The organism is Frankia sp. EI5c (genome assembly GCF_001636565.1).
Classification (GTDB): domain Bacteria; phylum Actinomycetota; class Actinomycetes; order Frankiales; family Frankiaceae; genus Parafrankia.
In genome coordinates, this window is the sequence record NZ_LRTK01000022.1 from 1 (window position 1) to 113,911 (window position 113,911).

Below are 113,911 nucleotides of genomic sequence, written 5' to 3' on the forward strand. Positions count from 1 at the left end.
TTCGCGGGGGATTACGTCGAGGCGATGTGGCGGATGCTGCAGCAGGACTCGCCGGATGACTTCGTGGTGGCCACGGGTGAGACGCACAGCATCCGCGAGTTCCTGGATGTGGCGTTCGCCCGGGTTGGGATCGAGGACTGGTCGGGGTATGTGCGGGTTGACCCGCGGTTCTTCCGGCCGGCCGAGGTGGATGTGCTGGTCGGGGACGCGTCGAAGGCGCGTGAGGTGCTGGGCTGGCAGCCCCNGGTCGGCTTCCGCGAGCTCGCGGAGATGATGGTCGACGCCGATCTGGCGGCTGAGCTGGCCGAGCTGTCGCGGGCCGGGCAGGGGAGCGCGGGTCCCGGGGGAGCACCGGGCATGCCAGGGCCCACGGTGCCGGCGGTGCGCAGGGCCTCCGAGGGTGCCGGGCACCTCGAGCGTGCCGGGCACCTCGAGCGGGCCGAACGTGACGGGACGGCCGCACCGTGACCGCGGCCGGGCCGCATGTGGTCGTGATCGCCGGTGCGCGACCGAACTTCATCAAGGTCAAGCCGGTACTCGACGCGCTGGCGGCCGACGGCGCACGCACCACCCTCGTGCACACCGGCCAGCACTACGACGACGCGATGAGCGGGGTCTTCTTCGCCGACCTCGGCCTGAGCCCGCCGGATCACCACCTGGACGCGGGTTCCGGTTCGCACGCCGTGCAGACCGCCGCCGTGATGACCGCCTTCGAGCCGCTGCTGGTGCGGCTGGCTCCGGATGCCGTCGTGGTGGTCGGCGATGTGAACTCGACCCTGGCCTGCGCGCTGGTCGCGGCGAAGGCGAACGTCCCGGTCGCTCATGTGGAGGCCGGCCTGCGCAGCGGTGACCGCGCGATGCCCGAGGAGATAAACCGGATCGTCACCGACCGGCTCTCGGACCTGCTGTTCGCACCCAGCCCCGAGGGCGTGCGGCACCTGCTCGCCGAGGGCGCGCCGCCGGCGTCGGTGCATCTGGTCGGCAACGTCATGGTCGACACGCTGCTGGCCTGCCGGGAGCGGGCCCGCGCGCGGCCCACGCTGGCCGAACTCGGCCTGCGTGCCGGCGGGTACGGCCTGGTCACCCTGCACCGGCCGGCCAATGTCGACGATCCCGCGGTGCTCGACGGGCTGATCCGGGCTCTGGGCGAGATCGCCGTGCGTTGCCCGCTGGTGTTCCCCGTCCACCCGCGGACCGCCGGGCGCCTCGCCGGCAGACTCCCGGACGGTGTGCGTCCGCTCGGGCCGGTCGGCTATCTGGACTGCCTCGCGCTGCAGATGGGCGCGCGGCTGGTGCTCACCGACTCGGGCGGGGTGCAGGAGGAGTCGACGGTCCTCGGGATTCCGTGCCTGACGCTGCGGGAGAGCACCGAGCGGCCGATCACGGTGACCGAGGGCACCAACCGCGTGGTCGGCCGCGCGCCCGAGGCGGTCGTCGCGGGGGCGATCGAGTGGCTGGAGCGACCGCCCCCGCCGCGGCGTCCCGCGCTGTGGGACGGCCATGCCGGTGAGCGGATCTCCGCGGTGCTGACCCGTAGCCTCGCCAGCCGAGCCCGCGGCCTCCCGACGCAGCGGGCGATCACTGAGCGTGACACGGAGCGGGCCAATGCGTAGCTCAGAGTAGTTAGAGCGCCACACTGGGCCCATGACTTCTTCGGGAAAACTGGCGGTGGTCGGTCAGGGCTACGTCGGTCTTCCGCTCGCCATGCGCGCGGTGGACTCCGGCTGGCAGGTCGTGGGGGTCGACGTCGACGCCAGACGGGTCGGGCGGCTGGCAGCCGGNGAGTCCTACGTCGAGGACATCTCCGACGACCAGCTGACCGCCGCGCTCGCCGGCGGCCGATACGAGGTCACGGCCGACTACGCCGCGGCCCGCGGGTTCGACGTCGCGGTGGTCACCGTACCGACCCCGCTGCGGGAATGCGCGCCCGACCTGAGTTTCGTGGTCGACGCGGCCCGCAGTCTCGCCCCCTTTCTCCGGCGCGGCGTGACGGTCGTGCTGGAGTCGACCACCTATCCCGGAACCACCGAGGAACTGTTCGGCCCGCTGCTGGAGGAGGGCTCGGGCCTGCGGGCCGGCGCCGACTTCCGGCTCGGCTACTCACCGGAACGCATCGACCCGGGTAACCGGACCTGGCGGCTGGACAACACCCCGAAGGTCGTCTCCGGTGTGGACGCGGACTCGCTGGCGGCGGTGACGGCCTTCTACGACTCGTTGGTGGACCGGACCGTCCCGGTCGCCTCGACCCGGACCGCCGAGCTCACCAAGCTGCTGGAGAACACGTTCCGGCACGTGAACATCGCACTGGTGAACGAGCTGGCGATGTTCGCCCATGAGCTGGGCGCGGACGTCTGGGAGGCGATCGACGCCGCCTCCACCAAGCCGTTCGGCTTCATGCCGTTCCGGCCGGGGCCCGGCGTCGGCGGTCACTGCCTGCCCATCGACCCGTCCTATCTGTCGTGGCGGGTTCGCTCCCGGCTCGGCCGTAGCTTCCGGTTCGTCGAACTGGCCAACGACATCAATGACCACATGCCGGACCATGTGGTGAACCGGGTCACCGAGATCCTCAACCGGCAGGGCCGCCCGGTGCGCGGCAGCCGCGTTCTCCTGCTCGGCCTGGCCTACAAGCGCAACACCGGGGACTCCCGGGAGTCGCCGGCGGCCCGGGTGGCCGCGCTGCTGGCCGATCTCGGCGCCGAGGTCCTCGCCGCCGACCCGCACGTCGACCCCGCGCAGGTGCCCGCCCAGGTCACGCTGGTGGACGCGGACGCGGAGCAGACGGCGGCCGCTGACCTGGTAGTTGTTCTGGTCGACCACGACGTCTTCCGCCGCGACATCGTGGCCCGGCATGCGCGCGCGGTTCTGGACACCCGCCGCTGGCTGTCCCCGGTCAGTGAAGGGGCCCCGCGGGCGGCGTCGGCGGCGGTTCCGGCGGCGGTTCCGGCGGTCGTTCCCCGGCAGCGCCCCGCGCCGGCGCCGAACATGGTCGAGTCCCTGTGACCTGCCTGGGAATTAATCGATAGCGAATTTAGCGAGTTCTATCTTTTGGTGAGTAGGCGCGACGCGCCGAAAAAGCGCTATCGGTAATGGGTATTGGCGCGAAGCCGGCCGCTCGTCTTCAGTCTGTTTTAAGGTGCTCACGTTCTGTAGTTGATCCACCTTGAGAGAGGCAGAGATGGGAGCTATCTTCCGCGCGGGAGTTCCCCGTGCGGGCAGCCGCCGGCTCTTCGCCAGTGCCGTGACGGTCGGTATGGTCGCCGCGGCGGTGGGCGGGGCCATGGCGTCCCCGGCCGCCGCCGTGCCGAACCCCCTCGCGTACCAGGTCTACGCCTTCGGCAGCTATTCCACCCTGGGAGGTGTTCTCCAGTCGGGCCCGACCTTCGGTGCGGGCGTCGACTGCACCTCCGCGGCGGGGGTGACCCGGGTAGCCAGTGGCGCCGTCAACATCCCCAACGTTCTGAGCATCGCCGCGATCCAGCAGACCGCGTCGAGCTCGGAGCGCGAGCCGGGCGCACAGCAGGTCGGCCTGAGCACCAGCACCGCGGCCACTGTCAGCCTGCTGGGCGGCCTGGTGGGGATCACCAACCTCAGCGTCGCCAGCGGGGCGGTCAACACCGGTTCGGGCATCACCACGAACGGGGTCGTCACCCTGGGTGCGCTGACCCTCGCCGGGATCCCCGTCCCACTGGGCAACATCGCGCCGAACACCGTCGTCGGCATCCCCGGGGTCATCACCCTCACGCTGAACCAGCAGACGCCGGTGGCCAACGGCATCCAGACCATCGGAGTGCGCGCCCAGATCCTGTCGGGCCCGAACGCGGGTCTCGACGTCGTGATCGGCTTCACCCAGGCGGGCTTTGCGATCAAGCCGCCGGTGTTCGTCACCGGAGGCGCCTACTCCAATGTGATCATCGCGGGGCCGCTGTCGGTCAGCCCGCTGATCTCGCAGGGCATCCCCTGCCGGGGCGGAGTGTCGAGCAGCAGCCTGGTCGGTATCAACCTGCCGGGGATCCTGGTCACCGGGGGGGGTCACCGCGACCGGGGGCTCGATTCCGGGTGATCCGACCAGGGGCTCGGCGGTGCTGGACATCGGCGGGCTGAACATCCTCGGTGGCCTGATCACCGCGGACGCGGTCCGATCGCAGGCGAACGTGACCAAGTCCCCCGGGGTGGCACCCGTCCTGAGCAGTGCCGGGACGACGTTCACGAACCTGGTCGTCGCGGGGATCCCGATCGCGGCCAACGTTCCCCCGAACACGGGGATCGCGCTGCCCGGGGTGGGCTACGTGGTCCTCAACCGGCAGTTCCAGACGTCCAACTCGATTGAGGTCCGGGCGCTGGATGTCGTGATCACCGTCGCCGGCGTGCTGCCGGTCAACGCGGTGATCCGGGTGGGTGTGGCCGGGGCGCAGGCCACGGACGACGGGATCACCTTCGACTCGCCGCCGCAGGCCCTGCTCAACGCACCGGCTGACGACAAGCCGCTGGAGGAGTACCTGTACGACACCTGCGCGAAGGCCGAGAACTCCGCCGAGTGCCTGGGAGCCGATCTCGAGCTGCTGTAACGGACCCGTTCGGCAACGGGAACCCGGGTCAGGGCGGGGCATCGCGTCACGATGCCCCGCCCTTTCCGTCGTCCGACCCGAGTGTCATGACTATGGGTAGTGGAACTCTCTCTGTAGGTTGACAAAGGTTGTTAGATGTCCTGCACGGTGGGTCAACTGTGTCATCGGAAGTTGCGGAGGGTGGTCACCTTGACGGCGAGGCACTCGGTGGACGACGAGCGGCTCGCCGCACCGGACGTGGCTGCCGGAACCGTGCGTGAGGACGCCGGAACCGTGCGCGAGGACGCCGCCGGACCCCGCCCGGCCGACGACGAGCCCGGATCCGGGCGCGGCTCGGCCACCCCGCAGCCGTCCCCCGCCCCCGCTCCCGCCGCGCCCCGCCGGGGCAGCCCGGTGACCGTGCTTGAGGTCCTCCCGCGGATGGAGCTGGCCGGGGAGACGATCCGGGCCGTCAACCTGCTGCGCCGGCTGGACCCGACCGAGTTCCGCCTGCTGTTCTGCGTCACCTCGGGGGCGAGCGGCTCGCTGGACGAGGAGATCCGCTCGCTCGGCGGCGAGGTCTACTACTGCCGGGCGGGCCTGAGGTTCCCCTTCGCCTTCCGCCGCCTGCTGCGCACGGTGCGACCCGACATCGTCCACTCGGGTGTGGCGGGCTTCTCGGGCGTGGTCCTGGCCATTGCCCGGGTGGCCGGGGTGCGGCGCCGGGTCGCGCACTTCTTCAACTGCCGGGACCTGCGCGGCGACAGCCTGCCCGGCCGGCTGCGCAGCACAGCGGAGCNGGTGCTGCTGGATGTCTTCGCCACCGACCTGCTGGCGGTCAGCGAGGCCGCCATGCGCGGGCTGTGGCGGGAGACGTGGCGCCTGGACCCCCGCTGCCGGGTCGTCTACAACGGCGTCGAGCTGGAGCCCTTCGGTGTCGCGATCGCGGGCCAGCGCCCGATGCCACCGATGGCCGAACTCGACGAGTTCGGCGAGGCCGTGGCACAGCCGCTGACCGTGCTGCACATCGCCCGCCCGGACCCGGTCAAGAACCGGTCCCGCGCCATCGAGATCTTCGCGGCGATGTGCGCCCGTGGTCTCGACGTCCGGTTGCGGCTGGTCGGGCGGCAGACCCCGGAGGAGACCGAGCGACTGACGGCGCTCGCCGACAGCCTGGGCGTCGCCGACCGGGTCGAGTTCCTCGGCGAGCGGGGAGACGTTCCCAAGCTGCTGGTGAACTCGTCGCTGGTGCTGGTGACCTCGCTGAGTGAGGGGCTGCCCAGCGCGGTGCTCGAGGCCTGCGCGGTCGGCACCCCGGTGCTGTCGTCCGATCTGCCGGGGGTGGCGGAGATCGCCCGGGTGCTCCCGGGGATCACGATGCTCCCGCTCAGCACGCCGAACGAGATCTGGGCCAGCACCGCGGCTGATCTGGCGGTCGTGCCACCGACCATGGACGAGCGCCGGGAGGCGATGCGGCGGCTGCGGCGGTCCCCGTTCACGATGGAGAACTGGCAGCGCGACATCACGGCGGTCTGGTCCTAGGCGATCTCGTCGTGGCCGACTCGCCGCCGCGGGGGCAGGGGCTGATGCCGCGGTGGCAGCGGCGACTCGAGACCGGGGTGACATGCTTGTCTGATCGGACGTGGCGACCCGGGCATCGAGCCGGGTCGCGATGCCCGGCGAGCGGCGGCTCCTGGGCCGCCATCAGGACACCGCCGCCCACCCACTGCGACATCGAGTACCTCCCCTGCGGGCACGTCGGCCCGCGGCGACGCGGTCGAGGCGCGGCCAGCGGGTCGCCGCAGCCGGCGGAACCCGCCGTGACGCCCGCTGCCAAGGCTTTCAGGGTGCGTACCGGCCCCGCCGCAGCCCGCACCCACCCCCGGGCCGCGCCTCCGCGGGTGTGCGCCGACGGCGACTGAAGGGCTCGTGGTGTCTCCGCTTCCGGAGGGGTTGCGCCCCCTTCGCCGTCGGGGTTGTCAATACCTCTCCCGAGGAGACACGGCGAGCTCTTCAGTCGCCGCGTCGCCACACCCGCACCGGCACCNGAAACGCTGACCGTCGCTGTCAGATCGCCGAACGCTCGCACCCGGCCCTGGCCCCGGCCCTGGCCCCGGCCCCGCGCCGCCGACGCGACAGCAGCCCCTCGCGGCCCGGTGCACCAGGCGTGCGCACTTCCGCGCCCGATCCGTCCAAGGTGGGCCCTGGACGGGTGGGACATCCCACCTTTCCGGGGTCGGGGTCCGAACGTCCTGTCGCATCCAGTCCGGTGGGAACGGGGCACACGTCCGGTCGGACCACCTGATATCTTTAGCCTTGCTAAGTAAACTTGGCGTGCTTTCCCGGGGACCTTTTTCGGCCCCCGGGAGGTGATGGTCACACCGCCCGCGCGGCCCTGTCGGGGCGTGGGTGACGGCGCTGGCCGTCGCCGTCACCCCGGTCAGTGCCAGGATGGAGCGAGAGGTGGCCGACCGCGGTGAACTCGTCGGCCGGCCGCCTGTGATCGCTGCTGGTGTCGAACCTCTCCGCCGACGAGGAGCGGATGAGGTGACGAGGAGGAGACGAAGGCCATGGACAGCTTCGGCAGCACCGGCAGACTCGCGGTAGGTGATCGTACCTACACGATCAGGCGGTTGGATGCGGTGCCCGGGGCCGACCGCCTGCCGTACAGCCTCCGTGTTCTGCTTGAGAACCTGCTGCGTACCGAGGACGGCGCCAACATCACGGCGGACCACGTACGCGCGCTCGCCAACTGGGATCCGGCGGCCGAGCCGAGCCAGGAGANCCAGTTCACCCCGGCCCGGGTGATCATGCAGGACTTCACCGGCGTGCCCTGTGTCGTCGACCTCGCCGCCATGCGCGAAGCGGTCGTCGCCNTCGGCGGTGACTCGTCCAAGATCAACCCGTTGGCGCCGGCCGAGATGGTCATCGACCACTCGATCATCGCCGACCACTTCGGTCGGACGGACGCGTTCGAGCTGAACGCGACCCTGGAGTTCCAGCGCAACCGGGAGCGCTACCAGTTCCTGCGCTGGGGCCAGGCGGCGTTCGACAACTTCACCGTGGTGCCGCCGAACACCGGCATCGTGCACCAGGTCAACGTCGAGTACCTCGCCCGGGTCGTCTTCACGAAGGAGACCGCCGAGGGCACGCTGGCCTACCCCGACACCCTCGTCGGCACCGACAGCCACACCACGATGGTCAACGGCCTCGGCGTGCTCGGCTGGGGCGTCGGCGGCATCGAGGCCGAAGCCGCGATGCTCGGCCAGCCGGTCAGCATGCTGATCCCGACCGTCGTCGGGTTCAAGCTCACCGGTGAGCTTCCCCACGGCACCACCGCGACCGACATGGTGCTCACCATCACCGAGCAGCTGCGCCGGCACGGGGTCGTCGGGCGGTTCGTCGAGTTCTACGGCGAGGGCGTCGCGAACGTCCCGCTGGCGAACCGGACCACCATCGGCAACATGAGCCCCGAGTACGGCTCCACCTGCGCGATCTTCCCGATCGACGAGGAGACGCTCTCCTACCTGCGGCTCACCGGCCGGCCGGACGAGCTCGTCGCGCTGGTCGAGGCCTACGCCAAGGAGCAGGGGCTCTGGCACGACCCGAGCCACGAGGCGAAGNACACCACGACCCTCGAGCTCGACCTGTCGACGGTCGTCCCCTCGCTCGCCGGGCCGAAGCGGCCGCAGGACAGGGTGCCGCTGTCCACGGCGAAGCCGGCCTTCCGCAAGGCGCTGGCCGACTACGCCCGTCCGACGGAGCTGGTGAACGGGGGTGCCGACGAGGCTGACGCCGAGTCGTTCCCGGCCTCCGACTCGGCCGCCGCGTTCAGCGACAAGCCGTCGGACGCGCCGGTCTCGGTCAACGCGGTCGCCGGTGACGTCCGCAGCCGCCCGTCCAACCCGACGCGGGTGACCCTGGCCGACGGCACCACCTTCGAGCTCGACCACGGCGCGGTCGCGATCGCCGCGATCACCTCCTGCACCAACACCTCGAACCCGCAGGTCATGCTGGGTGCCGCGCTGCTCGCCCGGAACGCCGTGGAGAAGGGCCTGACCCGCAAGCCATGGGTGAAGACCACCTTGGCTCCCGGTTCCAAGGTGGTCATGGATTACTACGAGCGCGCGGGCCTCGTCCCCTACCTGGACAAGGTCGGGTTCAACCTGGTGGGCTACGGCTGCACCACCTGCATCGGCAACTCGGGCCCCCTCGCCGAGGAGATCTCCGCCGGGATCAACAGCGCGGACCTGGCTGTGGTCAGCGTCCTGTCGGGCAACCGGAACTTCGAGGGCCGCATCAACCCGGACATCAAGATGAACTACCTGGCGTCCCCGCCGCTGGTGGTCGCGTACGCGCTGGCCGGCACGATGGACATCAACCTCGACACCGACCCGCTGGGCACCGACACCGCCGGCGAGCCGGTCTACCTGCGTGACATCTGGCCGAGCGAGGCCGAGGTCGCCGAGGTCATGAACAGCGCGATCGCGTCCGACATGTTCTCCGGCGGCTACGCCGACCTCTCCGGCGACGAGCGCTGGCAGGCGCTGCCCATCGGCGACGGCGGCGAGGTCTCCCAGACCTTCGACTGGGTGGAGGACTCCACCTACGTGCGCCACCCTCCGTACTTCGAGGGGATGACCGCCAAGCCCGAGCCGCGCACCGACATCGTCGGCGCCCGGGTGCTGGCCTACCTGGGCGACTCGGTCACCACCGACCACATCTCCCCGGCCAGCTCCATCCGGAAGGACTCCCCGGCCGGGCGGTACCTCACCGAGCACGGGGTGGCCCCGGCCGACTTCAACTCCTACGGGTCGCGCCGCGGAAACCACGAGGTGATGATCCGCGGGACGTTCGCCAACATCCGGCTGCGCAACAAGCTGGTGCCCGGCGTCGAGGGGGGCGTCACCCGCCACCTGCCGGACGGCGAGCAGCTGGCGATCTACGACGCCGCGCAGAAGTACGCGGCCGAGAACGTGCCGCTGGTGGTGCTGGCGGGCAAGGAGTACGGCTCCGGCTCCTCCCGCGACTGGGCGGCGAAAGGCACCGCGCTGCTCGGTGTGCGGGCCGTGATCGCCGAGTCCTACGAGCGGATCCACCGGTCGAACCTGATCGGCATNGGCGTCCTGCCGCTGCAGTTCCCCGTCGGGGAGTCGGCGGAGTCGCTCGGGCTCACCGGTGAGGAGACCTTCACCATCACCGGGCTGGCCGACATCGACGAGAAGACCCCCACCATCACCGTGCGGGCGGGGGACATCTCGTTCGAGGCCGTGGTGCGCATCGACACCCCCGGTGAGGCGGAGTACTACCGCCACGGCGGGATCCTGCTCTACGTCCTGCGCTCGCTGATCTGAGTGGGCCGGGTCCGTCCGGGGCCGCCCAGCCGGGCACCCGGACGGACCCGACCGTTCGTCAGCGGCTGTTCCTGGCCCGGCGGGGGCGGGCCGCCGGGACGGCCGGGGACTCCCGGCGGGCCTCGACGAGCCTGCGCAGGTACAGCACCGCGCCGAGGATCACCGCGAGGTCGTCGACCAGCCCGACCGGGCCGAGCGGGACCTCCGGCACGGCATCCACCGGTGAGACCACATAGAGCAGACTGGCGATGGCGGCGGCCATGCCGTGCAACGGCAGCCGGTACCGGCGCAGCAGGTAGACGGTGCCGATGACCAGCACCACGCCCACCACCGCGAGCACGCCGAGTATCACCACCAGCGCCGTGCCCAGGTCGTCGCTCATCGTCGCGCCTCCGGGTGCCCGCCGCGGAGCCGGCGGTGCTCGCCGCGGACCCGGCGGCGCCCGCCGGGCGCGAACAGGCCCCGCCGCTCGTGTGTCTGCGCGTGGTAGGCCATCGTGATGCTCACCGTTCCTTCGGCGGGTCGGGATGATCTGCAGGAAATGCCCGCCGCCACGCCTGTCCGAACATTATCGGCGAGGACCGCGTTGCAGACGGCACTCTTCTCCGGTCCTCTCCGGGTCGCTCTGCCGCCGGCGGGGACGTGACCGCGGGCGGCTGGTGGCCCGGGCGACCCGGTTTCGCATCTCCGGGGAAGGGACGGCAGACTTCCACCATGACCTCCGCCGGCGACGAGAAAATCACCTGCGAGCTGCCCGAGGACGACGCGGAGATCATCCGGTCCGCCGCGGAGGCAGAGGGCCTCAGCCTGGGCGTGTTCGCGGTCGAGAGCATGCGGCGGCATGCCCGGGATGTGCTGGCCGACCGCCGGCTGTTCCGGGTGTCCGAGTCCGCCTGGGCCGAGCTGGAGGCGATGCTGCAGGCACCGCCCGCTGACAACCCACGGCTGCGCGGCCTGCTCGACGAGGAGCCCGGCAAGGAACAGCCGGGCCAGGCCGACGCCTGAACCATTGCGACGTCATCCGTCACAAGATCGGCCTTGGCTGGAAGGGAACCGCCCCGTGCCGCTCACGAAGCCGTCGGCCCTGCTGGAGGAGCACGACACGGTCGCCTTCGGCTGTGGCGACCCCGTTCTCGACGGCTGGCTGCGCCACCATGCCAAGGAGCACCAGCGGGAGCGGATCACCAACACGTTCGTGGTGCTCGACGGAACCACCATCGCGGGCTTCTACTGCCTGGCGACGGGCGCCGTCGAACGCGTCGCGACCCACTCCCGCTGGCGTTCGCGCCGGCCCGCCGACCCGGTGGCGCTGATGCTCATCGGCCGGCTCGCGGTGGACAGCCGCTACCAGGGCCGGGGCGTCGGTGCCCGGCTGCTGCGCGACGCGACGATGCGGGCGCTGACGGTGCGCCGCATGGTCGGGACCCCGGTGCTCGGGGCGCATGCCGCCGCCCCGGCCGGTCGGGCCTTCTACCGGCACTTCGGCTTCGCCGCCAGTTCGGTCGACCCCTATCTCGTCCTGCTGCCCCTGCAACACGCCGCCGGCTCCGCGGGCTGAGCCTCGCTCTCCGGGGACCGCTCCGGGCGGTGCGCGCGGGCGCCGAGCGGCTGTATTCGGTGATCTGACGATGGTGGTCGGTGTTTCGGGTGTGTCCGAGGGAGTGGCGATCCGGCACCTGAAGGGCTGTTCGTGTCTCCTGCCGAGACGTCTTGACGACCACGGTGACGCAGGGGCCGCAACCCCTGCGAGCGAAGGACACACAAAGCCCTTCAGCCGCTGTCGGTGAATCCTCGCCCACGCATGGCGCGGGGGTGTCTGAGGGGTGTTGCTGGGCCTGTGGGCGCTCTGAAAGCCCTGGTAGACCCGTTGCGGCGGCGTCCCGTGGGGCCTGCGGGGTGCCGCCGGCCCGACGGGCGGGATGCGCCGTCTGATCAGACAGATGTGTCACNCGAACGGCTCGGCGTCAGCCGCGGCCCGGCCATGGATGCGACGGCGCAGCCCCACCCGGAGCCGCACGAGTGGGTCGATGAGCCCGACCCGGGCACGAAGCGGGCGCTCGACGAGGCTCGCGAGGAGGTCGAGGCGGGCCGCACCGTCATCTGCCAGGGGAAAGGCGGACTTCCTAGCCCCTGAGCAGCGCGCGGGCCATCACGACACGCTGGATCTGATTGGTGCCCTCGTAGATCTGGGTGATCTTCGCGTCGCGCATCATCCGCTCGACCGGGAAGTCGCGGGTGTAGCCGGCGCCGCCGAACAGCTGCACGGCGTCGGTGGTGACCTCCATCGCGACGTCCGAGGCGAAGCACTTGGCGGCGGCGGTGATGAAGCTGAGGTTCTTCTCGCCGCGCTCGGCGCGGGCGGCGGCGACGTACACTATGTGCCGGGCCGCCTCGATCTTCATCGCCATGTCCGCGAGCATGAACTGGACGGCCTGGTTGTCGGCGATCGCGCGGCCGAACTGGCGGCGCTCGCGGACGTAGCCGACCGCCGCGTCCAGCGCGCCCTGTGCGATGCCGACCGCCTGCGCGCCGATCGTCGGGCGGGTGTGGTCGAGAGTCGCCAGGGCCGTGCGCAGGCCGGTGCCGGGCTCGCCGATGATCCGGTCGGCCGGGATCGTGCAGTTGACGAAGTGGATCTCCCGGGTGGGCGAGCCCTTGATGCCGAGCTTGCGCTCCTTGGAACCGATCTCGAAACCCGGGTCGTCGGCGCGGACGACGAACGCCGAGATGCCGTCCGCCGGCCTGGCGGCATCCGGGTCGGTGACGGCCATGACCGTGTACCAGGTGGACTCGCCGGCGTTGGTGATCCAGGTCTTGGTGCCGTTGAGGACCCAGTGGTCCCCGTCGAGCCGGGCCCGGGTGCGCATCGAGGCGGTGTCGGATCCGGCCTCCCGTTCCGACAGCGCGTAGGAGGCGCTGGCCTCGCCGCTGGCGACCGAGGGCAGGACGAGCTTCTTCAGGTCCTCCGACCCGGACAGCAGGATCGGCGTCGTCCCCAGCTTGTTGACCGCCGGGATGAGGGACGAGGAGGCACACGCCCGGGCTACCTCCTCGATGACGATGCAGGTCGTCACCGAGTCGGCGCCCTGGCCGCCGTAGCTCTCCGGCACGTGGACCGCGCTGAAGCCGGAGCGGACCAGCGCGTCCCGGGCCTCGGTGGGGTATCGCTCGTGTTCGTCGACGTCGGCCGCGAACGGCGCGATCTGCTTCTCCGCGAGATCGCGGACAGCCTCGCGGACAGCCACGTGGGTGTCGTCGAGCCGGTAGGTGTCGAAGTTCGGATCCACGGTGGTTGTCGTCCCTGTTCTGGCTCGAAGTGGTGGGTCAGGCGTAGCGGTGGAAGCCGCGGCCGCTCTTCTTCCCGAGCAGACCGGCGTCGACCATGCGCAGCAGCAGCGGGGGCGGCGAGTAAAGCGGCTCCTTGAACTCGTCGTACAGCGACTCCGCGACCGCCTTGACCGTGTCGAGCCCGATGAGATCGATCAGCCGCAACGGGCCCATCGGATGGGCGCAGCCGAGCACCATGCCGAGGTCGATGTCCTCGGCCGAGGCGAAACCGGACTCCTGCATCCGGATCGCGGACAACAGGTAGGGCACGAGCAGCGCGTTCACCACGAAGCCGGCGCGGTCCTGGGAGCGGATCACCTCCTTGTGCAGGGTGGAGGTGACGAACGACTGGGTGCGGGTGAGGGTCTCGTCCGAGGTGAGCAGCGACGGGACGAGCTCCACCAGCTTCATCACCGGCACCGGGTTGAAGAAGTGCACACCCAGGACCTGGTCCGGGCGGCCTGTCGCCATCCCCAGCTTCATGATCGGGATGGAGGAGGTGTTCGAGCTGAAGATGGCCGCGGGGTCGGCCACCACCTTGTCCAGCGCGGCGAAGATCTCGGTCTTGGCCTGCTCGTTCTCCGCAATGGCCTCGACGGTGAACTGGCGGTCGGTGAAGTCGCCGAGGTCGGTGGTGAAACTGAGGCGGGCCAGCGCGGCGTCGCGGTCAACCTCGCTGAGCTTGCCGCTGCGGGCGCCGCGGTCGAGCGACGCCGTGATCCGCCGCCGACCGGCCTCGACCGCACCGGCGTCAACCTCCCGAACCAGCACGTCGAGCCCGGCCCGCGCACAGGTCTCGGCGATGCCGGAGCCCATCAGCCCGCATCCGACCACCCCGACCCGCTGGATCCCGGCCGTTGCCGGGGCCGTGGTCTCCGGCGAAGCCTGTCCCTGCAGTGTCTCGGCCACCTGGCCGCCTCCGTTCTCGTGCCGCGCGCCCGCCGCGCCCGATGTCAGCCGCATCCGAATGTCCGCCGCATCCGAGTGTCCACGGCCGGCCGGGCGTTTGCGACCCAGCGATCGTCTCTCGTCCAACTGTAGGACGCCCTTGTAGTTCCTCGCTGAACTACCAGGTCACAGTTCTTCAGGGATGCAGCGGTATCGACCAGAACGCGAGCGTGGCGATGGACAGCGGCACGCCGAGGCCGACCAGCAGGCTTGCCAGCGGGCGGGCGAGGCCGTAACGGTCGGCGAGGATCGCGCCGGCGACCATCGGCGGCATCGCCGTCTCGAACAGGGCCACCTTCACATCGGGCTTGTGGTGCATGCCCGCGGCCGCATAGATCGCGAGGACCACCGCGGGCGCCACCGCCAGCTTCACCGTCAGCCCCAGGGCGAGCTCACGCCACCACCGGCGCACCGCGGTGAGCCGTAGCTGCAGGCCGACGGAGAACAGCGCCAGCGGTGTCAACGTCGCGCCGATCGAGGTGAGGGCCTCGTCCAGCCAGCCCGGGTAGTCCACCGGCCGCAGCGCCAGCGCGAGGACCAGCGCGATCAGCGAGGGCCGGGTGAGCGNCCGGCGGGCCACGGCGAGCGGCGTCGAGGCGGCCCCGGCCATGGTGGTGATCACTACCAGCACCACGGTGTTCAGCAGCAGGTAGGAGCCCAGCTGGTCGGTCAACAGCGCGACGGGCACCCAGGACTCGCCGAAGAAGGCGGTGACCATGGGGATGCCCACGAACGAGGTGTTCGCCACCGCGGTGGCGGCGAACAGGGCGGCCACCACCTCGCGGCTCAGCCGCAGCACCCGGGCCGCCGCCAGATAGATCAACACGGTCACGGCGCACAGGAGATAAGGGGCCGCGACGACCAGCGCGATGTTCGCCGGGATCTCGACGTCGTGCAGGACGTGCAGGGTCAGCGCGGGCAGGGCGATGTCGAGCAGCCAGACGCTGAGGACCCGCGGCGCGTCGTCCGGGAGGTGGTGCAGGCGCTGCGCGGCGACGCCGGCGACAAGGCCGACAAGTACCACGACCAGTGCGGACACCGGCGAATCGTTTCAGCCCGGAGAGTCCGGGGGCCGTGCCGATCAGGTCGTCTTCATCACTCGGCCAGGGCGTCGGGGCGATCCGGTCCGCTTGGCTGGACGTCATGCGCCGGGGCGTGGCCGCGCTGTCCGCCCGGGTGAGGTGGCGGCCCTGCCGTGGCCCGCATCGTGGCCCTTCGCGCCAGCCTGGTGCGCAGCAGGCGGGAGATGACGATGTGGCCGAAGAAGAGCAGCCCGGCGGCGAGGTAGTTCAGGTCGCCGACGGACCGTTGGCCCGGCAGGGGAAGGAGCGTGTAGGTGATGACGACGGCCATGGAGAGAAAGAGCGCGCCGATGGTCATCCCACCGATCCAGGGCGGCGCGTTCGTCATGGACGCGTGCGGTCGCCCCGCGGGGGCGGGAGTCGGCGGGCCCGACGGCGGCTCGGTCTGCGCGGTCACGGAATGAAGTGTGCCTCGGGGCGGCGGCCGGGTGCGGGGAACGGCGAGCTGCGGGGAACGGCCGGGTGCGGGGAACGGAGCGGCGCGAGGCCGCGCGTCGATCGCCCGGCGCGGCCACCGGCGCGGAATGTGCCCCATCGCGGCCGATTGTTCCTGTCGGTGGTGGATGTGACACTGCGGTGACGAGCGAGTCGGGTTCCGGGCGAAGGTTCCGCGAGTGGCCCCAGGGCGCGGGGGCGGGGGCGGCGGGCTCGCATCGCGTGGGCGTAACTCGGGTCGTGGGCACAGCTCGCGGCGCGTGGGCGGAAGGGTGGGCAGTCATGGCGGCGCCGGTACTGGTGAGTCCGGAAGGTGTGCGGTGGCGCGACGGCAAGCGCTACATGTGGCTGACCGCACTGGTTCCTCCGCTGCTGCCGGTCGTCAGCTTCGGGCTCTGGCACCGCACCGGCTCCGGCCTGCCGTGGTGGCTCACGCCGCTCTTCGTCTTCGGGCTGCTTCCACTGCTCGACGCGACCAGCCCGAAGGATCCCGTCAGCGCGCCGGAGTGGACCCACCCGGCACTGGACGCCGACCGCTACTACCGCTGGTGCACCTACCTCTACCTGCCGATCACCGGGGTCTCGCTGGCGCTCGGGTGCTGGGCGTGGACGCGTGGCGGCCTGTCGGTCGTCGAGCACGTCGCCGTGGTCGTCGCCCTGGGCACCGTCACCGGGATCGGGATCAACACCGCCCACGAGCTGGGTCACAAGCGTGGCCGGCTGGAGCGGAGCCTGTCCAAGGCGATGCTGGCGGCGACGGCCTACGGGCATTTCCACGTCGAGCACAACCGCGGCCACCACGTCCGGGTCGCGACTCCGGCGGACCCGGCGAGCGCCCGGCTCGGGGAGAGCTTCTGGCGGTTCTGGCCGCGGACGGTACTCGGCAGCCTGCGCTCGGCCTGGGAGCTGGAGACGCGCCGGCTCCGGCTGCGGGGGCGGTCGCCGTGGTCCCGGCACAACGAGGTGCTGACCTCCTGGGCCTACACGGTCGTCCTGTTCGGAGCGCTCGCGGGGGCGTTCGGGCCGTCGGCGCTGCTCTTCCTCGCCCTGCAGGCCGTGGTGGGGTTCTCCCTGCTGGAGGCGGTCAACTACATCGAGCACTACGGGCTGGCCCGGGAGCGCACCAGCACCGGCAGGTACGAGAAGGTGGACCCGCGGCACAGCTGGAACAGTGACGACGTCATCAGCAATCTCGCGCTCTACCACCTGCCGCGGCACAGCGATCATCATGCTTTCCCGACCGTGCGGTACCAGGCGCTCAGGTCCTTCGAGACGGCTCCGCAGCTTCCCTCGGGCTACGGAACGATGATCCTGGTCGCGCTGGTTCCGCGGTTCTGGTTCAGCGTCATGGATCCCCGGGTCGTCGCGCACTACGACGGTGACGTCACGCGGGCCAACCTCGACGAACGGCGTCGGGCGGAGCTGGTGGCCCGCTACGGCCGGGTGCCGGCCGAAGGAACGTAGGCGGGCGCTCCGCTGCCGGGGCGCCGCGGCGCCGGCCACCGCCCGTGACCGTTCCGCCCATCTGAGATATCAGATCTTCTCTTGCGTCGTACCGGTTCATCGGTTCGGAACATCGCTGTGACCTGGTCTTTATCGAAACGGTCCGGTCGGCTCTACTAATTCGAAGTCTGTACGTCAGGCCGCCATGCCGGCTGGTCGGCAACGTAGGATCTGATATCTGATGGATAAGATCCTGCCGCTTTGTCGCCGGATTCGGATCGAGGAGGTCTCATGACCNTGCCGCGGGCAGTCCCCAAAGTGATCATCGTCGGAGCCGGCACGGCCGGGCTGATGCTCGCCGACGGCATCGCGGAACGCGCGGACGTCACGCTGGTGGAGGGCGGGATCGACCCCGGCAGCCCCGCGCCGCCGGAGTTGCTCTACGACTACATCTTCCCGGCGTCCCTTGACTGGGGGTACCGGTCGACGGCGGGTGTGCCGCTGCCGCGCGGCAAGGTGATCGGCGGATGCTCCACCGTCAACTCCAGTGCCGGCGTCCGCGGCCAGCAGTGGGACTTCGACCCCTGGGGCGAGGGCTGGACGTGGGCGGACTGCCTGCCCGCGTTCAAGGCGAACGAGACCGACGAGCAGTTCGGCGACGCGGACTACCACGGTGACTCCGGCCCGATCGTCATGACCAGGCTCTCCCAGGGTGCGATCGACGACGCGTTCACCGCCGCCTGCCTGGCCGCCGGCCACCCGAGCGCGCCGGACCACAACGCCCCGGGCGCGCTCGGCATCGGCCCGTGGCCGACGAACCGGGTCGACGAGGGTCGCTGGGGCACCCTCGCCGGTGTGATGCCGGGGCTGCGCGGCCGGGTGACCCTGCTCGCCGAGACAACCGCCCGCCGCGTCGTGATCACCGACGGGCGGGCCCGCGGCGTCGAGGTCACCGGTCCGGACGGCGCCAACCGCGTCCTCGACGCCGACGTCGTCGTGCTCGCGGCCGGCGCGTTCGGCACCCCCGAGCTGCTCGTCGCCTCCGGTGTCGACCTGCCCGGCGTCGGCGAGCACCTGCAGGACCACCCGTGGGTGATGCTGAACGTGACGGCCGACCCGGAGGTGATCGCGGCCCGGCCNGTCAGCGGCTCGCTGCTGCGCTTCGGTCTCGGCGGCGACCCGCTGGAGGAGATCCAGATCTTCCCGTTCTCCGCGCACCTCTACGACACCTCCCGGCCGGCCGGCGAGGTCTCGTTCGCGGTCGGGCTGATGGCGCCGCGCAGCCGCGGCTACGTGCGGGTCACCCCGGAGGGCACCGCGATCGACCTGGCGCACCTCGCCGACGACGTCGACCGCAAGAACCTCGCCGAGGGGGTGCGGGTCGCCGCCGGGCTGATCGAGCAGGTCGCGGCGACCGGCATCGTCACGCTCCCCGAGAAGCCGTGGTGGCGCGACGCCGAGGACCTGGAGGCGGCGGTCGTCGCCCGGGTGGGGACGTACAACCATCCGGTCGGCACGGCCCGGCTCGGGGATGACGACGACCCGACGGCCGTGGTGGACCGCCGCCTGCGGGTGCGCGGTGTCGACGGGCTGATGGTCGCCGACGCCTCGGTGATGCCGACGATCACCCGGGCGAACACCAACCTCGCCACCATGATGATCGGCCGCCGGGCCGCCGACCTCATCGAGCTCTGACGCGCACGGTGCCGGGCGGGGCGCGATGCCCGCCCGGCACCGCGGCGGAGCTGAGCCGCGCCGGAAGGCCCGCGAGAAGGCCGGGGTCAGGCTTCGACGAGGCCGAGCAGGCGGGCGGCGTTGTCGCCCATGATGCCGGCCAGCTTCTCCGGCGGAATCCTCGGCAGCCCGAGCCGGTCGGCCTGCTCGTTCACGCCCAGGACCTTGTCCTTCAGCTTGACCGGGTCGTAGAGAAAACCNGGGTAGTCACTGCCGAACAGCAGCTTTTCCAGCGGCACGAAGAACTGCTCGCAGTGGATGAGGAAGCGGTAGAACTCCTCGTCCGTCACGGTGGCGATGTGGTACGAGATGTCGGTGTAGAAGTTCGGGTGCTTGGTGAGCATGAACAGCGCCTCGTCGATCCACGGGATCCCGCAGTGGGCGATGATCACCCGCAGGTCGCGGAACTCCCGGCCGACGTCGTCGAGCATCGCCGGGCGCGCATAGTCCATCCGCGCGTCGATGCGGGTGGAGCCGGCCTGGTGGACCATCACCGGAATGCCGAGGTCGGCGGCGGCGGCGAAGACCGGGAAGGCGATCTCCCGGTCCTGCGGCGACCAGTGCTGGTACATCGGGTAGAGCTTCACCCCGGACAGCCCGAGTTCCTCGACCGACCGGCGCAGCTCGGCGACCGCCGCCCGCGGGCCGCGGTAGGCCGGGTTCACCGACCCGAAGCCGATGAAGCGCTCCGGGTCGGAGCGGACCACGGCCGCGATGTAGTCGTTGCACTTCTCCGGGGTCGGCGGGCCGGGCACGTCGGTGATCCCGTAGGTGTCGACCGTCCCGATCAGCTCGCCGTCGAGGAACTGCGGCGAGACGCCGAGGACGATCATCTTGTCGAAGCCGGGATGGTCGCGCAGGCTCTCCGCCGGCCCGATCACCGGCCAGCCGGCCCGGGAGAACCCGCTGTCCTCCCACTCGTCCTCGGTCGGCATCCGGTGGGAGGGCACCTTGCCGAGGCTGCGGTAGATGCACAGCGAGCCCTCACGGCCGTAGTCCGTGTTGAACTCGTGGTCCTCGGCCAGGCTCAGGATGTGCGTGTGCGCGTCGATAATCATGACGTTCGCTGTCCGTTCTGGGTGCTCGGCACCCGGTCCTGGGGTGGTCCGGCGGCTGGGAGCCGCCTAGAGGCGGCGGGCGTTGTAGACCGACGCGGGCTCGGGCCGCGTCTCGTACCAGGGCCGGTAGAAGTCCAGGACGTACGGCTCAACCTCGGCGCCCAGGGCGGCCCAGTCCCGCTCGTCCGCGGTCGGCCGGTACAGGCGCCGCTCGCCGACCTCAGCCAGCTTCGCCGCGAGGGCGTCCTCGTCGACGACGGTGACCCGGCCGCCCGCCATGACGACCTTGCCGTGGATGAGCACGGTGTCGATGTCCGCGGCGCTCGCCCGGTCGAGGAGGACGTCCAGCACCGGGGTGGAGTCGTACCGGCCGGGTGGGAACAGGATGCGCCGGGTGTCGACCACCAGCAGGTCCGCGAACGTGCCGGGGGCGAGCCGGCCGACCCGGCCCTCCATCCGCAGCGCCCGCGAACCGTTCTCGCCGGCGGCGCGCAGAACGCTCGCCGAGTCCAGCCGGATCTCGTCGAACACCCGCGGGTCGCGCTGCAGCATGGTGGCCAGCCGCAGCTCGGCGAAGAAGTCCTCGCGGTCGCTGAAGGAGATCCCGTCGGTGCCGAACGCCAGCCGCCCGCCGGTGGCGAGGATGTCGCGGGCCCGGCAGATCCCGGCCGACAGCCGCAGGTTCGACCCGGCGTTGTTCGAGGCGACCGCCCCGGAGTCGGCGAAGATCCGCAGCTCGTCGTCGGTCACCCAGACGAAGTGCGCGCAGACCAGGTCCGGGCCCAGGACCCCGAGGTCGGCGAGCCGCTCCAGCGCGGAGCGGCCGTGCGCGCGGACGTTCCACATCGCCTCGGCCCGGGTCTCCAGCACGTGCGAGGTGATCCCGGTGCCGTAGTGGTCGGCGGCGGCGCGGCAGCGGCGGTAGAGCTCGTCCGAGCAGGCGGGAGTCCAGTCCGGCGCGAGCAGCACCCGGATCCGGTCGCCGTGGCCGTCCCAGCGGCGGACCAGCCGGTCGTAGGCGGCCATGACGTCGTCGACCGGCCAGGCGTAGCCCATGGGGGAGCGGCGCACCCGGGCGGCGAGATCGGCCGGCAGCCGGGCCAGGAACTGCTCGTCCGGCTCGTGCACGTAGGTGTTCTGGTCCCGGCTGACCAGGCCGAACGCGACCCGGAAGCCGATCTCGTCGTACACCGAGAGGGCGACCTCGGCGCCGAAGTCGGGCAGCGCCGGGCGGCCGTAGTACATGTCGACGGCGCCGGTCTGCCCGCCCCTGATCGCCTGGACGAGCCCCCAGCGCAGGACGGTCGCCAGGTCCTCCTCGTCCATCGGGCCGTACCCGGAGTGCACGTGCACGTTCGCCCGCTCGAAGATCAGCTGGTACAGGCCGGGGCCGGCGGCGAGCTCCGAGTGGTAGTGGCAGTTGATGAAGCCGGGCATGACCAGGTGGTCCCGGGAGCCGATCACCCGGTCGAACGGGCCGCGGGCCTCCATCAGCTCCCGCGGGCCCACCGCGGCGATGGTGGAGCCCTCGACGATGACGGCCCCGTCCGGGATCAGGGTCCGCTCGTCGAGCGCGACCACCGGGTCGCCGACGACCAGGATGCGTTCAGCCGACTGTGAGGTCATCCGCGAGCACCCCTTCCACCAGCACGGGACGTCCGTCGAGGTGGAGCGTCGCGGCGCGCAGCACGCAGTCCAGGTGCGCCGCGGCGGCGACCGTCCCGCCGTACGCGATCGAGTTCCCGAGCGCTATATGTGCCGTACCCAGCGTCGACTCGGTCTCCATCGCGACCCCGCACACCCGGCCGTTCGGGTTCAGCCCGACCGACACCTCCGCGAGGTTCGACATCCGCGGGTCGGCGACCCGGGCGATCATGTCGGTGAGCCGGTCGGCCTCCCGGCCGGACACGTCGACCAGCTCGCCCGCGCGGAAGGTGAGCGCGACCGGGGACGGCAGCGGCCCGACGCCCATGAACAGCAGGTCGGCGTCGATGACGACGACGCCGTCGGTGCTGCCCTCGACCGGGGCGGTGCCGGCTTCGACATCGGGCGGCGCCATGTAGGCGCCCGGCTCACGGGCGATGCCGTGCAGCGCCCGGCCGCCGCGGCCGCGCACCGAGCCGGCGACGTCCGTCCCGGCCGGGCTGGTGATGCGGTAGGTGTCGGCGCCCGCCCAGGAGGCGGCGAGAACCTCGACCGTGCGGCGCAGCTCGTCGAAGTCGACGTCCAGCGGCCCCCCGGCGCGGAATGTGCTGGCCCGTACGGCCGGCATCGCCAGGTACCGGGTGCCGGCGTGGGACGCCTGCTGGCGGGCCGCCGACGATCCGATGAACGTCGACGTCAGCTCGATCGCCGCCGCGGCCTCGGCGAGCAGCGCCGCGACCGAGCCCGGCGGCTCGCTGCCCGGCACCTGGTAGCGCGGCACCCGCGCGACCACGCACACGGCGTCGCGCTCCTCGACGCCGGCGGCGAGCGCCGCGACGACCGCCGGGTCGGTCTCGGCGTCGGTGAGGAGCACGACCTCCTCGCCCTTGCCGACGGCCAGGCAGCGGTCCAGGACGTTGGCGACGGTGGCCGCGGGGATCTCGGCCCGTACCGGATGCTCAGGGGAGGTCATGCCACGGCCGACGGGGTGGGCGGGATCGGGACGTCCGTGCCGGCGTTCTCCACCCGGGCCAGCACCCGGGCGAACGCCTTGTCCGCCTCGCGCAGGATCAGATCCTCGTCGACCAGCGTCAGTTCGCGCCCGGCCATCACCACCCGGCCGTCGATGATCGTCGNGTCGACGCACGAGCCGTTCGCCGAGTACACGAGGTGGGAGTACAGGTGGGCGACGTCATTCGCCTTGCGAGGCGTGAACATCGTGCTGTTGAGGTCCACCAGGNTGATGTCGGCCTTGTGCCCGGCGACCAGCTGCCCGGTCTGGTGCCCCAGCGCGGCCGACCCGTTGCGGGTCGCCATCCGGACGACGTCCGGTGCCTGGCCGAGGCTGGAGTCGACGCGGTTCGCCCGGTGCATCAGCGAGGCGAACTTCATCACCTGGAACATGTCCCGGCTGTTGTTGCACTCGGCAGCGTCGTGGCCGAGGCCGACGTTCAGCCCGGCGGCGAGCATCTCCGGCAGCCGCGCGATGCCGTTGCCGAGCTTCGCGTTCGAGCTCGGGTTGTGCGAGATCTGCGTGTTCGTCTCCCGCATCAGGGCGATCTCGGTGTCCGACAGCCAGACGCAGTGCGCGGCGACGGTGTTCCGGCCGAGGATGCCCGTCTCGTAGGCGACCTCGGTCGGCCGCAGCCCGAAGCGGGCCTTCGAGTTCTCCACCTCGGACAGCGACTCGTTGAGGTGGATGTGGATCCCGGTGCCCAGCTGGTCGGCGAGCGCCCGGGTGTCGCGCAGCAGCTCCCGGGAGGCGATCGGCAGCCACTCGATGCCGATGTAGACCTCGACCCGGCCGTCGGCGGCGCCGTGGCAGGCGGTGTACGCGCGGTGGTTGTCCTCGAGGGTGTCGAGGTTGTGCTCGGCGTCGGCCACGTCGTTCGACAGCACCGCCCGGATGCCGATCTCGGACGCGGCCTTCGACAGTGCCTCCAGCTGGCGGTACATGTCGTTGACGGTGGTCACGCCACCCTTGATCGACTCCGCGTAGCTGGCGAGCGCCGCCCAGTACGCCGCCTCCGGGTCGAGCGCGCGGATGATCGGGTACCAGCAGGTGTCCAGGTACTCCCACAGCGGGAGGTGATCGCTGTAACCCTTCGCGATCGCCGTGTGGTAGTGAAGGTCGACCAGCCCNGGCAGCACGAGTTTGTCGGTGCCGTCGAGGACGGTGGCCGGCGCCTCCCCGGCGGTCCCGGCGGCGGCCCCGTCCAGGGTGCCGGTCGGGCCGACGGCGGCGATCCGGTCGCCCTCGATCAGGACGTCGCCACCGAAGTACACGGTGTCGGCGTCGTCCAGGGTGAGCACCGTCCCGTTACGGATCAGCGTGCGCTCGGACATGGGTGGACCTCCTCATCGCGACGGTCAGTCGTTCTCGCTCTTGCGTGCCCGGGCGCCGCGGCCGACCCACGCGCTGGTGTCATCCGGGTCGAACGCGGCCAGCTGGTCGGCCATCACGCTGCTGACGTGCTCGCGCATCAGCCGCTCGGCCGCGGCCGGGTCCCGGCGGGTGATCGCGTCGTGGATGGCGCTGTGCTGCCGGACGGAGCCCTCCAGGCGCCCCGGGATGGCGACCGTCAGGTTGCCGATCCGAATCAGGTGGTCGCTGAGGTTCTCGATCATTTCCCGGATCCGGCGGTTGCGGGTCTGCCGGTAGACGATCCGGTCGAACGCCTCCAGCAGCTCCGGCAGACTGTCCACGTCCCCGTCGGCCCAGGCCCGCTCGCTGTCCCGGACCATCCGGGTCAGCTCCGCCAGGTCCGCGGCGCTGATGTGCTCGGCCGCCTCCCGCGCGCACGCGCCCTCCAGCAGCTCGCGCAGCTCGTAGATCTCCTTCAGGTCCTCGCGGTCGTAGCCGGAGACGACCGCGCCCTTGTAGGGGACGAGCTCGACCAGGCGTTCCCGCTGAAGCCGGACGAGCGCCTCGCGCAGCGGCGTCTTGCTCACCCCGAGCCGGCCGGCGAGCTCGACCTCCCGCATCGGATACCCGGGCAGCAGCTCCAGGTCGACGATCTCCTGCTTCAGCCGCAGGTAAACGACGTCCTTGAGCTGGCGGTGCGGGGTTTCCTGGGCGGGCTGCGCCGACCGGTCAGCCACGGCCGGACCCCGACCGCGAGCGTCCCGCCGCCGGAAATCCCGAAATGGGGGACCGGGCCTGGCCCCACCGCTGTGACCTCGACATTGCCGGTTTCCTCTCAAAAGACGGACAGTCCGCTTATGGCGGACATCGGCCATAATGATGCCGCCGCCGGGCCGGTCTGCCGGCGCACCGCACCCCTGGGCCGTCGTCGTCGTCGCGGCCGCCGGGAGTGGCTCCCGGTCAGCTACCGGGCGAATACCTCCGTCCCGTCAGCTACCTCCGTCACCTCAGCTACCTCAGCGCGGGCGCCGAACGCGGCGTCGAACGCGTCGCGGAACCGGGCGACCGTGCTCATCCGGTCGTCGCCGAGCGGGAACACGTTCACCGAGTCGACACCGGCCTCGGCCAGCCCACGCAGCTGCGCGACGGTGCGTTCCCGATTACCCGACAGCGCCATCCGCCGGACGAACTCGTCCGGGAGCAGCTCCGCCGCGGCCGCGGCCTCCTGGAACTCGCCCCCGGAGTAGCGCCGGCGGACCTCGTCGATCAGCGGCCGGTCGAGGCCGGCCAGCTCGCAGTACACCGGGGCGGTCTGCGGGAACCAGGCGGCGATGCTGCGTGCGGCGGCGAGCGCGGCCTGCTCGTCCTCGTCGATCCGGCCGTAGGCGAAGACCGCCACGTGCGGGCGGGCGGAACGCCCCGCCGCCGCCACCCCGCGGTCGATGTGCTCCAGCGCGAACCGGATCCCGTCGGTGTGCAGGCCGGCGAGCAGCACCACCCCGTCGGCGACCCGGCCGGCCAGCTCCAGGGTCTTCGGCCCGCTCGCCGAGATGAACACCGGGATGTCGGCGCGGGCGCCGAACCGCAGGTGCGCGTCGTGCAGCGTGAACCCGGCCGAGGTGTGGTCGACGTCCCCACCGCGCAGCAGCGCCCGGATCGCGGCGATCGAGTCCTCCAGGACGGCGAGCTTCGCGGGCCGCATCCCGAGGGCCTCCAGCGGCCGGTCGCCGGCGCCGATGCCCAGGATGAACCGGCCGGCGGCGATCTCGTCGACGGTCGCCGCCGCCACCGCGGTGATTCCCGGATGCCGGGTCAGCGGGTTCGTGACCGCCGTGCCGAGCAGCAGTCGGCTGCTCGCCCGCGCGGCCAGCGTCAGGTAGGCGTACGGGTTGCGGCTGTGCAGCGACGAGTCCGTCAGCCACAGATGGTCGAAACCGGACCGCTCGATCTCGGTCACGTACGACTCGAAGACGTCGGGGGTGTCGACCCCCTGGAGGACCACTCCACTACGCATCCGGCTCACTCCTCGAAAAGTCGGGCGGCGGATGCCGCGGTGTCGGCCAGTGCCGCGAGGCCGTCGGCCACCGGCGCCAGGTCGATCCATTCGTCGACGGTGTGCTCACGCTCGCCGTAGGTGATCCCGACGGTGATCGCCGGGATACCGGCCGCGTAGGCGGCGTTCGCGTCGGTGCTGGCCGCGTGCTCCCGGCCGGCGAGTCCGCGCCGGGCGAGCGCCGCGAACGCGGCGGTGGCCAGCGGGTGGTCGGCGGCGATGCCACCGGCGGGGCGGCGGCCGATCTCCCGGACCTCGACGGAAAGGCCCGTCCCGGGGTCGTCGATCACCGCCCGGGCGCCGCGCTCCAGCGCGCCGAGGCCGGCCGCGGAGTCGGCCCGCAGGTCGACCTCGAACCGGCAGCCGGCGGCGCGGATGTTGATCGCCTCACCGCCGGAGATCCGCCCGACGTTCACCGCCACCCGCCCGGGGACGGCAGCGGGATGGGCGGGGTCGGCGGGGCGGGCGAGCGCGGCCAGCCGGGCGACCAGGCCGGCGGCGGCGTGCACCGCGCTCGGCGCGTCCGCGCGCTCCCAGGCGTGCCCGCCCGGGCCGGTGACCGTGACCGCGAACCGCACCGAGCCCACTCCGGTGGTGGTCACCCGGCCCAGGTAGTTGCCCTCCACCGCGATCAGTGCCGCTACCGGCACCGGCGGCGCGGCGAGCGCGGCGGTGACGCCGGCGAGGTTGCCGACTCCCTCCTCGCCGACCGTCGCGAGCACCCACACCGCCCGGCCGCCCGCACCCGTGCCTGTTCCGCCGGTGCCGGTGTCGGTGCCGGTGCCGGTGCCGGCTGTCGCGCTGTCGCCGGCCGCGAGCAGCCAGCCGAGCTCCGCGAGGGCGGCGACGGCGACGCTGTCGTCGCCGACGCCCGGGCCGACCAGCCGGTCGCCCTCCCGGCGGACCCCGTGCTCGACCTCCGGGCCGAAGACCGTGTCCAGGTGCGCGGCGACGACCACAGCGCCCGAAGCGGCGCCCACGCCGTCCCGGACCTTGGCCCAGACGTTGCCGGTCGCATCGACGCGCACCTCGGCCAGACCGTCGGCGGCCCACCAGCCGGCGACCACGGCGGCCCGCCCGGCCTCTCCGAACGGCGGCGCCGGAATCCGGCACAACTCCTCGGTGCGGGCGAGGACCCGCTCGGCCGCTGCCGCGAGCCGGTCGGCGCCGGTACTCATCGGCTTCCCTCCACGACACCGGTCGTGCCACCGGCGGGGGTGCCGCCGGCGGGGGTGTCGCGGGCGGGCGAGCCGTCCAGGATCGTGCCGGCCGTGCGCAGCTCGTCGATCTCGGGGTCGCTCAGCCCGGCCTCGCGCAGCACCTCGCGGGTGTGCTGGCCCAGGTCGGGCGCCCCGGAGGGGAAGGACAGCGGCCCGGGGGCCCGCAGCGGCACGGTGACCGCCTGGTAGGGGATCCCGTCGGGGGTGGCGACCGCCGCGACCGCGCCGATGGCGGTGGCCTGCGCCGAGGTGAGTGCTTCGCCGACGTCCCGGACGAGGCCGGCGGGTACACCGGCCGCTTCCAGCCGGGCGACCCAGGTGGGTGCGTCGTCGGCGGCGAGGGCCGTCTCGATGCGGGCGGTGAGTGCGTCGCGGTTGCGGACGCGGTCGGCGTTGGTCGCGAACGCCGGGTCGTCGACGGCCTCCGGAATGCCGATCGTCACGCACAGCCGCCGCCAGAGCGCCTCGTTGCCGGCGCCGGCCAGGACGAGCTCGCCGGTGCGGGCCCGGAACGCCCCGTACGGCGCGAACGACGGTGAGTGCGTGCCGAGCCGGCTGGGGATCTCGCCGGCCGCGAAGTAGGCCGACGCCGGGGTGGTGAGCCCGGCCAGGGCGAACTCCAGCAGCGAGGAGGACACGTGCCCGCCGAGGCCGGTCTCGGCCCGGCGCAGCAGGGCGGCGAGGATTCCGGTGACGGCGCAGATCCCGGCGCCGACGTCGAGCAGCGGCGCGCCGACCTTCACCGGGCCGGACTCGGCTGTTCCGGTGACGCTCATGAGGCCGGCCTCGGCCTGCAGGATGAGGTCGAAGCCGCCGCGGGAGGCGTCCGGGCCGGTCTGGCCGTACCCGGACACCGAGCCGTAGACGATGCGCGGATGGCGGGCGAGCACCGCCTCGGCGTCCAGGCCGTAACGGGCGAGGGCGCCGGGCCGGGCGTTCTCGACCAGGACGTCGGCCCCGGCGAGCAGCCTTTCCAGCGCCGCCTGTCCGGCCGGGGCGCGCAGGTCGAGGGCGAGGCTGCGCTTGCCGTTGTTGAGGGAGAGGAACAGCGCGGAGCGGTCGGCCACCGTCGCGGTGGCCTGGGCGCGGTAGGAGTCCCCGCCGGCGGGTGGTTCGACCTTGACGACATCGGCCCCGAGCGCGGCGAGCATCATCGTCGCGTACGCGCCGGAGACGAAGCGGGTGAGATCGACGACCCGGACCCCGGCCAGCGGCAGCCCGGATGGTGGCAGCCCGGCCGGTGGCAGCCCGGCCACCGCCCCGGTCATCCTCATCTCGCCGCTCACCACGGTGCGGGCTCCCGGTACTCGCCGAACTCGGCCCGCATCAGGGCGTTGATCTCACCGATCGTCGCGCCGGCCCGGGCGCAGTCGAGCAGGGCCGGCATCACGTTCGCGTCCGAACGGAGAACCCCGCGCAGCCGTTCCAGTGAGGCGGCGGCGGCCACGCCGTCCCGGCCGGTCAGGTGCTCGCGCAGCCGGGTACGGGCGCGTTCCTGCGCCGACGGGTCCGGCTCGAACAGCCGCGGGTCGGCGTCGGCGTCCGACTCGTCGGTGAAACGGTTGACGCCGACCTTGACCCGGCTGCCGTCGACGAGTTCGCGCTCGGTGCGGTAGGCGGTCTTCGCGACCCAGCGCTGCGGGATGCCGGCGGCGAGCATGTCCACCATCCCGCCGCCGTCGTCGATCTTCTCGATCAGCTCGAAGGCGCGCCGCTCCAGCTCGTCGGTGAGCGACTCGACGTAGTAGGAGCCGGCCAGCGGGTCGACGGTGCGGGTCACCCCCGACTCGTGCGCGACGATCTGCTGGGTGCGCAGGGCGAGGCGCACCGACTCCTCGCTGGGAATCTCCAGCGCCTCGTCCCAGCCCATCACGTGCACCGACTGCGCGCCGCCGAGCACCGCCGCCAGGCAGGAGATCGTCGAGCGGACCACGTTGTTCAGCGGCTGCTGGGCGGTGAGAACGGTGCCGGAACAGCCGGAGAAGAACCGCATCCGGGACGACTCGGGCCTGGTCGCGCCGAACCGCTCGGTGGCGATCCGGTGCCACATCCGCCGGGCCGCGCGGACCTTCGCGACCTCCTCGAACAGGTCGAGGGTGGCGGAGAAGTGGAACGACAGCCGGCCGGCGAAGTGGTCGAACGGCAGGCCGCGCCGGGTGATCTCGTCGGCGTAGGCGATGGCGGAGGCGAGGGCGAGCCCGAGCTCCTGGACGGCGTCGCTGCCGGCCTCGCGGACGTGGTAGCCGGTGATGGAGATCGGGTTGAACCGGGGCAGGCGCTCGGCCGCGAACGCGACGACGTCGCCGACGAGGCGCAGCGACGCGGCCGGCGGGTAGATGTAGGTCTTGCGGGCGAGGAACTCCTTGAGCAGGTCGTTCTGGGTGGTGCCGGCGACCCGGTCGAACGGCACACCCTGGCGTTCCGCGGCGACCAGGAAGAACGCGAGGATCACCGGGGCGGTCGCGTTGATGGTGTGGTTCACCGACAGGTCGCCCAGCGGCAGGCCGTCGAACAGCCGCACCATGTCCTCGGCGGTGTCGATGGCGACACCGACCCGGCCGACCTCGGCCTCGGCCATCGGGTCGGTCGAGTCGTAGCCGAGCTGGGTGGGCAGGTCGAAGGCGACGGACAGCGCGGTCTGCCCCTGGGCGAGCAGGTAGCGGTAACGGGCGTTGGCGTCCTCGGCCGATCCGAAACCGGCGTACTGACGCATCGTCCAGAGCTTCTCCCGGTACATCGTCGGGTACGGGCCGCGGGTGTACGGCGCGTCACCGGGCTGCCCGAGCCGGTCGGGCAGCCCCGGCGCCAGGTCCTCCTCGTCGTAGACCAGGCGGACGGGGATGCCGGACTCGGTGTGCATGGGCGTGACCCGCGGCCGGGAGGTCCGGGAAACCTGGGATGGCTGGGAGGTGCTCATCCGCGTACCACCACCGTGTCAGTCGTCGGGTCGGTCGCGGCCCGGGTCGCGGTGGCGATACCGAGGATGGTGTCGACGACCTGCGGCAGTGGCGTGCCGACGCCCTGCACGGCCGCGGCACCGAGCTCGCGCAGGGTGGCCGCGTCCGTGGCGCCGATCGTGCCGCCGACGGTGACGGGGATGTCGGCGATGCCGGCCGCGTCGCGCTCGCGCAGCAGTGCCCTGGTGAGCGCGAGGTGCGCGCCGGAGAGCACCGAGATACCGATGACGTCGACGTCCTCGTCCCGGGCCGCCGCGACGATCTCCGCGACGGAGCGGCGCAGCCCGAGGTAGATGACCTCGGCGCCGGCGTCCCGCAGCGCCATCCCGATGACCTTGATGCCGCGGTCGTGGCCGTCGAGACCGGGTTTGGCGAGCAGCACCCGCGCCGGCCGGCCGGCGGGTGCCGCCCCGGCTGCGGTCACGCCGACTCCGGGGCGAGCGCCAGCGCGACGAACGTCGCGTAGGTCCGGGTCGCCTCGACGAGGTCGTCCACGCTGAGGTGTTCGTCCGGGCAGTACACCGGCTCACCGCCCGGCCCGAAGATGACGGTGGGGACCTTGTGGCCGAAGCTCGCGGTGTCACCGAGCCAGCCGGCGGCGGACAGCTTCGGCGTGACCCCGCCGCGCACGGCGCCGAGCGCGCTGCTCATCAACGTCACGACCTCGTCGTCGGGCCCGGCCAGGTAGCCGTTCTTGACATCCGCCAGGACGACGTCGGCGGCGAAGCGCGGGTCGCGGGCGTGGGCGCGGGCCAGGCAGCGGTCGATCTCGGCGCGCACCTCCTCGACGGTGACGCCCGGCTGCGGCCGGCAGTCCACCCGGATCACGCACTCGTCCGGGATCATCGACGGGCCGCCGGGCGGCAGCCNGCCGTAGATCCGCCCGGGTGCCATGTAGGTCTCGGGGCCGAACAGGTCGGCGACCCAGTCCTCGATCGTCGGGGTGAGCCGGGAGGCGTCCAGCTCCAGCACGGCGTGCGCGGCGAGCATGTTCGCGTTGATCGCGAGCGGCTTGTGGCAGGTGTGCGCGGTCCGCCCGCGGGTCGTGATGTCGAAGTAGTAGCGGCCCCGGTGCCCGAGGAAGATCTCGTTGTCGGACAGTTCACCGAGCACGCACAGATCGGCGTCGTACTCGTCGAAGTAGGCGATCGAGCCCAGCTGGTCGCCCATGTGGTCGGCGACGGCCGCCATCGCGACCGTGCCGCTGACGGGTATCCCGCTGGCCCGCACCGCCTGGATCGCGACGATCTGGCAGACCAGTGCCGCCTTCATGTCCATGATCCCGTGCCCGTAGACGTTGCCGTCGATGAGCTCGCCCGAGAACGGGCTGGTGGCGGTCCAGCCGTGGGCGACGGGCTTGGTGTCCAGGTGGCCGGTGAGCACGACCCGGCGTCCGGTGCCGAGGTTGACCTCCCCGATCGCGTTCGGCCGGTCCGGCAGCACCTCCTGCAGCCCGACCTGCTCGAAGTCGAGGTCCTTCATGGTCTGGGCGAGGAACCGGGCCAGGTCGCCCTCCTCGCCGAGCACGCTCGGAACGCGGCAGACCTGCTGGACGAGCTCGACGAGGTCATCGGTCCGGATCTGCGCGGCGACCTTCGCGGCGATGTCGACTGCCGGCATTCCGACGGACGTGCTCATGGGTGTGGATCTCCTTTGATCGCGGGCGGCCAGGATCATCAGCCGGCGGAGGGGGCTGGCGGCCGCCCGCGGTGGGGGGCGACTGGGCGGTGGGGTCGTGAGGCGGTGCGGGGCCCGTCCACCCGGCCGCCGGGCGCAGGCGCGCCGGCGGCCGGTGAGGTTCGGCGGCTGAGCCTGGTCAGCCGCTCCGATGGGCCGCTTCGGTCAGCTGGTCGGCAGGTACTCGTTCGTGACGACCTCGGACGCGGTGACGGCCTTCTCGATGAGCTCTTCGGACTTCATCCAGTCGGCGAACGCCTGCCAGTCGGCGACGTCCTGGTGGCCGAAGCCCTCGTCGTTCTTCAGCAGCGGGACGGTGGCGTCGATCATCTTCGGCACGATCGCCTCGTCGTAGCCCTCGGCCTCCGCGGCGATGATCTCCGAAGCGCCGGCCGGGTCGTCGATCACCTTGGCGTTGCCCTTGGCGAGCCCGCTCAGGAAGTCGCGGACGAGCTGCTGGTAGGCGGGGTCCGACTTCAGCCGGCTCTTCTGCGCGATGATCACCAGCTCGTCGTAGTCCGGCACACCCGCCTCGGTGACCGGGATGATCGTGGGGTTCAGGCCCCGCTCGGCCAGATCGACGCCTTCGATGTTGCGGTAGGAACCGAGCGTCGCGTCGACGTTGCCGGCCACCATCGCCGACAGCAGGTCCTGCGCGATGCTCACGCTCTTCACCGACGCCGGGTCGATGTCGTTCTTCGCGAGGATGGTCTTCAGGAACGCGTCGTTCGTCTGCAGGCCCGGCGTCCCGATCGTCTTGCCGGCGAGGTCGGCGACCGTCCGCACGCCCGAGTCGCCGGTGGCGGCGATCGACAGCAGCGCGGTCGGCACCAGCGCGCCCACGGCGATGACGTCCAGGCCCTGGGAACCGGAGATGATCGTCTCGGGCTCGTAGGAGATACCGATGTCGATCTTTCCGGTGCTGACCAGCTTGGTCGGGTCGGACGGGTCGGACGGCGGCTGGAAGGTCACGTCGAGCCCGGCGTCGGTGAAGAAGCCGGCCTTCTTCGCCGTGTACAGCGCGACGTGGTCGGGGTTCGGGTCCCAGTCCAGCAGAACCGTCGTCTTGCGCAGCGCCTCGCCGTCGGAGGAGCTGTCGTCGTCCCCACAGGCGACGAGGGGAAGAGTGACCGCCAGCAGGGCGGCCACCCCGCTAGCCAGACGCTTGGCTCTCATTTCTTCTTCCCTTCCCTGGCCCAGGGGACCAGGACGTGTTCGAGGAGGGTGACGAGGACGAACAGGGCCACGGACATCGCGGTCAGCAGTGCGATCGCGGCGAACACCAGGGCGCTCTGCAACTGCGGGACGGCCTGGCGCATCACGTGCCCCAGTCCGTCGGTGGAACCGGAGTACTCGCCGAACACCGCGGCCGTCGCCGCGTAGGCGGCGGACAGCCGCAGGCCGGTGAACATCGACGGCAGCGCCGACGGGAACTCCACCCGCACGAAGATCGACCAGCGGGTGCCGTACAGGGTGCGCATCATCCGGACGAGCTGCGGATCGACCGCCGCCAGCCCGTCCAGCGTCCCGACGACGATCGGGAAGAAACACAGCAGCGCGACCAGGATCAGCTTCGGCGTGAGCGAATAGCCGAAGATGATCGCGAGAATCGGCGCGATCACGACCACCGGGATCGTCTGCGAGCCGATCAGCAGCGGGTAGACCGCCCGCCGGGCGATCGCCGAGAAGTGCAGCGCACAGGCGATCAGCAGCCCGGCCGCGACCGCGATCGCGAAGCCGATGAGCACTTCCTTCAACGTCACCCAGGTCGCGCTGGACAACGTCCGGTCCCAGCGGTCGAACAGTGTGCTGACGACCTCGCCCGGCGCCGGCAGGATGTACTCCTCCACGCCGAACACCGAGGTCGCCAGTTCCCAGGCGGCCAGCACCAGGAGGATGACCAGGCCCGCCGGGCCGTACTGGCGCACCAGCGCCCACATCCGGGTCACGTCACCCCTCCAGGTGGGCCAGCAGGGCGTCGCGCAGCCGGACGAACTCCGGCGTCGCGAGCAGCTCACGGCGCGACGCGGCGGCCGGCAGCTCGACCGGCAGCCGCGCGGCGACCCGGCCCGGCCGGCTCGACATCACCACCACCTCGTGGCTGAGCAGCAGCGCCTCCTCCACGTCGTGGGTGACCAGGACGACGGTCCGCGGCTCGGTGTCGAGGGTGTCGCGCAGCCAGTCCTGCACCCCGGCGCGGGTGATCGAGTCCAGCGCGCCGAACGGCTCGTCCAGCAGCAGCACGTCCTTGTCCGCGACGAGGGTGCGCAGGAACGACACCCGCTGGCGCATGCCGCCGGACAGCTCGTAGGGCCGGCGGTCCTCGAAGCCGGCCAGCCCGAACCGCTCGAACAGCGGCCGCACCCGCTCCCGCGCGTCCCGCCGCGACACCCCGCGGTTCTCCAGCGAGACGCAGGCGTTCGCCAGCACCGAGCGCCACGGCAGCAGCAGGTCCCGCTGTGGCATCCAGGCGCAGCGGGCGAGCCGGGCGGCCGGGTCGGTCGCGCCGAGCACCTCGACGACGCCCTCGTCCGGGCTCTCCAGCCCGCTCACCATGCTCAGCACCGTCGACTTGCCGCAGCCGCTCGGGCCGACGATGCCGAGCCGGGTGTGCCGGGGGACGGTGAGGTCGAGTAGCTCGACCGCGACGACGTCGCCGTACCGGCGGGTGACGCCGGACAGCCGAATGCCGTCGCCGCTGCCGTCGCCGGCAGCGCCGCCGCTGCTGCCCGTGCCCTTGACCGTGCCGGTTTCCGGGTCGGAACCGCGCTGGCCCGCGGCCATCACCGCACCCCCTCCCGCCGAGATGAGATCTGAGATCTGATCTGAGATCGAATGACCTGATAGAACCCGGTTGGACGGTTACGGGTCAAGTCGTGAAGATGTCGTCCCTGTAAATGTTTTCGCTGGATAGAAGGGGTTTGACCAGCTCGGAGGAACCCGGCTACGGTGCCGGAGATCTGATATCTCGAAGCCAGGGGGCTGGCCCGTGAAGGCCGAACTGCTCGCATCCGTACGCACCTTCGTCGACTCCGAGCACCAGCTCTTCATCGACGGCGCGCCGCGCCCGGCGGTCGACGGCGCCCGGTTCGACGTCCAGGACCCGTCCACCGGAACCGTCCTGACCACCGTCGCCCGGGCCGGCGCCGCCGACGTCGACGCCGCCGTGGCCGCGGCCCGAGCCGCGCTGCCCGGGTGGCGCCGGCTGCCCCCGGGGGAGCGCGGCCGGCTGCTGTGGGAGCTCGGCAACCGCGTCGAGGCGCTCACCGACGAGTTCCTCCAGCTGGAGGCGCTCGACAACGGCAAGCCGACGAGCGAGTCGGCGATGGTCGACGTGCCGCTCACCGCCAACGGCTTCCGCTACTTCGGCGGGATGGCGAGCAAGATCGAGGGCGTCACCATCCCCACCTACGGCGGCCTGCCGGTGCACGTCAGCACCCGCCGGGAGCCGGTCGGCGTGGTCGCCGCGATCATCCCGTGGAACTTCCCGCTGCTGATGTGCGCCTACAAGCTGGCGCCCTCGCTCGCCGCCGGCAACACCGTCGTGCTCAAGCCTGCCGAGCAGACCCCGCTCTCCGCACTGCGGCTGGCCCGGCTGGCGGCCGAGGTCGGCTTCCCGCCGGGCGTGATCAACGTCGTGACCGGCTTCGGGCCGGACGCCGGCGCCCCGCTCGCCGCCCATCCCGGCGTCGACAAGATCACCTTCACCGGGGAGAACGCCACCGGCCGCAAGATCCTGGAGGCGTCCGGCGGGACGATGAAGCGGGTGTCGCTGGAGCTCGGCGGGAAGTCGCCGAGCGTCGTCTTCGCCGACGCCGACCTCGACGCCGCCGTCGAGGGCACCTTCGGCGCCGTGTACTTCAACCAGGGGCAGTGCTGCATCGCCGGGGCGCGGATCTTCGTCCAGCGGCCGGTGTACGACGCGTTCGTCGAGGCCCTGGCGGCCAGGGTGGGCCAGGTTCAGCTCGGCTCCGGCCTCGACCCGGCGACGACGATGGGCCCGCTGGTCAGCGCCGAGCAGCGGGACCGGGTGCTCGGCCTGATCGGCTCCGGGCTGGCCGCCGGGGCGAAGCCCGTCGTCGGCGGCTCGACCGCGCCGGCCGAGGTCGCCGGCAGCCCGGGCGGGTACTTCGTCGCCCCCACCCTGCTCGCCGACGCCCCGGCCGACAGCGAGGTGATGCGCCGGGAGATCTTCGGCCCGGTCGGGATGGTCACCCCGTTCGACACCGAGGAGGAGGCCGTCGCGCTCGCCAACGACACCGACTTCGGCCTCGCCGCCGGGGTGTGGACGCGGGACGNCGGGCGCGCCCACCGGATGAGCGACGAGATCCGCGCCGGCACGGTGTGGGTGAACCTGTACGGCTGGTTCGACGTCGCCGTGCCCTTCGGCGGCTTCCGTGCCAGCGGCTACGGCAAGGAGCACGGCATCGAGGCGCTCGACGCCTACCTGCAGACGAAGTCGGTCTGGATGGGGCTCGCGTGACCGCCCCGAGTGACCTGACCGCCGCGAGCGGTTCACCGGGCGAACCGCTCGCGGCGTTCCTGCGCGGCCGCGCGGAGAGCGTGTGGGCGACCCTCCTCGAGCACCCGTTCCCGGCCGAGATGGCCGCCGGCACGCTGCCGCCGGCCACGTTCCGCTTCTACATCGACCAGAACCTGCTCTACCTGCCGGAGTACGCCCGGGTGCTGGCCGCCGGCGCGGCCGCCGCCCGCGACGACGCGGAGCTGCGCCGGTTCACCTCGGCGCTGACCAACATCGTCGACACCGAGATCCCGCAGAACCTGCGGCTGCGCGATCTCGTCGAGCGGCAGGGCGCCGGCCCGTCGGCGCACTCCGGTGTGCTGGCGCCGGCCGCCCAGGCGTACGTCTCCTACCTGGCGATGATCGCGGCCCGGTTCGGCCCCACCGAGATCTTCACCGCGCTGCTGCCGTGCGCCTGGTCCTACGGCGAGATCGGCCGCCGGCTGGGCCCGGAGTCGGTCGACCACCCGGTCTACGGCTCCTGGATCCGGTTCTGGGCGTCGGCGGACGCCGCCCGCTACGAGGCCGAGCTGATCGCCTTCATGAACGCGCTGGGGGAGCGCGCCGACCGGCCCGACCGGGAGCGGCTCGCCCAGATCTTCCTGACCGCGGCCCGCTTCGAGCGCGCCTTCTGGGACATGGCCTACACCACCGAGCACTGGCCCGACCTCGGATGACCCTGACCGGCGCGCGGGCCGGCGGCTCGAACGAGGGCGCGGCCGACCCGGACGCCCGGTTGCTGTCGGCCGCGCGCCGCGAGGAGTACGAGGCCCCGCCGCCGCCTCAGGGCGCGTCGCCAGTCGCCAGCGGCAGCTCGGGTGAGGACGTCCAGTCCTCCAGCGAACCGTCGTAGATCCGCAGGTCGCGGTACCCGGCCGTGACCAGGTCGAGGGCGAGCGCGGAGGCGGAGATGCCCGCGCCGCAGTAGAGCACCAGCGGCTGGTCGCGGTCCGGGCCGAGGACGGCCTCGGCGAGCTCCGCGGGCGACCCGGCGGGAACGTTTCGGCTGCCCGGGATGTGCCCGGGCCGGTCGTAGCGGGTGGGCCCGCGGCCGGCGAACTGGTCGGCCCCGAGCGCGCACACCAGCGTGCCGGGCCGCTCCCCGTGCATGATCTCGATGACCTCGGCCCGGCCCACCCAGCCGGACCGGCCGGGCCGCAGCCGGGGCGGCGGCCCGGCTGAGCCGGCTGAGCCGGCGGGCTCCTCGGGTCGGCCCGGGTCACCGGTCGCGACCGGCGCGCCCGCGGCCGTCCACGCCTCGAACCCGCCGATCAGCACCGCGACCGGCAGGCCCAGGTCGCGCAGCGTCCACCACAGCCGCGCGGCCCACATCCCGCCGGCCGCGTCGTAGCAGACGATCCGGGCGCCGTCGGTGACGCCGGCGGCGGTGAGCGCCGCGGCCAGCCGGGCGTCGTCGGCGACGGAGAAGTGGTAGCTCGCCGCCGGGTCCGACAGGTCGCTCTCCAACGCGACATGCCGGGAACCGGGGATCCGGGCCCGCCGCCAGGCCGGCAGCCCGGGACGAACGGGGAAGAGCTCCGTCTCGGTGCGGTCGCCGAGGAACAGCGTCGCGTCGAGGATGACGAGGCCGTCCTCGCCGAGGTGGGCGGCGAGCCAGCCGACCGTCACGGTCGGCCCGAACGCCTCCGTGCCGGTCGGCTCAGCCACGGCGGTGGCCGGTGGCCGGGTGGTCGGGGCGGGTCCGGGCGCTGCCGGCGCCGTAGAAGTGCTCGCGCAGGGTCTCCCCCTCGTACTCGGTCCACATCCGCCCGCGCCGCTGCAGCTCCGGCACGACGAGGTCGACGAAGTCCGGGAAGGTCGTCCCGGCCAGGGTGTCGGCGATGTTGAAGCCGTCCACGTCGGCCTCCTCCACCCACCGCTCCAGCTGGTCGGCGACGGTGGCCGGGGAGCCGACGACGAGCGCGCCCATGGTGGACACGCTCAGGAAGTCGGCGATCTGACGCGGCGTCCATTCGCGGGTGGGGTCGGCCTTGGTGAAGACCTCCAGCGAGCCGCGGATGCCGTCGTTGTCGACGTAGCGCAGCGGCTCGTCCGGGTCGAGCTTCGACATGTCGACGTGGGTGAGACCGCTGAACCGGGCCAGGTTGCCCTCCAGCGCCTGGTGGCTCTTGTAGTCCCGGTACTTCGCCCACGCCTCCTCGTCGGTGGCGGCGGTGACGACGGTGGTCAGCGGGAACACCTTGAGACTGTCCGGCAGCCGGCCGGCGGCGGCGGCCTCGGCGCGCAGCTTCGTCACATACCCGGCGGCCATGTCCGGGCGCGGCACGGAGATGAACACGCCCTCGGCGTGCCGGGCCGCGAACGCCCGCCCGGCGCTGGAGCTGCCCGCCTGGAACAGGGTCGGCGTGCGCTGGCGGGTCGGCTCGCTGATGAAGCAGCCGGGGACGTCGTAGTAGGTGCCGTGGTGCTCGATCCGGCGCACCTTCGCCGGGTCCACCGCGACCCGGCGCTCCCGGTCGAAGACGAACGCGTCGTCGTCCCAGCTGTGCTCCCACAGCTTGTAGACGACCTCCATGAACTCGTCGGCCATGGTGTACCGCTCGTCGTGCGGGATCATCTTCTGGAGGCTGAAGTTCGCCGCCTCACTGCGCGACGACGAGGTGACGATGTTCCAGCCCACCCGGCCGTTCGTCACCAGGTCCAGGGTGGCGAACTTGCGGGCCAGGTCGAACGGCTTCTCGTAGGTGGTGGAGGCGGTGACGGCGAAACCCAGGTGCTCGGTCGCCGTCGCCATCGCCGAGACGAGCAGCATCGGGTCGATCACCGGGACGCCGATCGCCTCCCGCAGGGTGACGTCCGTCGAGTCCTGGTAGACGTCCACGATGCCCTGGCTGTCGGCGATGAACAGCCCGTCGAACAGGCCGCGTTCCAGGGTGCGGGCGGTGTCCATCCAGTACTGCAGGGTGCCGTACTCCCGGACCCGGTTCGCCGGGTGGGTCCACAGGCCCACCGCCGTGTGGCCGATCGTGGCGGCCTTGAACCCGTTGAGCATGATCCTGCGTCTCATTGGACGGCCCGTCCTTCCGTGATCTCGGGTGATGGGTCGTCGCCGCCGAGGAAGACCCGCTGGGCGACGGCGTCGTCGAACCGCTCGGTGGGCCCGTGCCAGCTCGGCCGGCCGGCGCGCAGCGCCTGGATGTCGGAGCACGCGGCCCGGACCAGCCCCAGGTTGTGCTCGACCAGGACGATCGCGATCCCGGCCGCCCGCAGCCGGACGAGCGCGTCGGCGAGCGGGGCGACCAGCGCCGGGGCGAGCCCGGCGGAGGGCTCGTCGAGCAGCAGCACGCTCGGCCCGGCCATCAGCGCCCGGCCGATCGCGAGCATCTGCCGCTGCCCGCCGGACAGTGACCCGGCCGGGTCACGCAGCCGTCCGACGATCTCCGGGAACAGCTCGCGGACCCGTTCCAGCGACTCGGCGTGGCTGGCGGAGCGGCTGCCGGTCAGCCAGGACAGTCGCAGGTTCTCGCCGACGGTCAGGTCGACGACGGCGGTCAGCGACTGCGGCACGAAACCGAGCCCGCGCGCGAACCGGCGCGGGGNGTCCAGGCCGTCGAGGCGTGCCCCGCCGAGCCGGACCTCACCGGTGGCGGGCAGCAGGCCGGCGATACCGCGCAGCACGGTCGACTTGCCCGCGCCGTTCGGCCCGATCAGCGCGAGCCCGCCGCCGGCCGCGACCCGCAGCGCCACCCCCTCGGTGGCCGGGATCGAGCCGTAGAAGACGCTGAGGTCGCGGGCCTCCAGCGCGACCGGCCCGCCGTCATCGCCACCCGCCGTGCTGGCGACCGCCGTGCTGGTGACCGCCGTGCTGGTGACCGCCGTCCCACCGAGGCCGCCGCCGACGTCGAGTTCGATGTCGCCGATGTAGCGCCGGACCACCTCCGGGTCCGCCAGCGTCTCGGCGACCGGGCCGGCCGCCACCAGCGTCCCGCGGTCCATCACCACCAGCCGGTCGGCGAGCCGGCGCACCTGGGCGAGATCGTGCTCGACGAGCAGGACACCCGCACCGGCGTCGCGCAGCACGCCGACCAGGTCGGCGACGACGGCGCGGGCCGGCCGGGACAGCCCGGCGAACGGCTCGTCCAGCAGCAGCACCCGGGCGTCCGAGGCGACCGCCCGGGCGAGCTCCACCAGGCGTTGCTGGCCGATGGACAGCTCCGACGAACGGACCGGGGCGATCTCGCGCAGCCCGACCCGCTCCAGCGCCCCGAGCGCGTGCGCGCGGCGGCGGCGGGCCCCACGGCGCCCGCCCGGCAGCCCGAGGGCCTCCAGGACGCCGCCGAACCCGGCGGCCGCGGCCATCCCCAGCTCCACGTTCTCCACCGCGCTGAGTTCCGGAACCAGCCTGGGTGTCTGGAAGACGCGCGCCACCCCGAGCCGCGCCCGCGTGGTCACCGGTGCGCCGGTGAGCCGGTGGTCCGTGCCGCCCACGGCGAGCGTCACCTCGCCCACCGACGGCCGCTGGAACCCGCTCAGGACGTTGAGCAGGGTGCTCTTGCCGGCCCCGTTCGGCCCGATCAGCCCGACGCATTCGCCCGGGCCGACCCGCAGCGACATCCCGTCCACCGCCCGCAGGGCCCCGAACGACACCGAGACGGCCCGCGCCGCCAGCTCCGTGACTCCGTCCTCAGCCATNGGCCCGCCTCGTCCCAGCTCGCGTCGTCCCGGCTCGGTTCCGTACTGCCTGGGTGACCCACTGCGCGATCTGGTGGACGCCGCCGGGCAGGAACAGCGCGACGGCGGTGACCGCGACGCCGTAGACCACCAGCCGGTAGTCGTCCAGGAACCGCAGGTGCTCCGGCAGCGCGATGACGATCATCGCCCCGACGATCGGGGCCCACCGCCAGCCGCGCCCGCCGAGGATCGGGATGATCAACAGGCTCGTCGACTGGGTGGGGCCGAACTGGTCGGGGAACGCGCCGCCGGCGAGCTGGGCGATCAGCGCGCCGGCGACGGCGGCGGTGATCCCGCTGAACACGAACGCGGTGACCCGCGCCCGGGAGACGCTCACTCCGAGTGCCTGCGCGGCCGGCGGGTCGTACCGGGAGACCGCCATCGCCAGCCCCCACGGCGACGTCCGCAGCGCCTCCTGCAGGTAGCAGAAGAACGCGAGCGCGACGACGCCGGTGGCGAAGATGGACGCCACCCCGGACTGGCCGAACAGCTTGAGATAGCCGACGTTCACCAGCCCGGCGTCACCGTTCGTCATCGACGTCCAGTTGCGCGTCACCACGGTGCCGAGGGTGCCGAGGGCGAGCGTCCCGATCGCGAAGTAGAAGGTGCGCAGCCGCAGGAGCAGCAGGCCGAGCAGCAGCGCCGACCCGGCGGCCAGCGCGATCCCGGTGAGCAGCGCGACCGCCGGCCCGGCCGGTACGGCGAGCTTCGCCCAGGCGTAACCGCCGATCGCGAGGAACACCGCGTTGCCGATCGAGAGCGCCCCGGCGTAACCGATCAGTACGTTGAAGCCGACCGCGCCGACGGCGTAGGCGACGACGAGCGTCCAGACCCGCAGGTCGAAGGGCCCGGGCCGGACCCCCCACAGCACCACGGCGCCGAGCGTGAGCACCAGCGCCGGCTGGGTCCAGCGCCAGTGCCGGGCCGGCACGACGTGGCTGGCGGTGCGGGAACGGCCGGCGAGCGGCCCGATCGCTGTCGGTGCTGGTGCTGGTGTCGGTTCCGGGGCCGGGCCGGTGGTCCCGGCGGTCGCGGGTGCGCTCATCCGGCCCGCACCGCCCGCGCCGGGCCGAGCAGCCCCTGGGGGCGCAGCAGCAGCACGCCGAGCAGCACCAGGGGTGCGATGCTCGCCCGGATGGTGTCGTTGAGGTAGCCGCCGGCGAAGGTCTCGGCGACACCGATGACCAGGCCCCCGATGATCGCTCCGAGCGGGTTCGCGAGCCCGCCGACGATCGCCGCGGCGAAGCCGTTCAGGCCCAGCGGGAGCGCGGATTCCGGCGTGATCGGCAGCACGCCGGCCACCAGCACCCCGGCGACACCGGCCACCAGCGCGGCGACGGTCCAGGAGATCATCAGCATCCGGCCGACCCGGACCCCGGCGTCGCGGGCGGCCGGCAGCGAGCTGGCCACCGCGCGCAGCTGCAGGCCGACGTCGGTACGCCGGTGCAGCCAGTGCACCGCGCCGAAGACCAGCACGGCGCCGCCGATCAGCAGCAGGTAGTGCAGCGGCACCCGCAGGTCCCCGATCGGCAGGAACTCACCCGCCACCGGGCTGTCGACCCGCTGGTGGCGGCGGCCGAACCAGTTCCCGAACAGGTTCGTCATCGTGATCGCGACCCCGAGGGTGCCGATCAGGACGACGTCGATGTCGGCGCGCCGGTGCCGCAGCGGGATGGCGAAGAGCATCCCGAGGACGGCACCGACGGCACCGGTGACGACGACCGCGGCGGCCAGCGCGGGCAGGTATCCGTGGCCCGCGCTGGCCGTCGACGCGGCGACCAGCGCGCCGAGCACCATCAGGTCACCGTGCGCGAAGTTGGCCAGGCCGGAGCCGGTGAACAGGGTGGCGATCCCGAGCCCGCTGAGGGCGTAGATCGCACCGATGCCCAGCCCGATGACCAGGTAGTAGGCGAGCTGGTCCATGTCAGCGGCTCAGGAGCCGTCCGCCGGGACGGCCTGGCCCCCGTCGTACGTCAGCCAGACCAGGTTGCCGCCGACGAGGCCGACGTGGTTGTCGGCGCTGAACGCCCAGCTGCTGCCGGCCCGGCCGGTGAGCAGCTCGGTGCTCTGGTAGGACTCGAGCGCGTCCCGCAGCTTCACCCGGTCCGGCCCGGACTCGGCGAGCGCGCCCGCGACGGCGGTGAGCATGTCGTGCGCGGCGTAGGCCTCGCTGGGGACGCCGTCGGGGAACTCCTTGGCCCAGCGCGCGGCGGTCTCCTTGACCGCCGGCTTGCCGTCGTCGATCGAGTCCTGGAAGTAGAGGACGTCGGCGGCGGACCCGGCCAGCCGCGCCACGGACGGCTCGGCGGTGGAGCCGTTGCCGAAGATCGGCAGCGTGAGGCCGACCTGCTGGGCGCCGGTGGCCAGCGTCGCGTACGCGGGGCCGGTGGTCCAGGCGACGACGGAGTCGGCGCCGGAGTTCTTCGCCTTCAGCAGCACCGCCGACAGGTCGGCGGCGTCCGCGGCGAAGGTGTCGTTGAGCGCCGGGGTGATGCCGTCCGCGGACAGGTACTTCTCCAGCACCGGCTTCGCCGAGGCGCCGAACGAGGTGGTGTCGGTGAGGATCGCCGGCTTCGACAGCCCCTTGCTCTTCATCCGCTCGACGATGCCGGTGATCAGGCCGACGTCGGTCGGGCCGGTCTGGAAGGTGTACGGGTTCTTCTTCTCGGTGATGGCCGAGCTGATCGCGTAGACGAGCTGCGGGATCTTCGCGGCGGCGATGGCCTCCGACTGCGCCAGCACGACCGCCGAGTTGTAGGTGCCGACGATGGCGACCGCGCCGTTCTGCGCGAACCGGTCGACGAGCGCGACGCCGGTGGTGGGGTCGGCGGCGTCGTCCTGGATGTCGAGCCTGATCGGCGAGCCGTTGACCCCGCCGGCCTCGTTGATCTCGGCGGCGGTCAGTTCGAAGCCCTTGCGCAGATGCTCCGCGGACGCCGCGGTCGGGCCGGACAGTGGCAGCTCGACCCCGATCGTGATCGCCTTGCCGTCGCCGGCCGGCGCGGCCGCCTCCTCGGTCGTGGATTCGGTGCTCGTCGAGCACGCGGCCAGGGCGATCACGGCGGAAAGGCCCACGGCCATCCGCGCGGCCCAGGATCTACTGCTCACCGGTTTCTCCGTTTCCCCCGTCTGGGGTGTGCATGGGTGTGGGGACTCGCGGTCGGCAACCGCCGGCCGGAGGCCGAGCTGACGGGCCAGCGCCGGTGGGCGACCGTGCCGGCGCCGCCGCGCGGGTGTCGCGGTGTCCTCCGGATCGCGAAACGGTCGACTATGCCCTTACTCGTCGCTATCACGAGATCTGAGATTAGATCTCACTTGTCCGGCATCGAACCGCTTGCCCGCAGGGGGTCAAGGTCGTCGTGTGTCGCTGGTGTGACGCTTCGGACGGTGACGATCCGGCCGGGTCCGAGTCGGCTCCGCTGCCGTGGTGAACCCCTCGCGCGGCCACGGCCGGCGGTGGGGGCCGTCGCGCCCACGGCGAGCCCGCCGGATCGTCTGGTCACGGCGGCGTTTCTACCAGGTAAGACGGTCTTACGACAATCTCAACCGAGAAGGTGTGATTGGTTCCCGGGTTGCGGCGTGTACGCCTGGTCACGATGCGCTGATGTTCGGCCGACGACGGGTTGACTACTCGGAGTAGTTGAGATCGCGTCGATCGGGTCGCGGCGGGATGCGGACGTCCGACCTCAGATCTCAGATCCCGCCGACTGTGGCCGACCCCGCCTCGCCGCCCGTTATAGGCCCCCTACCAGGGGATTCTTAACAAGATGGACATCTGGGGCCACTTGTGGCGTAACGGATCGACGCTTTCATCTTGGAAGTCATATCTGAGATCTCAGATCTGACGCCGCCCAGCGGTGCGCCCTGCCGCTGTCGCCGGCACTCGCCCTCCGCCGTCCGCTGCGTGCCCGTCCGCACCGCGCGTCGAACTCGCCTGCCTGTGCGCGGGCCACCCGTCGAAGAGGTCACATGAAGCGCCTGAAGCGTCTCGCCGTTCCATTCACCGCGGTCGCGCTGGTCGCCGCGGTCGCCGCCTGCGGCACCTCTGACTCCGCCTCCTCCGGCGACGGCGACAGCTCCGGCCGGCCGAAGGTCGCCNGGCTGTTCACCGCGTTCGTCGACCAGGCCAACTGGGACATCGCCGGCTACGAGGCGTTCGACGCGATGTGCGAGAAGTACGACTTCGACTGCACCTACGTCGAGCAGGCCAGCTACGAGAAGGCCCCGTCACTGCTGCGCGACTACGGCACCAAGAAGTACGACCTGGTGGTCAGCCACTCGTCCGGCTACTCCGCGGCCATCCAGGAGGTCGCGCCCGACTTCCCCGACACCCAGTTCGCGCTGTTCTCCTACGAGACCGAGACCTACGGCCTGAAGAACTACTCGGCCTGGTCGGTCAACTGGGACGAGTACGGCTTCCTGCAGGGCGCGGTCGCCGCGCTCGCCTCGAAGACCGGCCAGATCGCGATCATCGGCGGCGAGAAGATCCCGTCCAGCGAGCGCTCCGTCGCCTACGCCACCGACGGCGCGAAGTACGTCAACCCGAACATCAACGTGCAGACCGCCTGGATCGGCAGCTACCAGGATGTGGCCAAGGCCAAGCAGGTCGGCCTGCAGGCCATCGACGCGGGCGCCGACGTGCTCGTCCCGATGGCCGACCTCGCCGGCCAGGGCGTCCAGCAGGCGGCGGCCGACGCCGGCCTGCTCACCATGGGCGAGTACATCGACGAGAACCCCAAGCACCCGAAGGCCATCGTCTCCAGCGGGCTGGTCGACATGATGACGGCCTTCGACGAGATGGGCCAGCAGCTCACCGACGGGACGCTCGGCGGCAAGGTCACCGACATGAACGCGGCCACCGGCGCGATCTCCTTCGCGCCCTTCAGGAACGTGGACGCCGGGATCGAGGCCAAGGCCAAGCAGCTCATCGAGGACCTGGCGGCGGGCAAGATCACCCTGGCGAGCCGGTGACGGTCGGCGACCCCGACAGCACGGCTCCAGCCGTGGCGGCGACCGGCAGCGTGGCCGGCGCCGTCCCGGCGGGTGGTCCGCCGCCGGCACCACCGACACCGCCTCGGCTGGAACTGCGGAACCTGACGAAGCGGTTCGGCCCGGTGCTCGCCGTCGACGACGTCAGCCTCGCCGTGCGCCCCGGCACGGTGCACGCGCTGCTCGGCGAGAACGGCGCCGGCAAGAGCACACTGATGAACCTGGTCTTCGGGGTGCACCGGGCCGACGCCGGGACGGTGCACGTCGACGGCCGGCAGGTGGCCGTCCGCGGCCCCGGTGACGCGATCGGCGCCGGGATCGCGATGGTGCATCAGCACCTGAAACTGGTGCCGTCCTTCACGGTGACCGAGACTCTGCTGCTCGCCTCGCACCGCGCGATCGGCCGCCGGCTCGACCTCGCGACCGCCGCCCGCCAGGTAAGCGAGCTTTCCGAGCGGCTCGGGCTCGCGGTCCGGCCCGACGACCGGATCGGCGATCTCTCCCTCGGTGCCCGCCAGCGGGTCGAGATCCTCACCGCGCTGCATCGGGACGCCCGGCTGCTGGTCCTCGACGAGCCGACGACGGTGCTCGCGCCCGCCGAGATCGACGGCCTGTTCGCGCTGCTGCGCCGGATCAGGGACGCCGGCCACGCGGTCGTCCTCATCACCCACCGGATGAGCGAGGTGTTCGCCGTCAGCGACGAGATCTCGGTGCTGCGCCGCGGCCGGCTGCTCGACACCGCCGCGGTCGCCGCCACCACACCGGCGCGGACTCTCGGCCTCGTCGTCGGTGACTCCGCGCGCCCCGCGCCGGCACCGCCGCCCGCCGGCCCGCCCGGCGAGGTGCTGCTGGACGTCCGTGACCTGCGGGTTGTGAGTGAACCGGGGTCGACGGGGCTGCGCGGGGTGCACCTGCAAGTCCGCGGCGGCGAGATCGTCGCGCTGGCCGGGGTCGAGGGCAACGGCCAGCACGAACTCGTCGAGGTGCTCGCCGGCATCCGGCGGGCGGCCGGCGGCGAGGTCACCGTCGAAGGCCGCCCGGTCGACGTCACCAGCCGCGGCGGCCGCCGGGACAGCGCCGTCGGCGTCGTCCCGGAGGACCGGCACCGGGAGGGACTCGTCCTCGACCTGACCATCGCGGAGAACCTCGTCCTCGACCGGCTCGCGCCGGTCAGCAAGGCGGGTTTCCTGCGCCGCCGGCTGATCCACGCGCACGGGACGAGCGCCGTCGAGGCCCACGGCGTGCGGGCACCGTCCGCGCGGGTGCCGGTCCGTCAGCTCTCCGGTGGAAACCAGCAGAAGGTCGTGCTCGCCCGGGTGCTCGGCGCGGGGCCGCGGGTGCTGGTCGTCAGTCAGGCGACCCGGGGTCTCGACGCCGGTGCGGCCGCGGCTGTGCTCGACCGGATCCGGCGCGCCCGCGACGACGGGGCGGCGGTCCTGTTCGTCAGCAGTGACCTGGACGAGGTGCGGGCCGTCGGCGACCGGATCGCGGTGATGTTCGACGGAAAGGTCGTCGGCGACCTCGACCGCGCCGAGGCGAGCGTCGAACGGATCGGCGCGCTGATGCTCGGCGACGAGCCGCTCCCCGCCCAGAAAGGAACAGGACGCTGAGCGCGCAGATGTCCGGGCCCACGCCCACCACCCTGCCCACCGATGCCGCCGATCCCGCGGGTGCCGCCAGTCCAGCCGATCCAGCCGATCCAGCCGATCCCGCGGGCGCCGCCGGTCCGGCCGACGCTCGCCGGCCCGCTGCCGCTGCCGCCGGCGGCGCGGTGGGCCGGGCGGCCAGGCTGGCTCTGGCCGTTCTCGACCGGCCGGCCGCCACCCTGGTGGCCGCGTTCGCGGTGAGCGCCCTGTGCGCGCTGCTCCTGGTGGCCGCGCTCGGCGAGGACCCGGTCTTCGCCGCGCAGGTGGCGGTGGACTCGACCATCGGAACCCAGCAGGGCGCCGTCGACACCATGGTCTACGCGACGCCCCGGCTGCTGGTCGCGCTCGGCGCTATCGTGGCGCTGCGCGGCGGCCAGTTCAACCTCGGCGGTGAGGGGCAGCTGCAGCTCGGCGCGGTCGGCGCGGCCGTCGGCGGGGTCTACCTGGCGAACGTGTTGCCCGGCGGCCTGCACCTGGTGGCCGCGCTACTGGTGGCGGCGATGTTCGGGGCGGTGTGGGCGGCGATCGCGGCGGTGCTGAAGATCTGGCGGGGGGCCGACGAGATCGTCGTCACCCTGCTGATGAACTTCATCGCCACATACTTCGTGCAGTTCCTGGTGCAGGGCCCGATGAAGGCCGAGAAGACGTCCTTCAACCAGTCGGAACGGATCAGCTCGTCCGCCGAGCTTCCGCAGCTGTTCGGGACCCGGCTGCACCTGGGCTTCCTGCTCGCGCTGGTGCTCGCCGTCGTGGTCGCCGTGCTGGTGAACCGCACGACGACCGGACTGCGGCTGCGGGCCGTCGGGCACAACCCGCTGGCCAGCCGCTACCACGGGGTGTCGATCACGCGCACGGTGCTGATCGCGATGGCGGTCTCCGGCGCGATCGCCGGGCTCGCCGGGGCGTCGGACGTGCTCGGGGTCCAGTTCCGGCTCATCCAGGGCTTCTCCAGCAACTTCGGCTTCGAGGGGCTGGCGATCGCGTTCCTGGCCGGGCTGCGCCCGGGGCGGGCGCTCGTCATCTCGCTCGTCTTCGGCGGCATCTTCAGCACGGCGACCCAGCTGCAGCAGCTCACCGGGATCACGGCGTCCCTCGCCTACGTGGTGGAGGCGCTCCCGATCCTCCTGCTGGCCTGCGCCGGCGGGGCGGCACTGCTGCGCGGTGGGAGGAACGCGGCATGATCGACACCATCTTCACGGTCTTCTTCTGGTCGAGCGCGCTCGCGCTCGCCGCGCCGCTGCTGCTCGCCGCGCTCGGCGAGACGGTCGTGCAGCGGGCCGGGATGTTCAACGTCGGCCTTGAGGGCATGATGTTGGTCGGGGCTTTCGCCGGGGTCGCCGCGACGATCCGGTGCGGTGGGGCCGTCGTCGGGCTGGTCGTCGCCGTGGCGGTCGGTGCGCTCGTCGGTCTCGGCTACGCGGTCGCGGTGGGCTGGGCGCGCGCCGACCAGGTCGTCATCGGAATCGGGTTCAACCTGGCCGCGATCGGCGTGACCAGCCTGCTGCGGCGGGAGTGGTTCGGCTCCGGGATGACCGCGGCCGACCTCGGCGTCCTCGACGATCTGCGGATTCCCGGTCTGGCGTCGATCCCGTTCCTCGGGCCCGTGCTGTTCGACCAGAGCCCGCTCGTCTACCTGTCGTACCTGGTCCTGCCGGTGGTGGCGTGGGCGCTCGCCGGTACCCGGGCCGGCCTGCTGATCCGCGCGGTCGGCGACGGTGCGGCGGCCGCGGACGCCCACGGCGTGCCGGTGCTGCGGGTGCGGGCCGCGGCGCTCGCGTTCGGCGGGGCGACCGCCGGCCTGGCCGGCGCGATCCTGGCGCTGGTGCAGTCCGGCGGGGTCTTCGTCGACAACATGGCGGCCGGACGCGGGTTCCTGGCGCTGGCGCTGACCATCTTCGCCCGCTGGATCCCGTGGCGGGTGGTGGTCGGGGCGGTCGCCTTCGGCGCCCTCGACGCTCTGCAGTACCGAGGCCAGGCCGAATTCGAGAACATCCCGTCCTCGCTGTTCCTGATGGCGCCCTTCCTGCTGGCGCTGATCGCCTGGGTGATGCTGGGCGACACCCGGTCCGCACCTCGTGACCTGGGTAAACCATTCATCCGCGGCGCCGGCTGACGGGGTCGCGCCGGAGCTGCCGTCTGCCGGTCGCGCCGGCCCCGCCGGTCCGGGCGAAGCCCGGCGCTCAGCCCCGCGGTTCCGAGACCGGAGCCGACGGAACCCCGACCGGCGCCTCGACGCCGAGATCCGCGGCGGCGGTGGCGAACTCGGCCCGCAGTGACTGCTTGTCGGGCTCCGGCAGGAAGGAATGCTCGACCCCCGCGGCGGCCAGGTCGAAGACCTGCTGCCGAGTGAGCCGCAACGACCGCAGGGCGTGCAGGTACTCCTGGCGCAGCGTGGTGTTGAACATGGGCGGGTCGTCGCTGTTCAGGTTCACCTCCAGACCCTGGGCGATCATCTCCGGCAGGGGATGCGCCGCGTAGCTGGCCACCGCGCCCGTGCGCAGGTTGGAGGTGGGGGAGACCTCCAGCGGGATGCGATGCCGGCGCAGGTGGTCCACCAGGGCNGGGTCCTCGAGGGCGCTGGTGCCGTGCCCGATCCGCTCGGCGTGCAGGAACTCGAGCGCGTCCCAGATGGTCCGCGCCCCGGTCGTCTCCCCCGCGTGCGGGATGCAGTGCAGGCCGGCCTCCCTGGCCGCCGTGAAGACCGGCCCGAACTGGGGCCGCGGCACCCCGACCTCGGGCCCGCCCAGCCCCAGCGCGATCACACCCTCGCCGCCGTGGGCGAGGGCCAGCTCCAGGGTGCGTTCGCCGGAGTGCACGTTGTCCGTCCCGGGCAGGCCGGGAATGTCGGTGATCCAGCGAACCCGGATGCCGGTCTCCCGCTCGGCGTCGAGGCGGCCCGCCTCCACCCCGGCGAAGACCAGCTCGGGATCCACCCCGCGCTGGACGTGCAGCCACGGGGTGAAGGTGATCTCGGCGTACCGCACCCGCTGCTCCGCCAGCCCGAGCGCGGTCTCGCGGGCGAGGAGCCGGAAGTCGTCCTCGTCGCGCAGCACCTGGACCGCCGCGAGGTAGACCTCGATGAAGTGGTCGAAGTCGCGGAACTCGTAGTAGGCGCGCAGGGCGTCGAGATCGGTCGGCAGATGGCCGACGTCATGCCGCCGGGCAAGCCGCAGCAGCGTGCCCGGCAGCATGGACCCTTCGAGGTGGACGTGCAGCTCCACCTTGGGCAGCGCGTCGACGAACTCCTCGTCCGTGAGCGTCCCGTCCCTGTCGTCCCTCACTGGCCCGCTCCACTCCGGCGACCAACCGCGCCATCTCAACACCGCGCCATCTCCGTCGACACCGGGTCATCTCCGTCAACCTCCCACAGGCTGCCGCCGGCACGCTGCCCACCCCGGCGCTCACGGCGCCGGGCGCGCCGGTGGCTCGGGTGCCGACCCGCCGAGGTGCGCGGGCAGCCACCAGGGTGATTCGCCGGCGGGGGGCGCCGGGTAGCGGCGCTGGGCATCGTCGAGGATCTCGGCCATCGTGATCTCCAGCAGGGCGGTGCCCGCCCGGGAGTCCTGCAGCTCCGTGTACGGCACCGGCTTCCCCACGGTGATCGAGACCGGCGTCCCGACCGCCGCGCGCAGGTTGCGGGGACGTCCCTTCGTCAGGATGCGCTGGCTGCCCCACAACACCAGCGGAATGACGGGGACCTCGGCCTCGGCGGCCATCCGGGCGGCGCCCGACTTGAACGGCGCCAGACAGTAGCTCGGGTTGATCGTGGCCTCCGGGAACACCNCGATCAGCTCCCCGTCCNGCAGGGCCTGCACGGCCGTGCGCAGCGACCCGGCACCGGCCGCGCGGTCGACCGGGATGTGGTGCATGCCGCGCATCAGCGGCCCGCTCACCCGGTGGTCGAAGACCTGCTTCTTGGCCATGAAGCGGACCATCCGCCGCCGCGACCACCAGAACGGCACCCCGGCCAGGGCGAAGTCCAGGTACGACACATGGTTGATCAGAACGACCGCGCCGCCGCTCGCCGGCACGTTCTCCTCGCCGCGCACATCCAGCTGCAGGCGCAGCGCGCGGAAGAGCCCGAGCGCCGTATGGATGACCGGCCGATAGACGTATTCCGCCATTGCGCGGATTCCTCCCCGTCCCTAGGTTCCTGTCGCCGCGCCGACCGCGGCCAGCCGCGTCGTCGGGCCTGTCAGCCTGGCCCGCCAGCCGGGCTCGCTGTCAGCCGGACCCATCGTGCGCCACCGGGCGGCGCGAGTCGTGCATTCGAGACGGCGGGATCGATCGCACCGGACCGGTTCCGTGCCGGTGAAGCCGGTGCATGTCGGGAGAGTGACGGCTCGGACGCAGCTGAGGACCGGTCCTCGCTCTGGGCCGCGGAGGGGACGTGCGGGATTATCGGGACGGTTCGCCGCCCGGGGTCCTCGGTTTCGGGCACTTCGCGGCGGTGGCCTCGCGACGAGGAAAGGGGCAGCCACGTCCGACCTGCTGAGCCGGAGCTTCGGCGCACAGCCGCCGCCCGCCCACTGGATCCTGGTGCTCACCGGGATCGCCGCGCTGCTCACCGTCGCCAGCGACCGGGTGTGGCCGAAGGCACGCCACGTGGTCACGATCGCGCACGAGGGCGGGCACGCGCTGGTCGCGGTGGCCGCCGGCCGCCGCCTCTCCGGAGTGCGGCTGCACTCCGACACCTCGGGCGTGACGGTGTCGGCCGGGCGGCCGACCGGGCCGGGGGTGATCCTCACCGTGGCGGCCGGGTACACGACGCCGTCCCTGCTGGGCCTGGGCGCCTCGGCGCTGCTCGCCACCGGGCGGGTCAGCCTGCTGCTCCAGGTCGTCGTCGCCCTGCTGCTGGTCATGCTGGTGATCGTCCGTAACGCGTTCGGGGTGGTGTCCGTGCTGGTCAGCACGGTCGTCGTGCTCGGGGTCTCCTGGTTCGCCGCGGACGACGTCCAGGCCGGCTTCGCCGCGTACGCCACCTGGTTCCTGCTGCTCGGAGCGATCCGGCCGATCGTCGAGGTGCAGCACCAGCGGCGCCGTCGGCGGGCGAGGGACTCCGACCCCGACCAGCTGGCCCGCCTCACCGGCCTGCCGGGGAACCTCTGGGTCGGGGTGTTCGGCCTGGTGTCCCTGGGCTGCCTGGCCGGCGCGGCCGCGGCGCTCGTCGGCTGACCACCGAGCCCGCCGCGAGACTTGCGAGACTGGGACGATGTGCGGCAGGTACACCCAGACGCTCAGCGCGGATGATCTCGCGGCGGCGATGTCCGCCGTCGACGAGACGGGCGGCCGCGTCCGCGAGAGCTACAACGTGGCCCCGACCACCGAGATGCCGATCGTGGCCGCGTCGCGTCCCGCGGCCGCGTCCGGTGGGGCGGTCGCGGCGGCCGATCCCGGTGTCGGCGGGGCCTCCGCGGCCGGTCCCGTTGCCGGCGGTCCCGTTGCCGGCGGGCCCGATCGCGTGCTGCGCCTGGCGACCTGGGGGCTGGTGCCGTCCTGGGCCAGGGACCGGTCGATCGGCAGCCGTCTGATCAACGCGCGGGCGGAGACGGTGGCGGCGAAACCGGCGTTCCGGGCGGCGTTCGCCGCCAGGCGCTGCCTGGTCCCGGCCACCGGCTTCTACGAGTGGCAGCGGGTCGAAGGGGCCCGCCGGGGGCAGCCCTACTACGTCCATCCCGCCGGTCATCCGGGTGCGGACGGCCTGTTCGCCTTCGCCGGCCTCTACGAGGTCTGGCGGCACGGCGAGCAGCCGCTGACGACGTTCACGATCCTCACGACCGACGCGGCCCCGGGTTTGGAGTTCCTGCACGACCGGTCGCCGGTCGTGGTCCCGCGCTCGGCCTGGTCCCGGTGGATCGATCCGGAGGTGCGGGATCCGGCCGCGCTCACGGGCATCCTGCGGCCGGCGCCCGCCGGGGTGTTCACCGCGCATCCGGTCTCGTCCGCGGTGGGGAGTGTGCGCAACGACTCCCCACACCTCGTCGATCCGGTGGACGCACCCGCGGTGGAGGCGAGCGGTGCGGCGGCCGGCCCGGGCGCGAAGCCCGTTGCCCCGCATGAGGCCACACTCTTCGAAGAGGATGGGGTGCGGCCGCCCGCCCCGCGCTGACGGGGCGACGACCTCGTCAGATCGTTTTGCCGCCGGGCCCGCCTCCTCGTCGGGGCCGTGGCCGGGCGCCCGCCGGCACGGTCACGAGGCCGGCGGTTGGGACGCCCAGGTGGCGGGGCCGCAGGCCGGTCCCGTCCCGGGCATCGGGCTCTCGGGAGGACTGCGGATGGGTACGGATGAGATCTCCACGGTACGGCTGGCCAATCTGCGGGATGTCGGTGGCATGACCACGGACGCCGGCCAGGTCATCCGGCCGGGTGTGCTCTACCGCAGCGACATGCCACGGGTGGGGGACGCCCTGCCCGTGGGTGACTTCACCTGGCCGCCGCCCACGGTGGTCGACCTGCGGTCGGCGGTCGAGCGGGGAAGCTCCCCGCATCCGCTGTCCCTGCTGGGCTCCGAGGTGCACATCATGCCGTTGCTCGGCGAGGAGACCGGCCGGGCCAGCGACTCCGTCGGCCCGGACGCGCTCGCCGGTGGTCTGCGCTCGCTGTACACCGCGATCCTCGACATCGCCGCTCCCCGGCTGGTGGAGATCGTGGACCTCGCCGCCGAGGCGCCGGGGCCGCTGCTGGTGCACTGCGCCGCCGGCAAGGACCGCACCGGGATCGTGGTCGCCCTCCTGCTGCGGCTGGCCGGGGTCGGCCGCGAGCAGGTGATCGCCGACTACCTGGCCACCGGCGCCAACATGCCGGGGGTGCTGCGGCGGCTGCGGGGGCAGTCGCTCCTGCCCGGGGCGAGGACGGCGTCCCGGGCGGTGAGCGAGGTCTCCCGGGAGGCCGTCGAGCAGGTGCTCGCCATCATCGACGCCGATCCGGACGGGCCGCAGGCGTGGTTGCTCGACCGCGGCGCGAGCCCGGACTCCATCGCGCACTGGCGCAAGCGGATCGTCGACTGACAGCCGGCTGGTGGGCCGCGGTGGCCGTCGCCGCCGTCAGGGGCGAAGCGCGAGCCCGATCAGCACCTCGGTGACGCCGGTGACGACGAGCTGGATCCCGAACAGGACGGCCAGGACCGCGACCGTGGCCGCCGGCCAGCAGACGGCGAGGACGCCGAGGACGACGGCGAGGCCGGCGATCACCAGGCTCCGGTTGCGGCCCGGGGCGTGGCCGGCCCGCCGGCTCGCCAGGACCAGCAGCGCGCGGACGACGCCGCCGACGATCAGCGCGGCTCCGACGACGAGCGCGATCACGCGCAGGGTCACATGCGGCCACACCAGGATCACGACCCCGGCGGCGGCGGTGAGCACTCCGTACAGGACGGTGGTGCCGCTGTGCTCGGCGCGCACGGCGGACACGATCTCGCCGATGCCGGAGACCAGCAGAGCCACTCCGGCGATCATCGCCAGCCCCCCGGCGGTGCTGAAGGGGTTGGCGATCAGCAGCACGCCCAGGACGGTCGAGGCGATTCCCAGCACGGCCAGGCTCGACCACAGCGGGCTCCGGTGCTGCGTCTGCCGCTGTTGCCGGTACGTCGTCGTCATCGTGACCTCCCGTGTCCGGAGCTTCGGCCGCCGGAACCCGGCGGCAACGCCCACGACCTGGGAAGGGAGTACCCGCGCCGCATCAGGGACGCACGTCATGGGCGGGAGTCACAGCCGGGACCGCCCGGGACGCCCGCGGTGCCCATGGCCGCGGCCCGTACCCTGGAGAGCATGACCTCTGCCGCGTCGTGACGCGGGCGTCCGCCGCTACCCCGGTGCCGCGCGGCCATCCGTCAGGCAGCTGATACACGCACGAATCCGATGTACGAAAGAGGCCGACCCTCATGATCATTGTGTCCGAGCTTGAGCTCCGGGCCGGAGCCCGAACACTGATCGAGCCGGTCTCCTTCCGGGTACAGCCCGGCGATCGCATCGGCCTCGTGGGCCGCAACGGTGCCGGGAAGACGACGCTGCTGAAGACGTTGTCGGGGGAGACCCTGCCGTTCGCCGGCAAGGTCGACATCCGCGGGGAGCTCGGCTACCTGCCGCAGGACCCGCGCACCGGAGACCTCGCGGACACCGCGCGGGACAGGGTGCTCGCCGCCCGCGGGCTCGACGCGATCCTGCGCGAGATGGAAAAGCTGCACGTGGAGATGGCCGAACTCGTCGACGAGACCGCGCGGGACGCGGCGGTCCGCCGGTACGGCCGGCTGGAGGAGCGGTTCGGGACGCTCGGCGGCTACGCGGCCGAGGCGGAGGCGGCGCGGATCTGCTCCTCACTGGGTCTGCCCGACCGGGTTCTCGCCCAGCCGATCGGCACGCTGTCCGGCGGTCAGCGGCGCCGGGTCGAACTGGCCCGCATCCTGTTCGCCGGCTCGGGCAACTCCGACGCGACCCTGCTGCTCGACGAACCCACCAACCACCTCGACGCCGACTCGATCACCTGGCTGCGTGACTTCCTGCGCGCGCACTCCGGTGGCCTCATCGTGATCAGCCACGACGTGGACCTGCTGGACAAGAGCGTGAACAAGGTCTTCCACCTCGACGCCAACCGGGCCGCGCTCGACGTCTACAACGTCGCCTGGAAGACCTACCTCACCCAGCGCGAGCAGGACGAGCGGCGGCGCCGGCGGGAGCGCGCCAACGCGGAGAAGAAGATCGACTCGCTGCGGGCGCAGGCGGACAAGATGCGTGCCAAGGCCACGAAGGCCCGGGCGGCCCACCAGATGGACCGCCGGGCCGAGCGCCTCGCGGCCGGCCTCGCCGAGGTCCGGGTCGCCGACCGCGTCGCCAGACTCCGGTTCCCCGACCCGGCGCCCTGCGGGCGCACCCCGCTCACGGCCACCGGCCTGTCGAAGTCCTACGGCTCGCTGGAGGTCTTCACCGGAGTGGACCTGGCGATCGACCGCGGCACCAGGGTCGTCGTCCTGGGCCTCAACGGCGCCGGCAAGACGACCCTGCTGCGGATGCTCGCCGGCCAGGAGCCGCCCGACGCNGGTGAGGTCCATCCCGGGCACGGCCTGCGGCTGGGCTACTACGCCCAGGAGCACGAGACCCTGGACACCTCCCAGTCGGTCCTCGACAACATGCGCGCGGCGGCACCCACCGCGTCGGACGTGGACCTGCGGCGCATCCTGGGTGCCTTTCTGTTCAGCGGCGACACGGTGGAGCAGCGGGCCGAGACGCTCTCCGGCGGCGAGAAGACGCGGCTGGCGCTGGCCGGCCTGGTCTGCAGCTCCGCCAACGTGCTGCTGCTGGACGAGCCGACCAACAACCTCGACCCCGCCTCGCGGGACGAGGTCCTGAGCGCACTGCGGACCTACCGCGGCGCGGTGGTCCTCGTCACCCACGACCCGGGCGCGGTCGAGGCGCTCAGCCCCGACAAGGTCCTCATGCTGCCGGACGGTGTCGAGGACACCTGGTCGCCCGACCTGGCGGACCTCGTCGCGCTGGCCTGAGCGGCGCCCACCCGGCGAGGCGCCCGCGGTGGCGACTTGACACACTGGGCGATCAGTCCGGGTGCCGAGGGCACCCGGTCACGGCAGACGACGGGCTACGAGAGCGGGGGCGCGTGAGCGCGGAAGGCGGCACCAAGGCAGTCGTGGCGGCGCTGCTGGCGAATCTGGGCATCGCGGTCGCGAAGTTCGTGGCGTTCCTGTTCACCCGGTCCTCCTCGATGCTGGCCGAGTCGATCCACTCGGTCGCGGACTCCAGCAACCAGGCTCTGCTGCTGCTCGGTCAGCGGCAGGCCAGGCAGTCGGCGGACGAGGAGCACCCCTTCGGCTACGGCCGCTCCCGCTACATCGCCGGCTTCCTCGTCGGCATCGTGCTGTTCAGCGTGGGTGGGCTCTTCTCCGTCTACGAGGGTGTCGAGAAGCTGCGGCACCCCCACGAGCTGGAGAGCGGGCTGGTCGCGGTGGTGGTCCTCGGGATCGCCATCGCGCTGGAAAGCTTCTCCTTCCGCACCGCGATCAAGGAGTCGCGGGGCCTCAAGGGCTCGGCGTCCTGGTGGCGGTTCATCCGGGACGCCCGCTCGCCGGAGCTGCCCGTCGTGCTGCTGGAGGACCTCGCGGCCCTGTGTGGCCTGCTGCTGGCCCTCGGCGGCGTCGGGCTGACGCTGCTGCTCGACGAGCCGCTCTGGGACGCCGCGGGCACCGTCGCGATCGGCGTGCTGCTCCTGGTCGTCGCGGTGATCGTCGCGATGGAGACCTACGGGATGCTCGTCGGGGAGGCGGCCGCACCCGCCACGGTCGACACGATCCGCCGGACGCTGGCCTCCGCTCCGGCGGTCACCAGTGTGATCCACATGCGCACCCTGCATCTGGGGCCGGACGAGCTGCTGGTGGCGGCCAAGATCGGGCTTGAATCCGAGCTGACCACGGTCCAGGTCGCCGCCGCCATCAACGGCGCCGAGGATCTGCTGCGAGCGGCCGTGCCCTCGGCGGTCCGGGTCTACCTCGAACCCGACATGCCTCGCCAGGACGCCGACGGGTCCTCGCCCGTCCCGTCAGCCGCCGCTGAGGACCACCCGCAGGATCACCGCGACGAGAGCGCTCGCACCGAGCAGGAGCATCGGTAGATCGCCCGCCCGGACTGTGTCCCCGGGGCCGTCCGGGCGGGGCCGCGGTGCCAGTGCGGCAACCGCCAACCAGGGTGCCAGCGGCAGCCAGGCCTGCTCCACCCCGCCCCAGGCCAGCCCGGCACAGAGGCTGAAAAGCGTGGCCGAGCCCGCTCCGACCAGGAACGGCCAGCCCGGGGTCAGCCGGACGCGTCGGACGGCCCGGGCCAGCACCGGCCCGCCGGCCAGCACCACGACGGCGACGTCCATCGCGAGCCAGGCCAGCATCGTGGTGACGCCGGCGCTCGCCCGCGCGCCGGCGAGGCCGTCCGGCCAGGAGAAGCCCCAGGCGAAGAACAGCCAGAAGGGGAGCAGGGCCCCCAGGCCGGTGAAGACGTTCATGAGCGGTCGCCGCCGGACGAAGTAGGCGGCCGCGACGCCCACTCCCAGCCAGACCGCCGCGTAGTCGAACAGGCTGGTGACGCCCAGCAACAGTCCGGACGCCAGCGCCCACAGCAGCGGCCAGCGCCGTCCCGGCTCACACCCGACCACACCGACGGCCAGTGCGGCCGCGGCCGGCAGGATGGTCACCGCCTCCGGTGACGCCGCCGCCCACAGCGCCCAAGGCGTCAGCACGAGTACCGGCACCGCCCGGCGGGCCGCCGTCTCGTGGCACAGCGAGCGGACCGCGACGGCCACCAGTGGGACCGCCGCGGCTGTCAGCACCGTCAGTGCCAGCCCGAGAGCCACCGCCTCGCCGCTGCCCGCCACACCGCCGATGCCGAGCCTGTCCAGGGTCCAGACCAGCAGGATCGGACCCGGGGGATGCCCGGCGAGCTCCGCGGGACCCGGGACGAGCACGGCGCCGCCGTCGGCTGTCGCCGCTGTCGCGGCCGCTGGGGACCCGGTGGGCGGTCCGGATCCCCAGTCCGCCAGGTAGCCGAGTGGATCGTCACCGACGGCGCGGGCAGCGGCCAGATAGGCCGGCGGTGGGCGAAGGCCACCGGAAAGGTCCGGGCCGGCCGCGGCGGCCAGCGCGACGCTCCAGGCCAGCGAGCCGGCGAAGCCGAGCAACAGCAGGACGGCCCAGCGAACGCGGGTGCTCCGACGGGCGAGCGCGAGCGTGACGATGGCCACCGACACGGGCAGGAGCACGGCCGGTGCCAGCCGGGGCGCCCGCCACGCGAGCCGGAACGGTGCCGCGGCCCGCTCCGCTCCGGCCGCGGCCAGGCCCCGGACGGGTTCCGTCGCCGTTCGTGACCCGGTCAGCTCGACGCCGGTTCGGATGACGAGACTGGCGACCAGCAGGCCGAACGCGGCGGCGGCGAGCCAGAGCCCGAGGTCGACAGCCTGCGCCCGCACCGCGGCCCGGGTCTCCGGGGAGGGGACCGAACGTCGGGCGATGCGCCCGACGTGGCCGGCACCCGCTTCTTTTGGCGCGTCCAGGTCCCTCCCGCTCATCAGGTCTCGTTTCGGCCGGCTCGTCGTCCGGCCACCCTTCGCGCCCGGAGGTGCTCCTCGCGTTGCGGTCGAGGGCCGGACGCCGGTGACGCCGGAGGGGGTGCCGTCCGCGCCGGCCGGCCGGCCGTTGACCATGCATGCACCGTAACCAGTCTTTGCGGGCCGTGGATCCGCGCGGGTGAGCCGATCCGGATGTACCGTCGGTAACGATGTTCGGCGCGTTGCGGGGAAGCCCGTGCCTGATCCGGCTCCCGGCCTGTGGGTGATGCCCGTTTCGGGCGGCAGATCCGGTTGTCGGGCGTGGTTTTGCAGGTCAGGGACCATGCGGCCGGGCGGGGGAACGGTCGGGGTCGGGGCGGTGTCCGCATGCGACCCTGTCCCGGTGACTGCTCAACCGCGTGTGATGGATCACACGGGCTTCGAGTGGCGCCGGCACCGAAGCTGGGTGAAGATCGGTTCGCAGATCATCGAACACGGAGGGGGCCACGTTGGCCGAGCTTAGGAAAGGAACCCGGATCACCGGGGCGGAGCGAGACAAGCTCGCTGCCGAACTTCGGAAGAAGTACGAGTCCGGACAGAGCATTCGCCTGCTCGCGGAGTCGTCGGGTCGTTCGTACGGGTTTGTCCACCGCATCCTGTCCGAATCGGGCACGACTCTGCGTGGACGTGGCGGCGCGACCCGGGGGACCAAGAAGAAAAGCTCCTGACCATGAGCGTGCCGGTCGTCGCCGCGTCCGATGCGGCGGCGGCCAGGCTGGTCGTGGTCACGACCGGTCCCTGCGTTTCGCTCACGGTAAGTAGTCATGGATCGGGTGTGGCGGGTGCGGCTCCGGTCGCCGCGGGCGGTTTGGCCGCGGCGATGGATGACGCGCTGCGCGACCTGCGTGGCGATGTTCGTGTCGTCCTCGTTCGCGGACTTCACCGGCTTCCGGGGGCCCCCGAGCTTCCGGGTACACCCGAAGTTCGGGGGACACCCGAGCCACCCGAGTCGCACGGACCGGCCGGGTCGCGGGAACCGGCCGGATCGCAAGGGCCGGTCGGGATCCCGCGGCCCGCGCTCGACGCGTCCGGTGGTGACCTCGGCCGGTGGACCCGGGTGGCGCACCGGCTGTCCGAACGGGCGGACCTGACAAGCATCGCCGTCCTGGCAGGCCGTACCTCAGGGGTGGGCCTCGCCCTCGCTCTCGCCTGCGACCTGCGGGTGATGGCCGAAAACTCGGCGCTGTGCCTCCCCGAGCCCGCCCACGGCCGCGTCCCCACCATGGGAGTCACCGCGGCACTGGTCGAGGCGCTCGGCTACGAACGCGCCCTGCATCTGTGTCTGACGGGTGAGGCGGTCCCGGCGCCGGACGCGGTCCGGCTCGGACTCGCCGCCCTGGCCGTTCCGGCCGCGGTGGTCGACGCGGAGGCGGATCGCCTCGCCGACCGGGTCCTCGCCGTCCCGCGGGAAGCCGCGGCGGAGACGAAGGCCCTGCTGCGGCAGACCCGCGGCCCTGCCATCGCCCGCAGCGGGGAGGCCGAGGCCGAGGCTCTTCGGCGACTGGCCGCCGGGAACCCGGCTACCGGGTACCTGGGCGACGCGGACAGCACCGGCGCGGCGACGTGCGACACCAGCTCTGATGGGTAGTGGCTGACCGGTCGCGTTGGTGGTTGCTGACCGGTCGCGGCTCAGGTCGGGGTGCGGTGCCGGGTCCGTCGCACACCTTGGCACGACGGACCCGGCACACCCACGACCCAGGGTCGGGGCCGGTGCGCCAGCGGCGCGGTGGCCGATCAGGCGGCCTCCGGGACGGCGACAGCTGCCTGCCGAGCCTCCGGGCCCGCCTGCACGGGCACTCCGCCGAGCGGCCCGACGCCCAGGATGTCGGCCGACGGCTCGGTTTCGTGGGGCACGGCGATGTCGATGTCGCCGGAGGCACGTCGGTGAATTGCGGGATTGTTGGTCATGACCGGGCTCCAGGTTGGTTCAGGGCGGTTACCTACCGCTGTCTGGACGTCCGGGATCGTGCGGCGCCGTTGCCGGCTTTCCCGTACCTGTCTGCCGCACGCGCTTGCGGGCGGACCATGCGAAGGTACGCCTGTTGTGCCGTTGCGCGCAGCAGGTATCAGGACGCCCGGGCGGGAAACGGTCACGGAACCTCTTCGGACCAATCGGCCTGGATCCGGCGGACCGAGTGTGTCACCCGGGCCCATGCTCAATCCCGTGTGTTCGTTACTTAGGCTTTGACCGTGCCACGAAGAGCCAAGATAGTTTGCACCCTCGGCCCGGCCACCAACTCGCCGGAGATGGTCCGGGCCCTCGTAGACGCCGGAATGGACATTGCCCGGCTCAACTTCTCGCACGGAACGCATGAACAGCACGCCGCCGCCTACCGCCTGGTCCGGGACGCCGGCGAGTCCTCCGGTCGCAGCGTCGGCATCCTGGCCGACCTGCAGGGCCCCAAGATCCGCCTCGGCAAGTTCGCCGACGGCGGCGTCACACTGCTGCCCGGCCAGCACTTCACCGTCACGATCCGCGACGTGCTGGGCGACCAGGAGCAGGTCGGCACCACCTACACGGGCCTTCCCCGTGACGTCGCCGCCGGGGACACGATCCTCGTCGACGACGGACGGCTCAACCTGCGCATCGAGGGCGTCGAGGACACCGACGTCCGCACCACCGTCGTGATCGGCGGCAAGGTCAGCGACCACAAGGGCATGAACATCCCCNGTGCCGCGCTGACCGTCCCCGCGCTGTCCGAGAAGGACGCCTCCGACCTGCGCTTCGCGCTCGAACTCGGCGTCGACATGATCGCGCTGTCGTTCGTCCGCTCGGCGGAGGACTACCAGGCGGTCCGATCGATCATGGACGAGGTCGGCGTCCGGATCCCGGTCCTGGCGAAGATCGAGAAGCCGCAGGCGGTCGACGAGCTGGAAGGCATCATCGAGTCCTTCGACGGCCTGATGATCGCTCGCGGGGACCTGGGCGTCGAGCTGCCGCTGGAGGATGTCCCACTGGTCCAGAAGCGCGCGGTGAGCCACGCGCGCGAGCGGGCCAAGCCGGTCATCGTCGCCACCCAGGTGCTCGAGTCCATGGTCAGCGCGCCGCGCCCGACCCGCGCGGAGGCGAGCGACTGCGCCAACGCCGTGCTCGACGGTGCGGACGCGATCATGCTCTCGGCGGAGACGAGCGTCGGCTCGTACCCGGTCGAGGCCGCCGCGACGATGGGTCGGATCATCGAGGTCGCGGAGGCGGAGCTGGGCCGGATACCGCCGCTGCGCACCCAGCCGCGGACGCTGGGCGGCGCGATCGCCCAGGCCGCGGTGAGCGTCGGGGAGACCGTGGGCGCGCGCTACCTGGTCGCGCACACTCTCAGCGGGGACACCGCCCGCCGGCTCATCCGGTACCGCAGCTCGGTGCCGGTGCTCGCCTTCACGCCGCTGCCGGCCGTACGTAACCAGATGTCGCTGCTGTGGGGGGTCGAGACCATCCTCGTGCCCTTCGCGGAGAGCACCGACGAGATGGTCCGGCAGGTGGACACGGCGCTGCGCAAGAACGGCTACTGCCAGCCCGGAGAGCTTGTCGTCGTGGTCGCGGGCACGCCGCCCGGCGTGGCCGGCATGACCAACGCGATGCGGGTGCACCGCATCGGTGAGGCGGTCTGACCGCCCTCGGTGCGGCGCTCTGACCGTCGGGCGTGGCCCCGGGGCCGCGGGGCCACGCCCGACGAAGCCGTCCACCATGGTGGTGGCGCCGGCCGTGGTGATGGTGACAGCGCCCGCCACCGTCGCCGCCCGCCGCCCGCCGGATCTGATCGCTCGAACTGCATCATCCGCGGCGGGCACAACCACAACTGTTCAGCGGCGGAAATGATCGGTGAGCGGGCTGGCGTCGACACGCCTCGACGATCCCGCGCTCGGCTCCGGCGGGGCCCGGCCGCGCGGCGCTGACGGCTGAGTCAGCGGGTGGGCGTGAGCTCGATGACCCGCCGCGGGTCGTCCGGATGGTTGACCTCGTCGAACAGGATCCAGCGGTGGACCCGGACCTCGTAGAGCCGGTGTGCGTCGGGGTCGGCCCGCATCAGCTCGACATTCGCCAGTGCGCTGCCCTGCGGCCAGCGCTGGTGGTAGATCGGGAGCAGGTCGCCGGCGCTGGCCTCCGGAACCTGGCGGGCCGTACCGGCGAAGCTCACGCCCTGCACCTCCTGCCCCAGCCCGTCGAGCTCGATGGTGAGGACGGCCCCGGCGACCCGCTTGTCGGTTCTGATGTTCCGGCAGTGCACGCGGTCGGGGCGGGAGATGAACAGGAGCCGGTCAGGCTCGAAGGAACTCGCGTACCAGAGGTTGCACACCACCGGCTCGCCGCTCTCGGCCAGTGTCGCGATCTGCATGACTTTTCCGTCGCGGACGTAGTTCCGGGTCAGGGACAGGTCCGCGGAGACTGCGTCGGACGTCGACGTCGACACGGGAATCCTCCCAATCGTCGGGTGTGGGCCCTGCAACGTGAACAGCGCTCCCACCGGGCGGCCGCGCGGTGCCGACCGGTTGGTATGAAGCTCTGGAATTGTGTCTGATCTTCGTTTCGCTGGTGGCGAAGTGGAATTAGTCGGCGATTTTGTGAATGTGTCGTCCGTCACATTCCCGTGATCCGCGCGTTGTCTCCGCGCTTCTCGACGGGGATGTGATCGCGGATCGACGGTGGCGGGAGCGCGAGACCGGCGCGCGAATGCCGGAGACGGGACGTACCGGACGCGCGCCCGTAGCCTGGTGGGTACGCGCTGTGGGGGTATGGTAGCCGCCGCCACAGCGTTACCTCTCTGTGTAATTGGTCCTGTACTTCGGGCCGTATGGCGGGGTTGGTGCCCGTGGTGAGCCGCCGGCGGCTACGAGCGGCGGCGCCGTCCGGCATCAACCCGGCGTCGACCGGGGCCGACCGGCAGGAATCCGGTGTGCCTGCTCGACGCCTCCGGACCGATGACTCGCAGTGGCGGGCCGCCGGGCGTGAGGCGCTGAGCGTGCTGGCCCGGAGGTGGCCGAAAGCGCGGCGGCAGGGTTGTCCCGCCCGATCGCATCCGTTACCGTCGGCGCGCCTGAGCGGCGGGATCGTCGGTCTGGCCGTACGCACCCTCCTCGTCCGGAGCCGCTGGTCGGGCAGGCGTTGTGGCGGCGGTGGTCGGACTGGTGTGTTCCGAGGTGTTCGCGGGTGAATGAGGCGAATCGTCCAGCCCGCCTGTCGTCGGCCCTCGCCGGACGGATACCGTCGCCCGGGTTCGCCGGCGACCCGTCAGGACCGCCGGCAGGAAGCGCCGCGCGTCGGGAGTGATTGCATGGCTGACCAGGGCGACCCGGCCGAGAAGCCCGCGTCCGGACCGGGTGCGGACAAGGGCGGTGTCTCAGGTCGTCCCCGTCCAGCCGCATCGGCCGCACCAGCGTCCACCGCTGGGAACCCCGCGGCGAGCGAAGCCGGAGCCGGACGTCGTGTCGAGCGGTCCGCCCCTGGGAAGCCCGCGACTGATAGGCCCGGCGCTGATCGGCCGGCGTCCGGCGGAGGGCCGGCATCCGCCGGAGGCTCCGTGCAGGGCGGCGGGCCGGGGCCCACCCGAAGCGCTGCGAACAGCGGAGGCGCCCCGACCGGAGTACCGCCCGCGGGAAGAGCCGCCGCCACCGACGCCGGGCGTCCCATCGCCCCCACAAGGCCCGGGGTGCTGCGTCCGCCGCCCCGCGGGCGGGACGGTGCGTCCGTGGCTCCGGCGGCCGACAAGCCGGCGGCGCCTGTTCGTCCCCCGGCAGCCGCTGCGCCTGCCGGTCAGGCAGGGCCTGCCGGTCAGGCGGCGCCCACCCGCCAGGCCGCCCCCGTACGATCCCCGTCGCCTGCCGCCGGCGGGAAGCGAGAGGAACGCGTGCCCGGGGGGAGCGCTGTGCCCGGGGGGGCCGCGCCCAGGGGCGGCGGATCAACGGTCCAGGGCAGGTCGGGGCCCGGTGCACCCCCCGCGGGTGCGCAGGCGGCCGACGCCTCCCAGGCTGGGGCGGCTCGGGCTGGCACGGGCCGGCCCGGGGCGTCTCCACAGGCCCGGTCCGCCGCACCCGGGGGACCCCCGCGATCCGACGGACCCCTCAAATCCGAACCTTTCAGCAGGTCGGGTGGCTCCGGCGCCGCTGGGAGAGCAGCTACTGCCGGCGCCGGTTCGGGTTCCGGCCCGAGCACGGCGCCGGGCAGGCCGGACGCGGGTGCGGATTCCGCAGCGGGCAGGCCCGGCGAGCCCGGGAAGCTGGCCGACCCCGGCCAGCGGAGCGGCTCCGCGAGCCGGGGCGACGCCGGCCAGCGGAGCGGCCGGGAGAACCAGGTGGGTTCCGGAAACGAGGTCGGCTCCGGAAACCGGGGCAACGGCGGGAAGGGGGCTGGGGCGGGGACGCCGCCAGTTGCCCCCACCAGGTCGGGAGCCCCCATCAGGTCGGGAGCCCCCATCAGGTCGGGAGCCCCCATCAGGTCGGGTGCGCCGACCTCCGGCACGGCGGGGAGCGGCGCGGCGGGTGGCCGGCCGTCCGGAGCGGCTCCGGGCAGCACCCCGACCGCGTCCCCGGCACCGACTGACGCGCGCTGGTCGTCACCGCTGCGGCCGTCGGCCAGGACCGGCGAGGGCAGCCGTCCCGACGCTCTGCGCCCCGGTGCCGCGACGCCCCCGACGCCCCCGACGCCGCCGCGTCCGCCGGAGTCCTCCTCGCCGGCCGCCAGGGAAAGCCTGCGTCCGCGACAGGGTAACCAGATCCAGCCCGCTCGGGGGGTGGCGGCCGAGCCGGGGCGGGCGGCTTCGCAACCCGCCCCGGCTCCAGCCGGGTCGCCCGAGCCGGGGAGGACCCGGGCTCCGGGTGGGCGTGACGAGGGCCAGCGGGATCAGTCCCTGTTCACACCGCGTTCCGCCGCCGTGGGCCCGCCGGCCGCCGCGGCCAAGCCCGCTCCCGCTTCCAAGCCTGCTCCCGCTTCCAAGCCCGCTCCCGCTCCCAAACCCGCCCCCGCTTCCAAACCCGCCCCCACGGGTTCGCCCGGAGCGGCGGCCACGCCTGGCTCCACGGCCACGCCGCCCGCGCGGTCGGGGCAGGGAGGTGCACCGGGTCCCGAGCGGTCCGCGGCACGGGACACCCCGACCTGGTTCGAGCGGTCCGCCGGCGGATCACCGCCCGCGGCCGGGACAGGCACCGCGGGCACGGGTCTGGGCGCGGCGGGCCTGTCGGCCCCACCGGCCGCCGCGGCTGAGCCGGCCGCCCCGCCGGTCTCCCACCGCGGCGCCGTCGACTCCCCGACGATGCGCGTCGATCTTCGTCGGGTCGCGGCCGCACGCCGACCGTCCCCGGGGCAGGACAGCGCCGACAAGGGCGCCCTCGCGGTGCCCGAACAGACCGGCGGCGGTGCCTCCGCCGCCCGGACCGGAAGGCCCCCGGACTCGCCCCCCACCTCCGGCGTCCCACGGGCCGCGCCCAGCCGGGACGACCCGGAGGCGGCGCCCTGGCACCGACCCGAGGCGGTCTCGGCGCCCGGGTACGCCGTGTCCCGGGCGGGGGAGGTGCCGCGGCCCGTCGACCGGCCCGTCGACCGGCCTGGTCCGGTGGACCGCACCCGGCATCCCGCCGACGCCTTCGACGAGCGCCTCCCGGACTCCCCGGCCGAGGACGGGCAACCTGCGTCCACGGATCCGCGGGCCGCCGCGGTGCCACCACGGCGCCGGGACGCCGGGCTGCTGGTTCTCGCCGGGGGTGCGGCCGCCGTCGCGTCGTTCCTGCCCTGGAGCACGTTGAGCAGCGGGGACGAGACACGGACCTTCACCGGGATGACGGTCGGCGACGGGCGCCTGACCCTCGTCGCGGGACTGACGCTGCTGGCCGTGGGGGTGATCTGGCTGCGTGGCGGCGCCCGACCGGGGAACTGGTGGCCAGGTGGAGGGGTCCCGGCCGGCGCCTCGACGGCCAGGCTGGCCGCCCTGCTGCTGACCGTGGTGTCAGGCCTGGACCTCGCGCTCGGGCCGGCGACGCTGTCCTCCTTCCGGGGCATCTCGGCGGATGTCTTCGAGGTCCGGCCCCAGGTCGGTGTGGGTGTGGTCCTGGTCGCCGGGCTCGTCGCGCTGTTCGCCGCGACACGCGGGGCCGGCAGGCGGTCGCGGCGCCACTGATCCACCCGACCGGCGGTGTGCGGTTGTTTACTCTGCGTGGTACGACCATCGCCAGGAGTCGAAGCGCGGGTGGTGGGTGCGCGGGCGGCGGCCGGGTTTCCGGTGCCGGGCGTGACCGGGTCTGCGCCGGGGAGGTGCCCTCGGTTGGGAAGCCGGTCCGGCGGGCAGGACGTCTCCGCGTGGACGGGGGAGGAACCGGTGGGGGAGCATCAGCGGCGGAGCCCCTGGGCCCGGCCTGCCGGCGGGGAGAGCGCCGCTGCGGCAGAGGCGGCGGTGCGCGACCGGGGTCTGGAGTCCTGGCGGGCGGCGGCGGCCGCCACCGCCGATCCCCGGTGGGCCAGGCACGGCGGTGAGCCCGGTGAGCCCGGTGAGCCGACAGGTGCGGGAGCGCGCTTGAGGTGGAGTCATCCGTGGGAGCCGTGGGATCCGCGCGCCCTGCCCGGCACTGAGCGGCGCGGCGAGCCCGGAGGCGGTCCGGGCAGTGACGCCCTTCCCGCGGGCGGCCGGCCTACGGCGGCAGCGGACACGTCCGCGGCGCCGGCCGCGGAAGCGACGACCCGGCCGGGTGGGGCGGGTGCGGCCATCGGCCGGGCGCGCCGCGTTCTGGCGATCGCATGCCCGCCACTCGTCGTCCTCGCCGGGGGCGCCGCGGTCATCGGCTCGACGATGACGTGGGCCACGGTGCGCGCCTTCGGGCTGATGGAGTTCGCCGTCCGGGGGACGGACCCGGACCAGCACGGCCATCTGACGATGCTCCTNGGCATTCTCGCGATGGTGGCCGGTTTGCTGCTGGCGGGCCGGCGGGTCGAGTGGGGGCGCATGCTCGCGGTGGTCGCGGGCCTCATGCTCGTCCTCACCGCGGTCGTCGACGTGGCGAGGGTGCGCCGGGGCGGTCTGCTGACCGGGGCGGGCTTCGACGCGACGACGGCCCTCGGCCCGGGACTGTGGGTGATCGGTGTGAGCGGGGTCGTGCTGGTCGTGGTGGGCGCGCTGGCCCGCCCTTCGCCGGGGCCGCGCCGCCGGGACGCGCCGTCCCGGTGACGACGTCGCCGAGCCCGACTGGTCAGCTCGGGTGGTACGCGGCAGNGGCAACCAACGGTGGTCCCTACGGGTTCACCCGCAGTCGTCTGACCCCCGAACGGGGGACCGTCCCAGGATGGTTCTGGGTCATGACATCCGGCCGCGGTCACGAAAGACCGGCCACGGCACGCGGGTGACGGGGGGATGGGGCGTTCGGACCGGGGGGTCTGGACACCGATCACACCTGCGGGCCCAGGACGCGCACTCCGTCGGGCATGGAGGTGCGCGAGGCATGCGCCGGACGCGGGGATCCGGCGTGCGCGAGGTGGTGGGTATCGGCTGCCCGAGCCGGTACCCACCACATAGTCCGGTCCGCCGCGAACCACCGGTGGGAGGGGCCCAGGCCAGATCAGTCGGCCCAGATCAGTCGAGGAAGCCGTCCTCGACCGCGCGTCGGTAGAGATCGATCTTGGTGTTGGCGTCGCGGCCGGCCTTGCGGTATTTCACCCGCACCCGCTCGATGTACTGCTTGGCGGTCTCGGGTGAGACCTCCATCCTGCGGGCGACGGTCTTGAGCGCCATGCCCGTCGCGTAGAGGCGCAGCGCCTCCATCTCCTGCGGTGAGAGCTGTGGCCGGTCCGGGGCCTTGTCCGTGAGGAGCAGGAAGGCAAGCTGCGGGGAGACCCAGCCGGCGCCCGAACTCGCCGCGCGGATCACGGTGCCGAGTTCGTCGACATCATCGGTCTTCGTCACGAATCCGCAGGCCCCGGCGCGCATCGCGGCGCGGACGCCGTCCGGGTCGGCGAGCGCGCTGAAGACGATCACCGCCGCGCCGGCCTCGATGAGCTGCCGGATGTTGTCGGGTGCCTCCGACCCGTCGCCCAGACCGAGGTCGAGCAGCACCACCTGCGCGTCCCGGCCGGGCCCCGCCAGCAGCTTCCGGATCGACGTGGCGGTCGCCACCAGTTCGACGCCGTCGATGCCCGCGATGACGTCGGCGAGACCGCGGAGCACGATGGGGTGATCGTCGACCGCGGCGACAGAGATGAGCGCGCTCACCGCGCCGCCGCGCGCTTCGCCGCACCTTGGGTCACGAACCCTCCAGCGTTCTGCCCGATCGCGGGCACAGGTATGACGTGTCCGCCCCCCACCGGTACGCCACCGGACGCCATGTCCGTAGGGCAGCTATTTCAGCAGATCCACACGGGACGTCACCAACAGGTGCCTGCCAGCCGGTGGCGAGGAGACGAAATCCAGGCGACCTATTGCGACTTATCGTCCTATTTCGGTAGGGCGAGTGCCTGACAGGCGTGACGAACGCCGCATCCGGCGCGACTCAGGTCGGAAGACTCCCAGGACGCCCCCATCGTTCCAGGGCCGCGGCGAGCTGACCGATCTCGTCCGGCGTGGTATCCACGTGGCCGCTGACGCGCAGCACGGGGCCGGTGAGTTCCGGTGCCCGGCCGACCGGGATCGGGCTGGTGAGGATCCGGGCCTCGACGTACAGCGCCTGGGCGGTGCGCAGCGGGTCGGCGCCCGCCGGCGGACGCAGTGTCACGATCCCGCAGGGCGAGTCGGCGTCCTCCCCGAGGCGCCAACCCGCCACGCCGTCCAGCGTCCGGCGCGCGTACCGGGCGAGGTCCGCGATTCGGGCGCGCATCCCGGCGAGATCCTCGGCGAGCAGCTCCGAAAGAGCGGTGGCCAGCCCGACCCGGCTCGCGATCGCCGCCTCACCGACCGCCAGCCGGGCCAGGCCGGCCAACGGCCGCACAGTGGGGCCGGAGGGCCGTCCCGGCCCCACTGCCAGTCCCGGCCCGACTGCCAGTCCCGGCCCGACTGCCAGTCCCGGCCCGACTGCGGGCCCCGCCGCCCGCCCGGGCGGCACCGGGCACAGATCCGTCTGCCACAGATCCACCGGATACGCCGAGTGCAGGCTCGGAGCACCCACACCGAGCCGGTCGACGATCTCCCGGCGCACCGCGACGAAACCCGCGCCGCGGGGGCCGCACAGCCACTTACGCGACGTGCCGACCCAGGCGGCCGCCGCGATCCCGGCCACGTCGACCTGGCCAAGCGACTGGGCGACATCAAGCACCAGATCCACCCCGGCCGCCGCGCAGCGGGCCGCCACCTCGGCGGCCGGCTGCACGACCCCGCGCTGGCTCGGAACATGCGGGAAGGTGGCCAGGGTCAGATCCTCCAGGCCGACGGTCCCGACACCCGCCGTGGACGGCCCGCCGGCGCCCGGCGGGCGCAGTCCTTCCCGGTCAAGGCGGTCGACGTCGATACGGCCCAGCCGGTCGACGGGGAACTCGACGAGCTCAAGCCCGTCCCGGGCGGCCCGGGCGGCCAGCAGCAGCAGGTTGGCGCCGTAGTCCCCGGGAACGAAGCCGACCCGGGACCCGGGCGGCAGCGGCCACGCGGCCAACAGCCCGCCGAAGGCGGCCGTGGCCGAGTGCTGGAAGACGACGTCGTCCGCGGTGAGCCCCGATCCCAGCAGCTCGGCTAGCCGGGAACGCGCCGCGGCCAGCAGCTCGGCTGCCTCCAGCTCCGCCACGTAGGCGCCGACCTGGCTCTCCCGCCGCAGATGGTCGGTCTGGGCGGCCAGGGTGGCGATGCTCGGCCGGCCCGCGGCGGCCGAGTCCAGGTGGACGACGTCCGCCTCCCCCCGGGCGGCGCGCCAGCGGCGGCCGAGGTCCGCCCGAGCGACGCGCGGCCGGCCGTCGCCCGGGGCGGCGGTCCAGGTGTCCGCGGTGCTCGGTGTACCCGGACCGTGATCCATGAGGTCAGTGTCGCATCGTCTGACCGGCCGCGGGGCCGAGCTGGCAGGCTCGCCCCATGGACCCGTCCCGCACCGATCATCGGGCTGCTGACGTGTCAGCGGACCCGCCCGACCGGGACGCCGCGGTGTTCCGGGGACGGCCGGGCCGCCCCGCCGCCGCCCCCGGCCCGCCCGGCGGCCCGGCGGCCCAGGACCCGGGGCGGTCAGGCTGGTCGCCGGAGCGGTCGGGACCGCCCGCCGGAAGGAAGGCGCCCGCGCCGCCGCGGATAGCGGTGATCGGGGGCGGCGCCGTCGGGTCGTATCTGGCCGCACGGGCCGGCCAGGCCGGCGCCGAGGTGCTCCTGTGCGTCCGCCGGGGCGGCTTCGACCGGATCCGCGTGGAAAGCATGCCGACCGGGAGCACCGTCGAGGTTCCGGTGCGGCTGCTCACGGAGCCCGCGCAGTTGGACCAGCCGGTGGACTGGCTGGTGGTCGCCACCAAGGCACACCAGACCCCCGGCGCGCGGGGCTGGCTGCGGGCGGCGCTCGGCAACGGCCGGGACGTCGGCGTCGTCGTCGCCCAGAACGGTGTCCGCCAGGCCGACCGGGTCTGCCCACCGATGCCCCGCGACGCGGTCCTGCCGGCCGTGGTCTACATCAATGCCGAGCTGCCCGAACCGGGGGTGGTTCGGCACCTGGCCTACGGTGTGCTGCAGGTGCCGGACAGCGGGCTCGGCACGAGCTTCGCCCAGGTGCTGCCGCCGGGCGACGTCCGCCTCGTCGACGACTTCGCCACGGCCGCGTGGTCCAAGCTCCTCAGCAACAGCGCGGCGAACTCGCTGACCGCGCTCGTCGGCCGCGGCCTGGAGGTGCTCGCCCGCCCCGACCTGGCCGAGCTCGCCCTCGCCGTGATGCGCGAGACCGCCGCGGTCGGCCGGGCCGACGGCGCGCGGATACCCGCGGACGCTCCCGAACGGACGCTGGAACGGCTCCGCCACCAGCCGGCCGGCGCGGGCACCTCGATGCTGCGCGACCGGCTGGCGGGGCGCCCGCTGGAACACGACGCGCTGATCGGCGCGGTGGTCCGCATCGGTGCGTCGGCCGGCGTGGCGACCCCGACCTGCGCCGCGCTGCTGCCTCTGCTCGCCGCGGTCAACCAGGACCCGGACGCCTGAACGGCGCACGCGATGCCCGGCCCCCGCGGGCCGCTTCGGCCGGGCGCCGGGCGCCGGGATGCCGGGTGCCGGATGTCAGGAGGCGCGTTCCGGCACCACGTCGGCCACGATGTGCTCGGCGATCGCCAGCGAGGCGGTGGCACCCGGTGACGGGGCGTTGCGCACGTGGACGACCCGTCCGCTGAACGCGAGAACGAAGTCGTCGACCAGGCTGCCGTCCCGCGCGACCGCCTGCGCCCGGACTCCGGCCGGCCCGCGCACCACGTCGGCCGCCCGCAGCTCGGGGACGTAGCGCCGCGCCTCGGCGACGAAGGCCCGCTTGCTCGCGGTGCGCAGCATCTCCTTGGCGCCGGTGCGCCAGTGCGTCTTGGCCATCCGGTGGAAGCCCGGCCAGGAAAGGGTCTGCCGCAGGTCACCCCGGTCGAGGGTGCCCACGGTGTAGCCCTCCCGGGCGGTGGCGAGCACCGCGTTCGGGCCGACCAGGATCTCCCCGTCCACCCGCTTGGTCAGGTGGATGCCCAGGAACGGGTACCGAGGATCCGGCACCGGGTAGATCAGCCCGCGCACCAGGCTCCGCCGCTCGGGCCGCAGCAGCCAGTAGTCCCCGCGGAAGGGGATGATCCGCGGCGAGCTGTCCTCACCGGTGAGCGCGGCGACCTCGTCGGAGTGCAGCCCGGCGCAGGAGATCAGCAGGTCGAACGGGCCGACCGACTCCGAGACCGTCTCGACCAGCCCACCGTTGCCGGCGACCGTGCGACGGGTGCCGTTCGGCCGGATCGCGGCGCTGCCCCGCACCCGCACCCGCAGCCGCACACCCGCCGTCCCGTCCTCCACACCGATGACCTCCGCGCCGGTGCGTACCGAGCCGCCGGCGTCGAGGATGTCCGCGCGCAGGGCCCGGGCGACCGCCGGGTAGTCGACGATGGCCGTGGTGGGGGAGTGCAGCGCGGCGACGCCCCGGGCGTGCGGCTCGATCGCGCGCAGCTCGGCGGCGTCGAGCATGCGGGTGTCCGGCACGCCGTTGGCGGTCGCGCGGGAGGCGATGTCGGCGAGCCGCTCCAGCTCGCTGTCGTCGACGGCGACGACGACCTTGCCGCACTCCTCGTAGCGGATGCCGCGCGACTCGCAGTACTCCCGCAGCAAGCCCACTCCCCGCCGGCACAGAGTGGCCTTCAGCGAGCCGGGCTTGTAGTACAGGCCGGCGTGGACCACACCGCTGTTGCGCCCGGTCTGGTGCTGGGCGACGTCCTGCTCCTTCTCGAACACGGTGACCGTCGATCCGGGCATGACCTGCCCGAGCCGGCGGGCCACCGCCAGCCCCAGAATCCCGCCGCCGATGACCGCGATCCGTTCCGCCACCCGTGCCGCCTCCGCTCTACCTCAGCCACCACTCACCGCCGGGCTGCCATCCGGCCCGGGTCGTTCGCCGCGCCCGGTCGGCCGGGCCAGGGCCGGGCGACCCGGTCCAGTATCCCGGTTCGGCCATCCCGCGCAGGCCCCGCCCACCGTGCCGCGTTCCACCGGCCGCTCGAGCCGGCCTGAGCGGCCGGCTCCGCCTTCCGGGATCAGCCGAAGAAGTGGCCCGGCGGGTGCGCCCGGTCGGCGCGCGAGCGGGGCCGCCCCCGCAGCGCCTCGGTGAGCGTTCGCGCGGTGTTCACCAGCGGGACGTGGCTGAACGCCTGCGGGAAGTTACCGGTCATCCGTCCCAGCTTCGGGTCGTACTCCTCCGCCAGCAGGCCCACGTCGTTGCGCAGCGCCAGCAGGCGCTCGAACAGCTCCTGGGCCTCGTGGACCCGGCCGGACAGCGCGTAGTTGNCGGCGAGCCAGAAGGTGCAGGCGAGGAACGCTCCCTCGCCGGCGGGCAGCCCGTCCACGGCGCCGTCGGCGGCGGTCGGGTACCGCATCACGAACCCGTCCTCCATCAGCTCCCGCTCGATCGCGGCGACGGTGCCGACCACCCGGGGGTCGGNCGCGGGCAGGAAACCGACCAGCGACATGTAGAGCAGTGCGGCGTCCAGTTCCTTCGAGCCGTAGAACTGGGTGAACGTGTTCCGGTCGCTGTCGAAGCCGCGGGCGCACACCTCGTGGTGGATCTCGTCGCGCAGCGCGGACCAGCGGTCCACCGGCCCGGGCAGCCCCGACTCGATGATCCCGCGGACGGCCCGGTCCGCGGCGACCCAGGCCATGACCTTCGAGTGGACGAAGTGCCGGCGCGGCCCGCGCACCTCCCAGATGCCCTCGTCGGTCTTGCGCCAGCCGGTCTCCAGGAAGTCCATGAGCTTGGTCTGCAGCGGCCACGAGTCGTCCCGGCCGTCGTCCTCGGGGACGTAGATCCCGGAGTGGAACAGATCGCGTGCGGAACCGGGCCGGCGGTTGGCGACCGCCACCCGGGCCACGTGCAGGGCGTCCAGGACCTCGCCGTAGACGTCCAGCTGAAACTGGTCGACGGCGGCGTTGCCCACCCGGACGGGGGAGGAGTTCTCATAGCCCGGCAGCCACGGGACCTCGTACTCGGGCAGTCGGCGCTCGCCCGCGACCCCGTACATGATCTGCACCCGGGAGGGGTCGCCGGCCACCGCCCGCAGCAGCCACTCCCGCCAGGCGGTCGCCTCGCTGGTGAAGCCCGCGTCCAGCAGGGCCAGNAGGGTGATGGTGGCGTCGCGCAGCCAGCAGTAGCGGTAGTCCCAGTTGCGCACCCCACCGATGTGCTCAGGCAGTGAGGTGGTGACCGCCGCGACGATGCCCCCGGTCGGGGCGTAGGTGAGCGCCTTCAGCGTGATCAGCGACCGGCGCACGGCCGGCTGCCACTGGCCGTCGTAGGTGCACCCGGCCATCCAGTCGGACCACCACGCCTCGGTCTGGCTGATCATCCGCCGGATGTCCTGCGGCGCGGGCGCCGGCTCGTGCGAAGGCCGCCAGGTCAGCGAGAACGGGACGGACTGCCCGGCCGACACGCTGAACTCGGCGTAGGTGGCCATGTCGTGCCCCTCCATCGGGGCGGTGGTCCACAGCGTCACCGAGTCCGGGCCGGCGATCGCGGCGACGGAGTGCTCGTCGAGGCGGCGGACCCAGGGCACGATCGAGCCGTAGTCGAACCGGAAGCGCGTCTCGGACCGCATCCGCACACNGCCCTGCAGGCACTCCACCAGCCGCAGGACCACATGCGCGCCGGCGCGNGGGAACATCGCGTCGATGATCCGGACGGTGCCCGACGCCGTGGTCATGTCGGTCTCCAGCACCAGGGTGTCACCACGATAGCGCCGGCTGATCCCGAGCACCGGCTCCACCGGCGCGATCTTCCAGTGGCCGGACTCGTTGTCGCCGAGCAGCGCGGCGAAGCAGGCCGGAGAGTCGAACCGAGGGAGGCAGAGCCAGTCGATCGAGCCGTCGCGCGAGACGAGCGCCGCCGAGTGAGTGTCGCCTATCAGCGCGTAGTCCTCAATCAGGGATGGCACGGCTTGTTCTCTCCTACCTCGGGTCGGTACCTCGGATGTCTGACGATCGTGGACGGGTCACACCAGGTGGGGACCGACTGGTCGCCCGTGCTGCGCCGCACAAGGCCGTTCACCTTACGGACCCGTCGGGAGGAATACGTTGGGTGTCCCGGAGTCCGTATCCACGACACACCCACCGGACCAGAATTCGTGCCCCGCCGTGACAGGAACCGCCTGATGACGACGTCCTCCCGTCCGCACTGGACCCGCGAGACCCTGGCCTACCTGGCCGATCCGCGCCGCCGCACGGCGGTGGTCGCGGGCACGCTGGCGACCATCGGACTGGTTGTCTTCGGGGTTTACGCCGTCGTGGGCGGGCCGCCACCGAAGGTGGAGGCAGTGGTCTACTTCGACCCGGCCGCGACCGCGGCCGAGAAGGACGCCGTCCGCGCGGCCTGCCCGACCGTCGGGAACGCGGTCCAGCAGCCGCGCGACACGAACGGCCTGGCGACCAGCCGCGTCTATCCGCTGCGCTACGACATCTCGCGGGCCTCCTCGGCCGACCGGGCGGCGATCTACCGCTGCGTGCAGGGTCAGCCGAAGGTGGTGGGCATGAGCGAGTTCACCCAGGGCGAGTAGCCCCGCCGTCGGAGCGCGTGCCCGGCGCGGGCAGCCGTGCCGGCGTGGGCGGGCGGTCCGCAGGGGGCAGGGGCACCGCAGGGGGCAGCGGCTCCGCAGGGGGCAGCGGCTCCGCCATGTCGGGCCGGGCGGGCCCGAGGCCCGCCGGGTCCCCGGCCGGTCCGGGTCGGTGCTCGTGCCCGTGCCCGCCCTGCCCGTCGTGTTCGTGCTGGCGCTGCTCCAGCAGCTCGGCGGGCGTCGGCAGGCCGGCGTTGCGTGCCTGCCGGGCCTGCCACAGGCTCACGATCATGGTGGTCAGCACCACCAGTCCGGAGAAGACGAGACTGCCCCCGGACCACGGCGATGACGCGGGCAGCGTGTCGACCACGATCCAGGCGACGCCGGCGGCGATCATGCCGAGCCCGAAGACGATGGTGAACGCGCTGGACCAGGCGTTGGCGGCGGCCTGGTCCGCGAGATCGGCTGCCTTCTGACGCGCCTGTTCGAACCGGTGCCGGGCCCATTCGTATTCGAGGCTGAGAATGAAGAACCCGAGCGCGATGATGAGGAAACCGGGCCCGGGCAGCGCCAGCATCGCGACGCCGAGCCCGAGAACCGCGACACCCAGCAGGGTCAGGACGATCCGTCGGACCAGCCGGGCGCTTCGATTGAGCACGATGTCGTCTTCCCGGCCCGGGTCACGGGCCTGCGTCTCACGCCCGCTCGCGGGCCCCTGCTCGGTGGCTCTGCTCGGCGGCCCCGGTCGGTGGGCTTCGCTCCGCCCGGCACCCGGTGACCGGGCGCCCACCCACCCCGGGCCGAGGTCCCCGGGCCGGTTCGGACAACCGCTGCTGACTCCATCCTGCCTGGTGACAGTGGGTTCCAACCGCAGTCTGCGGGATCGGGCACCGCGGGTACAACGGGAAACCCTGTCGGGATCACGTCAGTAGTCGGGGTGTTGCCGGCCGCAGACTGCCAGGCACGCCGGACCGGCGGATCCAACCGGGCTAATGTGACCGCAGGCGGAACCGGGGACGCGGCGCCTGCGTCAACCATGGCGAGCCTCTCCCGGGATGTCACCGGGAACCGCGGACGCCTTGAACATCGCGGATGTCCGGCGTAAGGGTGATGGGTGCCAGGTCCGCTGGCCGTGCGTCGCCCCGGCGCCGGGCCTCTCCCTGGAGCCCCACGTCAGTGCCGACGGAGGATGTGAAGTGGACGTCGAGGAGACCCCGCTGCCCGGAATCGGGCTGCGGCACGACTTCAGTACCCGTTCGGGCCGTCGGCTTGGTGTGGTGACTCGTCACGACGGGCGTCGTGACCTGGTCATCTACGATGCGGAGGATCCGGACGCGTCGCGTGAGTCGATCACGCTGACCCCCGAGGAAGGGGACGTGCTCTCGGAGCTGCTGGGCGCTCCGCACATCGTGGAGAAGCTCGCGGACATCTCGCGGGCTTTCGCCGGGCTGGTGGGTGAGCAGATCGAGATCGCCGCCGGTTCGCCGTACGCGCACCGGGCCCTCGGCGACACCCAGGCCCGCACCCGCACCGGCGCGTCCATCGTCGCCGTGGTCCGGGACCATGAGGTCCTCGCCTCACCACGCCCGAACTTCCGCTTCAAAGCGGGCGACGTGGTGGTCGTCGTGGGTACACCGGAGAACACTGCGGCTGTCGCCCGGCTGTTGCGCGACGGCTGACAGGGACGGGAAGGAGCGATCGCACTCCAGTGCACGACACCGCGACGACCTTCCTGGAACTGGGCGCCGTCCTTTTCGTGCTGGGGGTTCTCGGCCACTTCGCGTCGAGATTCAGCATTTCGCCGATCCCGCTCTACCTCGTCGCCGGCCTCGCCTTCGGGCACGGCGGCCTGTTGCCGCTCGGCGCGAGTGAGGAGTTCGTCGAGATCGGCGCCGAGATCGGCGTCATCCTCCTGTTGCTGACCCTCGGGCTCGAGTACACCGCCGAGGAGCTCCTGCACGGCCTGCGCGGACAGGCCCCCGCCGGGGCACTCGACCTGACGGTGAACGCCGTGCCCGGGGTGGCCGCGGCGCTCCTGCTCGGATGGGGACCGCTGGCGGCGGTGGTCATGGGCGGCGTGACCGCGATCTCGTCGTCGGGGATCATCGCCAAGGTCCTCGGTGACCTCGGCCGGATCGGTAACCGGGAGACACCNGTGGTGCTCTCCGTGCTGGTCCTCGAAGACCTCGCCATGGCCGCCTACCTGCCGGTGCTCACCGCGCTGCTGGCCCACCACAGCCTGGCCCGTGGATCGCTCACCGTGGCGGTTGCCCTCGGCGCCCTCGTGCTTGTCCTGTACATCGCGCTGCGGCACAGCGACAAGGTCACCCTGCTGGTCTACAGCCTGCGCGCCGACCGCAACGACGAGGTGCTGCTGCTGCGCTCGCTGGGGCTGACCCTGTTCGTCGCCNGGATCGCGCAGCGGATGCAGGTCTCGGCCGCCGTCGGCGCGTTCCTGGTCGGCATCGCCCTGTCCGGCCCGGTCGCGGAGGGGGCGCGGGAGGTGCTGACGCCACTGCGTGACCTGTTCGCGGCGGTCTTCTTCGTGGTCTTCGGTCTGCAGACCGACCCGGAGGAGATCCCGCCGGCGCTGCTCGCCGCCTCCCTGCTCGCCGTGGCCGGCGTGATCACGAAGGTCGCCACGGGCTGGTGGGCGGCGCGGCGCGCCGGAATCGCGACGATGGGTCGCTACCGGGCCGGCGCCGCGCTCGTGGCCCGCGGTGAGTTCTCCATCGTCATCGCCGGGCTCGCCGTCGCCGCGGGCGTGAACCCCCGCCTCGGCCCGCTGGCCGCCTGCTACGTCCTGTTGATGGCGGTACTCGGCCCGCTGGCCGCCCGCTTCGTGGAGCCGGCCGTGCGCACCGTCCGTCGCCGGACTCAGGCGCGCGGAGCGCCGGGGCCGGCGGACTCCCGGGTCCGCTGACGCCCCGGACACGAATCCCCGCCCCGGTGGCGGGAATCGCCCGCGATGTTTGGCAGGATGACGCTCCATGAGTGGACTTCTCGACGGCAAACGCGTTCTCGTCACCGGTGTCCTGACCGAGGCGTCCATCGCCTTCAGCGTTGCCCGCATCGCCCAGGAGCAGGGCGCTTCGGTGGTGCTGACCGGGTTCGGCCGCGGCCTGTCGCTCACCCGCCGCATCGCGCGCCGGCTGCCGACCGAAGCTCCGGTCGTCGAACTCGACGTGACCGACGAGGAGCACCTCGCCGGCCTCGCCGCCAAGGTCCTCGAACACGTGGACGGGCTCGACGGCGTGCTGCACGCGATCGGCTTCGCCCCCGAGTCCGTGCTGGGCGGCAAGCCGTTCGTCGAGGCGGCCTGGTCCGAGGTGGGCACCGCCCTGCAGGTGTCCACCTGGTCCATCGCGTCACTGACCCGGGCGACCCTGCCGCTGTTCGGCGAGCGGGCCAGCGTCGTCGGGCTGGACTTCGACGCCTCGGTCGCCTGGCCGTCCTACGACTGGATGGGTGTGGCCAAGGCCGGTCTCGCCTCCGCCACCCGCTACCTGGCACGTGACCTCGGCCCGCGCGGGGTCCGGGTCAACCTGGTCTCCGCGGGACCGCTGCGCACCATGGCAGCCAAGAGCATCCCTGGTTTCGGGCAGTTCGAGGAGGTCTGGGGCGTCCGCGCGCCACTCGGCTGGGACATCCAGGACACGACGCCGGCCGCGCAGGCGTGCGTCGCGTTGCTGTCGGACTGGTTTCCCGCGACGACCGGAGAGATCGTGCACGTCGACGGCGGCTTCCACGCGGTGGGCGCCTGACGTTCCGCCCGCAGGTGACCGTGGGGGGCGGTCCGCGGGCGGGGCGCGCGGCCGGCCTGGTGCGCGGGCCCGCCCCGGGGAGGGGCCCGCGTTCCAGATCAGTGTGGGTCATTCCGGTTCAGACCAGCCCGGCTGGTCCGGGTCGGACTGGCTGGGGCGGGTCGGACTGGGCCGGAACTGGTGTTCAGGCGTGCCTGGCGGCGGCGGACGCGGTACCAAGCCAGGTGTGCGGGTTTCCCTCCCAGCACCAGCCCAGCTTCGGCGCCCGGCCGGAGATCCACATCGCCGGCACCCGGCGGTCACCCCGCCGCGACCCGGAAAGCATGAAGCAGTTGTTCTTCTCCAGGATCTCCGGATGGTGGGTGACCACGGCGATCCCCTCATGGATAGTCAGCGGTGTGCGTCCCCGTTCCAGGATCGCGGGCAGCGCGTCCGCCGGACGGATGCCGCGGAACTCCTCTCCGCGTTCGATGTCGGTCAGCAGATACACCCCCGCGTGGGGCAGGTTCAGGACGGGCAGCGGCCGGTAAGGGGCGAGGCCGTCCTCGCCGTGGTTGCGGTCGACGGTCCCGGCGTCGGCCCGGCCGGCGAGAGTGAGCAGCGGCACGATCTCCTCGGCCCGGACGAGCTCCCCCGAAACGACCAGGACGAATGGCAGCCAGGATCGGGTGGCGGCTCGGAAGGGGCCGGGCACGGCGGCATGGGCCACGGTCCGCAGCGGCTCGCAGAGCGCCTCGAAGTCCGCGGCCTCCATACCCGCCAGTGCCGGGTACCCCAACCGCACCAGGCTCGCCACCTGCCTGTTGAACGCCTGGTCGAGCGGATTGACCCAGGTCGTGGATCCCTCCACGCCCGGGTCGACGGCGGCGTTTCGCGCGGCGGTGATCAACGTCGCGGCGCGGCTCGGCATGCGGCATCCCCTCGGTTTCCCTGGACGGTCGTTGGCGGTGTGCGACCACCGGTTACGGGCGCGAAATCCGTGCCCGTAACTGGATGTCCCACCCTCAACGCCGTGCGTTCCCGCCGGGTTCCAGTAGTTGTCGGGACGGGCAGGCACGGAAAGGGGTGGCGCGACGTCAGCCGGTGGCAGCCTCGTCGATCAGGTCGAGAGCGGCGCCGACAATGGTCGTCAGGTCCACCGGTACCCGCCCACCCGGGGAACCTCCGGCACCGGCGCGAGGTGCGAGCGCGGCGCTCGGCGGGACGGCGGGCGGGGCGGGCACAGCCGAGCCGAGTGTCGTGATGTGCTGCCCGTGCACCCCGGCGAGGAAGCCCAGGACACGGGGGTCGCCGTCCACGACTGTCAGCAACGGTCCGCGCCGGCCGGGCGGGAACAGCTCGGAGAGGATCGCGTCGTTCGCGTCGGACAGGCCCCGCCGCGCCTGCAGCGCTTCGAACAGCAGGTCGGGAGACGTCACGCAGACGACCCCGATCTCCCGCCGCAGCCCGGCACTGAGCTCGTCGGCGGCGCGTAGCACCTCCGGCATGACCGCTCCCATGCCGACCAGCGTCAGCGGTGCCGACGGCTCACCGTCGCGCAGCCGGTAGCCCCCGGCCAGCACGGCTGCCCGCCGCCGCCACCAGGCACCGGGGTCGGCGGGGTCGGTGGGCAGGCCGGCCAGCCGCTGGTCGATCGGACGCGCGCTCAGCCTGATCAGGCTGGAGGCCCCGTCGATCCGCCCGAGCCGGCCGAGCGCGTCGAGCAGGCACCAGACCAGGTCCTGCGCGAAGGCAGGCTCCCAGCAGACCACACCCGGGACGGCGACCAGGCCGTGGCGCCACCCGCCCGGACGGGCCGGATCCACCCCGGTGTCAGCCACCGCGAGCAGCGAACGCCCGTCGTCGGAAGCGCTGCCCGCCCACCCCGGCAGCATCGGCGGCACCGCCAGCTCGTCGGCGACACCGATCGGCAACAGCGGCAGCCCGAGCCTGCTCCACGCGACGCCGAGCGAAGCCAGCACGCCGCCGAACGCCGTCGCGGACAGGCCACCGGCGACATGGCGCCCGCCGGCGCCGCCCCGCGGGTCGAGCGGCGCGGGCCTGGTTGGGTCCCGTCCGCTGTCGTCCGTCGCGGCGTCGATCCAACCGCTCAGCACATGGTCCGCGTCGCGGGTCGAGATCGTCACGACCGCCGCGGCCGCGGCAGGCGCCAACGAGGGCAGCTCGCGCAGCGTCGTACCGAAGATCTCCTGGGTTGACCGGGGGCCCGGGTAGCCGTGCCCGGTGTCCACCGGCACGGCCGCCACCGGGGTGACGGTCAGTGGTGAGCGGTCGAGGTAGCTCGCGACATGCCGCGCGAGCCTGCCCGCCGGGGAGTCCGCGGGCAGCGGCTCGGCTGGCCGCCTGTCCGGCCGCGGTACCAACTCGTGGCCGGGTGACAGCCCACCGGACCCGACGACCGCCCCTGACTCGGCCTGGCCCGAACCGGCGGCCACGGCCGGTGCGCTCGTCGACGGCGGATAGCTCGTGGACGGCGAATGGCTCGCCGGAACCCCGGTGCCGGCAGCCGCGTTCTCGTCGGCCGGCGGTCGTGCCGGCCCGGGCAGCGGACCGGTGTAGGCGAACAGAACGGTGGGGCGGTCCGCTGCCACCTCGTCGAACGCGTCGATGATCAGTGGCAGGTCGTGGCCGCCCAGATCGCGCAGCGCCTCGTGGATCTGCTGGTCGGTCAGCCCGTCGAGCAGGCGGCCCACCCCGACCCCGGCCGCACCTGGCCCAGCGAGCCGGCGCCGCAGTTCGGCTCCGTCCAACCGCAACAGGGACAGGTACTCGGCGGGTGGCATCGCGTCCAGCCGGGCGCGCAGCGCCGCCCCGCCCGGCAGGCGGAACAACCCGGCGAGACGCCGGCCGTACCGCAGCGTCAGAACCTGCCATCCGGCGGCTTCGAACATTCTCGCTGCCCGTGCCGGCGGACCGACGCCGCCCGGTTGACCGAGAGGAGTGCTGCCCGGCCCGCCGGACACCCCCTCCGCGGAACGTGGGTCCACGGAGGGCCCGCCGGTGGGAACGGTGCCGGTGACCAGAACCACCCAGAACAGCTCCCCGAGGTGGGAGACCCGCTCGTCGGTGACGGCCTCCCAGACCGTGGAGTCGCGAAGCTCCGCGAAGTCGATGATGCAGATCTGCCGTCCGTGCGACGCCCGGTCGAAGCGCTCACCCGCGAAGCGGCCGGCCAGCGCCGACCAGATCGTCCCGGTCGGCCCGACGTTCCCCGCCCCGGTCGCCCGCGGTGACCGGCGAACCGTGACACTCCCGGCCCCGGCCCCGGGTGGCATCCGCGCCGGAGGTCGGTACGGCGCCGCCTTGGCCTCGCCGACCTGCACGCCGATACCCGCGTGGTCCCGCGGCGAGGACAGGCCGTCATCGGGCACCGGGGTGGCTTCGTCGGCCACCGGCGTGGCTTCGTCGAGGGCTGACCGTAGAACCTGGTGGGCCGCGCCGAGAAGGGGCCCGGCATGGGGCGTGACGGACACCCTGTCCTCGGCCCGTAACGTGTCGAACCACAGAGCCGTGGCGATCGTCGACGCTGCCGCACACATCGCGCGGTCGGCATCGGCTCCGCGCGGGCCCCGCGCGCCCGTCGCCACGGCGTGGTCTATGCCCGCCGCGGCGAGCGCGCGCAGCCGGTTCTCGACCGCCGTGAGCGCGTGCAGGTCGAGCACGCCGCCGGGCGGTCCGGGAACGACCTCGCTGGTCGGGGACGCCGCCGAGACGGCCTGGGCGGTGCCGGTGGGCAACGACTCGGCAAAGTCGTCATGGGCTGGAGGGGGAGTGCCAGCGCCACTGCGCGGCCAGGCCGCGCCGTCCTCGGCACCTGCCCCCTCACGGCCCGAGCCGGCCGAGCCGGCCGAAGCGGTCGAAGTGGTCGAAGTGTCCGAACCCACGGCTCCTACCGGCTCAGCGGTCAGCTCGTGACGTCCCCCCTGGCCGTGCGCGTGCTCACCGGTCCGGATGTCCGTGCTGCGCAAACCCCGTCTCCGTCCCATCGCGTCGACGAACTACCGGGAGTCCAGACGTGCGGTCAGGGTGGAATGTTGCGCGAGCTCCGCGAGCCGGGCCATGATCATGTTTTCCGCCGCGTCCACCTCCACGAATTTCACCCTTCCGATCGAGCGGATCAGCTGGACATCAGCCCGCCGTACCCCGAGTGCCTCCGCCAGCGCACGCAGCGCGGCCTCGTTCGCGCGTCCCTCCACCNCGGGCTCCCGAACGCGCACAACCAGCAGTTGACCATGGACGGGGTCGGATGTGGTCGGTCCCACAGCTGTCCGGTCGGCCGCGGGACGAACCCGGATCGCAATGCGCACCCGGCTATCGTCCCTGACCGGCCGATGACGGGTGCGGGTGAGTGTCATGGGCGCCAGGTGCACCTTGCCCACCGTCCGCAGACTACGATCCCGGCCATGGTCGAGAATGAAGGTCGAGTAGCACTGGTGACGGGCGGTAACCGTGGGATCGGCGCCGCCTGCGCAGCGGCGCTCGCCGCCTCGGGTGACCGCGTCGCGGTGGCGAGCCGCAGCGGCGAGGCGCCTGCCGGCCTGCTCGGCGTCCGCCTCGACGTCACAAGCGCGGACAGTGTCGACAAGGCCTTCGCCGAGGTCGAAGCCGAACTCGGGCCCGTCGAGATCGTCGTGTCCAACGCCGGTGTCGTCCGCGACACCCTCCTGCTGACGATGTCCGAGGATGCGTTCCAGGATGTCGTCGACACCAACCTGCTCGGGGCCTACCGGGTGGCGAAGCGCGCGTCCAGGTCGATGATCCGGCGGCGGTCCGGCAGGCTGATCTTCATTTCGTCGGTGGTGGGGCTCTCCGGCGGCCCGGGTCAGTCGAACTACGCCGCCTCGAAGGCGGGTCTGGTCGGCTTTGCTCGTTCCCTGGCCCGCGAGCTCGGCGGGCGCGGAATCACTTCGAACGTGATCGCGCCCGGGCCGATCCGCACCGATATGACGGACGCGCTGACCGACGCCCAGCGTGACTATCTCGTATCGCACACTCCCGCCGGTCGGATGGGTGAGCCTGCCGAGGTCGCGGCGGCGGTGGTGTTCCTCGCCTCGCTCGGTGCCGCCTACGTCAACGGGGCCGTGATCCCGGTCGACGGCGGTGCCGGGATGGGTCACTGACAGCTGGCTCCGGCGCCGACAGCTGGCTCCGGCGCCGCTCGGGGGACTCTCATCGCCGGCGGTTGAGGTTGGGCGTGGTCGCTGATCAGCGTGGTCGGCGCGGTCAGCGGTCGACGCGACCGGCAGGATGGGCCACCGTGGGAGCGGGCAGGGTGGCCGGGTGTGTCGCTGCCACCGGTGTGGCGTGCCCGGCGCCGCACGGCCCGCTCGGAGGTGGCGGCGATGAGCATGATCAGGGTGGAGCCGCGGGGCGGAAGCGGCTACGAGGTGGAGGTCGCCGAGGAAGCGGCTCCCGGGGTGAACGGGCGTACGTTCTCCTTCCGCGTAACAGTGGACGATGCGGTGATCGCGGCGCTGGAACTGGACCCCGAGGACAACGCGGCGCTTGCCGCGCTGGTTCGGGAGTCCTTCGGCTACCTGCTTGCCCGTGAGCCGGCGACCTCGATCCTTCCGGCCTTCGACCTGTCGACAATCTCCCGGTACTTTCCGACATATCTCGAGGAGATCCGGGAGCGAGTTCCGCGCTGACAGGATCTGGTCCAGGCGTCCCCGCGAGAAGACCGTCNTCCAACGGAGGGGCGGCTGGCCGAACGGATGCCTCCGTGGGAACACCGGGCCAGGCGGGAAGGGAAGGGCCACAGTGACGATCAACATGCGCGCTGACGGCCAGGGGACCGAGGTGGACGCGCTGCTCCTCGTCTCCTTCGGAGGACCGGAGAGCCCTGAGGACGTTCTGCCGTTTCTGCGCAACGTCACCCGGGGCCGTGACGTGCCCGAGGAACGCCTCGCCGAGGTCGCCGCCCATTATGATCACTTCGGCGGGCGGAGCCCGATCAACGACCAGAACCGTGCGTTGTTGGCCGCGCTGCGCAGGCGCCTCGCCCCCATGCCCGTCTACTGGGGTAACCGGAACTGGGCGCCGTACATCTCCGACGCGGTCGCCCACATGCGGGCGGATGGTGTGCGGCGGGCGGCCTGCTTCGTGACAGCCGCGTTCGCCTCCTATTCGGGCTGCCGACAGTACCGCGAGGACCTCGCCGCGGCGCTTCGACAGACCGGTCCCGGTGCACCAGACCTGATCAAGCTACGCCTGTTCTTCGATCATCCGGGGTTTGTCGAACCGATGGTCGACCACTGCGTGCGGGCGATCGAGGCGCTGCCCACCGAGGCCCGGGATGCCGCCCGGTTGGTTTTCACCGCTCACGCACTCCCGCTGGCCCAGGCGATCGCGAGCGGGCCGGATGGCGGAGCCTACGAACGCCAGCTGCGGGCGGCCGCCGCGGTGATCGCTGCCGGGGTCCACACAAGGATGGGGCGTCGGCATTCCTGGCAGCTTGCTTACTGCAGCCGCAGCGGCCCGCCCGCCGTGCGCTGGCTGGAGCCGGATGTGAACGACGCGTTGGCAGCACTCGCGGCGGGCGGTGAGAAGGCCGCGGTGATCGTGCCCGTCGGCTTTGTCAGCGATCACATGGAGGTTGTCTACGATCTTGATGTCGAGGCCGTGGCTACCGCCCGCCGGCACGGCTTGGCCGTGGTGCGGGCAGGCACGGTCGGGACGGACCCGCGCTTCGTCGACATGGTCGCGGATCTTGTGGCGGAGCGGCAACGCCCCGGATGGGAACGGCGTGCCCTCAGCGATGAGGGTCCCGCGCACGATGTCTGCCCCCTGCACTGCTGCGATCCGGAGCGACCGTCGACGGTCGACGGGTGGCGGTCCCAGGGCGCGGGAAGGACGAGGACTGCCGCGGAGACGGGCACTCGTGCGCACGGTCGGGCGGGTGTGAGGCGCCCGGCGGCCGCCGGGGTCCCAGCGGACCTGCGTGGACGTGGGCCGGGGAGTTCCGGGCTGGCGGGGCGTGAGCCTGTCAGGCAGAGCGAGGACAGGGGGTCCCGGGATGGTGGGCCCCGCGATGAAGCGACGATACTGGTGGAGGAGCGGGCAAGCGCATCGCGGCCCGACTCGAATCCCGCAGGCGAATAAGACGGAGCGATCCGAGACATGCAGCGATTTGTGTTCGACCCGCCGGAGCGGTTCGTGGTCGGAACCGTCGGGCAGCCCGGGGACCGTTCGTTCTTTCTGCAGGCGGCGGCGCGCGGGCAGCTCGTCACGGTGGGGCTGGAGAAGACCGAGGTGACCGCGCTGGCGGAAGGGCTGACCGCCCTGCTCGGCCAGGTGGGTCAGACCCAGGGAATCCCGCTTCCCACCGCCGCCGAGGTCGAGGTCGACCTCGCGCCACTGGACGCGCCGTTCGAGGAGGACTTCCACCTGGGCCAGCTCACCGTGTCGTGGGACGGTCACCGGGTGTTCGTCGAGGCCGCAGGCATGTCAGCCGGGGAGACCCGGGCATCCGAAGGCGAGAGCGAGGTCGACTCGCTCCGCGTTGGTCTCTCGATCGAGCAGACCAAGGCCTTCATCGAGCGGGCCCGCAGCATCGTCGCGGCCGGCCGGCCGCCGTGTGTGCTGTGTGGCCGCCCGGACGACCCCGCCGGGCACTTCTGCCCGCGGCTGAACTAATCGATCAGCCTGCTCCCACACGGTCCAGCCGCGAGGATCACGGCGGCCGGCTGGCGGCGGACGGCATCTCGGTCGTTACGTTTTCGTGATCGCGGTATGAATGTGGCTCGACGATGAACACCGTCCCCGTGGGGCTCGTCCAGACGAAGACCCCCGCCTGTGGTTGGACGACCGACCAGCCCTGGCGATGGCGTACCCGGTGGTGGCGGGTGCACATCGGGCCGAGGTTGGATGTGATCGTGGCGCCGCCGTGCGCGTAGGGAACGGTGTGGTCGATGTCGGCACGGCGTGAGGGACGAGCGCAGTGCGGAAAGACGCAGGTGCGGTTGCGTGCGCGGACATGACGTTGCTGCGCCGCGGTGGGAAACCGGCGGTCGGCGATCTCGACGAGATGCCCGTTGGGGTCGGTGAGGAGCCTGCGCCAGGTCGAGCCCTGGCGGGCACCCATCTCGCGTGCGATCTGGGCGGGCACCGGCCCCGCGCCGGGGATCTCCCCGGGTTCCGTGCTCAGCCCCAGCAGGGTGCCGACCGGAACCACGACCTGGACCTCGACCGGGACCGGGGAGGCATGCTCAGCCCGTCCGAGCACCAGGTCCACGAGCACGTCGGCGCGGATCTCGTCGCGGCTACGGTCGTCGCCTTCGGGACGCCGGGAGGCTATGGTCCCGGCGACCTGGTCGATGCGCTGGTAGCAGGCCGCGGCTTCGTCGGTGGGGAGCAGCGCTGTCAGCCTGCTGACTCCGTCGTTGTCGGCGGCCAGCCGGACATGCCGGTCGTGGCGCCGCCGCTTCGCCCGCGTTCCTGCCCCGTCGGGGTCGAGGTTGTGGACGGCGCGCCTGCAGGCGGAGGTGAAGGAAGCCCGGTGCGCTCGTGGCCCGCCGGCGAGTACCTGCGCTTCGACCTGTTCGGCGACCTGATCGTCCAGTGGGCGGATGGCGTTCGCCAGCGACTCGAGCCGTGGCAGATCCAGGGCGCCCGCCTCCAGGGCATCTAACGCGTTGGGAAGCCGTCCGGCGACGGTCTGCGCGAAGATTAACTGCCCTGTCGCCGACTGGGTGGAGACGCCGAGCGCCGCCGCCACCAGCTCTGGCGCATCCGTATGGAGGATTCCCGCCGGGTCCTGTACAGCGGCTGGGTAAAGATCCGACAACTGCGCCAGCAGGCGCAACAGCAGGGCGTTGCTCCGGGAGACCATCGCCACCGCCGACCGTACCCCGCCCAGCAACATCATGATCGGCGTCAGCGCGGCCGACGTTCCCTCCATGCGCGCGGAGACATCCCCGTCCGGGACGCTGGCATCCGCACCCGCGTCTGTTGTCCGCTCGGCGGAGGCATCTGGACTCTCCCCGCCTGGATTCTGTGCCGTACTCATGGGCTGCCTCGCCTGGTCGCACCTGCGCTCGAGTACCGGCTCGAAGACTAGGTGCCATACGGCGTCCAGAATCGCCAGCCAGCCAGGAGGCCACATCGAGTACCGCCGGTCCTACCGAGGCACCGGCACACTCCTCTGCCCCCCGGCCCCGGCCCCGGCCCCGGCCCCGACCCCCGACGACCCCCGACCCCGGCGGTGTCGGCCCCGCCGGCGCTCAACGAATGGCGTAGGCGGGATCGAACGCGTCGTAGGCCGCCTCGTATGCGCGGCGCACCGCCGCCGACAGGCCCCGCAGCACGTCCGAGCGCCGGCTGACCTCGCTCGCGGTGACAGCGGCACCGTCATCGAGCGCGGCGAGTCCCAGCAGGTCCGCGAGTCGCTCGGCCCGGGCCAGCAGGGCGTGCGCATTCGGCGGATACCCGGGGCCGAGGCCCGGCCCGGGCTCGGGCTCGCCCCGATCTCGCAGCAGCGCGAGCACATGAGGCCGGGCGCTGGCGATGTCCAGGTCGACGAGGGCCGCGGTGGTCTGCCTGATCGCGACCGAGAGCTCGTGGTCGGCGGCGCGCAGCCCGGAGGGTGGCGGCGGCACCCGCCCGGCGCGGAGCACACGCCAGTGGATGGACTCCAGCCCGCCCTCGACGGCGGGGCCGTGCACGACGACGGAGGGCACGAGTGCCAGCGGCGGGGTCGGCCCGATCACCACCAGTGCCTCACCGGCCGTGAGCGCGTCCTGGTTCACGTCGGACGGCCCGGGGAGGCTGCTGACATCGCCGGGGACCGGCAGCACGAGGCGCATCCGCACCGCACCGGCGCGGCGCAGGGCGCCGAGGCCCAGCACCAGCGGCTCCTCGCCGAGCGTATGCGGCGCAACCCCGCCCATCGCCTCGTGTACCCGGGTGATCACGTCGTCGAGGCCGACGAGTCCGGCCAGCCAGGCATTGCCCCACCCGGCGAGGACGCCGGAACGCGGGGACGCGGGCATGTCGGCAAGCACATGCCTACCGTAGGGAATTCACCGGCCCGACGAGGTGTCGAGTCGCCGGAAACCGTGGTTTCTTCCTGGCGGGTCCCGCCGGACGGCCCGGGCGTGACCCGCGAGCCAGGGAATCCCGACCGTGGCGACCCACCAGACATGGTCCGTACGGACCGGGATGCACCCGCTCGACGTCGAAGCTGGACCGGCGGCGGACCGCCGGATGCCGACCCAGGTCGACGACGAGCACACCGCGGTCCCGGCCGGCCGCGGCGTCGACCGCCGCGTTGAGGTGCCCGACACGTTCGGTGAGCAGCCGTCCCAAGGGGCCCGGAAGTGGCAGCAGACCAGCCGGTCACGGCAGTTTCGCGGCCAGGACGACCACCCCGTCGGCAGTTCAGGCGGCGAGCGGGCCGGACAGCGAGGTGGGCCGGGGACCGGCCGCCTCGGCGTGGTGACATCGCAGGAAGCCGGCGATGGTCGATTCCCAGGGGAACTGCTCCGCCCGCGCCCTCGCCGCCGCACGGCGGTGGTCCGGGTCGGCCGACAGCAGCTCCATGGCCGCGTCGGCGAAGGTGAACCCGGTTCCCGCCGCGCTCAGGCCGGCCGCCGCCCCGTCGGCTCCGGCCACCAGCTCCGCGAGCGCGCTGGCATGGTGGACGACCGGCGCGGTGCCGCTCGCCATCGCCTCCAGCGCGGCCAGCCCGAACGTCTCGATCGGTCCTGGGGCGAAGGCGAGGTCGGCCGAGGCGAGCAGGCCGGCGAGCCGGGCCGGATCGGCGACGAACCCGAGGAAGGTCACCGGCAGCCCGGCGGCCATTCGCTCCAGCCGACCGCGGCTGACGCCCTCCCCGGCGATCACCAGCCGGACCGGGACCCGCCGGCGCACCAGTTCGGCCGCCGCGGAAACCGCGATGTCGACCCGCTTTTCCGGCGACAGCCGGGTCGCCGCGACGATGAGGATCTCCCGGTCACGGGCGAACGCGCGCCGCAGAGTGCGGTCGTGATTGCCGGGAGTGAACCGGTCGAGCTCCACGCCGAGCGGCACCTGGCGCAGGTTCGGCGCACCGATCCGGACGAACTCCGTCGCGGCCCAGCCTGTCGTCGCGAGCACGGTGTCGAAGCCCGCCGCGAGCGCGCGGTTCGAGCGGTCGGCTGCCGCCCCGACCGGCAGGACGCCCCGCAGCGGTGCCGGCGTCCACAGCCCCAGCAGCCGGTCGAGCCGCTCGTGGCTGACGACGAGGGAGCGGACGCCCCGGCGGCGGGCCCATCGGCCCAGCGGGCGCAGGGTCGCGCGGTCGTGGACCTCGATCCGGTCGGCCCCGACCTTTTCGGCCACTGCCGCGACCCGCCGCGGGTCGGCGAGGATCCGATAGCCGGTGCGCGGCAGGAGCGGTGCCCGCAGGGTGATGATCCGGGCGTGCGGGGTGTGTTCCTCGCGGTCGGCGGCGCCGGGGATGATCTGCACAACCTCGTGACCGGCCGCGGTGTAGCCCGCGGCCAGATGCCGCAGGGTCGTCCGGATCCCACCCGAGGCCGGCGCGACGAAGCTCGCCGCCTGGACAATTTTCATCCTGGCCACCTGTCGGTCGTCATGGTCGTGGAGTCCTCCCGGCCCCGTCTGCCGTCCGTCCGGGTGAAGTCGGCCGGGGCGTGGCTGATCCGTGTACGGAGGATTCCGGGGTCGGCGGGACGTCCGCGATCCCGGCCCAGGCGGGCCGGCGGGCGGTGGCGCCGACCGGCTGTCGTGAGCCCGGTTCCCAGCACGTCGCGGTAGTGGCCGAGCAGCTCCTCGCCGATCGCGTGCCAGTCGCAGCCCGCCACCGACGCCCTCGCCGCCGTCGCGAGCCGGGTCCGCAGCCCGGTGTCCGCGACCAGGCGTCGGACCTCCCGGCGCAGGGAGACCGGGTCTCCCGGGGCGTAGTGCAGGCCGGTCCGCTCGTGCTCGATGAGGTCGAGCAGCCCCCCGGCCGCCGGGGCCACCACGGCGACCCCGCTCGCCTTCGCCTCCTGCGCGGCCTGGCAGAAGGTCTCGTGGACGCCGGTGTGCACGAAGACGTCCAGGCTCGCCACCGCGGCGGAGAGATCGGCGCCGGTGCGGAAGCCGAGAAAGACCGCTTCCGGCAGTGCCGCGGCGAGCGCCGGACGGCACGGCCCGTCGCCGACGACGACCAGCCGGGCCCCGGGCAGGCCGGCGACACCGGTCAGCAGCTCCACCCCCTTTTCCTTCGCGAGACGTCCGACGTACCCGACGAGGATCTCCCCGTTCGGCGCCAGCGTGCCCCGCAGCGTTTCGTCCCGGTGGTCGGGGTGGAACCGTTCGAGGTCGACGCCCCGGCTCCACCTGGCGACCCGCTGGACGCCTTCGGACAGCAGCGTGTCGACCGCGTCCCAGGACGGCGCCAGCGTGCGGCTGGCGAGCCGGTGGACGGTCGCCAGCCAGCGCCAGATCGTGCGCTCGGCCCCGGCCAGCCCGTATCGGGTGGCGAAGGCGGCGATGTCGGTCTGGTACACGGCGATGCTCGGCACCCCCAGCCGCCGTGCCGCGTACGCGGCCTGAGCTCCCAGGCCGGCCGGCGCGGCGAGGTGCACGATGTCCGGCCGGAACTCGCGCAGCGCGGCGGGCAGACCGGCCCACGGCGTCGCGAAGCGGAACTCGGGGTAGCCCGGCATCGGCGCGGACGGGCTCCACAGCACCGGGGTGCCCGCATAGCTGCGCGGCGCGGTGCGCCGGGCCGCCGGCGCCGGCGCGGGCGCGATGAGGAGGGCTTCGTGGCCGGTGTCGCGCAGATGTTCCAACACCCGGCACACGGAGTTCGTCACGCCGTCGATCTGAGGCAGGAACGACTCACTTACCACCGCGACTCGCACACGAGCACGGTCGCAGCGACCGACGCCCACCCGAGGACCACAATCCGTCCGCCGCGTAAACATTCGGACACGGCTTGGGGTGGCGGGAGCCCTTCCGGCGGCCGGTCGACGATGACCTCCGCGGGTGTCGGATCTCGCGGCGGGGATCGTTGTGCCGGACGTGTCCGGCTGGGCAGGATGTCAAGGAGCGAGTGACTGGCCCGTACCGGGGCCTGGCCGCGTCCGGCGGCCCGTGGCAGTGGCGTGTGTGGTCGATGTGAGCAGGCGATGGATGTGAAGTGGCGACGCGACGAGCCGATACTGATCACGTCGGCGGTTGAGGCCAGGCCGGAGGAGATCCGTCGTCGGGAGCGGCGCTACATCCTCACGATGTTGTTCCGGGTGGTCTGCTTCGTGCTGGCCGTCGTCGTCTTCTCCGGTTGGCTGCGCATCGTCGCGGTCGGCCTCGCCGTGATCCTGCCCTGGATCGCGGTGGTCGTCGCGAACGGCGGGCCACCGCAGTCCGCCCGCCGGCAGGCCGGCTTCGTCGAGAAGGACCCGGCGACGCCCGATCCACTCGTGCTGTCGGCGGGTCACACCATCGTCGACGCCGAGCCCGCCGAGCCCGCTGAGCCCGCCGGTCCTGCTGACAGCGCCGGGCCCGCCGACGCTGCCCGGATGGTCATCGACGCCGTCGTGCTCGCGTCGGTCGAGGCCGACCCGCAGGACGGATCCGGGGCGCCCACCGCGCGCGAAGCGGCCGCCGGTGAACCGCCTCCCGCGGAGGGCCCGCGGCGTTAGCCTGGCCTCCGTGCTTCCGCTTGAGGGTGTCACTGTCGTCAGCCTGGAACATGCCGTGGCCCTGCCGTTCGCGACCAGGCACCTGGCCGAGCTCGGCGCACGGGTGATCAAGGTGGAGCGGCCGGGTCGCGGGGATTTCGCCCGTGACTACGACCGTGCGGTGCGCGGCGGAATGTCCGCGCACTTCTCCTGGCTCAACCGCTCCAAGGAGTCGCTGACGCTGGACCTGAAGGTCCCGCGGGCCCGCGCCCTGCTCGACCGGCTGATCGAGGGCGCCGACGTCGTCGCGCAGAACCTCGGCCCGGGCGCCGCGGCGCGCCTCGGGCTGGATGCCGCGACGCTCGTCGAACGCCACCCGGCACTGGTCGCGGTGAACCTGTCCGGCTACGGGCCGACCGGTCCGTACCGGACGCGGAAGGCCTACGACATGCTCGTGCAGGCCGAGTCGGGCCTGATCGCGGTCACCGGGAGCCCGGACCGGCCGGCCAAGGCGGGCTTCGCCGCCGGCGACGTCGCGGCCGGCAGCTACGTCGCCCAGGCGGTGCTCGCCGCACTGCTGCGTCGGGCCCGTTCCGGGGAGGGCGCGGCCCTGGAGATCACCATGCTGGACGCGCTCACGGAGTGGATGGGTTACCCGCTGCAGACGGTGGAGCACACCGGCCAGGAGATGGCCCGGTCGGGGATCAGCCACCAGTCGATCGCACCCTACGACGCCTATCGGACGGCGGACGGTGACGAGGTGCTGATCGGTGTCCAGAACGACGGGGAGTGGCGTCGGCTGGCGGAGGGACCGCTCGGTCGGCCGGACCTCGTGACCGACCCCGAGTTCGCGACGAACCAGGCCCGGGTGCGTAACCGTGACCGGACCGACGCCGTGGTCGCCGCCGCCGTGGTGGGGCTGGGCACGGCCGAGCTGGAGGCGGGGCTGGACGCGGCCGGTATCGCCTACGCCAGGGTCAACGCGGTGGCGGAGGTGCTCACACATCCACAGCTGGCGGCCCGCGGGCGCTGGGTCGAGGTCGGCTCGCCGGTGGGGCCGGTGCGCCAGTCCCGTCCGGTGGTCGAGTTCCCCGGTGAGCAGGCCCGGCTGGGACCCGTGCCGGCGTTGGGCGAGCACACCGAGAGCATCCTTCGCGAGCTCGGCACCTCCGCCGCGGAGATCGCCGACCTGCGCGTGGCCGGGGCGGCCTGAGGCCTCCCGGCGCCGGCCTCCCACGCCCCGGCTCCCGTGCGGCGCACGCCTGGTCACGAGCCGGCCGGACGGCCGGGCTCAGCAGAAGCCCGGCGTTCCGTACCAGGCGACCGGGGCGGGCGGCACATCATCGCGCAGCACGGTGCCCTCGATGCGCCCGTAGGGACGGTCCGTGGCGACGTAGACGCAGTCCGGGTTGTCCAGGCCGAACGGTTCCAGGTCAACCAGGAAATGATGCTTGTTCGGCATCGACAGCCTGATCTCGGCGACTTCCGGAAACGCTGTGAGAACGGCCGTGCCCAGCTGGTGGAGGGTCTGCTGCAGGGCGAGACTGTGCAGGCTGGCGAACGTCTCCACCAGAACGCGGGGTATCTCCGCGGCCAGCCGGGCGAAATCCCGTCCGCTGGTCTCGGGCCCGACGCCGAGGTATCGCCAGCGGGCGGTCACCTCGGTGGCGAGGATCCGGTCGGACGTCTCGGCAAGCGTCGTGTACCGGTCTCGGGGGAATCCGTGGAACTCCGAGCCGGTCGTCTTGAGCACGACCAGACCGGCGAGTCCGGAGACGACATGGATGTCGTCTCCGTCGACGGTTACCACCGTCGTGCGGCTGCTTCCGCCCGACCGGACGAAGGAGTGGTCATGCCCGCGGCCGCCGACGTTGATCCGGTCCCAGGCGGACTGTTCGATCTCGATCCGTGCCCCGGTGATCCATTCATGGGTGGCGGTGAAATGCCGGCCGAGCCGGAGGGCGAACTGCTCGATCTCGCCGACCCCGCCTTCCCGGGCGAACGCGTACACGACGTTCTTCTGGGTGTCGGTGGCCAGCACGTGGCTGTTGTCGCCGCGGGTGTGGGCGGCGGCGAAGTCACCGCGCAGCGCCGTGGACACCGTCAGGTCGCTGATCAGGTGGGCCGGTGTGGACCGGTCGACGTGGACGAGGCGCACCTCGGCTTTGCCGTACTGGTTCGGTCCGAGAACGATGGCCATGCGCACCCTTCGTGGTCGAGGCGGTCGATCCGCCGCCCGGCGGGGCCCGTGGCCAGCTGAGCACCGTGGCCAGCTGAGCGCCGTGGCCCGGCTGACGCGTCGAGCGGGCCTCATTCTGACGGGCCCGACCGCGTCCGCCGGTTGTGGCGGTGTTTCCGTTCGGTTCGCTCATCCCAGCCTGACGTCGGCCGGCGGCGGTGGCCACCCCCACCCTCCGCCCGGCCGCCGGGAATTGTCGCGTCGCGTGCGTGTTGACGGGGCAGTGCCCGTTGGCCGGGCGGTGGCCGTTGGTGGGAGGGTGGCTGCCGGTGGGGCGTCCGGGATGTTCCCGGGATCCGGGCGGTCGGCGACTGAATTCTGCGATGGCACCAAAGTCCGACTGCACTGCGTATAAATTCTGGCACGCGCTGTGGCGAAGATTGTCTACTTGCGGACAAAATCGGTTCTGATTGCCATCCGGGTGGAGGTCGGCTTCTCCCTGGGGCGCAACGTCGGATATGAGTCGTGCGTCGTAGGGATCGGTGCTGGGAGGGGTTATGGCGGTCAGCCGGGGAGTATCACTCTCCGAGTTCGCCTTAGTGGCGAAAGGTAGTTGTCCTGCGGGTGTGGTGAGGTCTTCCGGTGATCGACGGGACGGCCGTCGCCGTCCTGGGTACCGTCCGCTCGTGGGTGCTCGAGCATGTGCACATTCTGTTTCTGGTACGCCTCGTTCGGTGACGTCGCCGCTCTACGTTCCAGCCCTTACGCATCCAGCCGCCGTGGGTCCTGGTGACTTGTTCTCAGACCGCTCGCAGTCCGGAGGAAAGCGCTGGCTCGGGTCGCCGTCCTGGTCTTCGGAAGAAGGCATCGCATGTCTCGCTCGATGATGAGCTCGTTGCGCGCCGTCCGCGGCGGCGAGCCGCCTGCTTCCGCCGCTGGGACGCCGTCCGGCGCCGGGATGACCTCCGCCTCCGCGGCGAACCCCGGATCCCGGCGGCGTCACCCGCGTCGTCCGGCCCGCACGGGGATCACCGGGCTGGCGACGGTGCTGGTCGCGGCGGTGCTGGCTTCCTGCTCCTCCGGTGGTGGGGCCACGGGCGCGGCGCCGGCCACGTCACCGCCCCCACTCGCGCCGACGTTGGAAGTCACGCCGTCGGATGGCGCCAGCGGCATCGCGCTCACCGACTCGGTGGTCGTCAGGAGCAACGCGCCGCTCGCCTCGGTGGCCNTCGCGCGGGGCGCGAGCGTCACCGAGAAGACCGACCCCGGCACCCTGGAGGGCACCTTCTCGGCGGACCGGAAAACGTGGACATCCTCCGGCGGCCTGTTCTCCGACACCCGGTACGACATCCAGGCGAGCACCGCGGCGGCGGCGGGCGTGACCGGCACGAAGACGGTCACCTCNAGCTTCACGACCGGAGTTCCGGACAAGGCGTTCAAGGTGTCCTGGGAGCCGGTGGCCGGCCAGACGGTCGGCGTGGGCGCCCCGATCAGCCTCACGTTCAGCGCGCCGGTCACCGACCGTGCCGAGGTGCAGCGGCGCCTCGCGGTCAGCTCCGACCCGCCGGTCCTCGGTGCCTGGCGGTGGATGTCGAACCGGGTGGTGACGTGGCGGCCACAGGAGTACTGGGCGCCGGGCACCAAGGTGCACGTGGAGGCGAACCTGGCCGGCTACGACTCCGGCACCGGCTGGATCGGGGTCAAGGACCGGGCGATGGACTTCGCCATCGGTGCCGCCCAGATCAGCGAGGTCGACGCGGCGACCCACATGATGCAGGTCTACCAGAACGGCCAGCTGGTGCGGACCATGCCGATCAGCGGTGGCAAGCCGGGCTACCTGACCATGGAGGGTCCGCACAACGTGCTGGGCAAGGCGCCTCTGGTGATCATGGATTCGGCGACTGTCGGTGTGCCGGTCGGTCATCCCGAGCACTACTACGAGGAGGTGCAGTGGGCCGTCCACTACACCAGCGGTGGGCAGTATGTGCACTCCGCGCCGTGGTCGGTTCCCTCTCAGGGCAGGGCGAACGTCTCCCACGGGTGTGTGAACGCGGCGCCGGCTGACGCCGAGTGGTTCTACCACTTCAGTCAGTTCGGCGACATCATCAACATCAAGAACACCGGGCGACCTGCCGACACGTCGCAGCTCGGCAACGAGTGGTCCGTGCCGTGGTCCACCTGGAAGGCGGGAAGCGCCCTGCCGGTCGACGAGACTCCCCCCGACGCGGCCCTGGCCGGGGGCGCGCCCGGCGGCGGGTCGTCCAGCGGTACCTGAGCGGCTCGAGTCGCCTCGCGCTCGGGCGGGTGGTCACGGAGACGTCTCCCGGTGGCCACCCGCCCTTGTGTTCGTGATCGGCTGCCCGTGATTGGCTTGGCGGCGCAAGCTGGACGAGGAGAACCGGACACGGCGAGCCGGCAGACGCGGACCGGAAGTCGAGGCGTGGTGGATCGGACGAACCGGGGCAGTCAGAGAGGCCGGGGCGGTGACGCGGCTCCGGGCGAGCGCGGCGGCCCGAGCCCCCGGCCGGGCGGCGACGGGCCGGCGACGGCCCGGTGGTGGGCGCGCCTGCGCAACCCGGCCACCGGCCTGCCCAAGCTGTGGGTCGAAGCCGTCATGTTGGTCTCGCTCTACTACACCTACACGGCGACCCGAGGCACGGCGGACTCGTCCGCGGCCGCCGCGAACGACCTGGGCTGGGACATCCTGCACCTGCAGGAACGCCTGCACATCGACATCGAGCTCGGTCTCAACCGGTGGTTGCAGGGTGTGCCGCCGCTCGCGGTCATCTGCTGCTACTACTACGCCACGTTGCATTTCATCGTCACACCGTCACTGCTGGTCTGGATGTACCGGCGTCATCCCGGGCGGTACCGCCGCGCCAGGTGGGCCCTCGTCTTCACCACCCTGATCTCGCTGTGCGGCTTCTTCCTGTTCCCCACCACCCCACCCCGGCTGCTGCCCGGGACGTCCTACACCGACACGATGTCGCACTTCGAGGCATGGGGATGGTGGAGCGGCAGCGCCAGCGCCGCGCCGGACGGGCTGGAGGGCCTGGCCAACCAGTACGCCGCGATGCCGTCGCTGCACTGTGCGTGGGCGTTGTGGTGCGGGGTCCTGCTGGCCTGCTTCGCCCGCCGGCCGGTCGCGAGGGTACTCGGCTGTCTGTACCCGGCCGCGACGGTCTTCATCGTGATGGCGACCTCGAACCACTACATCCTGGACGCCGTGGCGGGCTGGGCCGTGCTTGGCGTGAGCACGTTGCTCGCCTTCGCGATCACCAGCCGCGGCCGAGGCGCGCGGGCCCCGGCCTCGCGGCCCGCCGCCGCGGCGGACCTGCCCGGGACCTCACCGGCGGAGGTGGCCGCGCGACCGGACGTCGCGGCCGCGACGTCCATGCCCTCGGACCTGGGCGGTCCGGGCGGTCCGGGCGGCTGAGAGCGGGTTCCGCGGCACCTGGGTGCGCGGACGGCCGGGTGGCGCCGAGGCCCCTCCGGAGCGGCGGACACCAGGTCCACGGCGACCCTTTCGGCGGCCTTTCCGGTGGCTTCCCCNGGTGCGTGCCCGATGTCAGGCATATGCGACAGTTTCGGTGCGCCGTGGTGCCCGACGACGCCGGCCCAGGGGGCCGCCGGTGACCCGCCGGGTCGGTACCGCGCCCGCTCGTGGCCCCGCTCTCGGTGGGGGGCGGTCACGGCTGTCCCGTCCGAGATCGAGCACGGAGCGTTCATGTCCTCGTCCTCGGTGGCGCTCCTCCGTCGCCCCCGCCCGGTCGCCTTCGTCGTCTCACTGATCGTCGCCTGGCTGCTGCTCGCTCTGGTGGCGCTCTGGCTGCGGCACGGCCCGATCGAGGACGACCTGGCGGTCCGCGCGGCCGACGCGGTCCGCGCCGCCGGGGTGACCCGGGCTCGGGTGAGCGTCGAGGGGCGCGACGTCGTGCTGCACGGTCGTTTCGACAGTGCCCAGGAGGCTCGTCAGGCCCAGGAGGCGGCCGCGGTCTCCGGGAGTGGCTCCGTCCGGCTGGCGGGGGATGCCGTGATCGCCGAGCAGCCGGCGCGTCCCCTGGTCATCGGGGTGCGGGGAGCCGACGGAAAGCTCTCTGGTGTGGCCTTCAGCGCGACCGTTCCGGACAGTGCGACGCGCGCGGAGCTGCTCGGCGCCGCGGCGGATGTGTCCGGTGGCGCCGTCTCCGCGACGGTGGCGGTCGACCCCGAGGTGGCGACCCCGGCGGTGGAGACCTTCGGNGACGTGGCCAGGGCGCTCGGCAGGCATCCCGGAGCCCGCTCGGTGACGATCGACGGTTCGTCGGTGGTGCTGCGGGGCGGTGCGGCCGACCAGGCGGACAGCACGGCGATCGGTGCCGAGGTGCTGGCGGCGGTTCGCCGGTGGCTACCGGGCGCCTCGCTCGACAACAGGCTGGCCCTCGGCTCCCGCGACGCCGTCCTCGACCCGGCGACGGGGGTGGCGACGCCCACCGCGGGCACAGCGGCGGAGCCGCGGACGGGTACGGCGGCGGAGCCGCGGACGGGCGCGCGGCCCGCGGCCAGCGGCACCCGCGAGGCGCTGCGGGCCGCCCTTGCGGGCACCAGCCTCACCTTCGCCGTCGGCGACGCGGCACTGGACGCCTCAGTGCGCTCAGGTCTCGACCGGGTGGCGCGCGCGCTGCTGCCCGGGGACCTCACGGTGCTGGTCGGCGGGCATACCGACAGCACCGGGCCACTGGCTCTCAACCAGGTGCTGTCCCTCGACCGCGCCAGCGCGGCCCGTGAGTACCTGGTGCTGCGAGGTGTGCCGGTGGAGCGGGTGCGGGCCGCCGGGTTCGGACCGGACCAGCCGGTCGCCGACAACGCGACCGTGTCCGGCCGAGCCGCAAACCGCCGGGTGGACGTGACCCCGATCACGGACTGAGAACGCTCCCTCGGGGCATCTCCGGGCCGTCGCCGAAGACCGGCGACCCCCGTTCGGTGCCGGCGGGCCGGAGTCGACGTCTGCGGTGCTCTGCCCGCCGTCGGCACGGAACACCTGGCGCGGACCGGGGATGGATGAGGTCCGAGGTGGTGGGTAGTGCGCTATGGGCGACTCGAGTACGGGCCTGCACGAGCAGGCCGGCGCGCTCACTCCGGCGACCATCGATCGTCATCGCGCGATCGTGTCGTTGATGGAGGAGCTGGAGGCGGTCGACTGGTACGACCAGCGGGTGGAGGCGGCCACGGATCCCGAGCTGGCCGCTCTGCTCGCGCACAACCGCGACGAGGAGAAGGAACACGCGGCCATGACGCTGGAATGGCTGCGTCGCCGCGATCCGGCGCTTGACACCCAGTTGCGCACCTATCTGTTCACCTCGGTTCCGGTCACGGAGGTGGAGGAGGCGGCGATGAGTGAGGACGGTCCCGACGGCGATGCCGAGGCACGGGCCGGGGACCCGCCGGACGGCTCACTGGGGATCGGAAGCCTGAGAGGTGTGAGCGAGTGAACCATCTACTGCGGGGGCACGCGCCCCTGACCGAGGCCGGCTGGAAGGTCGTCGACGACGAGGCCCGGACCCGGCTGACGACCAATCTCGCCGCCCGCAAGCTGGTGGACTTCGCCGGCCCACACGGGTGGGCCTACTCCGCCACCTCGATCGGCAGGGTGGCGGGCCTGGAGTCGCCGCCGGGAGCGGGTGTGCGGGCGCGCCTGCGCCGGGTTCTGCCGGTGATGGAGCTGCGGGCGTCGTTCTCCGTCGACCGCGGTGAGCTGGAGTCCGTCGACCGTGGTGCGGATGACATCGACCTCTCGGCCCTGGAGGAGGCGGCCCGCAGGGTGGCGGTGACCGAGAACTCGGTGGTCTTCCACGGCTATCCCGAGGCGGGGATCGTCGGTATCACGGAGGCGTCGTCCCACCCCCAGCTTGAGCTGGGTTCCGATACGGAGAGCTACCCGCGCACGGTCGCGAAGGCCGTCGCCCTGCTGCGGCGGGCGGGTATCGGCGGGCCGTACGGGCTCGCGATCGATCCGGACGGTTACACCGCCATCCTGGAGGCCACCGAGCACGGCGGATACCTCCTGATCAATCATCTCAAGCAGATTCTCGACGGCCCGGTGGTGCGTGCACCGGGTATCCGGGGGGCCGTGGTGCTGAGCCAGCGCGGCGGTGACTTCATCCTGGAGTCCGGGCAGGACCTCTCGGTCGGGTACGCGTCCCACACGGCGGAAGAGGTCGAGCTCTATCTGGAGGAGAGCTTCACCTTCCGGGTGACCGAGCCGGATGCCGCCGTCGCGCTGATCTCCGCCGCCGACCGCCCGACCAACCAGACCTGACCCCGGTCCGACTCATCCGACCACCCGACACCCGACCTGCGGCCGCGGAGGTGAGGAGGGCGGTGCGCAGCGTTCGCCTGGCCACGGAATGTTGTGCTGCTGGTCACGCTGGGTGTCGGGTGGTAGCGGTCGGTGTGTGGAGTAGGTAAGGCTGTCTTGCGCTCGCCGTCCGTTCCGTGGCAGTCTATCGATAAGGGAAGCCTTAGCTAAGCCACAATCTCGGTTCGAGGAGTCCCGCGGAACGGCAACGTCAACCCGTCGGCGCTTTCGCGTCGACCACTCGGGCGTGGTGAGGTGCGGTGCTCATCTGTTCATGCTTTGCTGTCTCCGACCGGACGCTACGTAGCGTGATCGCATCAGGCGCCTGTGATGCGGAAGAGGTCGGCGCGCGCTGCGACGCCGGCACAGGCTGTGGTGGCTGCCTTGAAGAGATCGACGGGATGCTCGATGAGGCGATCCCGCTGCGGAGTCGTCCGGTTGCCAGATCAGCCTAGAGACCCACCGGGGCCTCCTGGGACATGATCTCGGTGGGTCGGAGCGGATGCCCGCTGCCGTCTGCGGGGAACGCCGTGTGCTCGCGCGGCCAGTCCGGCGCGCCGGCGACGGGGTTCCACCACAATGGCCGCTGGCCTCATCGAGCTGTCCATGGATGTCGCCGGGTGATACTTGGTGGAGGTAACCGGCGGTGCGTGGCGATGAAGAGATCGTCGATAGACTGAATGCCGTTCTGACGAACGAGCTGACCGCNATAAACCAGTACTTCCTGCATTCCAGAATGCAGCGGAACTGGGGCTACAAGTACATTTCGGAGCACTATTACCACGAGTCGATCGACGAGATGAAGCACGCCGATCGACTCATTCACCGAGTGCTCTACCTCGGTGGTCTGCCGAACCTGCAGCGCCTGAACACGCTGCGCATCGGGGAGACGGTGCCGGAGCAGCTGGAGCTCGACCGCACCCACGAGACCGAGGCGGTCGACGTCCTCAGCGAGGCGATCGCGCTGTTCCGCACGAAGGGCGACATCGGCTCGGCGGTTCTCCTGGAGGAGATCCTCACCTCCGAGGAGGAGCACATCGACTGGCTCGACGCCCAGCTCGAGCTCATCTCGCAGCTCGGCGCCGCCGAGTACCTCTCCCAGCAGATCCGGGAGGAGTGACGGCGGACCTTCGGCGCGACCCGGACGATGCTGCGAGAGTGCCGGGTCGGGCACAGCGGTGCTGATTGCCGGGCCGGCGCCGGCTGGCGGGGCGTCCGGTCCGGATCCACCGCGCTGCGATGATGTGGGGGACCATCCTCAGGGCGACCATGGCAATGGGCGCCCTGTCGGCCCACGCACAGCTTCGAGGACGTCAGATGAGCGACAGCGGAGGCGGCCCGACCGAGACCGCCAGCGCCCACGCCGTGCCCGGTCCGCGCGGCGACTCACCCGGTCCGACGCCCGCGCCGGCCGCGGATGCCGGGACCTCGTCGGAACCGGGGCCCGGGGAAGTCGAGCCTGTGGTCTCCGACGGGTCCGCTGGCGGCGGTGCTCCGGCCGAGGAGCCGGCCGCGGCCCGGCGGGCCGGCGGGCCGATCCGCTTCCTGTTCCTCGGACTCGCGGTGCTCCTCTTCCTGCTGGGCGCCTTTGGCGGCCAGTTCATGGCCAAGCTCGCCGAGGTGCAGAAGAACGACAACGCCGCCTTCCTGCCCGGGTCGGCGGAGTCGACGCGGGTGGACAGGGAGACGGAGAAGTTCCGCTCCGTCCAGACGTTGCCCGGGTTCATCGTCTATGAGCGCCCGGCCGGCCTGACGAAGCAGGACAAGGACAAGATTGCGGCGGATGCGGCGGCGTTCCGTTCGGTCTCCGGCGTCGACCCGAACCAGATCGCCGAACCGCAGTACTCCCGGGACGGCACCGCCGCGAACGTCGCCGTTCCGCTGATCGGCAAGGACGGCGACGTCGAGGTCAGCGGGGACGAGCTGGTCGAGGTCGAGAAGGCCGTCGTCAAGATCGCCCAGACGGACGTCCCGGACGGCCTGACAGTGCACAGCGCGGGCCCCGGTGGCCTTCTCGTGGCCTTCATCGAGGGCTTCGAGGGCATCGACGGCGTGCTCCTGCTCGCCGCGGGGCTCGTCGTGATTGTGATCCTGCTTGTGGTCTACCGCAGCCCGATCCTGTGGTTCTTCCCGCTGTTCAGCGCGATCCTCGCGCTCGGCGCCTCGATTCTGATCATCTACCCGCTCGCGAAGCACGACGTGCTGACCCTCAACGGCCAGAGCCAGGGCATCCTCTTCGTGCTGGTGATCGGAGCCGGCACCGACTACGCGCTGCTGCTCATCAGTCGGTACCGGGAGGAACTGCACACCCATTCCAGCCGGGTGGACGCGATGGTCACCGCCTGGCGGGGCTCCGCACCGGCGATCGTCGCCTCGGCGATCACGGTCATCCTCGGTCTGCTCTGCCTGGCGCTGGGGGAGCTGAACTCGAACAGGAGCCTCGGCCCCGTCACCGCGATCGGCATCGCCTGCACCGCGGTCGTCATGCTCGTCTTCCTGCCGGTGTTCCTGGTGGCCGTCGGGCGGTGGGTCTTCTGGCCGCGGGTTCCCCGGTTCGACCAGCAGGCCGATCTCGCCGCACACGGTGCCTGGGCCCGCTTCGCCACCAGGCTGACGCGCCGCCCCCGGCTGGCCTGGATCTCCACGACCGTCGTTCTGCTGGCCTGTGCCGCGGCGATGACGACCCTGAAGGTTGACGGCCTGTCAACGACCGACAGCTTCACCAGCGAGCCCGACGCCATCCTCGGTCAGCGGATCTTCGACGCGCACTTCAGCCAGGGATCGGGTGCCCCCGCTGTGATCGTCGCGAACGCGGACCACAAGGCCGAGGTGATCGCGGCCACGTCGAAGGTCCCGGGTGTCTCGTCGGAGCCGGGCGCGGTGTGTGTGCAGGTCGACTACGGCAAGCTGGCCCGTGCCTTCGCGGACGACAGCAGCTCGGTGCGGCCGGGTGCGGACGGCTGCCTGCCACCCGGGCTGCAGGTCTCCGAGGTCGACGGGCGGATCGCCATCGAGGCCGTCCTCACTCACCGTTACGACACTCCCGAGGCGTATGAGACGGTCCGTGCGCTGCGGGCCGCGCTGCATCCGATCGACGGCGCCGATGTTCTGGTCGGTGGGACGTCGGCGATCAACTACGACACGCAGGAGGCCTCGGCGCACGACCGGAACCTGATCATTCCGATCGTCCTGGTCGTGATCATGATCGTGCTCGGCCTGCTGCTGCGGGCNCTGCTGGCACCGCTGCTGCTGATCGCGACGGTGGTCCTGTCCTTCACGGCCACGCTCGGCGTGAGCGCGCTGGTCTTCAACCACGTCTTCGGTTTCGCCAACGCGGATCCGGGCTTTCCGCTCTTCGCGTTCGTGTTNCTGGTCGCGCTGGGTATCGACTACAACATCTTCCTGATGACCCGGGTGCGCGAGGAGACGATCGAGCACGGGACGCGGTCGGGTATCGTCCGCGGCCTTTCCGTCACCGGTGGCGTGATCACCTCGGCGGGAGTCGTGCTCGCGGCGACCTTCGCGGTGCTCGGTGTGCTGCCGCTCGTCTTCCTCGCCGAGGTCGGCTTCGCCGTGGCCTTCGGCGTCCTGCTGGACACGATCATCGTGCGTTCCGTCCTGGTACCCGCGCTCAGCCACGACATCGGCAGGAAGATCTGGTGGCCGTCCAAGCTGGCGAAGGGGGCCGACTGAGCGGGTCCCGCGCCGTTCCACCGGCGGTGCCGGTTACGTTGAGTGAATGGTCTGCCGCGGGCCGCAGTGGAACGGCGGGCGAGGGCGTGGTTGGCTGAGTTCGATGGAGGACACGAGGATCTTCGAGCGGATCGACACGCTGGTCGCGGAGGAGCACAGCCTTCGCCTTCGGCGTTCCCAGGGCAGGATCGATTCGGATGCCGAACGCGATCGGCTCGTGGAACTGGAGCAGACCCTGGACCAGTGCTGGGATCTGCTCCGCCGGCGGCGGGCGGCCCGCTCCGTCGGGGCTGACCCGGACGAGGCGCGCCCCGGTTCCGGGAGTCAGGTGGAGGGCTACCTCCAGTAACGCGCGTGGGCCCTCGGTGGATCATCCCATGCGCCGCACCCGGACCGCGGCGTCAGGGCCCTGACCGCTCCAGAGCCCGCTGGCGATCCAGGAAGCGGCGGATCCGGTCGCTTTCCGCAGCCGGGGCTGCCCGGCCCCCGCCAGCCGCCGGATCACTGCCACCAGCGGGGCCGTCGGGCCGCCCTCGCCGCGGCCCGCTCCGCGGGCGCAGGCCGGCGGGGTCCGTCCCGTCGTGGGGGAGGCCGCCTGGAAGCGCCCCGAGCGCCACACCGTCGAGCGGTACCAGCGCGACGACCCCGTCTATGATCAACTGGCCCGGCGCGCGATCTCCCTCCCAGCCGCCGTCCGCGCGCTGCACGAAAAGCTCCTGGCCGTGCACCGCGAGACGCAGCGGCGCCTGGATCCCCGCCGGTGCCCCGTCCGGCTCGGGGCCGGGCAGCAGCCGTAGCCGTTCGACGGCGCCTCGGATGTGCCGCAGGCTCAGACCGGCCCTGAGCAGAGCCGCGATCGCCCTGGCCTGGGTCAGTTCGCCGCGCCCCGGGCGCACCAGGCCCGAGCGCCGCCAGTGGGCGAGCTGGCTGGACGTGACGTGCTCGGCACCGGCGACCTCCAGGGCGGCCGCCGCCGTTCGGCGCATCCTGGCCGTCATGGGGCGAATGTAACCGGCGGGCTGCCCCGGCGCCGCGCCAGGTTCTGGAGCCATGGGTCGGTGCTCCGTAGGCTCACGGTGTGAGCGAGCGTCTGTACTTCCGTCAGCTTCTGTCCGGTCGCGATTTCGCGGTGGGAGACCCCGCCGCGACGCAGATGGTGAACTTCGTCTACCTGATCGGCGACCGGGAGACCCGTGAGGCCGTCGTGGTCGACCCGGCCTACCGGGTCGGCGACCTGCTCGACGTGCTCGCGGCCGACGACATGCGGCTGACCGGGGCACTGGTGACACACCACCATGCCGACCACGTGGGTGGCACGGCGTTCGGCATCGAGCTGGAGGGCATCCGCGAGCTGCTGGAGCGCACCTCGGTACCGATCCACCTGCAGCAGGCCGAGGCGGAGTGGGTGCGGCGCGGAACCGGCGTCGGCGCGGCCGAGCTCGTCGAGCACAGCGACGACGACGTGGTCACCGTGGGCGCCGTGGACATCCGCCTGCTGCACACCCCGGGCCATACGCCGGGCAGCCAGTGCTTCCTCGTCGACGGCCGCCTGGTCGCGGGGGACACACTGTTCCTGGAGGGCTGCGGCCGGATGGACTTCCCCGGCGGGGACGCGGCCGCGATGTACGACAGTCTGCGGCGGCTGGGTGCCCTGTCGGACGACGTGACCGTCTACCCGGGGCACCGCTACTCCGCGGAGTCCTCGGCCGAGCTCAGTGTGGTGCGCAAGATGAACTACGTGTTCCGGCCGACCAGTTCCCGGCAGTGGCTCGCCATGCTCGGTGTCTGAGGTCGGCTCCGGGGCGGAGCCCGGTCCGGCGCGGCCGCGGGTGGAGATCGAGTACTGCACCCGGTGCCGGTGGCTGCCGCGGGCGGCCTGGCTCGCCCAGGAGCTGCTGACCACCTTCGAGTCGGATCTCGGCGCGGTCGCCCTCGTGCCGGGCACCGGCGGCGTCTTCACCGTCCGGCTGGACGGTGAGGTGATCTGGGACCGCGGCGAGCAGGGCTTCCCCGAGCCGTCCGCGGTCAAGCGGGCGCTGCGTGACCGGGTGGCGCCGGGCCGCCCGCTGGGCCACGTCGAGCACTGACGGCCACCCGGCTCGCCGCCCCGGGCCAGGCCCGGGGCGGGTGTCCGGCGGCACCGCGGGCGTTACCGCGTGCCGAAGACCTGCGTCCAGTAGTAGCGGTAGGAGCCGCCCTCGGCATAGCCGACCCCGATGCGGGTGTAGCCGCAGTTCAGGATGTTGGCACGGTGTCCGGCACTGCCCNTCCACATCTGGATGGTGGCCGCTGGCGTCGACGTTCCCGCGGCGATGTTCTCCCCGACGTAGGACGACGGGAACCCCGCCGCGCGGGCCCGGTCACCCACTGAGCTGCCGTTCAGACCGGTGTGGCTGAAGTAGCTGTGCACCGCCATGTCCAGCGAGTGGGCCTGGGCGGCGGTGGTGAGGCTGGCATCGGCGGTGAGTGGCCCGCAGCCGACCTTGTCCCGCTCGATGTTGGTGAGCCGCACGATCTCGTCCTGCCGGGTGCCGGCCGACGGCTGTGGCTGGGGCGGGACCACCGGCGGCGGCGTGACCGGCGCCGAGGTGACCCGCGGGGGCGTCGGGCTCGACGACCGCGTCGGCGCGGGCGCGACCGTGGGGACGGAGGTGACTGTCGGGACGGGCACCGGTGCGCTGGTCGACGGAACCTGAGTGGGCCCGGCCGGCGCCGTGCTCGTCGGTGTCGTCGAACCGGGCGGCACCGAATTGGGCGGCACCGAACCGGGCGGCACCGAACCGGGCGTGGTCGGTGCCGGCGCGGACGGTGTGACGGTGGCGGGTGTGCTCACGCCGGGAGCCGGTGGCTGGTTCCCAGCGCCGGGCAGGTCACCCGGCGTGGCACGGCAGGAAGCGACGGCCGCCGTGAGGGCGACCGCGGTTGCTGCGCTGGCGACGGCCTTGCGGACCGGGGCCATGGAGACTCCTTCGGTGATCTCCCCCCTCGCAACGCCTGGAACTGTAGCGAACCCGCCGTTCATCCGCCACGGCGGGTGGTGCCCTGCCCGTGCCCGGAAGCGGAACGGGGGNGGCGGCGTTGCCGGCAGGCATGAGTCTGACTCTCGGCACCGGACCCTTCGCCCGGCATCCCGCGGGCGCGTTCAACTTCGACCTCGGCACCGCGGCTCCCGCCCACGTTCTCTACCTGGACGACGTCCCCGGACGGATCCGGGCCGAGTTCGCGGGGCGGACCGTGCTCGACACCCGGCGGGCCCGCGCCCTGTACGAGACCAACTACCAGGCCGTCTGGTACGTCCCGCTCGACGACATCCGCCGTGACCTGCTGGAACCGACGGACCATCAGACCTTCTGCCCCTTCAAGGGCACGGCGTCGTACTGGACGCTGCGGGTCGGGGACCGGGTCGAGGAGAACGTCCTGTGGTCCTATCCGGCGCCGGTGGCGGGCGCTCCGCCGCTCGCCGGGCTGGCGGCGTTCTACTTCGATCGCCTGGACGCCTGGTATCAGGAGGATGAACGGGTCTTCGGCCACCCGAAGGACCCCTACCACCGGGTCGACATCCGCCGCTCGTCGGACCAGGTGGAGGTCACGGTGGGCGGCGAGCTGGTGGCCCGCACGTCGCATCCGGTGAAGCTGTTCGAGACCTCGCTGCCGCCCCGCTGGTACGTTCCGCTGGCGGATGTCCGGCCGGAGGCCCTGGTGGAGTCCGCGACGCACACGGTCTGCCCCTACAAGGGGGAGGCGTCCTACTACACGGTGCGCGGCGGCGGGCAGACCGTCGTGGACGGCGCCTGGTACTACCCGCGGCCGTTGCCGGAGTCGACGGGGATCGCCGGGTACGTCTCCTTCCTCGGGGAGGGCATCAGCGTGCTGGTCGACGGCGAACCCGCCCCGGGGACCTGAGAAGCGGAGTCCGGGGCGGTCATCCGGGGACAACGCCGGGGGATCAACGCCCGGAGTCGGCCCGGCCGTAGACGTCGAGATCCGCCTGGTTGATCGTGAGCCAGACGGATGTGCCGCGGACCAGCCGGAGCTCGGCCAGCCGGCGCGCCGGGATCTCGGCGCGCACGGCGGGCGCGCTGGCGATCTGCACCCTGACCCGGTCACCCAGGGACTCCACGGTCCGCACCGGCCCGCGCAGGAGAAGCCGCGGGCCCGGGCCGGGAGCCGGCCGGTCCAGCTGCAGTTCGACGTCGGACGGGCGCGCCGCGACCAGGACGGCCCCCCGCGGGGCGTCGGGCCCCACCGGCACGGTCGCCGGCGCCGCGGTGCCGCCGACGTCCGCGCCCGCCCCCGCCCCCGTGTCCGGGTGGTCGCCCGGGTCAAGCGTGACCACGCCGTCCCTACAGGTCCCGGGGAAGAGGTTCAGGCCGGCGAGCCGGGCCACGTACGGCGTGCGCGGCCGGCCGATCACCTCCGCCGGTTCGCCTCGCTGCACCACCCGGCCCTGTTCGAGCACGGCGACCTCGTCGGCCAGCGTCAGCGCGTCCACCGGGTCGTGGGTGACCAGGATGACGGGTACGTCGAGCGTGGGCAGCAGCGCGCGGATCTCGGCGCGGACCTCCAGGCGGGTCCCCGCGTCCAGCGCGGCCAGGGGCTCGTCCAGCAGCAGGATGCCGGGACCGGGGGCGAGTGCGCGGGCGAGCGCGACCCGCTGGGCCTGCCCGCCGGACAGCGCGCCGGGGCGCAGGTGCCCGACCTCGGCGAGCCCCAGGCGGGCCAGCCATTCCCGGGCGGCGGCGCGGGCCACCGAGCGCTTGACCCGGTGGCGCACCCGCGGGCCGAACGCCACGTTGTCGACGGCNCTGAGGTGCGGGAAGAGCAGGTAGTCCTGGAAGACGTACCCGGCGCCGCGCCGTTCCGGGGGCACGAAGCACCGGGTGTCCGGTGCGTCGAGGACGGCCCCGTCCAGCACGATCTGCCCGTGCTCCAGGGGGACGAGCCCGGCGAGGGCGCGCAGCAGGGTGCTCTTGCCGGCGCCGTTGGGCCCGAGGATCGCCAGCGTGCGCCCGGGTCGTACGGCCAGCTCGGCGTCGAGGCGCAGGGCGCCCAGCTCGACGCCGATCCGGGCGACGAGGCCGGTGTGCCCCGGCCGGTCGACCGCCTGCCCGACCGCCTGCCCGACTGCCTGCCCTGCCGGCTGTTCGTCCGGCTGTTCCGCCGGCGGTCGGCTGTCCCCGGGCGGGTGCTTCCTGGCCATCCCGATCATGCGATTCCGGGCGTCCGGCGACCGCTCCACCAACGGCCCCGCAGCGCGACCAGCACGACGATGCTGACGGTGAGCAGCACCAGGGACAACGCGACGGCCTTGTCAGGGTCGACCTCCATCGCGAGGTAGACCGCGAGCGGCATGGTCTGCGTGGTCTTCGGGAAGTTGCCGGCGAAGGTGATGGTCGCGCCGAACTCGCCCAGGGCCCGCGCCCAGCACAGCACGGTGCCGGCCGCGATCGCGGGGAGGATCATGGGGACGGTCACCCGGCGGAAGACGGTCACCCGGCTCGCCCCGAGGGTGGCAGCCGCCTCCTCGTAGCGCTGGTCGGCGGCGCTGAGCGCGCCCTCGACGGAGAGAACGAGGAACGGCAGCGCGACGAAGGCCTGAGCGATGATCACCGCGTCGGTGGTGAACGGGATGGTGATCCCGAACCAGTCGTCGAGGTGCGAGCCGACGATGCCGCGCCGGCCCAGCACCAGCAGGAGCGAGACGCCGCCGACGACCGGCGGGAGCACCAGCGGAATGGTGACCAGCGCCCGGAGCAGGTTCCGGCCGGGGAACGCGCCGCGGGCGAGCGCCCAGGCGAGTGGAATGCCGAACACCATGCAGATGACCGTCGCGATCGTCGCCGTGCGTACCGACAGCCACAGCGCGTCGCGGGTGGACGGATCGCTCAGCAGCTCGGGCAGCGATTCCCAGGGCGCCCGGATGATCAGGGCCAGCAGCGGCAGCATCAGGAAAACGGCGGCGAGCCCTGCCGGCACGGCGAGTGGCCACGGTGCGCGGCCGCGGGCCTCACGCCGTCTCCGGGTCGTGCCCCGTCTCCGCGTCACGCGCCGTGCCAGTTGGGCGGTGGTCACGCCGGCGGGCCGAAGCCGGCTTCGGTGAACACCTTGGAACCCTCGTCGGACAGGACGTAGTCGACGAACGCCTTCGCGGTCTCCTGGTCCTTCGCATCCTTCAGCGTGGCCACCGGGTACGTGGTCCTGGCGTTGACGTCGGCCGGGATCTCGATACCGGTGACCTTGTCGCCGGCGGCGGCCACGTCGGTCTGGTAGACGAGACCGGCGTCGACCTCACCCAGAGTGACGGATGTCAGCACGGCCTTCACATCGGCGCCGTAGGTGACCGGGGTGATCTTCTCGCCCGACTTCTCGAGCACCGTCTTCGCGGCCACGCCGCACGGTACCTGCTCCTCGCACAGCGCGACCTTCACACCGGGCTCGTCGAGGTCGCCGAGTTCGTCGATGTGGGCCGGGTTGTCCTTGGGCACGGCGATCTCGAGCGAGTTCGTCGCGAAGACCTTCGGGTCGGTGGCGTTGCCGGCGTCGACGACCTCGGTCATGTTCTTCGTGCTTGCCGAGGCGAACACGTCCGCGGGCGCGCCCGAGTTGATCTGCTGGGCCAGGGCGGAGCTCGCGGCGAAGGAGAACGTGACCGTCGTACCGAGGTGGGCGGCTTCGAACTGCTTGCCCAGCTCGGTGAACGTCCCGGTGAGGGACGCGGCCGCGAGCACGGTGATCTTGTGCGTTTCCGGCGCCGTGGTGCTGGTGGAGCCGGCGTTGTCGTCGTCCGATCCGCAGCCGGCGGCGACGAGCGCGAGTGCGGGAACGAGGACGAGGGGGACGGCGAGGTGAGACGCGCGGGCTTTGCGCGCGGTACGGATCATTGGCACGGATGCACGATACATCCGCAATCACGGAATAAGTTGGCGCTTCTGATCCGCGTTTACGGGTCGGTAACGGCTCTCGCCGCAGATGGGAGGCTGTGGGGTGTGACGATCGACCTCGGCGGCCGCGGGTCCGCCTTCCTCGATTTCTGGCGTGAGCGGCATCTGTGCACCCTGTCGACGGTGCGTCCGGACGGCACGGTGCACGTCGTCCCCGTGGGGGTGACGCTGGAACCTGCGGCGGGGCTCGCCCGCGTGATCACGCGCCGTGGCTCCCGCAAGGTCGCGCTGGTGGCGGGCCGGGGCGGCGACAGTCTGGGTGAACAGGCCGTTGGGCCGCATCCCGAGCCCATGGCGGTCGGTGACGAAAGCCCAGCTTCTAGTCCGGATTTGTCCGAAATGACATCACGTAGCGGGATGCTGCCCGCCCCGCTGGGCGTGCCCGTCACGGTCTGCCAGGTCGACGGCGGGCGGTGGTCGACGCTCGAAGGGCTGGCGGTCGTCCGGGATGATCCGGCGGCGGTCGCCGAAGCTGTGCG

General features: G+C 72.5%; 95 protein-coding genes and 40 pseudogenes (1 of these 135 cut by a window edge). 69 read left to right on the forward strand and 66 right to left on the reverse strand.

Annotated features, from left to right (window positions below; all coding sequences use genetic code 11):
- From UG55_RS12530 to UG55_RS36250, 14 genes and pseudogenes are all read left to right on the forward strand, one after another.
- Positions 1-244 (forward strand): GDP-mannose 4,6-dehydratase (locus UG55_RS12530; RefSeq protein ID WP_255360471.1); only part of this gene is annotated, 244 nt, incomplete at both ends.
- A 1-nt stretch (position 245) separates the two neighbouring features.
- Positions 246-468, forward strand: a pseudogene (locus UG55_RS45320) (hypothetical protein); the annotation flags it as partial.
- Entirely contained in the window at positions 465-1,613 is a 1,149-nt protein-coding gene (wecB, locus tag UG55_RS12535) for a non-hydrolyzing UDP-N-acetylglucosamine 2-epimerase (protein WP_066067350.1), read from the forward strand. The pseudogene UG55_RS45320 and the gene wecB, both read left to right, overlap by 4 nt.
- Before the next feature lie 31 nt (positions 1,614-1,644).
- Positions 1,645-1,781: pseudogene (locus UG55_RS36205) on the forward strand (nucleotide sugar dehydrogenase); the annotation flags it as partial.
- A gap of 1 nt (position 1,782) precedes the next feature.
- Positions 1,783-3,000 (forward strand): annotated as a pseudogene (locus tag UG55_RS12540) (nucleotide sugar dehydrogenase); the annotation flags it as partial.
- Positions 3,001-3,175: 175 nt separating this feature from the next.
- A complete protein-coding gene (locus UG55_RS36210) occupies positions 3,176-4,060 on the forward strand; it encodes a choice-of-anchor P family protein (RefSeq protein ID WP_242424246.1) in 885 nt (294 codons plus the stop codon).
- A gap of 19 nt (positions 4,061-4,079) precedes the next feature.
- A complete protein-coding gene (locus tag UG55_RS36215) occupies positions 4,080-4,565 on the forward strand; it encodes a choice-of-anchor P family protein (protein WP_066067357.1) in 486 nt (161 codons plus the stop codon).
- Between the two features lie 420 nt (positions 4,566-4,985).
- On the forward strand, positions 4,986-5,343 hold a 358-nt coding region (locus tag UG55_RS46230; protein ID WP_396230888.1), incomplete at its 3' end, for a glycosyltransferase.
- Between the two features lies 1 nt (position 5,344).
- Positions 5,345-6,086 (forward strand): annotated as a pseudogene (locus UG55_RS36225) (glycosyltransferase); the annotation flags it as partial.
- A gap of 1,028 nt (positions 6,087-7,114) precedes the next feature.
- A partial coding sequence (locus tag UG55_RS36230; protein ID WP_242424247.1) for a hypothetical protein occupies positions 7,115-7,328 on the forward strand: 214 nt, incomplete at its 3' end.
- A gap of 1 nt (position 7,329) precedes the next feature.
- Positions 7,330-7,420: pseudogene (locus tag UG55_RS36235) on the forward strand (hypothetical protein); the annotation flags it as partial.
- 1 nt (position 7,421) lies between these two features.
- Positions 7,422-8,167: pseudogene (locus tag UG55_RS36240) on the forward strand (aconitase family protein); the annotation flags it as partial.
- Position 8,168: 1 nt separating this feature from the next.
- Positions 8,169-9,663, forward strand: a pseudogene (locus tag UG55_RS36245) (aconitate hydratase); the annotation flags it as partial.
- A gap of 1 nt (position 9,664) precedes the next feature.
- A pseudogene (locus tag UG55_RS36250) lies at positions 9,665-9,898 on the forward strand (hypothetical protein); the annotation flags it as partial.
- Positions 9,899-9,956: 58 nt separating this feature from the next.
- Here UG55_RS36250 and UG55_RS12565 read toward each other — a convergent pair.
- Positions 9,957-10,280, reverse strand: a complete 324-nt coding sequence (locus tag UG55_RS12565; RefSeq protein WP_066067363.1) for a YkvA family protein — start codon at positions 10,278-10,280, stop codon at positions 9,957-9,959.
- Complete coding sequence (locus tag UG55_RS45325) at positions 10,277-10,405, reverse strand: hypothetical protein (protein WP_255360472.1); 129 nt, start codon at positions 10,403-10,405, stop codon at positions 10,277-10,279. Before UG55_RS45325 ends, UG55_RS12565 begins: the two co-directional genes overlap by 4 nt.
- 207 nt (positions 10,406-10,612) lie before the next feature.
- Between UG55_RS45325 and UG55_RS12570 the strand changes: the two genes are divergently transcribed.
- Both UG55_RS12570 and UG55_RS12575 read left to right on the forward strand, forming a co-directional pair.
- The gene (locus UG55_RS12570; protein ID WP_066067366.1) at positions 10,613-10,903 is read left to right on the forward strand and encodes a DUF1778 domain-containing protein; all 291 of its coding nucleotides are present in this window, start codon (positions 10,613-10,615) and stop codon (positions 10,901-10,903) included.
- A 55-nt stretch (positions 10,904-10,958) separates the two neighbouring features.
- A complete protein-coding gene (locus tag UG55_RS12575; RefSeq protein ID WP_066067369.1) occupies positions 10,959-11,456 on the forward strand; it encodes a GNAT family N-acetyltransferase in 498 nt (165 codons plus the stop codon).
- A gap of 565 nt (positions 11,457-12,021) precedes the next feature.
- Here UG55_RS12575 and UG55_RS12585 read toward each other — a convergent pair.
- The 5 genes and pseudogenes from UG55_RS12585 to UG55_RS36265 form a co-directional block, all read right to left on the reverse strand.
- Positions 12,022-13,185: an acyl-CoA dehydrogenase family protein gene (locus UG55_RS12585; protein ID WP_066067373.1), complete on the reverse strand. Its 1,164-nt coding sequence runs from the start codon at positions 13,183-13,185 to the stop codon at positions 12,022-12,024.
- Positions 13,186-13,222: 37 nt separating this feature from the next.
- Positions 13,223-14,134 carry a 3-hydroxybutyryl-CoA dehydrogenase gene (locus UG55_RS12590; protein ID WP_066067685.1) on the reverse strand — a complete coding sequence of 304 codons (912 nt, stop codon included), beginning with the start codon at positions 14,132-14,134 and terminating at the stop codon, positions 13,223-13,225.
- A 175-nt stretch (positions 14,135-14,309) separates the two neighbouring features.
- On the reverse strand, positions 14,310-14,740 hold a 431-nt coding region (locus UG55_RS36255), incomplete at its 5' end, for an AEC family transporter (RefSeq protein WP_242424248.1).
- A gap of 1 nt (position 14,741) precedes the next feature.
- Positions 14,742-15,212: pseudogene (locus UG55_RS36260) on the reverse strand (AEC family transporter); the annotation flags it as partial.
- A gap of 56 nt (positions 15,213-15,268) precedes the next feature.
- Positions 15,269-15,652 (reverse strand): hypothetical protein, encoded by a 384-nt coding sequence (locus UG55_RS36265; RefSeq protein WP_242424249.1) that lies wholly within the window; start codon positions 15,650-15,652, stop codon positions 15,269-15,271.
- A gap of 320 nt (positions 15,653-15,972) precedes the next feature.
- On the opposite strand from UG55_RS36265, the gene UG55_RS12605 reads away from it, so the two are divergent.
- The 3 genes from UG55_RS12605 (at position 15,973) to UG55_RS47085 (ending at position 18,828) form a co-directional block, all read left to right on the forward strand.
- Entirely contained in the window at positions 15,973-17,154 is a 1,182-nt protein-coding gene (locus UG55_RS12605; RefSeq protein WP_066067381.1) for an alkane 1-monooxygenase, read from the forward strand.
- A 297-nt stretch (positions 17,155-17,451) separates the two neighbouring features.
- Positions 17,452-18,272 (forward strand): GMC family oxidoreductase N-terminal domain-containing protein (locus UG55_RS47080; protein WP_396230881.1); only part of this gene is annotated, 821 nt, incomplete at its 3' end.
- A 130-nt stretch (positions 18,273-18,402) separates the two neighbouring features.
- Positions 18,403-18,828, forward strand: a complete 426-nt coding sequence (locus UG55_RS47085) for a GMC oxidoreductase (protein WP_396230889.1) — start codon at positions 18,403-18,405, stop codon at positions 18,826-18,828.
- Between the two features lie 86 nt (positions 18,829-18,914).
- Here the strand turns inward: UG55_RS47085 and UG55_RS47090 are convergent.
- From UG55_RS47090 to UG55_RS12680, 18 genes and pseudogenes are all read right to left on the reverse strand, one after another.
- Positions 18,915-19,067 (reverse strand): hypothetical protein (locus tag UG55_RS47090; protein WP_396230890.1); only part of this gene is annotated, 153 nt, incomplete at its 5' end.
- Between the two features lies 1 nt (position 19,068).
- Positions 19,069-19,925, reverse strand: a pseudogene (locus tag UG55_RS47095) (amidohydrolase family protein); the annotation flags it as partial.
- Positions 19,926-19,991: 66 nt separating this feature from the next.
- Complete coding sequence (locus UG55_RS12620) at positions 19,992-21,551, reverse strand: amidohydrolase family protein (RefSeq protein ID WP_066067390.1); 1,560 nt, start codon at positions 21,549-21,551, stop codon at positions 19,992-19,994.
- Complete coding sequence (locus UG55_RS12625; protein ID WP_066067393.1) at positions 21,532-22,542, reverse strand: aminopeptidase; 1,011 nt, start codon at positions 22,540-22,542, stop codon at positions 21,532-21,534. The genes UG55_RS12620 and UG55_RS12625 overlap by 20 nt, the downstream gene beginning before the upstream one ends.
- Positions 22,539-22,705: pseudogene (locus UG55_RS45330) on the reverse strand (amidohydrolase); the annotation flags it as partial. The pseudogene UG55_RS45330 and the gene UG55_RS12625, both read right to left, overlap by 4 nt.
- Before the next feature lies 1 nt (position 22,706).
- Positions 22,707-22,809, reverse strand: a pseudogene (locus UG55_RS36270) (hypothetical protein); the annotation flags it as partial.
- 1 nt (position 22,810) lies between these two features.
- Positions 22,811-23,711, reverse strand: a pseudogene (locus tag UG55_RS36275) (amidohydrolase family protein); the annotation flags it as partial.
- A 228-nt stretch (positions 23,712-23,939) separates the two neighbouring features.
- Entirely contained in the window at positions 23,940-24,671 is a 732-nt protein-coding gene (locus UG55_RS12635) for a GntR family transcriptional regulator (protein WP_066067399.1), read from the reverse strand.
- Positions 24,672-24,898: 227 nt separating this feature from the next.
- Entirely contained in the window at positions 24,899-25,948 is a 1,050-nt protein-coding gene (locus tag UG55_RS12640; protein ID WP_157901509.1) for an LLM class flavin-dependent oxidoreductase, read from the reverse strand.
- A 5-nt stretch (positions 25,949-25,953) separates the two neighbouring features.
- Positions 25,954-27,165 carry a M20/M25/M40 family metallo-hydrolase gene (locus tag UG55_RS12645; protein WP_066067405.1) on the reverse strand — a complete coding sequence of 404 codons (1,212 nt, stop codon included), beginning with the start codon at positions 27,163-27,165 and terminating at the stop codon, positions 25,954-25,956.
- The gene (locus UG55_RS12650; RefSeq protein ID WP_199865121.1) at positions 27,162-28,493 is read right to left on the reverse strand and encodes a CaiB/BaiF CoA-transferase family protein; all 1,332 of its coding nucleotides are present in this window, start codon (positions 28,491-28,493) and stop codon (positions 27,162-27,164) included. Before UG55_RS12650 ends, UG55_RS12645 begins: the two co-directional genes overlap by 4 nt.
- A complete protein-coding gene (locus tag UG55_RS12655; protein ID WP_066067411.1) occupies positions 28,490-30,124 on the reverse strand; it encodes a methylmalonyl-CoA mutase in 1,635 nt (544 codons plus the stop codon). The genes UG55_RS12650 and UG55_RS12655 overlap by 4 nt, the downstream gene beginning before the upstream one ends.
- Positions 30,121-30,588 carry a cobalamin B12-binding domain-containing protein gene (locus UG55_RS12660; protein ID WP_066067414.1) on the reverse strand — a complete coding sequence of 156 codons (468 nt, stop codon included), beginning with the start codon at positions 30,586-30,588 and terminating at the stop codon, positions 30,121-30,123. Before UG55_RS12660 ends, UG55_RS12655 begins: the two co-directional genes overlap by 4 nt.
- A partial coding sequence (locus UG55_RS47100; RefSeq protein WP_396230882.1) for a M20/M25/M40 family metallo-hydrolase occupies positions 30,585-31,033 on the reverse strand: 449 nt, incomplete at its 5' end. The genes UG55_RS47100 and UG55_RS12660, both read right to left, overlap by 4 nt.
- Before the next feature lies 1 nt (position 31,034).
- Positions 31,035-31,841 (reverse strand): annotated as a pseudogene (locus tag UG55_RS47105) (M20 family metallopeptidase); the annotation flags it as partial.
- A 165-nt stretch (positions 31,842-32,006) separates the two neighbouring features.
- Positions 32,007-33,017 carry an ABC transporter substrate-binding protein gene (locus tag UG55_RS12670; RefSeq protein ID WP_066067419.1) on the reverse strand — a complete coding sequence of 337 codons (1,011 nt, stop codon included), beginning with the start codon at positions 33,015-33,017 and terminating at the stop codon, positions 32,007-32,009.
- Positions 33,014-33,781, reverse strand: coding sequence for an ABC transporter permease (locus tag UG55_RS12675; protein WP_066067688.1), 768 nt, complete (start codon positions 33,779-33,781; stop codon positions 33,014-33,016). Before UG55_RS12675 ends, UG55_RS12670 begins: the two co-directional genes overlap by 4 nt.
- A gap of 10 nt (positions 33,782-33,791) precedes the next feature.
- On the reverse strand, positions 33,792-34,625 hold the full coding sequence (locus tag UG55_RS12680; RefSeq protein WP_242424250.1) for an ABC transporter ATP-binding protein: 834 nt from the start codon (positions 34,623-34,625) through the stop codon (positions 33,792-33,794).
- A 205-nt stretch (positions 34,626-34,830) separates the two neighbouring features.
- On the opposite strand from UG55_RS12680, the gene UG55_RS12685 reads away from it, so the two are divergent.
- The 3 genes and pseudogenes from UG55_RS12685 to tenA form a co-directional block, all read left to right on the forward strand.
- A partial coding sequence (locus tag UG55_RS12685) for an aldehyde dehydrogenase (protein ID WP_242424251.1) occupies positions 34,831-36,139 on the forward strand: 1,309 nt, incomplete at its 3' end.
- Position 36,140: 1 nt separating this feature from the next.
- Positions 36,141-36,324: pseudogene (locus tag UG55_RS36280) on the forward strand (aldehyde dehydrogenase family protein); the annotation flags it as partial.
- Positions 36,321-37,040, forward strand: coding sequence for a thiaminase II (gene tenA, locus UG55_RS12690; RefSeq protein WP_066067426.1), 720 nt, complete (start codon positions 36,321-36,323; stop codon positions 37,038-37,040). The pseudogene UG55_RS36280 and the gene tenA, both read left to right, overlap by 4 nt.
- 106 nt (positions 37,041-37,146) lie before the next feature.
- On the opposite strand, the gene UG55_RS12695 is transcribed toward tenA, so the two are convergent.
- The 7 genes and pseudogenes from UG55_RS12695 to UG55_RS12720 form a co-directional block, all read right to left on the reverse strand.
- Entirely contained in the window at positions 37,147-38,031 is an 885-nt protein-coding gene (locus UG55_RS12695) for a sulfurtransferase (protein WP_083986729.1), read from the reverse strand.
- Entirely contained in the window at positions 38,024-39,391 is a 1,368-nt protein-coding gene (locus UG55_RS12700; RefSeq protein WP_066067432.1) for an LLM class flavin-dependent oxidoreductase, read from the reverse strand. The genes UG55_RS12695 and UG55_RS12700 overlap by 8 nt, the downstream gene beginning before the upstream one ends.
- On the reverse strand, positions 39,388-39,923 hold a 536-nt coding region (locus UG55_RS47110; RefSeq protein WP_396230883.1), incomplete at its 5' end, for an ATP-binding cassette domain-containing protein. The genes UG55_RS47110 and UG55_RS12700, both read right to left, overlap by 4 nt.
- 1 nt (position 39,924) lies before the next feature.
- Positions 39,925-41,016 (reverse strand): annotated as a pseudogene (locus UG55_RS47115) (ATP-binding cassette domain-containing protein); the annotation flags it as partial.
- A 1-nt stretch (position 41,017) separates the two neighbouring features.
- Positions 41,018-42,100 (reverse strand): annotated as a pseudogene (locus UG55_RS47120) (branched-chain amino acid ABC transporter permease); the annotation flags it as partial.
- Positions 42,097-42,978: a branched-chain amino acid ABC transporter permease gene (locus tag UG55_RS12715; RefSeq protein WP_066067441.1), complete on the reverse strand. Its 882-nt coding sequence runs from the start codon at positions 42,976-42,978 to the stop codon at positions 42,097-42,099. The gene UG55_RS12715 and the pseudogene UG55_RS47120, both read right to left, overlap by 4 nt.
- Positions 42,979-42,987: 9 nt before the next feature.
- A complete protein-coding gene (locus tag UG55_RS12720; RefSeq protein WP_128422963.1) occupies positions 42,988-44,163 on the reverse strand; it encodes an ABC transporter substrate-binding protein in 1,176 nt (391 codons plus the stop codon).
- A gap of 993 nt (positions 44,164-45,156) precedes the next feature.
- Here UG55_RS12720 and UG55_RS47125 point away from each other — a divergent pair.
- Genes UG55_RS47125 through UG55_RS12740 form a run of 4 tightly spaced genes read left to right on the forward strand, consistent with a single transcriptional unit; the run spans position 45,157 to position 49,803 of the window.
- Positions 45,157-46,026 carry a BMP family protein gene (locus UG55_RS47125; RefSeq protein WP_396230884.1) on the forward strand — a complete coding sequence of 290 codons (870 nt, stop codon included), beginning with the start codon at positions 45,157-45,159 and terminating at the stop codon, positions 46,024-46,026.
- A complete protein-coding gene (locus UG55_RS12730) occupies positions 46,023-47,654 on the forward strand; it encodes an ABC transporter ATP-binding protein (protein WP_083986730.1) in 1,632 nt (543 codons plus the stop codon). The genes UG55_RS47125 and UG55_RS12730 overlap by 4 nt, the downstream gene beginning before the upstream one ends.
- A gap of 8 nt (positions 47,655-47,662) precedes the next feature.
- The gene (locus UG55_RS12735) at positions 47,663-48,871 is read left to right on the forward strand and encodes an ABC transporter permease (protein ID WP_083986731.1); all 1,209 of its coding nucleotides are present in this window, start codon (positions 47,663-47,665) and stop codon (positions 48,869-48,871) included.
- Positions 48,868-49,803 carry an ABC transporter permease gene (locus UG55_RS12740; RefSeq protein WP_066067449.1) on the forward strand — a complete coding sequence of 312 codons (936 nt, stop codon included), beginning with the start codon at positions 48,868-48,870 and terminating at the stop codon, positions 49,801-49,803. Before UG55_RS12735 ends, UG55_RS12740 begins: the two co-directional genes overlap by 4 nt.
- 67 nt (positions 49,804-49,870) lie before the next feature.
- Here the strand turns inward: UG55_RS12740 and UG55_RS36285 are convergent.
- The 4 genes and pseudogenes from UG55_RS36285 to UG55_RS36300 all read right to left on the reverse strand — a co-directional run.
- Positions 49,871-50,251: pseudogene (locus UG55_RS36285) on the reverse strand (adenosine deaminase); the annotation flags it as partial.
- A gap of 1 nt (position 50,252) precedes the next feature.
- Positions 50,253-50,971, reverse strand: a pseudogene (locus UG55_RS12745) (adenosine deaminase); the annotation flags it as partial.
- A gap of 120 nt (positions 50,972-51,091) precedes the next feature.
- Positions 51,092-51,473 (reverse strand): 1-acyl-sn-glycerol-3-phosphate acyltransferase (locus tag UG55_RS36290; RefSeq protein WP_242424252.1); only part of this gene is annotated, 382 nt, incomplete at its 5' end.
- 19 nt (positions 51,474-51,492) lie between these two features.
- Positions 51,493-51,814 (reverse strand): annotated as a pseudogene (locus tag UG55_RS36300) (lysophospholipid acyltransferase family protein); the annotation flags it as partial.
- A 367-nt stretch (positions 51,815-52,181) separates the two neighbouring features.
- On the opposite strand from UG55_RS36300, the gene UG55_RS12755 reads away from it, so the two are divergent.
- From UG55_RS12755 to UG55_RS12765, 3 genes are all read left to right on the forward strand, one after another.
- Positions 52,182-52,865, forward strand: a complete 684-nt coding sequence (locus UG55_RS12755; RefSeq protein WP_066067705.1) for a M50 family metallopeptidase — start codon at positions 52,182-52,184, stop codon at positions 52,863-52,865.
- A 37-nt stretch (positions 52,866-52,902) separates the two neighbouring features.
- Positions 52,903-53,799, forward strand: a complete 897-nt coding sequence (locus UG55_RS12760) for an SOS response-associated peptidase (RefSeq protein WP_066067459.1) — start codon at positions 52,903-52,905, stop codon at positions 53,797-53,799.
- A 166-nt stretch (positions 53,800-53,965) separates the two neighbouring features.
- Entirely contained in the window at positions 53,966-54,697 is a 732-nt protein-coding gene (locus UG55_RS12765) for a tyrosine-protein phosphatase (protein WP_066067462.1), read from the forward strand.
- Positions 54,698-54,733: 36 nt separating this feature from the next.
- Here UG55_RS12765 and UG55_RS12770 read toward each other — a convergent pair whose 3' ends face one another.
- Positions 54,734-55,282 carry an HdeD family acid-resistance protein gene (locus tag UG55_RS12770; protein ID WP_066067708.1) on the reverse strand — a complete coding sequence of 183 codons (549 nt, stop codon included), beginning with the start codon at positions 55,280-55,282 and terminating at the stop codon, positions 54,734-54,736.
- Between the two features lie 284 nt (positions 55,283-55,566).
- Between UG55_RS12770 and UG55_RS12775 the strand changes: the two genes are divergently transcribed.
- The 3 genes and pseudogenes from UG55_RS12775 to UG55_RS12780 form a co-directional block, all read left to right on the forward strand.
- Positions 55,567-56,717: ABC-F family ATP-binding cassette domain-containing protein (locus tag UG55_RS12775; protein ID WP_242424253.1), on the forward strand; the 1,151-nt coding region annotated here is incomplete at its 3' end.
- A 1-nt stretch (position 56,718) separates the two neighbouring features.
- Positions 56,719-57,180, forward strand: a pseudogene (locus UG55_RS36305) (ATP-binding cassette domain-containing protein); the annotation flags it as partial.
- Positions 57,181-57,293: 113 nt separating this feature from the next.
- Positions 57,294-58,301 carry a cation diffusion facilitator family transporter gene (locus UG55_RS12780; RefSeq protein ID WP_066067468.1) on the forward strand — a complete coding sequence of 336 codons (1,008 nt, stop codon included), beginning with the start codon at positions 57,294-57,296 and terminating at the stop codon, positions 58,299-58,301.
- Here the strand turns inward: UG55_RS12780 and UG55_RS12785 are convergent.
- On the reverse strand, positions 58,230-59,741 hold the full coding sequence (locus UG55_RS12785; protein WP_242424254.1) for a hypothetical protein: 1,512 nt from the start codon (positions 59,739-59,741) through the stop codon (positions 58,230-58,232). The two genes, UG55_RS12780 and UG55_RS12785, sit on opposite strands and share 72 nt — an antisense overlap.
- A gap of 488 nt (positions 59,742-60,229) precedes the next feature.
- Here UG55_RS12785 and UG55_RS27245 point away from each other — a divergent pair, with 488 nt between their 5' ends.
- Positions 60,230-60,448, forward strand: a complete 219-nt coding sequence (locus UG55_RS27245; protein WP_006545344.1) for a helix-turn-helix domain-containing protein — start codon at positions 60,230-60,232, stop codon at positions 60,446-60,448.
- A gap of 2 nt (positions 60,449-60,450) precedes the next feature.
- Entirely contained in the window at positions 60,451-61,368 is a 918-nt protein-coding gene (locus UG55_RS12790; protein WP_083986732.1) for an enoyl-CoA hydratase/isomerase family protein, read from the forward strand.
- Positions 61,369-61,514: 146 nt separating this feature from the next.
- Here the strand turns inward: UG55_RS12790 and UG55_RS29115 are convergent, their stop codons facing one another.
- On the reverse strand, positions 61,515-61,688 hold the full coding sequence (locus UG55_RS29115; RefSeq protein WP_157901511.1) for a hypothetical protein: 174 nt from the start codon (positions 61,686-61,688) through the stop codon (positions 61,515-61,517).
- 282 nt (positions 61,689-61,970) lie between these two features.
- Between UG55_RS29115 and UG55_RS36310 the strand changes: the two genes are divergently transcribed.
- Positions 61,971-62,450, forward strand: a 480-nt coding sequence (locus tag UG55_RS36310; protein ID WP_304440407.1) for a pyruvate kinase, incomplete at its 3' end; no start/stop codon positions are given.
- A gap of 1 nt (position 62,451) precedes the next feature.
- Positions 62,452-63,386 (forward strand): annotated as a pseudogene (pyk, locus tag UG55_RS12795) (pyruvate kinase); the annotation flags it as partial.
- A gap of 293 nt (positions 63,387-63,679) precedes the next feature.
- On the opposite strand, the gene UG55_RS12800 reads toward pyk, so the two are convergent.
- Positions 63,680-64,186 (reverse strand): pyridoxamine 5'-phosphate oxidase family protein, encoded by a 507-nt coding sequence (locus UG55_RS12800; RefSeq protein ID WP_066067475.1) that lies wholly within the window; start codon positions 64,184-64,186, stop codon positions 63,680-63,682.
- A gap of 2,835 nt (positions 64,187-67,021) precedes the next feature.
- Here UG55_RS12800 and UG55_RS12805 point away from each other — a divergent pair.
- Positions 67,022-67,882 (forward strand): hypothetical protein, encoded by an 861-nt coding sequence (locus UG55_RS12805; RefSeq protein WP_066067479.1) that lies wholly within the window; start codon positions 67,022-67,024, stop codon positions 67,880-67,882.
- A gap of 1,443 nt (positions 67,883-69,325) precedes the next feature.
- Here the strand turns inward: UG55_RS12805 and UG55_RS12815 are convergent.
- Both UG55_RS12815 and UG55_RS12820 read right to left on the reverse strand, forming a co-directional pair.
- Entirely contained in the window at positions 69,326-69,961 is a 636-nt protein-coding gene (locus UG55_RS12815) for a response regulator transcription factor (RefSeq protein ID WP_066067482.1), read from the reverse strand.
- Positions 69,962-70,238: 277 nt separating this feature from the next.
- The gene (locus UG55_RS12820; RefSeq protein WP_066067485.1) at positions 70,239-71,684 is read right to left on the reverse strand and encodes an aminotransferase class V-fold PLP-dependent enzyme; all 1,446 of its coding nucleotides are present in this window, start codon (positions 71,682-71,684) and stop codon (positions 70,239-70,241) included.
- A 56-nt stretch (positions 71,685-71,740) separates the two neighbouring features.
- On the opposite strand from UG55_RS12820, the gene UG55_RS12825 reads away from it, so the two are divergent.
- Complete coding sequence (locus UG55_RS12825; RefSeq protein ID WP_083986733.1) at positions 71,741-72,838, forward strand: 2-dehydropantoate 2-reductase; 1,098 nt, start codon at positions 71,741-71,743, stop codon at positions 72,836-72,838.
- A gap of 75 nt (positions 72,839-72,913) precedes the next feature.
- On the opposite strand, the gene UG55_RS12830 is transcribed toward UG55_RS12825, so the two are convergent.
- The 7 genes and pseudogenes from UG55_RS12830 to UG55_RS36340 form a co-directional block, all read right to left on the reverse strand.
- On the reverse strand, positions 72,914-74,197 hold the full coding sequence (locus UG55_RS12830; RefSeq protein ID WP_066067491.1) for an L-2-hydroxyglutarate oxidase: 1,284 nt from the start codon (positions 74,195-74,197) through the stop codon (positions 72,914-72,916).
- A gap of 206 nt (positions 74,198-74,403) precedes the next feature.
- Positions 74,404-74,653, reverse strand: a 250-nt coding sequence (locus UG55_RS36315) for a glycoside hydrolase family 15 protein (protein ID WP_242424255.1), incomplete at its 5' end; no start/stop codon positions are given.
- 1 nt (position 74,654) lies between these two features.
- Positions 74,655-74,807, reverse strand: a pseudogene (locus UG55_RS36320) (glycoside hydrolase family 15 protein); the annotation flags it as partial.
- Position 74,808: 1 nt separating this feature from the next.
- Positions 74,809-75,480 (reverse strand): annotated as a pseudogene (locus UG55_RS36325) (glycoside hydrolase family 15 protein); the annotation flags it as partial.
- A gap of 1 nt (position 75,481) precedes the next feature.
- Positions 75,482-75,965, reverse strand: a pseudogene (locus UG55_RS45335) (glycoside hydrolase family 15 protein); the annotation flags it as partial.
- A gap of 1 nt (position 75,966) precedes the next feature.
- Positions 75,967-76,014 (reverse strand): annotated as a pseudogene (locus UG55_RS36335) (hypothetical protein); the annotation flags it as partial.
- A 1-nt stretch (position 76,015) separates the two neighbouring features.
- Positions 76,016-76,293 (reverse strand): annotated as a pseudogene (locus tag UG55_RS36340) (trehalase-like domain-containing protein); the annotation flags it as partial.
- 216 nt (positions 76,294-76,509) lie between these two features.
- Here UG55_RS36340 and UG55_RS12840 point away from each other — a divergent pair.
- A complete protein-coding gene (locus UG55_RS12840) occupies positions 76,510-76,911 on the forward strand; it encodes a hypothetical protein (protein ID WP_066067496.1) in 402 nt (133 codons plus the stop codon).
- On the opposite strand, the gene UG55_RS12845 is transcribed toward UG55_RS12840, so the two are convergent.
- Positions 76,895-77,566 carry a PGPGW domain-containing protein gene (locus UG55_RS12845; RefSeq protein WP_242424256.1) on the reverse strand — a complete coding sequence of 224 codons (672 nt, stop codon included), beginning with the start codon at positions 77,564-77,566 and terminating at the stop codon, positions 76,895-76,897. The two genes, UG55_RS12840 and UG55_RS12845, sit on opposite strands and share 17 nt — an antisense overlap.
- Before the next feature lie 538 nt (positions 77,567-78,104).
- Between UG55_RS12845 and UG55_RS12850 the strand changes: the two genes are divergently transcribed.
- The 5 genes and pseudogenes from UG55_RS12850 to fabI all read left to right on the forward strand — a co-directional run bounded on the left by UG55_RS12850 (position 78,105) and on the right by fabI (position 80,672).
- Complete coding sequence (locus UG55_RS12850; RefSeq protein WP_066067499.1) at positions 78,105-78,587, forward strand: cation:proton antiporter regulatory subunit; 483 nt, start codon at positions 78,105-78,107, stop codon at positions 78,585-78,587.
- A gap of 29 nt (positions 78,588-78,616) precedes the next feature.
- Positions 78,617-79,062, forward strand: a 446-nt coding sequence (locus tag UG55_RS36345; protein WP_242424257.1) for a cation:proton antiporter, incomplete at its 3' end; no start/stop codon positions are given.
- Position 79,063: 1 nt separating this feature from the next.
- Positions 79,064-79,318: pseudogene (locus UG55_RS36350) on the forward strand (cation:proton antiporter); the annotation flags it as partial.
- Between the two features lies 1 nt (position 79,319).
- Positions 79,320-79,831 (forward strand): annotated as a pseudogene (locus tag UG55_RS36355) (cation:proton antiporter); the annotation flags it as partial.
- Between the two features lie 67 nt (positions 79,832-79,898).
- Positions 79,899-80,672, forward strand: a complete 774-nt coding sequence (fabI, locus tag UG55_RS12860) for an enoyl-ACP reductase FabI (RefSeq protein WP_066067505.1) — start codon at positions 79,899-79,901, stop codon at positions 80,670-80,672.
- A 184-nt stretch (positions 80,673-80,856) separates the two neighbouring features.
- On the opposite strand, the gene UG55_RS12865 is transcribed toward fabI, so the two are convergent.
- The 4 genes and pseudogenes from UG55_RS12865 to UG55_RS36365 form a co-directional block, all read right to left on the reverse strand.
- Complete coding sequence (locus tag UG55_RS12865) at positions 80,857-81,582, reverse strand: DUF5701 family protein (protein ID WP_083986734.1); 726 nt, start codon at positions 81,580-81,582, stop codon at positions 80,857-80,859.
- A gap of 166 nt (positions 81,583-81,748) precedes the next feature.
- Positions 81,749-84,658: a pyruvate dehydrogenase gene (locus UG55_RS12870; protein ID WP_128422964.1), complete on the reverse strand. Its 2,910-nt coding sequence runs from the start codon at positions 84,656-84,658 to the stop codon at positions 81,749-81,751.
- A gap of 12 nt (positions 84,659-84,670) precedes the next feature.
- Positions 84,671-84,869: pseudogene (locus UG55_RS36360) on the reverse strand (DUF167 domain-containing protein); the annotation flags it as partial.
- Position 84,870: 1 nt separating this feature from the next.
- A pseudogene (locus UG55_RS36365) lies at positions 84,871-85,027 on the reverse strand (DUF167 domain-containing protein); the annotation flags it as partial.
- Positions 85,028-85,075: 48 nt separating this feature from the next.
- Between UG55_RS36365 and fabG the strand changes: the two are divergent.
- From fabG to UG55_RS12895, 4 genes are all read left to right on the forward strand, one after another.
- Positions 85,076-85,792, forward strand: coding sequence for a 3-oxoacyl-ACP reductase FabG (gene fabG / locus UG55_RS12880; protein WP_066067511.1), 717 nt, complete (start codon positions 85,076-85,078; stop codon positions 85,790-85,792).
- 222 nt (positions 85,793-86,014) lie between these two features.
- Positions 86,015-86,320, forward strand: coding sequence for a hypothetical protein (locus tag UG55_RS12885; protein ID WP_066067729.1), 306 nt, complete (start codon positions 86,015-86,017; stop codon positions 86,318-86,320).
- A 112-nt stretch (positions 86,321-86,432) separates the two neighbouring features.
- Positions 86,433-87,773, forward strand: a complete 1,341-nt coding sequence (locus UG55_RS12890) for a ferrochelatase (RefSeq protein WP_396230885.1) — start codon at positions 86,433-86,435, stop codon at positions 87,771-87,773.
- Positions 87,774-87,791: 18 nt separating this feature from the next.
- Complete coding sequence (locus UG55_RS12895) at positions 87,792-88,307, forward strand: DUF3090 family protein (RefSeq protein ID WP_066067513.1); 516 nt, start codon at positions 87,792-87,794, stop codon at positions 88,305-88,307.
- 37 nt (positions 88,308-88,344) lie between these two features.
- On the opposite strand, the gene UG55_RS12900 is transcribed toward UG55_RS12895, so the two are convergent.
- The 4 genes from UG55_RS12900 to UG55_RS12915 form a co-directional block, all read right to left on the reverse strand.
- Complete coding sequence (locus UG55_RS12900) at positions 88,345-89,679, reverse strand: HNH endonuclease signature motif containing protein (protein WP_242424258.1); 1,335 nt, start codon at positions 89,677-89,679, stop codon at positions 88,345-88,347.
- A gap of 214 nt (positions 89,680-89,893) precedes the next feature.
- Positions 89,894-90,661, reverse strand: a complete 768-nt coding sequence (locus UG55_RS12905; protein WP_066067737.1) for a hypothetical protein — start codon at positions 90,659-90,661, stop codon at positions 89,894-89,896.
- A gap of 388 nt (positions 90,662-91,049) precedes the next feature.
- Positions 91,050-92,225, reverse strand: a complete 1,176-nt coding sequence (locus tag UG55_RS12910) for a glycosyltransferase (RefSeq protein ID WP_066067518.1) — start codon at positions 92,223-92,225, stop codon at positions 91,050-91,052.
- Positions 92,222-93,475 carry a glycosyltransferase family 1 protein gene (locus UG55_RS12915; protein WP_083986750.1) on the reverse strand — a complete coding sequence of 418 codons (1,254 nt, stop codon included), beginning with the start codon at positions 93,473-93,475 and terminating at the stop codon, positions 92,222-92,224. The genes UG55_RS12910 and UG55_RS12915 overlap by 4 nt, the downstream gene beginning before the upstream one ends.
- Before the next feature lie 315 nt (positions 93,476-93,790).
- On the opposite strand from UG55_RS12915, the gene UG55_RS12920 reads away from it, so the two are divergent.
- Together UG55_RS12920 and UG55_RS12925 are read left to right on the forward strand one after the other, a co-directional pair.
- Positions 93,791-94,303 (forward strand): DUF3099 domain-containing protein, encoded by a 513-nt coding sequence (locus UG55_RS12920; protein ID WP_128422966.1) that lies wholly within the window; start codon positions 93,791-93,793, stop codon positions 94,301-94,303.
- Between the two features lie 10 nt (positions 94,304-94,313).
- Positions 94,314-95,495, forward strand: coding sequence for a CaiB/BaiF CoA-transferase family protein (locus UG55_RS12925; protein ID WP_066067742.1), 1,182 nt, complete (start codon positions 94,314-94,316; stop codon positions 95,493-95,495).
- Between the two features lie 78 nt (positions 95,496-95,573).
- Here the strand turns inward: UG55_RS12925 and pucL are convergent, their stop codons facing one another.
- A complete protein-coding gene (pucL, locus tag UG55_RS12930; protein ID WP_066067520.1) occupies positions 95,574-96,482 on the reverse strand; it encodes a factor-independent urate hydroxylase in 909 nt (302 codons plus the stop codon).
- A gap of 850 nt (positions 96,483-97,332) precedes the next feature.
- Between pucL and UG55_RS36370 the strand changes: the two are divergent.
- The 14 genes and pseudogenes from UG55_RS36370 to UG55_RS12970 all read left to right on the forward strand — a co-directional run.
- A pseudogene (locus UG55_RS36370) lies at positions 97,333-97,689 on the forward strand (hypothetical protein); the annotation flags it as partial.
- Between the two features lies 1 nt (position 97,690).
- Positions 97,691-97,865 (forward strand): annotated as a pseudogene (locus UG55_RS36375) (Ig-like domain-containing protein); the annotation flags it as partial.
- A 1-nt stretch (position 97,866) separates the two neighbouring features.
- A pseudogene (locus tag UG55_RS36380) lies at positions 97,867-98,736 on the forward strand (Ig-like domain-containing protein); the annotation flags it as partial.
- A gap of 165 nt (positions 98,737-98,901) precedes the next feature.
- Positions 98,902-99,897, forward strand: coding sequence for a phosphatase PAP2 family protein (locus UG55_RS12940; protein WP_066067523.1), 996 nt, complete (start codon positions 98,902-98,904; stop codon positions 99,895-99,897).
- Between the two features lie 1,023 nt (positions 99,898-100,920).
- On the forward strand, positions 100,921-101,367 hold the full coding sequence (locus UG55_RS36390; RefSeq protein WP_313954607.1) for an OmpA family protein: 447 nt from the start codon (positions 100,921-100,923) through the stop codon (positions 101,365-101,367).
- 163 nt (positions 101,368-101,530) lie between these two features.
- A complete protein-coding gene (locus tag UG55_RS12950) occupies positions 101,531-101,932 on the forward strand; it encodes an encapsulin-associated ferritin-like protein (protein ID WP_066067527.1) in 402 nt (133 codons plus the stop codon).
- Positions 101,929-102,759, forward strand: coding sequence for a family 1 encapsulin nanocompartment shell protein (locus UG55_RS12955; RefSeq protein ID WP_066067530.1), 831 nt, complete (start codon positions 101,929-101,931; stop codon positions 102,757-102,759). Before UG55_RS12950 ends, UG55_RS12955 begins: the two co-directional genes overlap by 4 nt.
- 299 nt (positions 102,760-103,058) lie before the next feature.
- Positions 103,059-103,253, forward strand: coding sequence for a bacterioferritin-associated ferredoxin (locus tag UG55_RS27255; protein ID WP_083986737.1), 195 nt, complete (start codon positions 103,059-103,061; stop codon positions 103,251-103,253).
- A 191-nt stretch (positions 103,254-103,444) separates the two neighbouring features.
- Positions 103,445-103,506, forward strand: a pseudogene (locus UG55_RS36395) (bacterioferritin); the annotation flags it as partial.
- Position 103,507: 1 nt separating this feature from the next.
- Positions 103,508-103,918, forward strand: a pseudogene (bfr, locus tag UG55_RS12960) (bacterioferritin); the annotation flags it as partial.
- A gap of 197 nt (positions 103,919-104,115) precedes the next feature.
- Positions 104,116-106,028 (forward strand): MMPL family transporter (locus UG55_RS12965; protein WP_396230886.1); only part of this gene is annotated, 1,913 nt, incomplete at its 3' end.
- A gap of 1 nt (position 106,029) precedes the next feature.
- Positions 106,030-106,166 (forward strand): annotated as a pseudogene (locus UG55_RS36400) (hypothetical protein); the annotation flags it as partial.
- Position 106,167: 1 nt separating this feature from the next.
- Positions 106,168-106,491 (forward strand): annotated as a pseudogene (locus UG55_RS36405) (MMPL family transporter); the annotation flags it as partial.
- Between the two features lie 103 nt (positions 106,492-106,594).
- A complete protein-coding gene (locus tag UG55_RS12970; protein WP_066067536.1) occupies positions 106,595-106,840 on the forward strand; it encodes a DUF2630 family protein in 246 nt (81 codons plus the stop codon).
- A 52-nt stretch (positions 106,841-106,892) separates the two neighbouring features.
- Here the strand turns inward: UG55_RS12970 and UG55_RS12975 are convergent, their stop codons facing one another.
- Positions 106,893-107,489: a hypothetical protein gene (locus UG55_RS12975; RefSeq protein WP_242424260.1), complete on the reverse strand. Its 597-nt coding sequence runs from the start codon at positions 107,487-107,489 to the stop codon at positions 106,893-106,895.
- 80 nt (positions 107,490-107,569) lie between these two features.
- On the opposite strand from UG55_RS12975, the gene UG55_RS12980 reads away from it, so the two are divergent.
- Together UG55_RS12980 and UG55_RS12985 are read left to right on the forward strand one after the other, a co-directional pair.
- Positions 107,570-108,280 (forward strand): MBL fold metallo-hydrolase, encoded by a 711-nt coding sequence (locus UG55_RS12980; RefSeq protein ID WP_066067539.1) that lies wholly within the window; start codon positions 107,570-107,572, stop codon positions 108,278-108,280.
- Entirely contained in the window at positions 108,273-108,578 is a 306-nt protein-coding gene (locus UG55_RS12985; protein ID WP_066067541.1) for a SelT/SelW/SelH family protein, read from the forward strand. The genes UG55_RS12980 and UG55_RS12985 overlap by 8 nt, the downstream gene beginning before the upstream one ends.
- A 62-nt stretch (positions 108,579-108,640) precedes the next feature.
- On the opposite strand, the gene UG55_RS36410 is transcribed toward UG55_RS12985, so the two are convergent.
- Both UG55_RS36410 and UG55_RS36415 read right to left on the reverse strand, forming a co-directional pair.
- On the reverse strand, positions 108,641-108,758 hold a 118-nt coding region (locus UG55_RS36410), incomplete at its 5' end, for a CAP domain-containing protein (RefSeq protein WP_242424273.1).
- A gap of 1 nt (position 108,759) precedes the next feature.
- Positions 108,760-109,054, reverse strand: a pseudogene (locus UG55_RS36415) (CAP domain-containing protein); the annotation flags it as partial.
- Between UG55_RS36415 and UG55_RS36420 the strand changes: the two are divergent.
- Positions 108,993-109,187 (forward strand): hypothetical protein, encoded by a 195-nt coding sequence (locus UG55_RS36420; RefSeq protein WP_242424279.1) that lies wholly within the window; start codon positions 108,993-108,995, stop codon positions 109,185-109,187. The pseudogene UG55_RS36415 and the gene UG55_RS36420 sit on opposite strands and share 62 nt — an antisense overlap.
- A 394-nt stretch (positions 109,188-109,581) precedes the next feature.
- Positions 109,582-110,394, forward strand: a complete 813-nt coding sequence (locus UG55_RS12995) for a DUF427 domain-containing protein (RefSeq protein ID WP_066067547.1) — start codon at positions 109,582-109,584, stop codon at positions 110,392-110,394.
- Positions 110,395-110,437: 43 nt separating this feature from the next.
- Here UG55_RS12995 and UG55_RS13000 read toward each other — a convergent pair.
- The 4 genes and pseudogenes from UG55_RS13000 to modA all read right to left on the reverse strand — a co-directional run.
- Positions 110,438-111,295, reverse strand: an 858-nt coding sequence (locus tag UG55_RS13000) for an ABC transporter ATP-binding protein (RefSeq protein WP_242424261.1), incomplete at its 5' end; no start/stop codon positions are given.
- A gap of 1 nt (position 111,296) precedes the next feature.
- Positions 111,297-111,691 (reverse strand): annotated as a pseudogene (locus UG55_RS36425) (ATP-binding cassette domain-containing protein); the annotation flags it as partial.
- A gap of 5 nt (positions 111,692-111,696) precedes the next feature.
- Positions 111,697-112,437: an ABC transporter permease gene (locus UG55_RS13005; RefSeq protein ID WP_083986754.1), complete on the reverse strand. Its 741-nt coding sequence runs from the start codon at positions 112,435-112,437 to the stop codon at positions 111,697-111,699.
- A 122-nt stretch (positions 112,438-112,559) separates the two neighbouring features.
- Positions 112,560-113,372 (reverse strand): molybdate ABC transporter substrate-binding protein, encoded by an 813-nt coding sequence (gene modA, locus UG55_RS13010; protein ID WP_066067553.1) that lies wholly within the window; start codon positions 113,370-113,372, stop codon positions 112,560-112,562.
- Between the two features lie 105 nt (positions 113,373-113,477).
- Between modA and UG55_RS13015 the strand changes: the two genes are divergently transcribed.
- Positions 113,478-113,911 carry the 5' portion of a pyridoxamine 5'-phosphate oxidase family protein gene (locus UG55_RS13015; RefSeq protein WP_066067555.1) on the forward strand. The gene runs 91 nt beyond the window's last position, so only the first 434 of its 525 coding nucleotides appear in the window; the start codon lies at positions 113,478-113,480; its stop codon lies off the right edge, out of view.

Excerpts from the sequence above, each read along its gene's own strand:
- UG55_RS36210 (WP_242424246.1), top strand. The coding sequence starts at position 3,176 with ATGGGAGCTATCTTCCGCGCGGGAGTTCCCCGTGCGGGCAGCCGCCGG.
- UG55_RS12565 (WP_066067363.1), bottom strand. The coding sequence starts at position 10,280 with ATGAGCGACGACCTGGGCACGGCGCTGGTGGTGATACTCGGCGTGCTC.
- UG55_RS12570 (WP_066067366.1), top strand. The coding sequence starts at position 10,613 with ATGACCTCCGCCGGCGACGAGAAAATCACCTGCGAGCTGCCCGAGGAC.
- UG55_RS12605 (WP_066067381.1), top strand. The coding sequence starts at position 15,973 with ATGGCGGCGCCGGTACTGGTGAGTCCGGAAGGTGTGCGGTGGCGCGAC.
- UG55_RS47085 (WP_396230889.1), top strand. The coding sequence starts at position 18,403 with ATGGCGCCGCGCAGCCGCGGCTACGTGCGGGTCACCCCGGAGGGCACC.
- UG55_RS12620 (WP_066067390.1), bottom strand. The coding sequence starts at position 21,551 with ATGACCTCACAGTCGGCTGAACGCATCCTGGTCGTCGGCGACCCGGTG.
- UG55_RS12625 (WP_066067393.1), bottom strand. The coding sequence starts at position 22,542 with ATGACCTCCCCTGAGCATCCGGTACGGGCCGAGATCCCCGCGGCCACC.
- UG55_RS12640 (WP_157901509.1), bottom strand. The coding sequence starts at position 25,948 with ATGCGTAGTGGAGTGGTCCTCCAGGGGGTCGACACCCCCGACGTCTTC.
- UG55_RS12645 (WP_066067405.1), bottom strand. The coding sequence starts at position 27,165 with ATGAGTACCGGCGCCGACCGGCTCGCGGCAGCGGCCGAGCGGGTCCTC.
- UG55_RS12655 (WP_066067411.1), bottom strand. The coding sequence starts at position 30,124 with ATGAGCACCTCCCAGCCATCCCAGGTTTCCCGGACCTCCCGGCCGCGG.
- UG55_RS12670 (WP_066067419.1), bottom strand. The coding sequence starts at position 33,017 with ATGAGAGCCAAGCGTCTGGCTAGCGGGGTGGCCGCCCTGCTGGCGGTC.
- UG55_RS12675 (WP_066067688.1), bottom strand. The coding sequence starts at position 33,781 with ATGTGGGCGCTGGTGCGCCAGTACGGCCCGGCGGGCCTGGTCATCCTC.
- UG55_RS12680 (WP_242424250.1), bottom strand. The coding sequence starts at position 34,625 with ATGGCCGCGGGCCAGCGCGGTTCCGACCCGGAAACCGGCACGGTCAAG.
- UG55_RS12700 (WP_066067432.1), bottom strand. The coding sequence starts at position 39,391 with ATGAGACGCAGGATCATGCTCAACGGGTTCAAGGCCGCCACGATCGGC.
- UG55_RS12715 (WP_066067441.1), bottom strand. The coding sequence starts at position 42,978 with ATGGACCAGCTCGCCTACTACCTGGTCATCGGGCTGGGCATCGGTGCG.
- UG55_RS12735 (WP_083986731.1), top strand. The coding sequence starts at position 47,663 with ATGTCCGGGCCCACGCCCACCACCCTGCCCACCGATGCCGCCGATCCC.
- UG55_RS12740 (WP_066067449.1), top strand. The coding sequence starts at position 48,868 with ATGATCGACACCATCTTCACGGTCTTCTTCTGGTCGAGCGCGCTCGCG.
- UG55_RS12760 (WP_066067459.1), top strand. The coding sequence starts at position 52,903 with ATGTGCGGCAGGTACACCCAGACGCTCAGCGCGGATGATCTCGCGGCG.
- UG55_RS12765 (WP_066067462.1), top strand. The coding sequence starts at position 53,966 with ATGGGTACGGATGAGATCTCCACGGTACGGCTGGCCAATCTGCGGGAT.
- UG55_RS12770 (WP_066067708.1), bottom strand. The coding sequence starts at position 55,282 with ATGACGACGACGTACCGGCAACAGCGGCAGACGCAGCACCGGAGCCCG.
- UG55_RS12785 (WP_242424254.1), bottom strand. The coding sequence starts at position 59,741 with ATGAGCGGGAGGGACCTGGACGCGCCAAAAGAAGCGGGTGCCGGCCAC.
- UG55_RS12790 (WP_083986732.1), top strand. The coding sequence starts at position 60,451 with ATGAGCGTGCCGGTCGTCGCCGCGTCCGATGCGGCGGCGGCCAGGCTG.
- UG55_RS29115 (WP_157901511.1), bottom strand. The coding sequence starts at position 61,688 with ATGACCAACAATCCCGCAATTCACCGACGTGCCTCCGGCGACATCGAC.
- UG55_RS12805 (WP_066067479.1), top strand. The coding sequence starts at position 67,022 with ATGCGCGTCGATCTTCGTCGGGTCGCGGCCGCACGCCGACCGTCCCCG.
- UG55_RS12820 (WP_066067485.1), bottom strand. The coding sequence starts at position 71,684 with ATGGATCACGGTCCGGGTACACCGAGCACCGCGGACACCTGGACCGCC.
- UG55_RS12825 (WP_083986733.1), top strand. The coding sequence starts at position 71,741 with ATGGACCCGTCCCGCACCGATCATCGGGCTGCTGACGTGTCAGCGGAC.
- UG55_RS12840 (WP_066067496.1), top strand. The coding sequence starts at position 76,510 with ATGACGACGTCCTCCCGTCCGCACTGGACCCGCGAGACCCTGGCCTAC.
- fabI (WP_066067505.1), top strand. The coding sequence starts at position 79,899 with ATGAGTGGACTTCTCGACGGCAAACGCGTTCTCGTCACCGGTGTCCTG.
- UG55_RS12865 (WP_083986734.1), bottom strand. The coding sequence starts at position 81,582 with ATGCCGAGCCGCGCCGCGACGTTGATCACCGCCGCGCGAAACGCCGCC.
- UG55_RS12870 (WP_128422964.1), bottom strand. The coding sequence starts at position 84,658 with ATGGGACGGAGACGGGGTTTGCGCAGCACGGACATCCGGACCGGTGAG.
- fabG (WP_066067511.1), top strand. The coding sequence starts at position 85,076 with ATGGTCGAGAATGAAGGTCGAGTAGCACTGGTGACGGGCGGTAACCGT.
- UG55_RS12885 (WP_066067729.1), top strand. The coding sequence starts at position 86,015 with ATGAGCATGATCAGGGTGGAGCCGCGGGGCGGAAGCGGCTACGAGGTG.
- UG55_RS12895 (WP_066067513.1), top strand. The coding sequence starts at position 87,792 with ATGCAGCGATTTGTGTTCGACCCGCCGGAGCGGTTCGTGGTCGGAACC.
- UG55_RS12900 (WP_242424258.1), bottom strand. The coding sequence starts at position 89,679 with ATGAGTACGGCACAGAATCCAGGCGGGGAGAGTCCAGATGCCTCCGCC.
- UG55_RS12905 (WP_066067737.1), bottom strand. The coding sequence starts at position 90,661 with ATGCCCGCGTCCCCGCGTTCCGGCGTCCTCGCCGGGTGGGGCAATGCC.
- UG55_RS12910 (WP_066067518.1), bottom strand. The coding sequence starts at position 92,225 with ATGAAAATTGTCCAGGCGGCGAGCTTCGTCGCGCCGGCCTCGGGTGGG.
- UG55_RS12920 (WP_128422966.1), top strand. The coding sequence starts at position 93,791 with ATGGATGTGAAGTGGCGACGCGACGAGCCGATACTGATCACGTCGGCG.
- pucL (WP_066067520.1), bottom strand. The coding sequence starts at position 96,482 with ATGGCCATCGTTCTCGGACCGAACCAGTACGGCAAAGCCGAGGTGCGC.
- UG55_RS12950 (WP_066067527.1), top strand. The coding sequence starts at position 101,531 with ATGGGCGACTCGAGTACGGGCCTGCACGAGCAGGCCGGCGCGCTCACT.
- UG55_RS12970 (WP_066067536.1), top strand. The coding sequence starts at position 106,595 with ATGGAGGACACGAGGATCTTCGAGCGGATCGACACGCTGGTCGCGGAG.
- UG55_RS12975 (WP_242424260.1), bottom strand. The coding sequence starts at position 107,489 with ATGACGGCCAGGATGCGCCGAACGGCGGCGGCCGCCCTGGAGGTCGCC.
- UG55_RS12995 (WP_066067547.1), top strand. The coding sequence starts at position 109,582 with ATGAGTCTGACTCTCGGCACCGGACCCTTCGCCCGGCATCCCGCGGGC.
- UG55_RS13005 (WP_083986754.1), bottom strand. The coding sequence starts at position 112,437 with ATGCTGCCGCTGCTGGCCCTGATCATCCGGGCGCCCTGGGAATCGCTG.
- modA (WP_066067553.1), bottom strand. The coding sequence starts at position 113,372 with ATGATCCGTACCGCGCGCAAAGCCCGCGCGTCTCACCTCGCCGTCCCC.